Source organism: Frankia sp. AgB32 (genome assembly GCF_023243045.1).
Classification (GTDB): Bacteria; Actinomycetota; Actinomycetes; order Frankiales; family Frankiaceae; genus Frankia.
Map to the genome: position 1 here is coordinate 1 of NZ_JALKFX010000015.1, position 87,629 is coordinate 87,629.

75 protein-coding genes and 1 tRNA gene are annotated in these 87,629 nt (G+C 72.5%); 43 read left to right on the forward strand and 33 right to left on the reverse strand.

Annotation, left to right across the window (positions count from 1 at the left end):
• The first annotated feature begins 530 nt into the window (after positions 1 to 530).
• Entirely contained in the window at positions 531 to 1,247 is a 717-nt protein-coding gene (locus MXD60_RS06860; RefSeq protein WP_308222389.1) for a L,D-transpeptidase, read from the forward strand.
• 61 nt (positions 1,248 to 1,308) lie between these two features.
• On the opposite strand, the gene MXD60_RS06865 is transcribed toward MXD60_RS06860, so the two are convergent.
• The 3 genes from MXD60_RS06865 to MXD60_RS06875 all read right to left on the reverse strand — a co-directional run bounded on the left by MXD60_RS06865 (position 1,309) and on the right by MXD60_RS06875 (position 3,542).
• Positions 1,309 to 1,503 (reverse strand): hypothetical protein, encoded by a 195-nt coding sequence (locus MXD60_RS06865; protein ID WP_248818132.1) that lies wholly within the window; start codon positions 1,501 to 1,503, stop codon positions 1,309 to 1,311.
• Between the two features lie 33 nt (positions 1,504 to 1,536).
• Entirely contained in the window at positions 1,537 to 1,890 is a 354-nt protein-coding gene (locus MXD60_RS29305) for a 2OG-Fe(II) oxygenase family protein (protein ID WP_248818133.1), read from the reverse strand.
• A gap of 263 nt (positions 1,891 to 2,153) precedes the next feature.
• The gene (locus tag MXD60_RS06875) at positions 2,154 to 3,542 is read right to left on the reverse strand and encodes a cryptochrome/photolyase family protein (RefSeq protein ID WP_248818134.1); all 1,389 of its coding nucleotides are present in this window, start codon (positions 3,540 to 3,542) and stop codon (positions 2,154 to 2,156) included.
• A gap of 120 nt (positions 3,543 to 3,662) precedes the next feature.
• Here MXD60_RS06875 and MXD60_RS06880 point away from each other — a divergent pair, with 120 nt between their 5' ends.
• From MXD60_RS06880 to MXD60_RS06890, 3 genes are all read left to right on the forward strand, one after another.
• Complete coding sequence (locus MXD60_RS06880; protein ID WP_248818205.1) at positions 3,663 to 4,691, forward strand: hypothetical protein; 1,029 nt, start codon at positions 3,663 to 3,665, stop codon at positions 4,689 to 4,691.
• A 263-nt stretch (positions 4,692 to 4,954) separates the two neighbouring features.
• On the forward strand, positions 4,955 to 5,314 hold the full coding sequence (locus MXD60_RS06885; RefSeq protein ID WP_248818135.1) for a hypothetical protein: 360 nt from the start codon (positions 4,955 to 4,957) through the stop codon (positions 5,312 to 5,314).
• A gap of 27 nt (positions 5,315 to 5,341) precedes the next feature.
• Positions 5,342 to 6,427, forward strand: a complete 1,086-nt coding sequence (locus MXD60_RS06890) for a CE1 family esterase (protein ID WP_248818136.1) — start codon at positions 5,342 to 5,344, stop codon at positions 6,425 to 6,427.
• 60 nt (positions 6,428 to 6,487) lie between these two features.
• Here MXD60_RS06890 and MXD60_RS06895 read toward each other — a convergent pair whose 3' ends face one another.
• Positions 6,488 to 7,300, reverse strand: coding sequence for a hypothetical protein (locus MXD60_RS06895; protein WP_248818137.1), 813 nt, complete (start codon positions 7,298 to 7,300; stop codon positions 6,488 to 6,490).
• 1,490 nt (positions 7,301 to 8,790) lie between these two features.
• Between MXD60_RS06895 and mscL the strand changes: the two genes are divergently transcribed.
• From mscL to MXD60_RS06910, 3 genes are all read left to right on the forward strand, one after another.
• On the forward strand, positions 8,791 to 9,186 hold the full coding sequence (mscL, locus tag MXD60_RS06900) for a large conductance mechanosensitive channel protein MscL (RefSeq protein WP_248818138.1): 396 nt from the start codon (positions 8,791 to 8,793) through the stop codon (positions 9,184 to 9,186).
• A 605-nt stretch (positions 9,187 to 9,791) separates the two neighbouring features.
• Positions 9,792 to 10,934, forward strand: a complete 1,143-nt coding sequence (locus MXD60_RS06905) for a S1C family serine protease (protein WP_308222390.1) — start codon at positions 9,792 to 9,794, stop codon at positions 10,932 to 10,934.
• A gap of 408 nt (positions 10,935 to 11,342) precedes the next feature.
• On the forward strand, positions 11,343 to 12,770 hold the full coding sequence (locus MXD60_RS06910) for an RNA polymerase sigma factor (RefSeq protein WP_248818140.1): 1,428 nt from the start codon (positions 11,343 to 11,345) through the stop codon (positions 12,768 to 12,770).
• A 45-nt stretch (positions 12,771 to 12,815) separates the two neighbouring features.
• On the opposite strand, the gene MXD60_RS06915 is transcribed toward MXD60_RS06910, so the two are convergent.
• From MXD60_RS06915 to MXD60_RS06925, 3 genes are all read right to left on the reverse strand, one after another.
• Positions 12,816 to 14,468, reverse strand: a complete 1,653-nt coding sequence (locus MXD60_RS06915) for a copper resistance CopC/CopD family protein (RefSeq protein ID WP_248818141.1) — start codon at positions 14,466 to 14,468, stop codon at positions 12,816 to 12,818.
• A 40-nt stretch (positions 14,469 to 14,508) separates the two neighbouring features.
• Complete coding sequence (locus MXD60_RS06920) at positions 14,509 to 15,240, reverse strand: YcnI family copper-binding membrane protein (RefSeq protein WP_248818142.1); 732 nt, start codon at positions 15,238 to 15,240, stop codon at positions 14,509 to 14,511.
• A gap of 111 nt (positions 15,241 to 15,351) precedes the next feature.
• A complete protein-coding gene (locus tag MXD60_RS06925; RefSeq protein WP_248818143.1) occupies positions 15,352 to 15,960 on the reverse strand; it encodes a hypothetical protein in 609 nt (202 codons plus the stop codon).
• A 190-nt stretch (positions 15,961 to 16,150) separates the two neighbouring features.
• Here MXD60_RS06925 and MXD60_RS06930 point away from each other — a divergent pair, with 190 nt between their 5' ends.
• Together MXD60_RS06930 and MXD60_RS06935 are read left to right on the forward strand one after the other, a co-directional pair.
• Complete coding sequence (locus tag MXD60_RS06930) at positions 16,151 to 16,795, forward strand: response regulator (RefSeq protein ID WP_248818144.1); 645 nt, start codon at positions 16,151 to 16,153, stop codon at positions 16,793 to 16,795.
• A gap of 95 nt (positions 16,796 to 16,890) precedes the next feature.
• A complete protein-coding gene (locus MXD60_RS06935) occupies positions 16,891 to 17,247 on the forward strand; it encodes a hypothetical protein (protein WP_248818145.1) in 357 nt (118 codons plus the stop codon).
• On the opposite strand, the gene MXD60_RS06940 is transcribed toward MXD60_RS06935, so the two are convergent.
• The gene (locus MXD60_RS06940) at positions 17,226 to 17,561 is read right to left on the reverse strand and encodes a type II toxin-antitoxin system VapB family antitoxin (protein WP_248818146.1); all 336 of its coding nucleotides are present in this window, start codon (positions 17,559 to 17,561) and stop codon (positions 17,226 to 17,228) included. The two genes, MXD60_RS06935 and MXD60_RS06940, sit on opposite strands and share 22 nt — an antisense overlap.
• Positions 17,562 to 17,772: 211 nt before the next feature.
• Between MXD60_RS06940 and MXD60_RS06945 the strand changes: the two genes are divergently transcribed.
• The 7 genes from MXD60_RS06945 to MXD60_RS06975 all read left to right on the forward strand — a co-directional run bounded on the left by MXD60_RS06945 (position 17,773) and on the right by MXD60_RS06975 (position 24,781).
• Entirely contained in the window at positions 17,773 to 18,540 is a 768-nt protein-coding gene (locus tag MXD60_RS06945) for a DUF2470 domain-containing protein (RefSeq protein WP_248818147.1), read from the forward strand.
• A gap of 76 nt (positions 18,541 to 18,616) precedes the next feature.
• Positions 18,617 to 19,384 (forward strand): metal ABC transporter ATP-binding protein, encoded by a 768-nt coding sequence (locus tag MXD60_RS06950; RefSeq protein WP_248818148.1) that lies wholly within the window; start codon positions 18,617 to 18,619, stop codon positions 19,382 to 19,384.
• Positions 19,381 to 20,241, forward strand: coding sequence for a metal ABC transporter permease (locus MXD60_RS06955; RefSeq protein WP_248818149.1), 861 nt, complete (start codon positions 19,381 to 19,383; stop codon positions 20,239 to 20,241). Before MXD60_RS06950 ends, MXD60_RS06955 begins: the two co-directional genes overlap by 4 nt.
• A 34-nt stretch (positions 20,242 to 20,275) precedes the next feature.
• Entirely contained in the window at positions 20,276 to 21,160 is an 885-nt protein-coding gene (locus tag MXD60_RS06960; protein WP_248818150.1) for a metal ABC transporter permease, read from the forward strand.
• Positions 21,161 to 22,375, forward strand: a complete 1,215-nt coding sequence (locus MXD60_RS06965) for a pyridoxal phosphate-dependent aminotransferase (protein ID WP_248818151.1) — start codon at positions 21,161 to 21,163, stop codon at positions 22,373 to 22,375.
• 58 nt (positions 22,376 to 22,433) lie between these two features.
• A complete protein-coding gene (locus MXD60_RS06970) occupies positions 22,434 to 24,173 on the forward strand; it encodes a hypothetical protein (protein WP_248818152.1) in 1,740 nt (579 codons plus the stop codon).
• Positions 24,174 to 24,322: 149 nt separating this feature from the next.
• Positions 24,323 to 24,781, forward strand: a complete 459-nt coding sequence (locus tag MXD60_RS06975) for a Fur family transcriptional regulator (RefSeq protein ID WP_308222391.1) — start codon at positions 24,323 to 24,325, stop codon at positions 24,779 to 24,781.
• A gap of 33 nt (positions 24,782 to 24,814) precedes the next feature.
• On the opposite strand, the gene MXD60_RS06980 is transcribed toward MXD60_RS06975, so the two are convergent.
• Positions 24,815 to 26,071, reverse strand: a complete 1,257-nt coding sequence (locus tag MXD60_RS06980; RefSeq protein ID WP_248818153.1) for a CapA family protein — start codon at positions 26,069 to 26,071, stop codon at positions 24,815 to 24,817.
• Between the two features lie 279 nt (positions 26,072 to 26,350).
• Entirely contained in the window at positions 26,351 to 27,277 is a 927-nt protein-coding gene (locus MXD60_RS06985; protein ID WP_248818200.1) for an LLM class F420-dependent oxidoreductase, read from the reverse strand.
• A 136-nt stretch (positions 27,278 to 27,413) separates the two neighbouring features.
• Between MXD60_RS06985 and pdhA the strand changes: the two genes are divergently transcribed.
• Together pdhA and MXD60_RS06995 are read left to right on the forward strand one after the other, a co-directional pair.
• Positions 27,414 to 28,742 (forward strand): pyruvate dehydrogenase (acetyl-transferring) E1 component subunit alpha, encoded by a 1,329-nt coding sequence (gene pdhA / locus MXD60_RS06990; RefSeq protein ID WP_248818154.1) that lies wholly within the window; start codon positions 27,414 to 27,416, stop codon positions 28,740 to 28,742.
• Entirely contained in the window at positions 28,739 to 29,800 is a 1,062-nt protein-coding gene (locus MXD60_RS06995; protein ID WP_518467495.1) for an alpha-ketoacid dehydrogenase subunit beta, read from the forward strand. Before pdhA ends, MXD60_RS06995 begins: the two co-directional genes overlap by 4 nt.
• A 78-nt stretch (positions 29,801 to 29,878) precedes the next feature.
• Here the strand turns inward: MXD60_RS06995 and MXD60_RS07000 are convergent, their stop codons facing one another.
• On the reverse strand, positions 29,879 to 31,060 hold the full coding sequence (locus MXD60_RS07000; protein ID WP_248818155.1) for an RNA-guided endonuclease InsQ/TnpB family protein: 1,182 nt from the start codon (positions 31,058 to 31,060) through the stop codon (positions 29,879 to 29,881).
• A 97-nt stretch (positions 31,061 to 31,157) separates the two neighbouring features.
• Here MXD60_RS07000 and MXD60_RS07005 point away from each other — a divergent pair, with 97 nt between their 5' ends.
• Together MXD60_RS07005 and MXD60_RS07010 are read left to right on the forward strand one after the other, a co-directional pair.
• Positions 31,158 to 32,699 (forward strand): dihydrolipoamide acetyltransferase family protein, encoded by a 1,542-nt coding sequence (locus tag MXD60_RS07005; protein WP_248818156.1) that lies wholly within the window; start codon positions 31,158 to 31,160, stop codon positions 32,697 to 32,699.
• Positions 32,700 to 32,819: 120 nt separating this feature from the next.
• Entirely contained in the window at positions 32,820 to 33,056 is a 237-nt protein-coding gene (locus tag MXD60_RS07010; protein ID WP_101836413.1) for a hypothetical protein, read from the forward strand.
• 107 nt (positions 33,057 to 33,163) lie between these two features.
• Here the strand turns inward: MXD60_RS07010 and MXD60_RS07015 are convergent, their stop codons facing one another.
• Positions 33,164 to 33,559 (reverse strand): hypothetical protein, encoded by a 396-nt coding sequence (locus MXD60_RS07015; protein ID WP_248818157.1) that lies wholly within the window; start codon positions 33,557 to 33,559, stop codon positions 33,164 to 33,166.
• 131 nt (positions 33,560 to 33,690) lie between these two features.
• Positions 33,691 to 35,523: an acyl-CoA dehydrogenase gene (locus tag MXD60_RS07020; RefSeq protein WP_248818158.1), complete on the reverse strand. Its 1,833-nt coding sequence runs from the start codon at positions 35,521 to 35,523 to the stop codon at positions 33,691 to 33,693.
• A 203-nt stretch (positions 35,524 to 35,726) separates the two neighbouring features.
• Here MXD60_RS07020 and MXD60_RS07025 point away from each other — a divergent pair, with 203 nt between their 5' ends.
• Positions 35,727 to 38,978 (forward strand): patatin-like protein, encoded by a 3,252-nt coding sequence (locus tag MXD60_RS07025; RefSeq protein ID WP_283097965.1) that lies wholly within the window; start codon positions 35,727 to 35,729, stop codon positions 38,976 to 38,978.
• A 19-nt stretch (positions 38,979 to 38,997) separates the two neighbouring features.
• Here the strand turns inward: MXD60_RS07025 and MXD60_RS07030 are convergent, their stop codons facing one another.
• On the reverse strand, positions 38,998 to 39,672 hold the full coding sequence (locus MXD60_RS07030; protein ID WP_248818160.1) for a hypothetical protein: 675 nt from the start codon (positions 39,670 to 39,672) through the stop codon (positions 38,998 to 39,000).
• A 375-nt stretch (positions 39,673 to 40,047) separates the two neighbouring features.
• On the reverse strand, positions 40,048 to 40,692 hold the full coding sequence (locus MXD60_RS07035) for a nitroreductase family protein (protein ID WP_248818202.1): 645 nt from the start codon (positions 40,690 to 40,692) through the stop codon (positions 40,048 to 40,050).
• A 185-nt stretch (positions 40,693 to 40,877) separates the two neighbouring features.
• Between MXD60_RS07035 and MXD60_RS07040 the strand changes: the two genes are divergently transcribed.
• The 4 genes from MXD60_RS07040 to MXD60_RS07055 all read left to right on the forward strand — a co-directional run bounded on the left by MXD60_RS07040 (position 40,878) and on the right by MXD60_RS07055 (position 46,543).
• Positions 40,878 to 41,345: a MarR family winged helix-turn-helix transcriptional regulator gene (locus MXD60_RS07040; RefSeq protein ID WP_308222392.1), complete on the forward strand. Its 468-nt coding sequence runs from the start codon at positions 40,878 to 40,880 to the stop codon at positions 41,343 to 41,345.
• A gap of 97 nt (positions 41,346 to 41,442) precedes the next feature.
• The gene (locus MXD60_RS07045; RefSeq protein ID WP_248818161.1) at positions 41,443 to 42,432 is read left to right on the forward strand and encodes an ATP-binding cassette domain-containing protein; all 990 of its coding nucleotides are present in this window, start codon (positions 41,443 to 41,445) and stop codon (positions 42,430 to 42,432) included.
• Complete coding sequence (locus MXD60_RS07050) at positions 42,429 to 43,142, forward strand: ABC transporter permease (protein WP_248818162.1); 714 nt, start codon at positions 42,429 to 42,431, stop codon at positions 43,140 to 43,142. Before MXD60_RS07045 ends, MXD60_RS07050 begins: the two co-directional genes overlap by 4 nt.
• Positions 43,143 to 43,333: 191 nt before the next feature.
• Entirely contained in the window at positions 43,334 to 46,543 is a 3,210-nt protein-coding gene (locus MXD60_RS07055) for an ATP-binding protein (RefSeq protein WP_248818163.1), read from the forward strand.
• A 6-nt stretch (positions 46,544 to 46,549) separates the two neighbouring features.
• Here MXD60_RS07055 and MXD60_RS07060 read toward each other — a convergent pair whose 3' ends face one another.
• Complete coding sequence (locus MXD60_RS07060) at positions 46,550 to 46,873, reverse strand: hypothetical protein (RefSeq protein ID WP_248818164.1); 324 nt, start codon at positions 46,871 to 46,873, stop codon at positions 46,550 to 46,552.
• Between the two features lie 492 nt (positions 46,874 to 47,365).
• Here MXD60_RS07060 and MXD60_RS07065 point away from each other — a divergent pair, with 492 nt between their 5' ends.
• Positions 47,366 to 47,545 (forward strand): hypothetical protein, encoded by a 180-nt coding sequence (locus MXD60_RS07065; protein WP_248818165.1) that lies wholly within the window; start codon positions 47,366 to 47,368, stop codon positions 47,543 to 47,545.
• A 100-nt stretch (positions 47,546 to 47,645) separates the two neighbouring features.
• Here MXD60_RS07065 and MXD60_RS07070 read toward each other — a convergent pair whose 3' ends face one another.
• Both MXD60_RS07070 and pgi read right to left on the reverse strand, forming a co-directional pair.
• Positions 47,646 to 47,987, reverse strand: a complete 342-nt coding sequence (locus MXD60_RS07070; protein WP_248818166.1) for an STAS domain-containing protein — start codon at positions 47,985 to 47,987, stop codon at positions 47,646 to 47,648.
• Between the two features lie 102 nt (positions 47,988 to 48,089).
• On the reverse strand, positions 48,090 to 49,754 hold the full coding sequence (gene pgi, locus MXD60_RS07075; RefSeq protein ID WP_248818167.1) for a glucose-6-phosphate isomerase: 1,665 nt from the start codon (positions 49,752 to 49,754) through the stop codon (positions 48,090 to 48,092).
• A gap of 360 nt (positions 49,755 to 50,114) precedes the next feature.
• Here pgi and MXD60_RS07080 point away from each other — a divergent pair, with 360 nt between their 5' ends.
• From MXD60_RS07080 to MXD60_RS07095, 4 genes are all read left to right on the forward strand, one after another.
• The gene (locus MXD60_RS07080; protein ID WP_248818168.1) at positions 50,115 to 52,784 is read left to right on the forward strand and encodes a serine/threonine-protein kinase; all 2,670 of its coding nucleotides are present in this window, start codon (positions 50,115 to 50,117) and stop codon (positions 52,782 to 52,784) included.
• An 8-nt stretch (positions 52,785 to 52,792) separates the two neighbouring features.
• Positions 52,793 to 55,306, forward strand: coding sequence for a serine/threonine-protein kinase (locus MXD60_RS07085; RefSeq protein WP_248818169.1), 2,514 nt, complete (start codon positions 52,793 to 52,795; stop codon positions 55,304 to 55,306).
• Between the two features lie 124 nt (positions 55,307 to 55,430).
• Entirely contained in the window at positions 55,431 to 57,032 is a 1,602-nt protein-coding gene (locus tag MXD60_RS07090) for an FAD-binding oxidoreductase (RefSeq protein WP_248818170.1), read from the forward strand.
• Positions 57,033 to 57,450: 418 nt separating this feature from the next.
• Positions 57,451 to 57,609 carry a hypothetical protein gene (locus MXD60_RS07095; RefSeq protein ID WP_248818171.1) on the forward strand — a complete coding sequence of 53 codons (159 nt, stop codon included), beginning with the start codon at positions 57,451 to 57,453 and terminating at the stop codon, positions 57,607 to 57,609.
• A gap of 27 nt (positions 57,610 to 57,636) precedes the next feature.
• Here MXD60_RS07095 and MXD60_RS07100 read toward each other — a convergent pair whose 3' ends face one another.
• From MXD60_RS07100 to MXD60_RS07110, 3 genes are read right to left on the reverse strand one after another with little or no spacing between them, the layout of a single operon-like run.
• The gene (locus MXD60_RS07100; protein WP_248818172.1) at positions 57,637 to 58,632 is read right to left on the reverse strand and encodes an NlpC/P60 family protein; all 996 of its coding nucleotides are present in this window, start codon (positions 58,630 to 58,632) and stop codon (positions 57,637 to 57,639) included.
• A gap of 6 nt (positions 58,633 to 58,638) precedes the next feature.
• Complete coding sequence (locus tag MXD60_RS07105; protein ID WP_248818173.1) at positions 58,639 to 59,310, reverse strand: hypothetical protein; 672 nt, start codon at positions 59,308 to 59,310, stop codon at positions 58,639 to 58,641.
• Positions 59,311 to 59,367: 57 nt separating this feature from the next.
• Complete coding sequence (locus MXD60_RS07110) at positions 59,368 to 59,847, reverse strand: helix-turn-helix domain-containing protein (RefSeq protein ID WP_248818174.1); 480 nt, start codon at positions 59,845 to 59,847, stop codon at positions 59,368 to 59,370.
• Positions 59,848 to 60,189: 342 nt separating this feature from the next.
• On the opposite strand from MXD60_RS07110, the gene MXD60_RS07115 reads away from it, so the two are divergent.
• The 6 genes from MXD60_RS07115 (at position 60,190) to MXD60_RS07140 (ending at position 68,945) form a co-directional block, all read left to right on the forward strand.
• Complete coding sequence (locus MXD60_RS07115; RefSeq protein ID WP_248818175.1) at positions 60,190 to 62,661, forward strand: hypothetical protein; 2,472 nt, start codon at positions 60,190 to 60,192, stop codon at positions 62,659 to 62,661.
• Between the two features lie 13 nt (positions 62,662 to 62,674).
• Positions 62,675 to 63,091, forward strand: coding sequence for a DUF6112 family protein (locus MXD60_RS07120; protein ID WP_248818176.1), 417 nt, complete (start codon positions 62,675 to 62,677; stop codon positions 63,089 to 63,091).
• Positions 63,092 to 63,199: 108 nt separating this feature from the next.
• Positions 63,200 to 63,961 carry a DUF8175 domain-containg protein gene (locus tag MXD60_RS07125; protein WP_248818177.1) on the forward strand — a complete coding sequence of 254 codons (762 nt, stop codon included), beginning with the start codon at positions 63,200 to 63,202 and terminating at the stop codon, positions 63,959 to 63,961.
• Positions 63,958 to 65,337, forward strand: coding sequence for a hypothetical protein (locus MXD60_RS07130; protein ID WP_248818178.1), 1,380 nt, complete (start codon positions 63,958 to 63,960; stop codon positions 65,335 to 65,337). Before MXD60_RS07125 ends, MXD60_RS07130 begins: the two co-directional genes overlap by 4 nt.
• A 108-nt stretch (positions 65,338 to 65,445) precedes the next feature.
• Positions 65,446 to 66,948: an SCO6880 family protein gene (locus MXD60_RS07135; RefSeq protein ID WP_248818179.1), complete on the forward strand. Its 1,503-nt coding sequence runs from the start codon at positions 65,446 to 65,448 to the stop codon at positions 66,946 to 66,948.
• A complete protein-coding gene (locus MXD60_RS07140) occupies positions 66,945 to 68,945 on the forward strand; it encodes a putative type IV secretion/conjugal transfer ATPase (RefSeq protein WP_248818180.1) in 2,001 nt (666 codons plus the stop codon). Before MXD60_RS07135 ends, MXD60_RS07140 begins: the two co-directional genes overlap by 4 nt.
• Here MXD60_RS07140 and MXD60_RS07145 read toward each other — a convergent pair.
• Both MXD60_RS07145 and MXD60_RS07150 read right to left on the reverse strand, forming a co-directional pair.
• Positions 68,912 to 69,874 (reverse strand): SCO6745 family protein, encoded by a 963-nt coding sequence (locus MXD60_RS07145; protein WP_248818181.1) that lies wholly within the window; start codon positions 69,872 to 69,874, stop codon positions 68,912 to 68,914. The two genes, MXD60_RS07140 and MXD60_RS07145, sit on opposite strands and share 34 nt — an antisense overlap.
• A gap of 281 nt (positions 69,875 to 70,155) precedes the next feature.
• A complete protein-coding gene (locus MXD60_RS07150) occupies positions 70,156 to 70,698 on the reverse strand; it encodes a YbhB/YbcL family Raf kinase inhibitor-like protein (protein WP_248818182.1) in 543 nt (180 codons plus the stop codon).
• Positions 70,699 to 70,816: 118 nt separating this feature from the next.
• Between MXD60_RS07150 and MXD60_RS07155 the strand changes: the two genes are divergently transcribed.
• Positions 70,817 to 71,155: a P-II family nitrogen regulator gene (locus MXD60_RS07155; RefSeq protein ID WP_248818183.1), complete on the forward strand. Its 339-nt coding sequence runs from the start codon at positions 70,817 to 70,819 to the stop codon at positions 71,153 to 71,155.
• A gap of 517 nt (positions 71,156 to 71,672) precedes the next feature.
• Here MXD60_RS07155 and MXD60_RS07160 read toward each other — a convergent pair.
• Positions 71,673 to 72,560 carry a DedA family protein gene (locus MXD60_RS07160; RefSeq protein WP_248818184.1) on the reverse strand — a complete coding sequence of 296 codons (888 nt, stop codon included), beginning with the start codon at positions 72,558 to 72,560 and terminating at the stop codon, positions 71,673 to 71,675.
• 543 nt (positions 72,561 to 73,103) lie between these two features.
• Here MXD60_RS07160 and MXD60_RS07165 point away from each other — a divergent pair.
• On the forward strand, positions 73,104 to 74,282 hold the full coding sequence (locus tag MXD60_RS07165) for a lipase family protein (protein WP_248818185.1): 1,179 nt from the start codon (positions 73,104 to 73,106) through the stop codon (positions 74,280 to 74,282).
• A 2,307-nt stretch (positions 74,283 to 76,589) separates the two neighbouring features.
• Here MXD60_RS07165 and MXD60_RS07170 read toward each other — a convergent pair.
• Positions 76,590 to 77,255, reverse strand: a complete 666-nt coding sequence (locus MXD60_RS07170) for a TetR/AcrR family transcriptional regulator (protein ID WP_248818186.1) — start codon at positions 77,253 to 77,255, stop codon at positions 76,590 to 76,592.
• 133 nt (positions 77,256 to 77,388) lie between these two features.
• On the opposite strand from MXD60_RS07170, the gene MXD60_RS07175 reads away from it, so the two are divergent.
• From MXD60_RS07175 to MXD60_RS07190, 4 genes are all read left to right on the forward strand, one after another.
• A complete protein-coding gene (locus MXD60_RS07175) occupies positions 77,389 to 77,817 on the forward strand; it encodes an organic hydroperoxide resistance protein (RefSeq protein WP_248818187.1) in 429 nt (142 codons plus the stop codon).
• Positions 77,818 to 78,059: 242 nt separating this feature from the next.
• Positions 78,060 to 79,475, forward strand: a complete 1,416-nt coding sequence (locus tag MXD60_RS07180; RefSeq protein ID WP_248818204.1) for a glycosyltransferase family 4 protein — start codon at positions 78,060 to 78,062, stop codon at positions 79,473 to 79,475.
• Between the two features lie 11 nt (positions 79,476 to 79,486).
• The gene (locus MXD60_RS07185; RefSeq protein ID WP_248818188.1) at positions 79,487 to 80,218 is read left to right on the forward strand and encodes a class I SAM-dependent methyltransferase; all 732 of its coding nucleotides are present in this window, start codon (positions 79,487 to 79,489) and stop codon (positions 80,216 to 80,218) included.
• On the forward strand, positions 80,205 to 81,332 hold the full coding sequence (locus MXD60_RS07190; RefSeq protein ID WP_248818189.1) for a hypothetical protein: 1,128 nt from the start codon (positions 80,205 to 80,207) through the stop codon (positions 81,330 to 81,332). Before MXD60_RS07185 ends, MXD60_RS07190 begins: the two co-directional genes overlap by 14 nt.
• Here MXD60_RS07190 and MXD60_RS07195 read toward each other — a convergent pair.
• From MXD60_RS07195 to MXD60_RS07215, 5 genes are all read right to left on the reverse strand, one after another.
• Positions 81,315 to 81,932: a class I SAM-dependent methyltransferase gene (locus MXD60_RS07195; protein WP_248818190.1), complete on the reverse strand. Its 618-nt coding sequence runs from the start codon at positions 81,930 to 81,932 to the stop codon at positions 81,315 to 81,317. The two genes, MXD60_RS07190 and MXD60_RS07195, sit on opposite strands and share 18 nt — an antisense overlap.
• Before the next feature lie 97 nt (positions 81,933 to 82,029).
• Positions 82,030 to 82,704, reverse strand: a complete 675-nt coding sequence (gene def / locus MXD60_RS07200) for a peptide deformylase (RefSeq protein WP_248818191.1) — start codon at positions 82,702 to 82,704, stop codon at positions 82,030 to 82,032.
• A gap of 217 nt (positions 82,705 to 82,921) precedes the next feature.
• Complete coding sequence (locus MXD60_RS07205) at positions 82,922 to 83,143, reverse strand: hypothetical protein (RefSeq protein ID WP_248818192.1); 222 nt, start codon at positions 83,141 to 83,143, stop codon at positions 82,922 to 82,924.
• Positions 83,144 to 83,327: 184 nt separating this feature from the next.
• Positions 83,328 to 83,705, reverse strand: a complete 378-nt coding sequence (locus MXD60_RS07210) for a roadblock/LC7 domain-containing protein (protein ID WP_248818193.1) — start codon at positions 83,703 to 83,705, stop codon at positions 83,328 to 83,330.
• Between the two features lie 94 nt (positions 83,706 to 83,799).
• Positions 83,800 to 84,165, reverse strand: coding sequence for a hypothetical protein (locus MXD60_RS07215; RefSeq protein ID WP_248818194.1), 366 nt, complete (start codon positions 84,163 to 84,165; stop codon positions 83,800 to 83,802).
• Positions 84,166 to 84,417: 252 nt separating this feature from the next.
• Here MXD60_RS07215 and MXD60_RS07220 point away from each other — a divergent pair, with 252 nt between their 5' ends.
• On the forward strand, positions 84,418 to 85,365 hold the full coding sequence (locus MXD60_RS07220) for a hypothetical protein (protein ID WP_248818195.1): 948 nt from the start codon (positions 84,418 to 84,420) through the stop codon (positions 85,363 to 85,365).
• 260 nt (positions 85,366 to 85,625) lie between these two features.
• On the opposite strand, the gene MXD60_RS07225 is transcribed toward MXD60_RS07220, so the two are convergent.
• From MXD60_RS07225 to MXD60_RS07235, 3 genes are all read right to left on the reverse strand, one after another.
• A tRNA-Ile gene (locus MXD60_RS07225) sits at positions 85,626 to 85,699 on the reverse strand.
• Positions 85,700 to 85,762: 63 nt separating this feature from the next.
• Entirely contained in the window at positions 85,763 to 86,365 is a 603-nt protein-coding gene (locus tag MXD60_RS07230) for a DUF3566 domain-containing protein (RefSeq protein WP_248818196.1), read from the reverse strand.
• A 1,061-nt stretch (positions 86,366 to 87,426) separates the two neighbouring features.
• A partial coding sequence (locus MXD60_RS07235) for a hypothetical protein (protein WP_248818197.1) occupies positions 87,427 to 87,629 on the reverse strand: 203 nt, incomplete at its 5' end.

An 87,629-nucleotide genomic window follows, 5' to 3' on the forward strand; every position in this document is an offset into this window, starting at 1 on the left:
GGCGTTCCCGGAGGCGGAGCGCCCGGCGGCGGAACACCCGGCGGCGGAGTCCCGGGCGGAGGCACACCCGGCGGCGGAACACCCGGCGGCGGAACACCCGGCGGCGGCACCCCTGGTGGCGGTGTCCCCGGTGGCGGTGTCCCCGGTGGCGGCACGCCCGGCGGGGGCGTTCCCGGAGGCGGAGCGCCCGGCGGCGGAACACCCGGCGGCGGAGTCCCGGGCGGAGGCACACCCGGCGGCGGCACGCCTGGGGGCGGCTCGCCCGGTGGCGGAACACCCGGCGGCGGCTCGCCCGGAGGCGGCTCGCCCGGTGGGATTCCGACGGCGACACCTGCCGGCCCCGGGGCCGTTCCAGCTCAGCCGCATTACACGGGTTGATGTTGTCCCATCCGATGGTCGCGGCCTTCCGCCGGGTCACCCCGGCCGGCGGAAGGCACGCGCAGGTGCTTTTCGCGGTCCGTGATTGCCTGCGTCGTCCAAGTGATACAGGAGCCGGCAGGCGGACCACCGCGGGCCTCATCCTGGCTGCCGTGACCGCCGCCCTGGTCTCCGGCTGCGGCGGTCACGGCGACGGCAGCCGAAGCGCGGACACGAAGCTGACGCCCCAGGTGCGCAACCGGCTGGCGGCCGTGGCCGGCCTGGGCCAGGGCACGAGCGTCATCGTGACCGCGTCCGTCGCCACCGTGGACATCTACGACTCGCCCACGGACTCCAAGCCCTCGTCCACGATGGCCAGCCCGAACGAGAACGGCGTCAGCCGGGTGTTCCTGGTGCAGGCGAAGATGCCGGGCTGGTGGCAGGTGCTGCTGCCGGTCCAGCCCAACGGGCGTACCGGCTGGGTGCGCGCCGACCAGGTCAAGGCCAGTGAGACGCCGTACCGGATCGTGGTCTCCCGCGGCCGCCATCTGCTCCAGCTGTACAACGACGGCGCGCAGGTCGCCCAGGTGCCGGTCGCCATCGGCACGTCCGACACGCCTACGCCGGGCGGCAGGTTCTATCTGACGGAGCTGCTGCGACCGCCGGACCCGAGCGGCATCTATGGGCCGTACGCCTTCGGGCTGAGCGGCTACTCGACGTCGATGACCTCCTTCGACGGTCACCAGCCGGTGATCGGTATCCACGGCACGAACGATCCGACCCTGCTGGGGCAGGACGTCAGCCATGGCTGCATCCGGCTGAGCAACGACGCGATCACCCACCTGGCCGAGACCGTCCCGCTCGGCACCCCGGTCGACATCGTCGTCTGAGCCGCCAGGTCGTCTGAGCCGCCAGGTCGTCTGAGCCGCCAGCAAGCAGCTCGAAGGTGCGTCAGCGGCGCGCCGCGGGCGGGCGGCGGGTCCGGGCGAGAAACATCTCCTCCCAGACGAACGGCGTCACCGGCTGGTGGTGGGTGCCGGTCGCGTCGACGAACCGGTCCATCGGTGCGATGACGGCGTCGACGTTGGGCAGGTGGAAGGTCGCGATGGACGCTCTGGTCGCGGTGGGATCGGTCGCGGCGACCACCCGGTGCCGGGCCGACGGCCCATGGTCGTTCGTTCACCTGGTCATCAGGTCGCCGATGTTGATGACCGGGGCGGCCGGGTCCACCGGCACCGCGAGCCAGGCTCCATCGAGGTCCTGGACCTGCAGACCGGGGTGGTCACCGCGCTGGTGCAGCAGGGTCAGCATGCCCGGGTCGGTGTGCTCCGGGAACGTCAGGTCCGGCGCCTCGGCGCGATCACCTTCGGCCTCCTCGGCCGCCGCCGGGACGCCGGGCGGGGACCGCCGGGCCGGACAGGTGTTCACGGCGAAACAGGTGAGCGCCGCCGCCCGCAGGCCGGCGATCTCCTCGGGCCACCCGTTCGGCGCGCCGACGGGGACGTGGCGCGCCGCGCGTGCCCTGCCCTCCACAGCACACGCGGGCGCGACCACCTCCGGCGGAGCCCGTCACTTCTCCGCCGGGCTTCGAGCGGGAGATCCCTGCCCACTGGCTCCCTGCCCTGGAACAAGGGTCGCCAATCACCATGGGTCGGATCCATTGGACGCGACAACCAGTCTGTCGGATTTCCGACACGCGCCGCGCTTGCGCCGGAGCATCGAACCCGCCGCCGCAGGTAGTCCGGTCCCCGCGGCCCGCGAGTCAGCCCGGATAGGCGGGCGGCCGCAGGATCAACCTACCGGCCCTGCCTCGCGGCCTCGTAGCGGGCCAGCGCCGCCCGCCGCCGGGCCGCGTGATCGACGACCGGCGTCGGATATCCCCGCGGTGGGCCGTCCGGCAGCGTCCACGGCTCGTGCACCTTCGCCTTCGGCACGTCGCGCAGCTCCGGTATCCAGCGGCGCACGTAGGTCCCGTCCGGATCGTAGGAGCGGCCCTGCGAGGTCGGGTTGAACACCCGGAAGTAGGGTGCGGCGTCGGTACCGGTGCCCGCGGTCCACTGCCAGCCGTGGTTGTTCGACGCCAGATCGCCGTCGACCAGGAGATCGAGGAACCACCGCGCCCCGTGCGTCCAGTGCACGTGCAGGTCCTTGCACACGAACGAAGCCTCGATCATGCGGACGCGGTTGGGCATCCACCCTTCGGCGAGCAGGTGGCGCATGCCGGCGTCGACGATCGGAACGCCGGTGTTGCCCCACTTCCAGGCATCGAACTCGGGCCCTGGCTCGTCGTAGTGCATCGCGGCCAGCGCATCGGTCAGGTCCTCCCGGGCCGAGGCCGGGTTGGCGGCGAGGACGTCGGCGTAGAACTCCCGCCAGGCCAGCTCGGAGCGGAACTTCTCAACATCCTTCGCGGCTGGACGGCCGTTCGCGGCCGGGCGCGTCTCGCCGGCGACCCTGGCGAGCCCGGCCAGCACCGTCCGCGGGTGCACGCAGCCGTACTTCAGGTAGGTCGACAGCCTGGAGGTGGTGTTCTCCCCGGGGATGTCGCGCCGGTCGGCATAGCCGTGCAGCGGGCCGTCCAGGAACTCGGCGAGCCGCTCGCGACCCGCCGCCTCACCGGCGGGCGGCAGGTCGACGGCACCGATGTCCGGATCAGCGGGGATGCCGACCGAGTCCGCCCGCGCCCAGCGGACGCCACGCGGCTCGGGTAGCGGGTCGCGCCACCCGTGCGCGGTCCAGGACCGGTAGAACGGCGTGAAGACCCGGAACGGAGTCCCCGCGGCCGTGTGCAGCCGGCCGGGGGCGACGGCGTAGGGCGACCCGGTCCGGACCAGACCGCGGCCGTCGGCGCGCAGCGCGTCCTCGACCGCGTCGTCCCGGCGTCTTCCGTAGGGGCCGTAGTCCGCGCCGATGTGCACCTCGGCAGCCGCCACGTCGCGGGCCACCGCCGGGACGACCTGCGCCGGGTCGCCCTCCCGCACGCACAGCCGGCCGGCCAGCCGCTCGTCCAGCTCACGCAGGCAGCGGTAGAGGAAGGCGACCCGGACCGCGCCCGCCGGCCGACGAAGCGCGTCATCCAGGACGAACAGGACGAGCACCTCGTCCGCGTCCCGGGCCGCCGCGGACAGCGCCGGGTTGTCGCCGAGCCGTAGATCCCGCCGTAGCCAGCAGACCGACACCGTCATGCAGGCTGACGGTAGCCGGACCGCACGCCGCCGCCTGGTACACCCTGGCCGGCGGAAACACCGAACCGGCAGCGATTGCTCAAAGTAACGATCTGATAACCGAGGGTTTATAGTCGCCTCGTGCAGGTCACCGCCGCCGTCGCGTGGGACCGGGGCCTCTCGGCCGCCTGGTCACACATCGCCGAGACCAGCCCGAAGGTCGGCGTCCTCATCGCCATCTGCGTTGTCGGCGCCGGGCTGGTCCAGGCCGCGACCCGCCTGCTCGCGGCCCTCGCGGCGCGGGTCGGGGTGGATCGCGCGCTCGACCGCAGCGGCCTGCCGGCGCTGCTGCGCCGGCCCGCCGCGGACCTGCGGACGGGCGCGCTACGGGTCCTGGCCGGCCTCGGCCACCTGGCCGTGCTGCGGGTCGCGGTCGGCGTGTTCGGGCCGAGCGCCGCCGAAACCACGGTCACCGAGCTGCTGGCCCTCCTGCTCCACACCATGGTGGCGGGCGCCATCATCATGTTCGGCGTCAGCCTGGCCCGGCTCGCCCGCACCTTCGTCCGCGAGGCGCTGCGCGACCTCGGCTACGCCCGGGCCGCCGCCGACACGGTTGCCGCGGTGCTCCTGATCGCCTTCGGCAAGGCCGGACTGGACGAGGTCGGTCTCGCCACCTCGGTCACCACTCCCCTGTTGTGGGCCATCCTCGCCACCGTCGGCGGCGTCGTCGTGGTCGGGGTGGGCGGCGGTCTCATCCGGCCGATGCAGGCGCGTTGGGACGAGATCCTCACGCACGCCGAGAACTCCGCGGCCCAGGCCCGGCACGCCTGGCTTGGCCGCGGTCCCGCCGCTGGCGATCACGGGCGCCAGGCCGACGACGCGCCGGCCGGTCCGACCGACCCGGACGTGCCGGTCGAATCGATGCCAACCGGACCGTCGGGACCACCGGTCGCGGCCCCGGGACCAGTCCCGGCACCGGCCGCCGCCCCGCCCGCCCCGCCCGCGCCGCCCGCCCCGCCCGCGCCACCCCGCCAACCCGAATCCGCGCCGGCCAGGGAGTCCGCGGTCAAACCGACTGCGCTGGAGCCGGTCTCGGGATCCGTCGTCCCGCCAGGGCCAGCCGGCCCGCTGCCGCCTGCCCCTCGGCCCCCGACGCACGGACCCCCATGACCCACGCCGCCCACCCGCCTCTACCGTCTGGGGGAGGTACCAGTGGGTGCGCGTTAGGCGAACTACGGCGCGTTCGGCCCTCGGGTGGGGCACTCTGGGAGAGGTCCGGTTGTCTCAGGCCGGCTCTCAACCTGATCCACCCACACCGCCTGATCCCGGAAACCCGGCACAGCCAGGAGACCCGCCCGATCGATCTCCCCACGACCGATCTTCGCGGCAGCGGCCTCATCAACGTCACGAGTGGCGAGCGGAGGGACATCTCGGTGGACGAGCTCTCGGACATGGAGCGTTCCCGGCTGCTCCTCGGCTGGCTGGCGGCACGACGCGCGGTGGACAACTGTCTGTCCGACCTGCTCGCCGCCGGGCCCGCGGGAGAACGGCGGGTTCGCGAATCGCTCGCGCTGGTGGACGACCTGGAGAGTCGCGCCCAGGAGGCGTTCGACCGCTACCGCACGGCCGCGGAAAGCACCCCGCCGCCGGCAGCCCGCCCGGCGGGCCGCTGGGCTCCGCCGCCCGTGGCCGCGACGTCGACGGAGCGCCCGCGACTCAATGTGGTCCGCGCCCCGGAGGGCGATCTGGCCCGCAGCAGTTCCAACACGAAGAGTAATCACCGGCACCGGTAGCGCCCGCGAGCGGGTCAGCGGGCCACAATGGCCACCGTGCCAGCCGTTCGCCGCCACCGCGTCGTCGCGCTCTGGCTCCTCACCGTCCTGGTTCCCGCGCTACTGGCCATTACTGGCTGTGGTGTGGCGAACGGGTCCCGCCGGGGCCAAGTGGTCCCCGAGCCGACAACGACGGCCGGGCCGGACGCGTTCGAGCGCGCTGGGCGCGGCCTGCCGATCCGGCTCACGCTGCCGCCGCCGAGCACCCCCAAGCCCTACCCGCTGATCGTCGCGCTGCACAGCCTGTACTACGACGGCACCGATCCGAAGGCGAACTGGGACCTCGACGGACTCGCCCGCACCGAGGGCCTCGCCGTCGTCTATCCCGACGGGATCGGCAAGTCGTGGAACGCGGGCACCTGCTGCGGCGCCGCCGAGGCCGGCCACGTCGACGACGTCGGCTACCTGCGCTCGCTCATCGCGCACGTCAGCGAGAACTACCCGATCGACCGCAACCGGGTCAGCCTGGTCGGGCTGTCCAACGGCGGCATGCTCGCCTACCGGTACGCCTGCGAGCACGGCGACGAACTCGCCGGCATCGCCGTGGTCGCCGGCAGCCGCGAGGTGGCGCAGTGCCAGCCAGCCGCCCCGGTCACGCTGGTCGTCGTCCACGGCGGCGCGGACGGCCACGTGCCCTACGGCGGCACCCCGTGGTCGCCCGTGCTGAACACGGCGATCACTCCCGTCGAGGAGAGCATGGCGACGTTCCGCGCGGTGGACCGCTGCCCGGTGCCCTCCCAGCCCGCGGACTTCGTCCCGACGGACCGGTACGGCATGCCGTGGCACGCCGCGACGCCGACCCCGGTCCCCGACGGCGTGCCCGCCGCTCCCGCCGGCCCGGTCACGTACCCGCTGACCACCACCCAGCTCACCGACCCGCCGGCGGACACCGCGCCGGTCGCCGTGCGCGCGGAGACGCAGTGCGCCTCCTCCGCCCGGGTGGTGCAGTTCCTGCTGCCCTGGATGGCACACGGCTGGCCGCCCGCAACCGGCACGTACTCCTTCGCCACCAGCGGAGTGATCTGGAACCTGCTCGCGACCGCGCGCTCGGCGCGACCGGGACCGCGGCTCTGACTCGAACTCGCGGCGCCCGTCAACTGCTGGCGCTGACGACTGGCGGTGACGGAGAGGTCGTCAGGCCGCCGGCGAGAACGAGGTGCGCAGGGCGCCCATGAGGCTGTTGATGGAAGCTGCGGCGCTCGTGGCTCCGCGGACGATGAGCACGTAGACCGCACCGCTCACCGAGACCGTCCGCATCGCGTAGGACACCGGCTGGCCCTCCCGGGTGTAGGAGCCGGTGAGCTCCTGGGTCGGTTGGCCGCTGCTGTCCGTGGTCGCGCTGATCGGGTTCTTCGTCAGTCCGGACACCCCGGCGAACTCACCGGCCTGCACCTTCGCCAGGGCCGCGTTGGCATCCGATCCCGCGACGCGGGCAACGCCGATCATCGTCGGCCCGAAGTCCGACGCCGTCCCGGGTTCGCCGTAGAAGATGCCGGTGTTGTCCCGGCGCTGCTTCCACACCGGCGGGTGGGAGAAAGTGGCCTTCTGTACCGCGTCGGTGGAGGCGACCCAGTCCGCGGGGACGGCGACCTGGCCCGCGGCCGGGGTGGCGGCGCTCTGGGCCCCGCCGGCGGCGGTGCCGCCGGTGGCGGCCACCGTTGGACTGGCCGGCGCGGACGGGGTGGCCGCGCCGCCCGACGTCGCGGTGTGCCCGCTCGGCCGGATCTTCTCCCACACCACGCCCGCCCCGACCCCGACGCCGAGGGCGACGGCCAGCACGACGAGGGCGACTCCGAGACGACGCAGGAAGGACATGGAGTCGGCGTCGCCCGCCGCCGTCGCCCGGTCGGCACGCCCGCCGTAACCCCGGCTGTCCACCAGGTCGTCGTCCCGGTCGTCGGCGTCATCGACCATGTCCACCGCGGACGTCGGCCGGCCGCGCTCCATGGCCGCCGTCAGTGGTCCGCCCGCGCGACGCGGCACGGGGCCACGACCGGTACCGGCCGGCGGCGCCCCCGGACGTCGCCCGCCGGTGTTGTCGAAGGGCTCGGGGGATCGGTTCGCGCGCCGTCCCGGGCCGGTGGGCCCGTCGATCCGATCCCGCTGCGCCGGTCCGCCCGGCCGCTGTCCGAGATCCGCGCCGCCGGGCCGGCCGGCACCGCCGAATCTGCCCGACCCGTCGGAAAGGCCGGGATCGGTGCCATCACCGTCACCGCGGCCCGGCGCGCCCCGGCCGCCCCGCCGACGGAGCATGCCTGTCTCGTCAGGGGCCGGTGCCACCCCCGAACGGCCGCCTGCTCCCGTGGGTCCCCGGCCGGGAACGCCCGTCCCCGCGCGTCCCGCCCGCGCGGGGGCACCCGGCGCGCCGGTGCCCCCGGTCCGATCAGCTCGGGGGCCGGTGCGAGGGCCGGTCTCCGGCTGGTCGGGTCGGCCGCCCCGGCGGGGACCGGTGGGCGCCACCCGGCCGCCCTGCCGGGCGCCGCCGCGGTCCGCCGGGTTCGCCCGACCTGGGAGACTCGGGTCGCCGGGCCCAGCGGGCGGGCGGCGGCGGTCGGCGCCGGCCGCCGGATAGGGCTGTCCCTCGGGTGGCCCATACCTCGCGTTCGGTCCGGGCCGGGCGGCCGTCGCCCCGGCGGGACCGGCGGGACCGGCGGGACCGGTGGGACCGGTGGGCGCGGGACGGCCGGCGGGACCGGTGGGCGCGGGACGGCCGGCGGGACCGGTGGGCGCGGGACGGCCGGCGGGATCGCCCGGCAGTCCGCCCGTGCGGGCCGAGGCCGGGCCGGTGGGCCGTCGGCCGCCCGCCGGCGGCACCAGGGCTCTGCGCACCGACGTCGGCGCGCCGGCCGCCGGTGGCCCGGCAGCTCTGGCGCCGGCCGGGGCTGGCCCCGGACCCGACCGGCCCGGCAGCCCCTGGGGGCTGCTCGGCGGGGGGCTCGGCGGCTGCCACTGCGGGTCAGGACCGTATCCCCGGTCGTAGGGGTCGTAAGGGTCGCCGGCCGGGCCTCGGCCGCCCGCCGCGGCCTCGTACGAGCCGGTCACCGACGGATCGCGGCCGCCGGGATCCGGGCCGTACCGCCAGTCGGGCTCGGCGGTCCCGGGGTCGCTCGAACCGAAGGGGTACTGCTCCGGCCGGCCGTTCGGCGGGTAGGGGGCGCCGGCTCGAAACGCGTCATCGGGGTCCGCGCCGCGATAGCCGGACTGCCGGGGATCTTCGTCCCAATGGGACCGTCGCGCACCGTCCGTCACCAGACGACCTCCGATCCCGAGCCCTGAACGCGTCCATTCGTCCCACCGGTGTACCACGGATTTGCCGGGACGTTGCGCGCACCTGGTTGACAACAGCCCATCAGGGACATAAGAGCCTGGCCGGACAGCACTGACGTGCACCGATATCCTCCCATCACACACCAGCACCTCAAGGGGGGGCACACTCGGTGAAGGGCTTCAAGCAGTTCCTCATGCGGGGGAACGTGGTCGATCTGGCCGTGGCCGTGGTCGTCGGCACCGCGTTCACGGCAGTGGTCACGTCGCTCGTGAACAACATCTTCACGCCGCTGATCGCCGCGATCTTCGGAAAGCCGGACTTCTCCGCGCTGACATTCAAGATCAATGGAAGCGTCTTCCGTTACGGCGCGTTCATCAACAGCCTGATCGCGTTCGTCTCCGTGGCCACGGTGATCTACTTCGTCGTCGTGCTCCCGCTGAAGACCCTCAACGACCGGCGCGCACGGGGCCAGGTGCCGCCCGAGGAGGAACCGGTGCTGACGGACGAGGCCCGCCTGCTCATCGAGATTCGTGATCTACTGGCAGGGCAACGGTCCGGCTCCTGACCGGCCGACCCCGGAACGACCGTTCGGCTGAGTGGGCGCGGGTCCACTCAGCCGAACGTTGGTTGGCATTCAGGAATCGCTCAGGCTAGCAAGGGAAAGTGCCTACCATGACACCGCGTCCACCCTTCAGCGACAGCGCCGATGACGCCCCGCTGGGTGGCGGCCGGGAGGGGTCCGGCGCCGGGCACGACTCGCCGTCCCCCTGGGCCCCACCCACCGACAGCGCGTTCGGGTCCAGGGCCGAACAGTCCCCGCCGGGCGGCCCCGTCAGTCCTCAGTCCGATCGGCCCGCCGGGTCGCCGCTCGCCGGCCCGCCAGCGCCCTACGGCGGATCGCAGCCGGGCCATCCACCGACCCGCCCGACGCCCCAGCCCCCGTACGGCACCGGCCCGAGCGGCCCGGGCCAGCCCAGCCCATGGGGAGGCCCGTCCGGCCCGGGGGTCTCCCCTCCCGGCGCGGGTGGTCCCGGCGGTATCGGCCCCTCCTATGGACCCCCGACCGGGGCGCAGCCGTGGCCCGGTCGGTGGAACACCCCCGACGGTGGCCTCCCACCGACCGGCCACGAGGCCCTCAGCGGCGCACGGTCCCCGGCCGGCGGCGGCACGGTGGCCCTGCGGCGGCGGCGGGTGGCGGCCGCCGGGCTGGCGATCGCCCTGGTGTCGGCCGGAATCGGCGGTGGAGTGGGTGCTCTCGTCGCCGGTGGCGACAACGGCAGCACGGTGGTGACCACCGCCGGCCTGGAACGCACCACCTCCACCGCGGGCGGAACCTCGCCGGCGGCGGCCGACACCGTGTCGGCGGCGGCGAAGAAGATCCTACCGAGCGTGGTGACCATCTCCGAGGAGTCCAGCAGCGAGTCCGGCACCGGCTCCGGGATGATCATTCGGTCGGACGGACACATCCTGACCAACAACCACGTCGTCTCCGGCGCCTCGGGCGGCGGTTCGCTGACCGTCACCCTCCAGGACGGCCGCACCTTCGACGCGCAGGTCGTCGGGACAGACCCGAGCTCCGACCTGGCCGTCGTCAAGATCAACGCGTCCGGACTGACGGCGGCGACGTTCGGCAACTCCGACTCGCTGAACATCGGTGAACTGGTGGTCGCGGTCGGCAGCCCGCTCGGCCTGAACGGCACGGTGACCTCCGGCATCGTCAGCGCGCTGCACCGTCCGGTGCGCACCGGCGACGCGACCGTCCAGGACCAGCAGAACACCGTCCTCGACGCGATCCAGACCGACGCGCCGATCAACCCCGGCAACTCCGGCGGCCCGCTGGTCAACAGCCGCGGCGAGATCATCGGAGTGAACAGCGCGATCGCGACGGTCGGCGGTGGCGGTAGCAGCCCGTTCGGCGGCACCCAGCAGTCCGGCAACATCGGCGTTGGCTTCGCGATCCCCGGGGACTACGCCGAGTCGGTCGCGACCCAGCTGATCACCTCCGGCAAGGCCACCCATCCCTACCTGGGCGTCTCCGCGTCAACCGCCAACGAGAACGCCCGCTCGACGGCGTCCAGCGGCACCGGCGCGCAGATTCGCTCCATGGTCTCCGGCGGGCCCGCGGAGAGCGCCGGCCTGCGCGCCGGCGATGTGATCACGAAGTTGGGGGATCGCGCCGTCAACGACGTCGACTCCCTGATCGCCGCGGTGCGCTCGCACGCCATCGGAGACGAGGTCGAGGTGACGTACACCCGCAACGGCCAGACCAGCACCGTGAAGGCCAGGCTCGCCCTGCAACCGCCGACGTCCTGATCGGCGGCCGTCGTACCGGATTCGCCGCCGACACGCCGATCGCCAGGCAATCGTGGCGCCATCCGATGCGCAGCCACGAATAGCCGTGGTCGCGTGGAAGGCTGGTTCCGCCCGATCTGCTCCATAGTTACGCACGCGCCCGCTGACGGACTATTCATCCGCTACCCTTATGACTAGTTCGTCAGCGACACAGCACATCTGTCGATGCGCGGCGTTCCGTCACAAATCGGCCAGACAACGGCAAATGACGGATGATCCCGGCTTCATTTCCTAGTCAAGTGACACCGGCTGTCGAATCGACGACAACAAATTCCTCACAACGTTCACCCCCTAGCGTGGACGGGCTCCTAGCATTGGCTCCACGACCCCGATCCGGGCCCGCCGCTAGTCCTCGGGAGAAGCGAAACTATGGACGACGACGCGGATCTCGTGGCCCGGGTTCGCCGTGGTGATCGACAGGCGTTCGACGACCTCTACGATCTTTACGCCGACGATGTCTTCTCCATGTGTCTGCTGATCCTCGGTGATCCGACGGTCGCGCGCGCGGCCGCCGGCACGGCGTTCGCCCTGGTCGCACGCACCCGTCTCAACCCGTTGAGCAACCCGGCCGGGCTGCGTTCCTGGCTGCTCGAACTCGCCCGCGGCAGCGCCCTGGCCTGGTCGGGATCCCCCCAGGCCCGCAGCATTCCGGTGCCGCACGGCGTGCCGCCCGAAGAGCTGCTGGTCGGTTCGGTGGCCCCGGCGCCGGCAAGCCTGCGGGTTGGCCTCGCCCGCACCTTCGATCGCGCCGCCGCCGTCGCCGAGGCCGCCGCCAGCCGGCGGGCCGCCATGTCCGCCGCCGCGACCACGCCTTCCGCCGCGCCGCCCGCGACCACGCCGGAACCGACGCCGAAGATCATCCTGGTCAAGGCAACGGCGGGCCACCCGGTTGTCCCCGGCGCCCCCGCATCCCGCGATGCCCCAGGTCACGGTTCTGCGGGTGACGAACGCCCCGACGCGCCGACGCGGGTAGCCGCCGCCGCGGTGCGTGCGCTGCCCCTGCTGCGGATGGATGCCGATGGTGGCGACGGCCAGGTGGCCGCCGAGGACGGTCGGGTCGCCATGGTGTGGCGCGGCCGGCCGGCGCTGGCGGCCGCAGCGGCGATGATCGTGGCCGCGGCGGGGCTGACCGCGGCGATGAACTGGCCGTCCTCGGATCCTCAGCTCATGTCGGAGTCCGGAGTGGCGATCGTCCAACCGGCGCCCTCCGAGGCCGTGGCGCGGCCATCGACCGCGCCGGCCGCCCCGAGTGGCCGTGATCTGGCCACGCAGCCCGTCGCCCCGACGGTGGCCGGTGCGTTCACCAGCCGAGCCACTGCGCCCGGCGGGCGAACGCCCAGACAACCGCGGCTCGTCGAGCCGATCGCCCGGGACGTCCGCCCGTCCGTGATCGGGAAGGCGGCCAGCGGCCCGCGGCCAACACCGCCGGTGTCGCCGACAGGCCCGACCCAGCGCGCCGTCGTGCCCTCCGGAACGCCGGCGACGACGGCGCCGGCCTCGACACCCGTCGTTCCCTCGACGTCGATCCCGCCCGTCTCGTCCGCGCCGGCCACCCAGACGCCCGGCCCGACCGCACCGGCCCCGCCGACGGTCACCGCACCGACGACCAACGTGCCCGCCCCGACCAGCAGGGCTCCGCTGCCGACGGCGCCGACGACGCACGCGGCCCCTGCCACCCGGTCGGCCACCTCGACGCAGACGACGGCTCCTGCGACGGTCGGCGGCAGCATCACTGCTCCCACCGAATCCGGCACGTCTACGGTTCCGGGCGCCCTGCTGTCCCCGCAGTTCGTCTAGCCGGTCCCGCAGGTCGTCCAGCCGGCCGCGGACCGGGCCGGGCCGTCAGTGGACTGTGTAGAACAGCGTCGTCACGTACTGGTCGAAGTCGTTGAGCCGTAGGGTCAGCCGCAGCTGCCACTTCCCGGCCAGCGGAAGCTGGAGCCGGTCGCTGTGGGCATGGCCGGTCTCGGCCAGGTCCAGCGGCACCTGGAACGGCCCGAGGTCGGCGCTCGGCAGGGACAACTCCGCGCTCGCCGCCACGAGTTTCTGCGGCTTGCCGGTCGGCGCCCACGCACGCACGTCGAGGGACTCCGCGCCGACCCGGGTCGGGGTGACCTTCGCCTTCACCGTCATCGGCCCGGCGAAGGCCGTCCCGCTGAACGGCGGAGCGTAGCTGGTCCGGCCGGGAACCATGTTCACCAGGGTCGCGGTGAGCCCGAGGACCACGGCGCCGGCCGTGAGCTCGGCGACGACGCCGCGCCGCAGTCCGGCGAGCGCCGCCGGGCCCGGCGCCGCGGCGGCGACGTCGTTCTTCCGGTAGCGCCGCCGCACCCATCGTTGGGCCAGGCCGCCGACCGCGAGCATCCCCAGGAAGAACCAGGTCTTGTAGAGGAGCATCCGGCCGTAGCCGGTATCGACGACGGCCGGCAGGGAACCGATCTCCCGCCAGCTCTGGAGGAGTCCGCTCAGCACGATCGCGATCACCGCGCCGACGGCGAACCTCGACCATCGCGGCAGCACCACGGCCAGCTCGGCTGCCGATGCCTGCCGAAGGAGCAGCACGGCGATGACCGCCAGACCCCCGATCCACACGGACATGGCGAGCACATGCACCGTCAGGCTGAGGACGGCCAGTCCGACCAGATCACCGGTGCTCCCATGACCGATCGCGGCCAGGGTCACGGCGATCGCGAGGCCGAGGGCGGCCAGCTCCCCCCGATGCCACGGGTCGGGTGCCCCGACGCGCACGGCCCTGCGCAGCAGCGGCGCGGCGAGGCAGAGCGCCAGCAGGCGGATCAGCAGCAGATGACCGAACCGGTCCTCGATCGTCGTCGACATGATCGACCAGCGGACGATCCCGCTCAGGCCGATGCCGGCGGCGTAGGGGCCCTGCAGCAGGAGCTGGGCGATCGCGGACACCGCCGTGGTCAGCCACCCCACGGCCAGCAGGCGCCCCGCGCCCCGCACCCGAAATCCCTGCGGCCAGATCAGGGTGAGGAACACGCAGGCGCCCAGCAGCAGCCCGATTCCCGCGTAGCCCGCGAACCGCGCGGCGCCGAACAGCAGGCCCACCGTCTGCGAACCGGAGGTGTCGCCCTCGGCGTGGGCCGCCCCGGCCTGGGGCGGCCCTCCGACACCGAAGGCGAAGGCACCCGACACCGGGTGGCTGTCGGCGGAGATGACCCGCCAGCTGACGACGTAGGTCCCGGTCGGCAGGCCGGCCTTGAGCGCGACGGTTGCCTGGGACGCTTTCGCGCCCGGCCGCGCATGCCCGTCGTCCACCCGCGCGCCCGCGCCGTCGAGGACCCGAATCGAGTCGTCCGACACTCTGATCGACTCGCTGTAGCTGAGTACCACCCGGGAGGGGGCGGCCCGCAGCGCTTCGCCGTCGACCGGCTCGGTGCCGGTCAGCAGCGCGTGCGCGGACGCCGGTGCCACGCCCAGACCGAGGCCGATCGAGGTGGTGGCCATGGCGACGAACGCCACGACCACCACCAGGACTCTTCTCACGATGCCTATGCCCGTCTCACGATGCCTATGCCCGCCGTCGCGTCCGGGTCAGCCCGAACCCACCGACGAGCAGGCCCAGCGCTCCGACGACGATGCCGACGGTGCCCAGGGTGCGGGCCGTTCCGTCGTCACTGTCCGACTTCGCCGCGGCCTGCGGCGCGCCAGCGGTCGCGGGCGTGGATCCCGCGGTGGACGCCGGGACGGCGCCGGCCGTTGCCGCGCTCAGCGTGACCGTGGGCGCCGGGTGTTCGGGCTCGGCGGCACCAGCCTGCGGAACATCGACCCACCGGACCACGTCTCCGTTGGAGTAGTTCTGCAGCGTCTTGAAGGTGATGGCGTCAGCCTGCTCGGGCAGCGGCCCGGCGGAGACGGTGAACGTGTCGAACTCACCGGGTTTGATGCCCGGGCTGCCCGGGTCCGCCGTCCAGGTGATTCTGGTGACCACCTCGTCCACCGCACCGTCATCCGTGGTCAGTGGCTTCGACGGCTTCGCCTTGGTGACCTTGTACGTCCAGCCCGCCTTGGGCTGGACCGACACCGAGGCAATCGGATTGTCCACCGGAAGCTGAACGTCGAGGCCGGTGGTCGAGGCGTTGTCCTCCTCGGTCGGCACCTTGAACATCAGCGTGGCATAGCTGCCCGCGGCAGCCGTCGACGGCTGCACGGTGACATGCGCCGAAGCCGGCAGAACAGTTGCCACCACGGTGACCCCCGTGGCTGCCGCCAGAATCCCGGCGCGCAGAAACACCCGAGCCATGTAGATCCCCTCGCAATTTTCGAGATCAGAATTCCCGCGATCAGAACTTTCGATCCGCGGAACCTGAAAATGGCGCTGACCAGTGCACCGGAGGGGGTTGGCGGACGAGCGTCAGTGCGCCACGCAGGGGCTACCGCAAGCCACCGCCCGACCGATCTCCGGTGAGACCGGTGGTGGGCCACGGCGGCGGGCCGAGCGCCCGATCGGCCGCGTGTGCGCGCGCGGCGGACGGCGCCCCGACTCGACCCGGAACGCGGACGGCGCCACGGGAACGGACCACTCGGTTACCGGAAGAAACAACCGGACGAGGATCGTCATGGGCTGCAGCCGGACTACGGACCACAGGAGACGTTCGGCCCGTCGCAGCGAGAGCGCCACGGCCACGGCCGCCACGGCGTGGGCAACCAACGTCGGACGGTCCACCGCGCACCGAAAACACGCCATGTGCGCGTGCGGCTCCGCCAGCAGAAAGGTCACATGGAGCGTGAACTGCGCCGCGACGACCGCGCTCAGCACGGCCGCCAGCCCGCGCTCACGCCCGCCCAGACCGAACGCGAGCCGGGCGAGCAGAAGGAAGGAAACCGCCGTGACGCACAGCCCCGGACTGGCCGCCCCGCCCGCGACATGCGCGACCACAGCCAGGCAGACGGACGAGGCGGAGAAGGTGGCAGCTCGCCCGAGGCGAGCCGTGCCTCCGTTCACCGACCAGTCCGTGCCCACGGGCGCAAGCTTGCCACGCCAGGTCGGGAGACCGCCACAACCTCCACGCACAGTCGGCAATCCGTCAGCCGACCCCATCGACCGGTACGACAGCGAACAGGGGCCAGTATCGGACGAGCGACCGTCCTGCACGGGTAGCGTCGGCATCCACCGACCTCGGTGCCCAGAGCCGAAGAAGGGCTGACTCACTGTGCGCGTTGTCATCGCCGAGGACTCGGTACTGTTGCGGGAAGGCCTGCGCCGCCTTCTCACCGACGCCGGCTGCGAGGTCGTCGCCTCCGTCGGGGACGGAGCCACCTTCGTCGATGCCGTGCTGGAACACCGCCCGGATGTCTCCGTCGTGGACGTCCGCATGCCGCCCTCCCATCGGGACGAGGGTCTGCGGGCCGCCATCCGGGCCCGTTCCGAGGTCACCGGATCTCCCGTTCTGGTCCTCAGCCAGTATGTCGAGAAGCAGTACGCGGCCGAACTTCTCGCCGATGGCGCCGGCGCGGTCGGATATCTCCTGAAGGATCGCGTCGCCGACGTGCGGGAGTTCATCGATGCGGTTCGTCGAGTCGCCGCCGGCGGCACCGTCATGGATCCGGAGGTGGTCGCGCAGCTACTCGTCCGGAATCGACGAGACGATCCGATGGCCACCCTGACCCCGCGGGAACGCGAAGTTCTCACCCTCATGGCGGAGGGACGCTCGAACACCGCGATCGCGGCCCACCTGGTCGTGAGCAGCGGGGCGGTGGAGAAGCACATCTCCAACGTTTTCAACAAGCTCTGCCTGGAACCAAGCACGACCGATCACCGTCGAGTCCTGGCCGTGCTGGCCTATCTGCGTAGCTGACGCCGCCTGCGGCGGTGGTGCGGGACACGCTGATCAGGCGGGACACAGGGGCGGATGCACGCAGCACGGCGGGATCCCCGTAGGCTCCCGTTTCTGTGAGCCCCATTCTCGCGACCGGACGAGCTGGGAACCTGATCAGGTCACTTCTGATCATCCTTGCACTCGTCCTGGGGATGCGTACGGCTTACCTTCTGTGGTTCTTCCATACCCCGGCCTGGACCTCACGGCCGCACGAGATTCGGTACTGCAGCACCTGGTACGAGCGAGTCCGTCAGCCCGAGATCACCTCCGGCGAGGCGGTGAAGACAGCCGGTGGACAGCTCAAAACAGTCCGGCGGTCACCCGTCTTCAGGCCGATCACGGCCTACCGGCCGACGTCCACCTGCCCGCGATATCTCTTCGCGAAGGTGGGGAAGGACGCCTACGTGACCTACCTGGAGACGGAGGACTGAGCCGAATCGCTCAGCGTGGGTCCCAGCAGGACGTGCACCCGGGCGTGAATCGAGGTGCGCTGCTGCAGAGCGGCCCGGACGGCGCGGTGCAGCCCGTCCTCCAGGTAGAGAGCGCCGGCCCATTCGACCACGTGCGGGAAGAGGTCCCCGTAGAAGGTCGAGTCCTCGTCCAGCAACACGTCGAGCGCGAGTACACGTTTGGTCGTGACGAGCTGGTCGAGCCGGACCTGGCGGGGTGGTATGGCAGCCCAGTCCCGCTGACCAAGGCCATGGTCGGGGTACGGGCGACCGTCTCCAACCGTCTTGAAGATCACCGGCACCTCCTCCTCGAGGGCGACACTTCCGTCGACCAGGACAGCCTAGGATCCCTGCCCCGCCCATAAGACCCCGGTCGGCCCAGAGCGGGAACCGACGTGGACACCAGGACTACACCGGGTGCTGGACGGCCGACTCAGGCCACCTGTCGCTTGACCTCTCCTTGCCGACCGACTTAAGTAAACCTAACTTGATGTCGAGGAGGTCGCCGTGAAATCGCCCGCCCACCAGGAGCACATGATCGAGATGGCTCAGCGCGCCCGGACGGTGCTGGCCAGCGGCCGCACGGCGCTGCTGACCCTGCCCCGCGAGCAGGCCCGGGGGTGGGTGGGAGTGATCGACGACGGTGGTGAGCCGATGGTGGTGGCGAACGCCGAGGGACCCGTCGTGCGGGCCGCGCACAAGGGCCGGCGAAGCTGGGTCGACGTTCCCGGGCACTTCGGCGAGCGGCTGATCCTCGCCGGCTCGCTGCGGCTGGTACCCGGCAGCACGGACCAGATCCTGCGCCGCCTCGCCGATCCGGGCCGCACGGTCGACACGATCGACGGTTCGATCGATGGCCTTTCCGTGCTGGCGGTGTCGGTGGACGACGTCATGCTGTGCTTTCCCCCGGCGGGCGCGGACTGCCGGCCGGGGCGGTGGTCGACGGCCGCGGTGGGCCGCCGGATCGACCTGACGGCGTACGCGCTCGCCGAGCCGGACCTCATCAGCGCCTACGCGCCCGAGCTGATCGAGCATCTGAACTCCCGGCACGCCGACCAGATGCGCCTGCTCGCCAGCACCGGCCCCGCGCCGGCATGCGCGACCAGGGACCTGGCGGGTGCGCAGGTCAGCGGCCTGGATCGCGGCGGCCTGGACCTGTGGCGAGTGACGACCCAGGGCGCCGAGAAGATTCGGATCGCCTTCGAGCAGCCACTCACCGAGCCTCGTTCACTCGGCCAGGAACTGCGCCGACTGCTCACCCAGAGCGGCGGGTGACGCGTCGGGCAACCACCTGGAGTGATCAGACCGACCCCATTTGACACCGGGATCGAAAATCGTTTTCAATTAGTCCATGTCGAAGCCAACCGGGCCGCCCGCGATTGTCTTCGACCACGCCACCATTGCCTACGGTCGAACGGCCGCGCTCGAGCGGGTGCACGGCACGGTGCGCGCCGGCGAGATCGTCGCCCTGGTGGGGCCGAACGGCGCCGGTAAGTCGACCCTCATCAAGGCCGTCCTCGGCCTGGTACCTGTCGCGTCGGGTTCCGTCACCGTGCTGGATCGCCGGCCCGCCGAGGCCCGCCGACAGGTCGCGTACGTGCCGCAGGCGGACACCCTCGACCCGGACTTCCCGGTTTCCGTGGCTCAGGTCGTGCTGATGGGCCGCTACCGACGCGTCGGTTGGCTGCGGCCGCCCGGGCGGGTGGATCGGGAGGCGGCCGCCGCGGCGCTCGCGGCGGTCGGGTTGGAGCATCGGGCGGCGGATCGCTTCGGTCTGCTCTCGGGTGGGCAGCGCCAGCGCGTCCTGTTGGCGCGGGCGATCGCGGCGCAGCCGGCGGTCCTCATGCTCGACGAACCGTTCAACGGGGTCGACGCGGTCTCCCAGGAGGCGCTGCTCGGCGCGATCCGCAACCTCACCGCACGCGGCGCGGCGGTCGTCGTGTCCACGCACGACCTGGGTCTCGCGCAGGTGAGCTGCGACGGCGTGTGCCTGCTCAACCGGCGCCAGTTCGGCTTCGGACCGCCGGATGACGTGCTCACGCCCGACACGCTGCGGGCGGCCTACGGCGGCGCCGCGCTCGAACTCGGTGATCGTGGGCTGATCCTCGCGCACTCATGATCGAGACTCTGTTCGCGCCGTTCAGTCGGCCCTACCTGGCACGGGCGCTCGTCGAGGCGGTGCTCCTCGGCGCGCTCTGCGGCGCCGTCGGGGTCTACGTGCTGCTGCGCCGGCTCGCCTTCCTCACGGACGCGATCACGCACACGGTGTTTCCCGGCGTCGTGGTCGGGTTCCTGGTTTCCGGGCGCGCCGGGATCGTGCCGGGCGCGCTCGTCTGCGCGGTCATCGCCGCGGGGCTGTTCACCGCGATCGCGGCAACGCGGCGGGTCAACGAGGATGCGGCGCTGGCGGTGCTGCTCACCGCGTTCTTCGGAATCGGCGTCGTCCTGGTGTCCCGCCAGCGTTCCTACACCGCGGACCTCACCGCGTTCCTGTTCGGCCACATCCTGACCGTCGACACGACCGACATCGTGGTCACCGCCGTGGTGGCCGTGCTGGCCTGCGTCGTGCTGGTCGGGTTGGGCAAGGAGCTGCTCCTGCGCGCCTTCGATCCCGAGGGAGCTCGCGCCGCGGGTTATCGCATCACGGCACTCGACCTGGTCGGCAACATGCTCATCGCGTTGGTGGTCGTCGCGGCGGTGCAGGCCGTCGGCACCGTGCTCGTCATCGCGATGCTCGTGGTGCCGGCGGCGACCGCCCGGCTGCTGTCCGACCGGCTCGGGGTCATCCTCGCGGTGGCGACCGGGCTGGGCATGCTCGGCGCCTGGCTCGGGCTCGCCGTGAGCTTCGAGGCCTCGCGGGGCTACGGCGTCCGACTCGCCGCCGGCGCCACGATCGTCCTCGTGCTCGTCGCCTGCTACGCCCTCGTGACGCTGGGGCAGAGCATCCGGCGAGTGGCCACGCGGGCGGCCCGATGACCCGGCTGTCGTCCCCGCCGAGCCGGATGCCGCGATGACGCTCGTCAGCTCGCTCGGCGACGGGTACGTGCGGCGAGCCCTGATCGAGGTCGTGCTGGTCGGACTGCTCTGCGGCGCGGTCGGCGTCCAGGTCGTGCTGCGCCGGCTGAGCTTCCTGACCTCGGCGCTGACCCACGCGACGTTCCCCGGCGTGGTCATCGCCTCGCTGCTCGGGCTGGGGCTCGTTCTCGGCGCAGGGCTGTTCGGCCTGCTGGTGGTGGCCGTGGTCGCGGTGTTGACCGGGCCGCGGGGAGCCGAGCGCGGCCGGGAGAGCAGCAGCGTGACAGCCGTGGTGCTGTCCGGGGGCTTCGCGCTGGGGATGGCGTTGCTCTCGACGCAGGACGGGTTCAGCCGGGATCTCACCGCGTTCCTCGTCGGCTCGGTCCTCACCGTCCAGCCCGGCGACATCCTGGTGAGCGCGGTGACCACCGTGGCCGTGCTGGGAATTCTGGCCGCGCTGCGCAAGGAACTGCTGCTGGGCGCGTTCGACCCGGACGCGCTGGCCGCCGCGGGCTACCCGGCCCGGCGCCTCGACCTGGTCCTGCTGCTGGCGATCGAGGCGACGGTCGTGACGTCGTTGCCCGCGGTCGGCACGATCATGGCGGTGGCGCTGATCGCCGGACCGGCGGCGACGGCTCGGCTCTGGTGCTCGCGGACCGCGACGATGACCGCGCTGGCGATGGCGATCGGCGTCGCCTCGGGGGTCATCGGTCTCGCCGTCAGCGAGCAGTGGAACGTCGCCGCAGGTGGCGCGATCGTGCTGACCGTGGCGACGTTCTTCGTGGTCTCCCTGACGGTGCGGTCACTCCCCCGAGGTGAATCGGTCGCACCGGCGCTGGCCCGGCGAAAATCCGCTGGACGCGCCACCTACTCTGGGTAGATGGAGTTCTCCCAGTCCGACAAGCTCGCCGGCGTCTGCTACGACGTCCGTGGGCCTGTCCTCGACGAGGCGACGCGGCTGGAAGCCGCCGGGTCGCACATCCTCAAGCTGAACATCGGCAACCCCGCGCCGTTCGGCTTCTCCGCACCGCCGGAGGTACTCGAGGCCGTCGCGGCAAATCTGGTGGGCGCACAGGGATACAGCGACTCCAAGGGACTGATCGCGGCGCGCGAGGCGGTCGCGCGCTACCACACCCGCAAGGGCATCGGCGGGATCACGCCGGACAGCGTCTATCTCGGCAACGGCGTCTCCGAGATGATCTCGATGGCGTTGCAGGCGCTGTTGAACAACGGCGACGAGGTGCTGCTGCCCGCGCCGGACTATCCCCTGTGGACGGCCGTGGTGAGCCTGTGCGGCGGCCGACCGGTCCACTACCTGTGCGACGAGTCCGCCGGCTGGGCGCCGGACATGGCCGACATCGCCCGCAAGATCACCCCGCGGACGCGGGCGATCGTCGTGATCAACCCGAACAACCCGACCGGCGCCGTCTACGACCGGCAGACCCTCGAGGACATCGTCGAGGTCGCCCGGCGCCATCACCTGATGGTCCTCTCGGACGAGATCTACGACCGGATCCTCTTCGACGACGCCGAGCACGTCTCGACCGCGTCGCTGGCCCCGGACCTGGTCTGCGTGACGTTCAACGGGCTGTCGAAGGCGTACCGGCTGGCCGGGTTCCGCGCCGGCTGGATGGTGCTGTCCGGTCCGCGCGAGCACGCCTCGTCGTACATCGAGGGACTGACCATCCTGGCGAACATGCGGCTGTGCGCGAACGTCCCCGGTCAGTTCGCCACCCTGGCCGCGCTGGCCGAGGACGGCGGCGCCGGCGACCTCGTGCTGCCCGGCGGCCGGCTGCGGGAACAGCGGGACACGGTGGTGCGGCTGCTCAACGGCATTCCCGGCGTGAGCTGCGTGGCGCCGCGCGGCGCGCTGTACGCGTTCCCGCGGCTCGATCCGGACATGTACCCCATCACGGACGACGAGCGGTTCGTCTTCGACCTGCTCGCGGCCGAGAAGATCCTGCTGGTCCAGGGCACGGGCTTCAACTGGCCGCGCCCCGACCACGTGCGGATCGTGACCCTGCCGTCGGTCGAGGACCTTACCGACGCCATCGGCCGGATCGACCGGTTCCTGACGCACTACAAGCAGAACTAGTCCGATCAGCACCATCGACGAGGTTGTCCACAGGGAATCGACCCTCTGTGGACAACCTGTGGACAAGTCGCGGCGCGACCTGACCGTCGCCCTCCTGCTCGCCGCCGCGGTCGGCGCCGTGGAGATCGCCCTGCACGCCCGGATCGGCCGGCCGCTCTGGTACGACGAGCTGTGGCGGCCCCACTTCGCCGGGGAGCCGTGGGCGACGTTCTGGCCGGAGCTGCGCGCGGCGAACACCCCCTCGTCGCTCGGGTCGATCGCCCTGACCCGGGCAACCGGTGACCTGCTCGGCTGGCACGCCTGGTCGCTGCGGCTGACCGCCGCCGTGCTGTGGCTGCCGGTACTCGCCGCGGCGAGCTTCCTGACCGCCCGGCGCTTCACCGGCGCGGTGACGGCCGCGGGCGCCGCCATCGCCGTCGCGCTCAGCGCCACGGTGGTCGACTCGGGCACGCAGCTCAAGCCGTACGTTCTCGAAGCCGTCGTCACGCTGGCCGTGGTCGCCCTGTGGACGGCGACCGGCGCACCCCTGCGCAACCGGACGGCCGCCGGCGCGTTGGCGCTGTTCTCGACGCCCGCGGTGTTCCTGCTGGTCCCGCTGGCCGTCGGCGATCTGGTGCGGCGCCGGCGGGCCGCCTGGCAGGCGGCGCCCGCGCTGCTGCTCGCCGGCACGCACGCGACGCTGTTCATCGCGCACCAGTCCAGCCAGCGGGCGAGCCGGTTCTGGGACCGGCAGTTCCTCGCCGGCCGGGGCGTCCTCGGCGGTCTGCGCTTCACGGCCGACCAGACGCGCGCGATCCTCGGGGGCGCGCCCCCCGGCATCGACCGCTACGACCCGAACCTGGCGCACTCCCTCACCGAAGGCCACCGGTCGCTGACGGTGCTCCTCGGCCTCGCGACCACGATCGCCGTGATCGTCGGCGCCCGGACGCTGGCCCGCCGGCCGGACGGCGCGCCCCTGCTGATCGCGCTCGGTGGGGCGGAACTGGTCATCCTGGCGGCGAGCGGCGCTCGGTACTGGCCGTTCGGTGCCTGCCGGACGAACCTCTTCCTGGTCCCGCTGCTGGCGATCGTCGCGGCGACCGGCGCCGGCGAACTCGTTGCCGCGGTCGGGCGCGGCCGCGGCGCCTGGTCGGCGCGGGGGGGCCGGGGGGGGGGGGCGGGGGGGGGGGGGGGGGGGGGCGGGGGGGCGGCCCGCGGCGCCCTGGTCGGCGCCGCGAGTGCGCTCTGCCTCGTCGGCCTGGTCGCGACGCCACTCAGCGCGGCGGGCGGACTCGGCCCACTGTGGGGCCAGCGTCACGAGGTGCGCCCCATCGAGAACCTGGTCGCCGCCACGGCCACCGCACGCGGCTGGTACCGGCCGGGCGACGCCGTGGTCGTCGGCGGTCGGCTCGCCCGGGCCGGCTGGCTTTACGGCACCGAGCTCAGCGACGACACCGAGCTCAGCGACGACACCGGGCCCCGCGCCGACACCGGGCCCCGCGCCGACACCAGCGCGACGAACGGCGCACGAATACCCAGCTCGGCGACGACCTTCCTGACCGTGGTCGGCCGCGGCGACGCGGCCCGGGCCGTGGCGGCACGCCGGCAGCAGCCGCGGGCCGCCCTGCTGTTCGTTCTCGCCTACGACCGGCGCGGCACCTCGACAGAGCTGTCCGCCCTGCGCCGGATCGGCTGGTGCCCGCACGCGACCCGGGCGTTCCCACTCACCGGCACCCTGTACGACCTGGGCCGCTGCGCGGACCCGCCGCAGCCGGCCGCCGCCGAGCTCGTCCCAGCGAGCACGCGGGCTCGGCGATAGAAGCGCGACCACAGCCCAATCCGCACGCCAAGATGCGAAAATGGAACGACTGACGCCGGGTCCGCGCTGACTCGAAGGCGATGACTCGACGGCGACGGCACCGAGGCCACGTCTCGGATCACAGTACGGACGGGGTGAAGGGAGTGCCGGTGAGCATCGCGGGAAACGGCACCAGGCCCACCGACCGCCGCGGGGCGCCGGGCCGGGGCACAACCGTGCGGGCCACCCGCCAGGGCGACGCCGTGTGCGCGGCCCTCGCCGAGACCGATGCGTTCACCAGCGCCCAGGATCTGCACGCGCGGCTGCGCGCGCAGGGCACCGCGGTCGGGCTCACCACCGTCTACCGGCACCTGCAGGTGCTGGTGGATCGCGGCGAGGTCGACATGATCCGCCGCGACGACGGCGAGACCGTCTACCGGCGCTGCGCCACCGAGGCCCACCATCACCATCTGGTCTGCCGGGCCTGCGGGCGGACGGTGGAGATCGCCGGCCCGGAGATCGAGGCCTGGACGACCTCGGTCGCCGAGGCCGAGGGCTTCGTCGACGTCGCCCACACCGTGGAGATCTACGGCACCTGCGCGGACTGCGCGGCCCCGGTCGCGTCCTAGGCCGCCGCGCCCGACCGGCGGCGGTCCCGGCTCTCAGCCAACCGGCGTCGCGGCGAGGCCGGTGCAGCCGCGCAGGGCGTTCCACCCGGCCAGCGCCTGCCCGGCGGCGGCGCCGGTCAACGGTCGCGGCGCCCCGCCGACGATCCGCGCGGGCACCCAGGTCGCGTCGGTCGTCGCCCGGCCGGCCACGGTCAGCCGCAGCACCCCGGACTCGGTGTTGGGCCCGCTTCCCGAGGCGTAGAAGACGAAGTTCCCCAAGCCGTAGTCGACGTAGACGCCGCTGTCCGCCCAGCCCGCCCCGAGCAGGGCGTGCGCGTGGCTGCCGACGACGACGTCCGCGCCGGCCGCGGCCAGCAGCGGGACGATGGAGCGTTGCGCCTCACTGGGGCACTGCTGCTGTTCGACGCCCCAGTGCAGGAAGACGATGACCGTGTCCGCTCCCGACCGGGCCGCCCGCACGGCCGCGACGAGCTTGTCGACCTGTTTCGCCGACGCCAGCCCCGGCTTGCCCGGACCCGCCGTCCAGGCGGCGGCCAGCTCGTCGTCAAGGACCTGGGTCGCCCCGATGACGGCGATCCGCTGGCCCTTCACAATCGTCCGGTAGGGAGTGAAGGCACTGGTGTCGTCCAGGCCGATTCCGATCACCGGGTAGTGGGCGGCGGCGGCGCTTCGCAGCGAGTCCCGCAGACCCACCTCGCCGTAGTCCATGCCGTGGTTGTTCGCCATGGTCACGACATCGATGCCGGCCGCGCGCAGCGCCGTGAACGCGGTGGCCGGCGCGCGGAAGGTGTACTCCTTCGTGGCTGGCGTCCCGCCGTCGGTGACGGCGGTCTCCAGGTTCGCGATCGCCAGGTCGGCGGCGGACAGCGTCGTCGAGATCGGGCCGATCGCCGTGGTCGGATCTGCGGCCAGTCGCTGCCCGGGCGCCCCGGCGAAGTGGATGTCCCCACCGAACGCGATCGTCACCGGCTGTCCCGTCGCGCGGCGCGGGCCGGCACCGACCGGCGCGGCCGTCGCGCGGATCTCGCTCGCCGCGGCGCCGTCAGCGGGCCGGGTGGTGCTGGCCGCGGACGGGGCGGCCGCCTTGGTGTCGCCGTAGGGAACCGCGCAGGCGACCAGCATCGCGAGCAGGACGACAGTGACCCCGAGCGCGCCGCCCGCCGCGGTCGACCGCGGGCGCACCCGCCAGCGCGACCACGCCCGCCACACCAGCCAGCCCCGCCACGACAGGCAGGCCCGTCGCCACGTCGATGCCCGCCAGCGCGGCGTGCTCCCCCGGTCCCACCCCATGCTGCGTTTCTCCGTCCGGCGGCCCGGAGCGTCAAGCCGCGCCGGGCCGCGTCCATCGTCGGACCCGGCTGCCGCCCGGCCGGCCGCCACCGCCCCACGGCCAGCCGCCACTGTCGCACGACCTGGCCGGCCATGACCGCTCGATCCGCGACCTCACCAGGCGCACGGCGGCACCGTCACTGGGCGGCACCGTCACCCGGCGGCACCGTCACTGGGCGGCACCGTCACCCGGCGGCACCGTCACTGGGCGGCACCGTCACCCGGCGGGCGGTGGCTTCGTCAGACGGCGAGCAGAGCCGGTGCGAGTTCGCGCCACTGACGGCGCGGGAGCCCGCGGCGGTCGAAGTCCAGCACCTGCACGGCCACCTGGTCTGCGCCGGCGTCGAGATGTTCCTTGACCCGGCCGAGCAGCACGTCCGCGTCGCCCCACGGGACGATGGTGTCGACCAGCCGATCGGAGCCGCCGTCGGCGAAGTCGTCGTCGGCGAACCCGAACCGGCGCAGGTTGCTCGTGTAGTTCGGCAGCCGCAGGTACGAGCCGGTGTGCCGCCGCGCCAGCTCCCGTGCCTCGGTCGGGTCGGCGTGCAGCACGAACGCCTGCTCGGGGACGAGCAGCTTGTCCGGACCGAGGATCTCCCGGGCGACGGCGGTGTGCTCCGCCGGGACGAAGTAGGTGTGGGCGCCGTCCGCGCGGTCCCGGGCGAGCCCGAGCATCTTCGGCCCGAGCGCGGCGAGGACCCGCGGCGGCGTCCCCACCGGCGGGACCGCGCGGTACTGCTCGGCCGCCATCCGGTCCATCTCGTCGAGATACGCGGCCATCTGGGCCAGCGGGCGGGAGTAGGCGGCGCCGCGGATGTGCATCAGCTCGGCGTGCGAGACGCCGAGCCCGAGCAGGAAGCGGTCGGGGAACGCCTCGGCGAGGGCGAGCTGCGCGGCGGTCATCGTCAGCGGGTTGCGCGCGAGGATCTGCGCGATACCGGTCGCGATCGTGATGCGCGAGGTCGCCGCGAGCGCGAGGCTCACGGTGACCAGCACCTCCCGGCCCTTGACCTCACCGGTCCACAGCGTCGGGTAGCCGAGGTCGTCCAGCTCGGCGATCGCCTCGCGGACGACGCCGGCGGGCGAGAAGTCGAACTGCCCGCTCCAGACACCGACCTTCCCGATGTCGCGGCGGACCGGCGGTCGGGTCACGTCCTGCTCACTCATCACGGCGACACCGTACCGAGGCGCCCTTCGCCGGGTGTCGTCGTACTCCCGGCGGTCACCTGTGTGGCGTTCCTCGCCGGACACGATGCCCCGCAGATTCCAGATCGGGTTGCGAGCAGCCACCCAGGGTCTATCGTTGCCGAGTGTGACGGAGGTCATGCAGCTACTCACCCCGGGCGGTCAACGGATCACCGTCGCTTCCCAGGCCATGTCGCCCGGACCGAGCCCGGGTGGCGAGTCATGGCCGGCGTCGCCGCACGGGCCCGGCGGCGGGGGCACGGGCGCGACCGGCGGCGACGTGGCCGGCGCCACCGGCGAGCTGACCGTCGCGGACATCGACCTGCCGGCGCAGATAGCCGACCTCACCGACGACGACCTGGTCGGCCTCTACCGGGACATGATGCTGGTCCGCCGGCTGGACGAGGAGGCCACCAGCCTGCAGCGGCAGGGCGAGCTCGGCCTGTGGGCGAGCCTGCGCGGCCAGGAGGCGGCGCAGGTCGGCTCCGGGCGGGCGCTGGGCCCGCAGGACATGGCCTTCCCCTCGTATCGCGAGCACGGGGTGGCCTGGTGCCGGGGCGTCGACCCGGCGGCGATCCTGGCCATCTTCCGGGGGAACAGCCTCGGCGGCTGGGATCCCGCCGAGCACGGCTTCGCGCTCTACTCGATCGTCGTCGGTGCGCAGACGCTGCACGCCACCGGGTACGCGATGGGCATGGCCCGGGACGGCTCGCCCGGCGCGGCCATCGTCTACTTCGGCGACGGCGCGTCCAGCGAGGGCGACGTGAACGAGGCCTTCGGCTGGGCCAGCGTGTTCCGAACGCCGCTGGTGTTCTTCTGCCAGAACAACCAGTGGGCCATCTCGGAGCCGGCCAGCAGGCAGAGCCGCACCGAGATCTTCCACCGGGCCACCGGGTTCGGCTTTCCCAGCCTGCGGGTGGACGGCAACGACGTGCTGGCCTGCCTGGCCGTGACAAGGTGGGCGCTGGCGACCGCCCGCGCCGGGCGCGGCCCGGTGCTGGTCGAGGCGGTGACCTATCGGATGGGCGCGCACACGACCGCCGACGACCCGACCCGCTACCGCTCGACCAGCGAGCTCGACTCCTGGCGCCGCCGCGATCCGATCGACCGGCTACGGGCCCACCTCGTCGCGGGCGGCCTGCTCGACGAGGACCGGGAACGGCGCCTCGCGATCGAGGCCGACGCGCTCGCCCACGACCTGCGGACCCGATGTCGGTCGATGCCCGACCCGGAACCTGCGAGTCTGTTCGACCATGTGCAGGTCACCGACACCGGGCTGGTGTCGGTGCAGCGTTCGGCGTTCACGACGGCGCCCGGCGATGGCGGCGCGCCGGAGGACGCCGCCGCCCGGCGCAAGCGCGACGGGCCGTACGTGCCGGGTGATCTCGACAGGGAGAGTGGACTGGTGACGGGCGAGACGCGACGGGTTTCCGGGGAGGCGTGGTGACCAGCGGGGCAGTCATCACCGGCGGGCAGCGGGCGAACGCGGACGACGGGCCCACGGCGCCGACGCCGATCACGATGGCCAAGGCGCTCAACCTCGGCCTGCGCGCGGCGATGGCGGCCGATCCGAAGGTGCTCGTGATGGGCGAGGACGTCGGCATCCTCGGCGGGGTGTTCCGGGTGACCGACGGGTTGCAGCAGGAGTTCGGCGAGCCCCGGGTCATCGACACGCCGCTCGCCGAGTCCGCGATCGTCGGGACGGCGATCGGCCTGGCCATGCGCGGCTACCGGCCGGTGTGCGAGATCCAGTTCGACGGCTTCGTCTACCCCGCGTTCGACCAGATCGTCAGCCAGCTCGCGAAGCTGCACTACCGGTCGGCGGGCCGGATCCGGCTGCCGGTGACGATCCGGATCCCGTTCGGCGGCGGCATCGGCGCGGTCGAGCACCACAGTGAGTCCCCGGAGGCGTACTTCTGCCACACGGCGGGCCTGAAGGTCGTCGCCTGCTCGAACCCGGCCGACGCCCATCTCATGATCCAGCAGGCGATCCGCTCCGACGATCCGGTGATCTTCCTGGAGCCCAAGCGCCGGTACTGGGAGAAGGCCGTCGTCGACCCCCGGTCGCTGACCGAGCTGCCCGCGGCGGACACGACCGAGCTGCACCGCAGCGTGGTGGCCCGCGCGGGCACCGACGCGACCCTGGTCGGCTACGGCCCCACCGTGCGGACCTGCCTGGACGCCGCCGAGGTCAGCGCCGCGGACGACAGCCGCTCGCTGGAGGTCATCGACCTGCGCTCGCTGTCCCCGCTCGACCTGACGCCGGTGCTGGACTCGGTGCGGCGCACCGGCCGGCTCGTCGTGGTGCACGAGGCGCCGTCGAACGTGTCGCTGTCCGCGGAGGTCGCGGCCCGGGTCACCGAGGAGGCGTTCTACTCGCTGGAGGCGCCGGTGCTGCGCGTGACCGGCTACGACACGCCGTACCCGCCGGCCCGGCTGGAGGACCACTACCTGCCGGACGTCGACCGGATCCTCGACGCCGTCGACCGGTCCTTCGGCTTCTGATCAGACCGCCACCGATTTTCCGAACGGGGGTACCTCCCTTGACGTCCTCCCCCGTCTGAAGGCGGGGGATTCCAACTCCTACACACCCACCAGAAGGGGAGGTGTGGAATGTTGAGGTTCGCGGTTCACCGGCACCGGCAGCCCGGCGCCTCCCCGCGCGGTCACGGCCCGTCCGGCCGCGATATTCATAGCCGCGTTCACGTCAGCGTTGGCCGTGTGCCCGCAGGCGACGCACCGGAACCGCGCTTGACTCTCACGCGATCCGGCGGCCCCATGCCCGCAGGCCGAGCAACGCCGACTCGTCAAGGCGGCCGGGATTTCCTCGACCTGGCCGGGGGATTTCTGCTCCAACCGTTGGACGAGCTGTCCCCAACCGGCGGCGAGGATCGCCCGGTTCAGCCCGGCTTTCTGCCGCACATTCCGGCCTGGCGCCTCGACCGTGCCACGGGCCGAGCGGGTCATGTTCTTCACCCGCAGATCCTCGACGCGGATCACGTCGAACCGCCGGGCGAGGTCGGTGCTGGTTCTCTCCACCCAGTCCTTCCGCCGGCCCACTCCCCGGGCTTTCACCCGGGCGATCCGCGCCCGCCGGACGCTGCCCCGTTGCGCGCGGGCGAGACGGCGTTGCCACCGCAGCAGCCGGGCCTGCTCAGGCGATCGCGGACCCGGACAGGACAGCAGGTCCCCGGTCGACAAGGCCGCGGACACGGCCACACCCCGGTCGACCCCGACGACCTCACCGGTACCCGGCGCGAGAATCGGCTCGGGCACGGCGGCGAACCCCACCTGCCAGCGGCCGGCGCGATCCACGGTGATCCGGTAGGACTTCGCGTCGGGCACCGTGCGGGAACGACGGAACCGAACCCAGCCGACTTCCGGGATGCGGACTTCGGACCAGCGGCGGTTGATCTGCCGCACATCCGAGGGTTTCACCGCGACGATCCGGAACCCTTCGCCCCGGCCGCGTTTCCGGAACCTGGGCTTCCGATGAGTACCCCGAAAGAAGTTGGCCATGGCGGTGGAAAAATCCCGCAGCGCCTGCTGTTGAACAATGACGCTGCCCGTGGCGAGCCAATCGAACGCGCGCCGGGCCTCGGTCAACTGCCGGTTCTGCTCAATATAGCTCGGCGCGGGTCCGCGACGAGGGTTCCACCAGGACTGCTGTTCGGCGGCAAGGTTCCACACGTACCGTGCATGTCCGCAGTGCTCGGCCATCACCATCGCCTGATCGGCGGTCGGATAAAGCCGGTAGCGGGACATGGTCCGATTCTATCGGAAGGGATTTCCCGATGAGTTCCAGCGTGGGACGCCGATTCCTCCCCGGCCTGAAGGCCGGGGCATCCACGGCGCAAACCCGATGACGCAGCGACAGTTCCGGCTTCCCGACCTCGGTGAGGGACTCACCGACGCCGACGTGGTCCGCTGGCTCGTCGAGGTCGGCGACGCCGTGACGGTGAACCAGCCGCTCGTGGAGGTGGAGACGGCCAAGGCGGTCGTCGAGATCCCGAGCCCCTTCGCCGGCGTGCTGGTCGCCCGGCACGCCGAGGAGAGCACCACGCTGGGCGTCGGCGAGCCGCTGTTGACGATCCGCACCGCCGAGCCCGAGCCCGCGGACAGCGCGCCGAGCGCGGCGGGCGCCGGCCACCCCGATCTGCGCCCGTCCGACTCCGGGCCGGGCGGCGTCGACGCCCGCTCCGACGAGGGCGAACGGACCCCGGTTCTGGTCGGCTACGGGCCGCGGTCGAATCGGCCGCTGCGCCGCGGCGCCCGCCGCCGTCCCGTCCCGCCCGCCCAGCCGACCCCCGCGGTCGAGCGATCCATCCCCGCCGACCAGGACGGCGTCACCAGGCTGTCCGGCACCACCAGCCCGGCGCGGGCGCGGCTGGGCGCCGCGGTGCTCGCCAAGCCGCCTGTCCGCAAGCTGGCCCGCGATCTGGGGGTTGATCTCGCCGGCCTCGTCGGCAGCGGGCCCAACGGCACGATCAGCCGGGCGGACGTCGAGGCGGCCACCCGCACGGCGGCCCGGGCCGTGCCGGTCGCGAGCCCGCCCGCCTGGTCGCCGGCCGGCCCGGCGCTCCCGGGCGCGGCACCCACCGGCGCCCCGGCCCCGGCGTCGGGCACCGCCCCCGGGGCAGGCACCCCGCTGGTCGGCGCGATCCCGGCGGACGCGACGTTCGCGGCGGACACCGGCAGCTGGCGGATACCGGTCGTCGGCGTCCGGCGGATGATGGCGCAGGCCATGGTCGCCAGCGTCTCGGCGGCGCCGCATGTCACCGAGTTCCTCAGCGCCGACATGACCGCCACGATGGACGGCCGCAAACGGATCATGGAGCTGCCGGACTTCGCCGGGGTGCGGGTGACGCCGCTACTGTTCGTGGCCCGGGCCCTGCTGGTGGCCGTGCGCCGGCACCCGATGATCAATTCACGCTGGGTCGAGGACGGTGCTGGCGGGCGTCCGGAGATCGAGGTGCCCGGCCGGGTGAACCTGGGCATCGCGGTGGCGGGCCCACGGGGGCTCGTGGTGCCGCACATCCCGGACGCCGACCGGCTGGACCTCGTCGGCCTGGCGCGGGCGCTGGCGGCGCTGACGGCGGACGCCCGCGCGGACCGGCTCGACCCGGCGCGGCTGCGCGGCGCGACCATCACGATCACCAACGTGGGCGCGCTCGGCGTCGACATCGGCGCGCCGATTCTCAATCCGCCCGAGGCGGCGATTCTCGCCCTGGGTTCGGTCCGGCCGATGCCCTGGATACACGAGGGTCAGGTGACGGCACGTACGGTGGCACAGCTCGCGCTGTCCTTCGACCACCGGATCGTGGACGGGCAGCTCGGCGCCGCGGTGCTGGCCGACATCGGCGCCATGCTGACCGATCCCACCGTCGCGCTCGCCTGGTCGTGATCGACTCATCGGATACACCAGGTCGCCACAAAGCACGCGAGTGGGGCACACAACGGCGCACCGGGGGTTGCCTGGTACGGTTGCGCCTCTGACCGGATTCCGGCACAAAGAGGTGGAACCATGACGCGAGTGGAGGCACTTCAGGCCGCGGACGAGTTCGTCGCCAAGGTGCTGACCTCCGCCAACTCCAGCGGCCGGTTCACCGGCACGCTGAACCTGGCTGAGCGGGTGGATCTCACCCTCCGGGTGGCCCGGTTCCTCCTTGAGGGGCAGTCGTCCTCGGAGTCCGACGATCTTCTGAAGCGGGACATGCGCAACGAGCTCGACCAGGCGTTCCCGCCCCTGCGGACCTCATGACGTCGCCCGGCTGATCTCCCGCGCAACGGGCGGGGGATCCAGCCGGGCGGCGACCCGCGCGGTCCTGACACGCGGAGATGGTCAGTGTGGTTGCGGGGGCTCATGCCTCACGAACGCGGCGCGCCGCGCTGCTCCGCGTCCCCGACGTGCACGACCCGACGCGGCTCGGGGTCGACCTCCGGGTGGCGCCGCGAGTTGATCCGCTCGTCCTCCTCGTGGGTGAGGTCGGGCTGGCGGCGGCGCGGTGCCTCGTAGGGCATCGACGGGTCGACGAGGACGGTGTCGTCGATCGCCACCGGCGTGGGCGAGCCGGTCTCGACCGACTCCTCGACCATCTTCCGGCGCCACTGGTCCCGGTAGAGGGTGATGCCCAGGCCGGCAAGGCTGACGAGCATCAGGATCACGCCGACGGTGTCCAGGCTGATGCCGGAGGGACTGGAATTCACGGCAAAGGTGAGTACGGCGCCAAGGGTGAAGAACGCGAGACTCAACGGGATACCCATGGCGCCCCTCTACCCGCGAGTCCGGCCAATACAACCACTCCATGCAGCGAAAACCACGGACCGCGCGAATCGTCGCGCGGTCCGTGGCTGTCCAGCCGCGGGCGCCCCTCGGGACGCCTCGCCCGGACGGTTCAGAAGGCTTCTTCCGGCACTTCCATGAGCCCGAGCCCGGTGGACTCGACGATGCCGCGACGCGCCTTCAGGTCCGGCAGCACGTTCGCCGCGAACCACCGGGCGGCGGCGACCTTGCCCTGGTAGAAGGCGGTGTCCCGGTCGCTGGGGGACCCGTCGGTGAGGGCCCGGTTGGCCACCTCGGCGCCGCGCAGCAGCAGCCAGCCGACGATCAGGTCGCCGAGGCTGATCAGCAGGGTGGTGGTGTTCAGCCCGACCCGGTAGACCTGCTCGGGGCTCTCCGCGGCGCTGGTGAGGTAGCCGACCATCGCGGCGACGATGCCCTGGGTGTCGTCGAGGGCGGCGCCGAGCGCCTCCCGCTCGTGCTGGAGCGCGCCGTTGCCGGCCTCCGCCTTGACGAAGTTCTGGATCTCGCCGAGCACGGCGGTCAGCGCCTGACCCTTGTCCCGGACGATCTTCCGGAAGAACAGGTCCTGCCCCTGGATCGACGTGGTCCCCTCGTACAGGGTGTCGATCTTGGCGTCGCGGATGTACTGCTCGATCGGATAGTCCTGCAGGTACCCGGAGCCACCGAAGATCTGGAGCGAGGACGCGAGCAGCTCGTAGGAGCGTTCGGAGCCGACCCCCTTGACGATCGGCAGCAGCAGGTCGTTGATCCGCACGGCGAGGTCGTCGGTCTCGCCGCGGGCCTCCGCCTGCGCCACCCGGTCCTGGAAGGTCGCGGTGTAGAGGATGAGCGAGCGCATGCCCTCCACGTAGGACTTCTGCGCCATGAGCATCCGGCGAACGTCCGGGTGGTGGATGATCGTCACTCGCGGCGCGGTCTTGTCGGTCGAGCGGGGCAGCTCGGCCCCCTGCACGCGGGTGCGGGCGAAGTCCAGCGCGTTGAGGTAGCCGGTGGACAGGGTGGCGATCGCCTTGGTGCCGACCATCATCCGGGCGTGCTCGATGACCTGGAACATCTGGGCGATGCCCTCGTGCACGTCGCCGACGAGCCAGCCGACCGCCGGGGCCCGCTCGCCGAAGCGCAGCTCGCAGGTGGTGGAGGCCTTCAGGCCCATCTTCTTCTCGACGTTCGTGACGTACACGCCGTTGCGCTCGCCGGGCGCGCCGGTCTGCGGGTCGGGCATGAACTTCGGCACGACGAACATCGACAGACCCTTGGTGCCCGGGCCGTGGCCCTGCGGGCGGGCCAGCACGAGATGCATGATGTTCTCCGGCACGTCCCAGTCGGCGCTGGTGATGAACCGCTTCACGCCCTCGATGTGCCAGGTCCCGTCGGGCTGCTCCACCGCGTGGGCCCGGCCGGCGCCGACGTCGGAGCCCGCGTCCGGTTCGGTGAGGACCATCGTCGCGCCCCACTGCCGCTCGATCGCGAACCGGGCGATCGTGCGCTGCCACTCCGTGCCCATCCGGTGCAGGATCCCGGCGAAGGTCGGCCCGGCCATGTAGAGGAAGACCGCCGGGTTGGCGCCGAGCAGCAGCTCGGAGCCGGCCCAGGCGACCGTCGGCGAGGCACCGAGCCCGCCCACCTCGGTGGGGACGAACAGGCGCCACCACTCTCCGTCCAGAATTGCCTGGTAGGAGCGCTTGAACGAGTCGGGCAGCGTCACCGAGCCGGTCTTCGGATCGAAGGTCGGCGGGTTGCGGTCGGCGTCGGCGAACGACTCCGCCACCGGCCCGGAGGCCAGGTGTTCCAGCTCGGTCAGCGCCTGGCGCGCGGTGTCCACATCCATGTCCTCGAACGGTGCGGTGCCTAGCGTGGCACCGACGTCGAAGAGCTCGAAGAGGTTGAACTCCAGATCGCGAAGGTTGCTCCGGTAGTGCCCCATGGGACGGCTCCTTTCGGGAGCACCGGCGGCACACAAGGGCCGAGGCCGGCTTGCTACTCGTGAGTACGTAGTTCCCATGCTACCCACGAGTAACCCGCTGACAAGTGGGACGATGCGTTGATTGCCGCCGCGAATCGACCGAACTGCCGGACCCCGGCCGGATGGCCGGCCGCGACATGTCCGGCGCGTCTACTCTTGCCACCATGCGTGACGAGGCAACCCAGGAAGTCCGACTTGCGGTCGTGATGACCGGCGGAGCCAGCCTCGCCGTGTGGATGGGCGGGGTGGCCACCGAGATCAACCTCGCCGCCGGGGCCCGGGACGACCCCAGCGCCGGCGGCCCCGCGGACCCCACCGACGCGGCCGTCGCCGCCCGGTACGCCCGCCTGCTCGCGATCCTCGACGTGGAGATCGCGGTGGACGTCCTCGCCGGGACGTCCGCGGGCGGGATCAACGCCGCCATGCTCGGCTTCGCGAGCGCCCGGCGCGCCGACCTCTCGCCCCTGCGCGACCTGTGGCTCTCCCTCGGCTCACTGGACGCGATGATGCGCACCCCCGACGACCGGACCTTCCCCTCCCTGCTGCGGGGCGACGCCGTCGTGCTGCCCGCGCTGCACACCGCGCTCGCGGCGGTGGCCGCGACCGCCCCACCGCAGCACCGCCACGCCACCCGCCCGACGTCGATGTTCGTGACGACGACGATCCAGCGCGGCGAGGTCGTCGAACACACCGACTCCCTCGGCGGCACGATGTACGACGTTGACTACCGCGGACTGTTCGTCTTCGGCACGCCCGACCTCGTCGACCCCGGGGCCATCCCCCGCCTGGCGCTCGCGGCCCGGGCCAGCTCCGCCTTCCCCGGGGCGTTCGAACCCGCCTACGTACCCGTCGGCCACCCGGTGGACGACGCCCATCCGGACATGGCCGCCTACGTCAACAGCGGCCGTTCCTTCCACGCCTCGGACGGCGGGATCCTGGTGAACCGGCCGATCGGACCGGCGCTCGCCGCCATCTTCGACCGGCCGGCCGAACGCCAGGTCCGCCGGGTGCTCACCTACGTCGTCCCGTCCGCGCGCCCGGCACAGCTACTTCCTCAGCAGCCGACACCCAGCCCGCCGAAGGCCGGGTCGCCGGACCCGCTACCAGCCCCGCCGTCGGTGACCGCCACCCTGCTCGGGGCGCTGGACGCGGCGCTCAACCAGTCCATCGGCACGGACCTGGCCGCGTTGCGCGCACACAACGACGCCGTCCGCGGCACCCGTACCGCCCGGCGCCGCCTGCTCCGGCTCGCGCCGGCCGGCACCGCCCGCCTCGCCGACGACGCCGTCTACCGCGCCTACCGGCGGATCATGGCCGAGCAGGTCGCGACGCCGGTCGTCGAGGCACTGCTGCGCGTCCTCACCGACCGCGCCGACCTGCCCCGCCCGCCCGACGCCGACGTGATCCGCGGCGACGCGGCCGGCCGCGTCGGCATCACCAACGCGGCAACGGCCGCCGCCCTGGCGACCCTGCCCGACCACCTGCCCGGTGCCGCGGACCTCGGCGAGCTGTGGAAGCTGGGCCAGCCAGCCCTGGACGCCGTCAAGGGCGTCCTCATATCCATGATCAACGAGGGTTACGTGCTGTGCGCGGTGCCGGCGGCACGGGCCCGGCTGGCCCGGCTGCTCGCCGCCGTGCACAGCGCGGCCGGACCGGCGGGAGCCCCCGACTCCGCCTCCCTCTACACCTCCTCGCCCCGGCCAGGTGTGTTCACGACCGTCACCGCGACCCTCGCCTCGATGCCCGGCGCGCCGACGCTCGACGTCGCCGCCGAGGCGACCCGCCGATGGTTGCGCGTCGATCCGGCCGGTGGGCACGGCTCCCAACGACTGGCCGACGCCTGGAGCGCGCTGCGCGACGCCGCGGTGGACGTCCGCGCCGAACTCGCCGCCCTCCTGCGGGACGGGAACCCGCCCGCCGGCTCGCCGATCGGACCCGGGCTGGTCCAGCCGGTGGGTCTCAGCGTGCGCCAGCGCCGGGAGCTCGCCGCGCGCGTTCTCACCGACTTCGTCGCCTACCTGCCCACGTCCGGCGACCAGGCCGTGATCGCGCTGCTCGACCTGCATCTCGTCGAACGGGAGAGCGGCGGTGCGGCGCCGGACCAGCCGGTCGAACTCGTCCAGCTCAGCGCGGACCTCCCGACCGCCCTCGACCCGCGGCGCCGACTGGCCGAGGACAAGCTCACCGGGCTCGCGCTCGGAAACTTCGCGGCGTTCGCCAAATCGTCCTGGCGCGCCAACGACTGGATGTGGGGACGCCTCGACGGTGCCGGTTGGCTCGTGCGGATCCTGCTCGACCCGCGCCGGCTCGTTCTGCGGCGTGACCTCGCCGTATCCCCCGACGCGCTGGCCGAGCCGACCACCTCCGGGCCGGTCGACCAGGCCGACGCGGACCGGTCCGACGAGCGGGCGTTCGCCCGCCGAGGTTGGCTGTCCGGGCTGGTGAGCGACCTGGCCGAGGTGGCGGGGACGCCGGCGCCGCAGGAGGTCCTCGCCGAGCTGGACTTCCTCACCGATCCGGATGCGCCGGTGCCACCGAGCCTGCCGCAGTCCGCCACCTGGGTCGCCGCCGGCCTGCAGCGCGACATCGCCGGCAAGGAACTCGTCGAGCTCGCCCGGGCGGTCCGCGCGGACAACGCCAGCGGCCTCGACCCGCGGCCCACCGCCGGTTTCCTCACCGCCGTCGAGCGCGCCCTCGCCGCACCGCCCACCGCTACCACCATCTCCATCTCCGGCACCGGCACCGGCACCGGCACCGCGCCGCCGGCCGAGCCGCTCTCGACCGGGAAAAAGCCTGCCGGAACGCTGCCGCGAGCGGCGGTGGACGAGGTGATGCGGGCCTGCGAGGTGCCGGGAGAACGCATCACCGATCCGGCGCAGGGGCCGATCCTGGTGACCTCGCTCGCCCAGATCGTCGCCGTGGCAACGGCGTGGGCCGCGTCGTCACGGTTCCTGCCAAGGCCGGCGTGGCCGGCGGCGTTCCTGGCCCGGGTGGCGGCCCGAGTGGGATTCGAGCTGGTGCGGGACGTGGCGCACCGACGTCGCCGGGTGATGATTGCGTTCGGCGCGGCGCTGGTGGGGCTGGGTATCGCGGGTGGCCTGATCTTCTCCGGCGCGCTGGGCGCCCTGGGCATCGCGCTGGGGTTGCTCGGACTTCTGGTGCTGGGGGTGCCGAGCTGGCGCCGGCTGCCGGGCGGTCTGGCCGTCGCGGCGGCGGGCCTTCTTGTCGTGATCGCGGCCGCGGGCGTCATCCCGGTCCTGCACGACCGGCTGTTCGACTGGCTGCGGGACGACGTCGTGCCCTACCTCGACCGCCATCCGTGGGCGTGGGCGACCGTGTTCGCCCTGCTCGTCGCGCCCGGCGTGTGGTCGCTGGCCGAGGCCGTCACGACCCGTCGCGCCCGCCGCCGCGGCTGATCTCTCCTCGGCCCCGGCGTCAGGACACGTCCGACCAGCTCAGCGCGCCGTTCGGGTCACGCAGGCAGGACAGCGGCCGACCGCTCGGATCACGCACGAGCCGCCCCATGTCGGCCTGCTGGCACGTGCCGCCTACCTGCGGCGATGCCTGCGTCGCCACCGGCGGCTGGGTGGCCCACCGGCCGAGCCCCCCGGCGGAGACTCCGCTGGTGTCGGGGATGCAGAACAGCGTCAGGCCGTTGACGGCCGGTGCGGGGCCCGTGTTCTGATCCGGCGCGCACGCCTCGCCGACGAAGACCGCGGAGGGCAGCGCGGTGGGCACGCCCGCCGCGCCACCGGCTTCGGGCGCCGCGGCGGCAGGGGTGGGGGTGGCCGCGCGAGGTGGCGCGGTGCCACCGGTCCCTGACCCCGAGGCCGACGACCCCGAGGCCGACAACGCAGGAGCCGACGACCCGGAACCAGATGATCCGGAGCCGGACGCGGCGACGCCGGGACCGCTGGCGACGGAGCCGTCCGGCGCCGTGGGCGGCGCACCGGTGGGTGTCGCGGTGGGCTGCGCGGTCCCGGCGGTCGGAGCGGCCGGGCCGGACGCGGCGCTACCGGGCGCGATGGCCTCGTCCGCCGGACCGCCGGACCGCGAGCAGCCGGCCGACAGGACCCCCAGCAGACCGACCGCGACCGCGGCCAGCGCCACCCGGCTGATCGCGCCTACGGGTGTCTGCCGAAGGCACTGCGGGCGGACACGGGCGGACCCGTGGCGTCCGGGTGCGTGCGCACCGCACACGGCGTACCTCCCGTCGCAGGTCGGGAGCCGAGTCATACCCCGATTCGGGCCGCTCGACCTGGACCCCCACCTCAGCTTAGGGAGCGTCTCCCGCGCACCGGGGCGACTTTCCGGGAACCGTGCCCATCAGAGCCATGAACCCACGCCAGGCCACGGGCATGCCACACAGAGCGAGCGAAGGGAGCGCCGCCCACCTGGCAGTCCGCGGCGCGCGGCTGGCTGCCCAGCCGCGCATGTCCGCCGGCACCGGTGACCGTTGGTGACTCCCGTCCGGGCGCGGCCAGGTCACCCGACCAGATCCGCGGCGCCGACGGCGGCGCGATCCGCCGGCCCGGTGGAGTAGCGGGAGTCGACGGGGCGCAGCGAACCGTCGACCGCCATCTCCAGGGCGACCTCGTCCAACGGCACCGCGGCCCGCGCGGACAGCGGCGGGGCCGGCGGCTGGGTGCCGAGCTCGACCCAGCCGACCAGCTCCTCGCCGTCGGCCAGCCCGAATGCCGCCCGCACCGGCGCGCTGTCCAGCAGGGGCACCGACTTCCAGGCCGACGCGACGCCGAGCGCGTGCGCGGCCAGGCAGATGTTCTGCGCCGCCGCGGCGGCCGAGGCATCCTGCTCGGCGACGGGCACCCTCGCCGCGACCCGCGCGGCGATGACGGCGATGAGCGCCGGCGAGCGGGTCGCCTTCCCCGCGGCCTTGCGCACGACCGCTTCCGGAAGAGTGCCGACGGCTTCGGCCGCCTCGGTGATCGCCGCGGCGAGGGCGGCGCGCGCCTCGCCGCGCACGACGACGAACCGCCAGGGCCGCAGCATCTTGTGGTCGGGCGCGGTGGTGGCGGCGCCGAGGATCACGGCGAGCTGTTCCGTCGTCGGACCGGGTTCGACCAGCCGGGTCGCGGTACGGCGCGTCAGGAGGCAGGTGAGGGCGTCCATCCGGACTCCGTTCTCGGCAAATTCGATCTTCGAAGCGAGTCTGATGTTCACGGCAGTTCGATGTTCACGGCGAGTTTGATGTTCACGGCGAGTTTGATGTCCACGGCGAGTTTGATGTCCACGGCGGGTTTGATGAGGAACCCTCATCATGAGGTGGGTATACCTAAGATGATGCCACCATCACCATGGACGAGACGGACGAGGAGGCGTCCCGGATGCCCCGACCGGACACCGGCGACGAGGTCGTGAACCTGTTGCTCGCGGCCGGCCACCGCGTGCGGTCGGCTGTGGACGAGACGCTGCGCACCAGCGTCGGGCTGACCCTGCGGCGGTTCAAGGTGCTGCAACTGATCGCGGACACGGGGCCGTGCCGCCTGCGGGATCTCGCCGACGCCGTCGCGGTCGCCCCGCGGACGATGACCGAGACCGTGGACGGCCTGGAGGCCGACGGCCTGGTCGCCCGCCGCTCCCACCCCACCGACCGGCGTGCCGTCCTGCTCGCGCTCACCAGAGCCGGCCAGCAGACCGTGCTCGAAGGGCAGCGGCGGCGGACCGAGACGGTAGCCACGTTCACCCGGCATCTGAGCCCGCAGCAGCGCGCCCGGCTCGTCGAACTGCTGACCTCGATCAGCGACGCGCACACGGTCCGCTAGGGCGTGGTAGCCCGCGGGTGGGCAGTGGCCGCAGGCAGGTTACCGTGGAAGGTGTCCCGTTCGGACCATCCGCCGGGAGGTTCCCGTCACCGCCGTCGTGCACGTCGACCGCCTGGCCAAACGATACGGGTCCCACCACGCCGTCCGGGACGCCTCGTTCCGCGTGCACGCGGGGACGATCACCGGGTTCCTGGGGCCGAACGGATCCGGCAAGACGACGACGTTGCGCGCCCTGCTGGGCCTCGTGCGGCCGACCTCCGGGCAGGCTCACGTGTTCGGCCGGCGCTACCGCGATCTCGATCATCCCGCGCGGCGCGTCGGCGCGGCGCTGGGCAACGCGTCCCACCCCGGTCGCACGGCTCGTGACCATCTGCTGGCGCTGGCGCGCCCGCTGGGCGTCGGTCGCAACCGGGTCGAGGATGTGCTCGCGACCGTCGGTCTCGACGCCGCCGGGGACCGCGTGACCGGCGGTTTCTCCCTGGGCATGCGCGGGCGACTGGCGCTTGCGACCGCGTTGCTCGGCGACCCGGAGTTACTCGTCCTGGACGAGCCCAACAGCGGCCTGGACCCCGAGGGCATCCACTGGCTGCGCTCGTTCCTGCGGGGGTGGGCGGCGCAGGGCCGCACCGCGCTGCTGTCCAGTCACGTGCTCGCCGAGGTGGCCCAGACGGTCGACCACGTCGTCATCATCAACCAGGGCCGGGTCGTCCTCGACGCGCCCGCGGCGGAGCTCGGCGCGGCGCACGGCTGGGTCGAGGTCCGCTCCCACGACGCGGCGCGGCTCGCGCCCCTGCTCGCCGCCGAGGGCCTGGCGCCGCGCCGCCGCGGCGCGGACGGGTTGGCCCTGCCCGGCGGCGCTGCCGAACTGGTGGGCCAGGTCGCCGCCCGCCACGGCATCGCCCTGCTCGAACTGCACACCCACAGCCCGGACCTGGAAGAGGTCTTCTTCGCCCGTACCCGCCCGCCGACGGACGACGAGCCGATGCACGACGAGCCGATGCACGACGAGCCGGAGAGCGTGGCGTCGGCCCGGCCGCTGCCCGCGGGAACGAGCGGGCGGGGCACCGGCGGGCGCCGCCAGCGATGAGCGGGCAGCAGGCCGGGGTCGCCACCCTCGCGCGCACCGAGCTGTTCAAGATCGCGAGCAGTCGCCGGCAGGCGGTCGCCCTGCTGGCGGTGCTCGTCCTGCATGTGCCGCCGATGCTGTGGGGCGGGCAGGACGCCGACGCGAGCTGGAACGGGCTGCGGTCGCGCTCAGGGCTGTTCGTCGCCTACGCCGTGATGGCGCTCGGGATCCTGATCGTCGCCCAGGAGTACCGGTACAGCACGGCCGCGCTGGCATTCCTGGCCGTGCCGGGCCGCCGTCCCGTCACCGTGGCCCAGAGTCTTGTCGTCGCCGCCGTCGGCCTCACGATCAGTTCGGTGCTGTTCGCCGCGTGGCTCACCGTCGGGGTGCTGCGCTACGGCGCCGCCGGCATGCATCTGGACCGGCCGGGCCAGGTCGTCGCCGCCTGGGCCGTCGTCGTGGTCACGGTGTGCTCGGCGGGCGTGCTCGGTGTCGGCGTCGGCACGATCCTGCGCGGGTCGACGGCCGCGCTGCTCGCCCTCGGCTGCTGCGGCGCGCTGGAACCGCTGCTGGACGTGACCCGTTTCCGCGGTCCGGTCACCGCTCCGCTCGGCGTGCTGGCCTGGCCGACCTCCGAGCTGGAGATGCCCTCCCTGGTCAGCGCGGTGTGTTGGGGGGCACTGGCCCTGCTCGGGGCCCTGCTCGGCGTGGGACGGGATGTCCCGTCATGATCGAGGCATCGCTCCCGGAGGGCGGCGGCATCCGCGGCAGACGGTTCGCGGGCGCCCTACGACACACCGAGGACTGGATCGTGGCTTCCCAGGACCGGAACGTGGCATCAATGTGGGACGGATCACCTACGACGCGTCGGGTCGACGCATCACCCACCGCGCCAGGCCGAGATCGGCCTACCATCCGGCACATGGTGCCGTGCCCGACATGCGCGGAGGAGAATCCGGAGCGGGCGCGCTTCTGCTCTGGCTGTGGCAACCCCCTGCCCACGTCCGGCAGCGGTGCGCGCAAGACCGTGACAATCATGTTCGTCGACATCGCGCGGTCGACGGACATCGGCGAGAAGATCGACTCGGAACCGCTGCAGCAGGTCATGTGGCAGTTCTTCACCACCGTGCGCGAGGTGATCTACAACCACGGCGGCTCGGTGGAGAAGTTCATCGGCGACGCCGTCTTCGCCGTGTTCGGCATCCCGATCCTGCACGAGGACGACGCGCTGCGGGCGGTGCGCTCGGCGCTGGACATCCGCGCCGCGATGGAGGCCCTCAACGCCGACCTGCAGCAGCGGTGGGACCTGCGGCTACGGGTCCGGATCGGGATCAACACCGGCGAGGTCACCGTCGCCGGCGGCGGCGTCACCGGCGACGCGGTGAACGTCGCCTCCCGGCTGGAGAGCGCCGCCCCACCCGACGAGATCCTCATCGGCGACAGCACCTACCGCTTCATCCGCCCCAGCGTGACGGTCAGCCCGGTCGGCCCGCTCGTCGTGCAGGGCAAGCGGGACCCGCTGCGGGTGCACCAGCTCACCGGCCTGGTCGACCCGACGGCGGGGCCGGGCAGCCGCGCGCCGGTCCTCGGCTACACCGCCCCGGTCATCGGCCGCAACCGCGAGCGCCGCCGGCTCCAGGACGCCTTCGAGGCCGTGGTCGAGGAGCGCACCTGCCACCTTTTCACTGTGTTCGGCTCGGCGGGCATCGGCAAGTCCCGGATGGTCGGTGAGTTCTGCGCGTCCCTGACCAGCCGGGCCACCGTGCTCTCCGGCCGCTGCCTGTCCTACGGGGAGGGCATCGCCTACTGGCCGCTGATGGAGATGGTGCGCCAGGCGACCGGGCTGTCGGCGGACGAGAGTGCGCCGGACGGCCGGCGCCGGCTGCGTGAACTGCTCGACGGCGTCGAGCAGGCCGCCGAGATCGTGGAGGCGCTCGCTCCGCTGGTCGGCCTCGGCGGCGCCGCGGCCGGCCCGCAGGAGAGCTTCTGGGCGGTGCGCTCGTTCTTCCAGGCCCTCGCCGTGCGCCGGCCGCTGATCCTCTGGTTCGACGACGTGCACTGGGCCGAGCAGACGTTGCTCGACATGATCGAGAACATCGCCGACTGGTCCCGCGACGCGCCGATCATGCTGCTCTGCCTGGCCCGCCAGGAGCTGCTGGAAGATCAGCACCACTGGGGCGGCGGCAAGTTCAACGCCACCTCGATGCTGCTCGCGCCGCTGACCGAGGCCCGCTGCCAGCGGCTGATCCGCAGCCTGATGGGCTCCGACGACCTCGACCCGGCGCTGGTCGACCGCATCACCACCTCGGCGGCCGGCAACCCGTTGTTCGTCGAGCAGATGGTGGCCGCCCTCGTGGACGACGGCCTGCTGCGCCGCGAGGGCAACCGCTGGCTGGCCACCGGCAGCCTGCGCAACGTCACCGTGCCGCCGACGATCTCCTCCCTGCTGGCGGCCCGTCTCGACCGGCTCGAACCGGCCGAGCGCCGGGTGCTGGAACGGGCTGCGGTCGTCGGCGAACGGTTCTACCTGGACGCCGTCATCGACCTGTCCGACCCGGCGGAACGGCCGCTGGTCGTCGCGCACTGCCTGAGCCTGGTGCGCAAGGAACTGGTCCACCCCGACCGCTCCGACCTGCCCGGGGTGGAGGCCTTCCGGTTCCTGCACATCCTGCTGCGGGACTGTGCCTACGAGTCGACGTCCAAGCGGCGCCGGGCCGACCTGCACCAGCAGTTCGCCCACTGGTTGCAGGCCCGGCTCATCGGCGGCCCGGGTGAACATGACGAGCTGGTCGGCTACCACCTCGAGCAGGCGTTCCGGTACCGCGTGGAGATCGGCCTGCGCGGGCCGGAGACGATCGAGCTGGGCCGGGCGGCGGCGACGTGTCTCATCGAGGCGGCCGACCGGATCCGCCAGGGTGACGAGAGCGGCGCCGCGCACCTGCTCAAGCGAGCGATCACGCTGCTGCCCGAGACCGACCCGCTGCGCCTGCGGGCCGAGATCGACATCGGCTGGGCGCTGTTCACCTTCTTCGGGCAGTTCTCCAACGCCGAGCTGGTCCTACGGCGCGTCACCGAGCGGGCGCGCCGCGCCGGCGAGGACGGGCTACGAGCGCATGCCAGGCTCGCCCACCTGCGCGTCCTGTCCTCCACCGATCCGGAGGGCCTGGTCGCCACCACCCTGTCGGAGGCGGCGGCGTCGCTGGCCATGTTCGTCCGCTCCGGGGATGACGTCGGCGCCGCGCTGGCCTGCCGCAGCCAGGCGAGCGCCTATTGGGTCGCGGGCCAGATCACGGCGGCCGAGCGGGCCATGGAGAGCGCCGTGCACCACGCCGAGGAGTCGGGCGTGCCGCGTTCCGCGCAGTCGTTGCGGCGCGAACTCACGCTGCTGGTGAGCCTCGGCCCGCGGCCGGTCACCGCCAGCCTCACCCGGGCCAGCGAGGCCCTGGAAGCCGCCGGAGACGACCGGGCGCTGCGCCGCGCACTGCTTGCCCAGCTCGCCGTGCTCACCGCGATGTCGGGCGATCTGGAGGCCGCCCGCATCCACCTCAAGACCGCGGAGGAGATCGTCCACGACCTGCGGGGCCTGCGGGTCGACCCGCATCACGGCGGGTTCGTGGTCGCCCGGGTCGCGCTGCTCGCCGACGAGCTGCCCGTGGCCGAGCGCGAGCTGCGCCGTAGCTGCCGGTCGCTGTCCCGGATGGGCGAGCGGGCGCTGTTCGCCAACCGGGCGGCCGCCCTCGCCGACGTGCTCGTCCGACTCGGCAAGCTGGACGACGCCGGCAAGTGGGTCACCCGCTGCCGGGACGCCGCGGCCGCCGACCAGTTGCCGGCCCAGGCCGGCTGGTGCGGGGTGCATGCCCGGATGCTGTCCCTGCGCGGCCGGGACGCCGAGGCACTGCGGTTCGCCGACACCGCCGTCGACCTCACCGGGCGCACCGACGACGTGGACGGCCAGGGGCTGGCCCTGCTCGCCCGGGCCGAGGTGCTGTACCGCTCGGGGCGCAAGGACGACGCCGCCGAGAGCCTGGAGGCCGGCGTCGACCGCTACCTGCGCCGCGGCAACGTCGCCGCGGCGAACCTCGGCCGGCGGCTGTTCGAGACCCTCGACGCGGGTCCGCCGGCCGCCGGCTGACCCAGCTCACCCCAGCAGGCCGCGCAGCCTGGCCTGCTCCTGCAACCAGAGCAGCTCCTGGGCCCACAGGCGGAGCCGTTCCACCGCGACGAGCTGCAGGGAGAGCGCCTCGGCGACCGGCGGCCGGCTGAGCGCCTCGATCCCGCCCGGCGACCACTGCCAGCCGGCCTCCTCCTCGCAGACCCGCCGGTAGGCGGCGCGCCGCAGGGCGATCTCGGCGAGGGCGTAGTCGACCTGCTCGGCGAGCAGGCGGATCCGCGCCAGCAGATCCGCGTCCGCCACCGACGGACGGCCGCCGTAGGCGGGAAAAGATACGGGCCGCACAGACATGTTGGTGGAAGCGTACGAGCGTGGCGTCCCCGGGAACAGTGGCGGGGATAGCCATAACGGTGACGCGGCCCCGGTTCGGACGGCTACCCGCCGCGGGTGAGATGGCTGCGCGGAGGTGATCCCACGCGGCGGAGGGGAAGGTCTACCGTGCGGCGCGAGCGGCGGCGCCGCCGACGATGTTGGACGCCGGCCTGGGGGTTCATCGGTGAGTCTCACGCCACCCGTTCTGTTGATCGTGCTCGGCTTTCCGCTCCTCGTCATGGCAGGAATGTTGATGATGAGTGGAGTCGAGCGGAAGCTGACCGATTCCCGTGCGGCGGTGGCCAGATCCGACGGGGAACCGGCCGTCGACGGCCCGGGCAGCGGCGAGCGGGAGGCGACGGCCCGGCCGGCCGAGCAACCCGCGGACGGGCGGACCACTCGGCCGACACTTTTGGGCCCTTTTGCGACACATGACGCGGCGACGATACCGCTGCGGTTTCGCTACCGAGCGTGACCATCGCCGCCGAGGCGATGCCGGCCGCGGCCGCCCCGCCGTCCTTCACCGCGACGATGCCGCTGGCCGCCGCGGCGCCGAGGGCCGAGCCCGGGACGGGCCGGCCTGGGCTGGCCGGGCCGGGGACGGCGGCACCCACACGTCCGCTCGCCGGCCAGCCGTCGCTGACGACCTGACCCGGCGCGCGGCCCACACCCCGACCCGCCCAAGCCCGACCCGCCCAAGCCCGACCCGCCCAGCCGGACCAGTATCCGCCGGGGCGGGCCAGCGCCAGGGTCAGCCGTTGCGGGTGGTGTCGCTGACCCGCAGGCGACCGTCGAGGCCGGTGTCCCGCAGCAGGGCCGTGAAGGCCGGGGTCGCCGAGGAGATCCGCAGCTCGGAGTGGACGCGGCGCAGCAGCAGGTCGGCGCGCAGCAGGGCGGCGAGCCCCGGAATGTCGATCGACCGCAGGCCCGCCACGTCCACCGTCACCGTTCCGCCGCCCCGGCCGAGCAGCTCGCCGACCTGCTCGCGGAACCTCAGCCTGCCGGCGGTGTCGAGCTCACCGGCCAGCTCGATGAGCACGTCCTCACCCGAGCGCCGGACGGACATGGTGAGGGCTCCGGCGTCGACCCGCATCGTGCCCGCCCCCCGAGGTCCTCGTCGCCGCACGGGGCCGACCCCCCTTACTTACGGAGAGTAACATGACGAGGTCGGCCCGCCGCCTTTCTCGGCCGTCGCTCAGCCGTTACGCAGCCGCCTGATCAGCGTGTTCGTCGAGCTGTCGTGCCCCAGCGCCGAGCCGGCCGGCGCGGTCAGCTCCGGCACGATCCGGCCGGCGAGCACCTTGCCGAGCTCCACTCCCCACTGGTCGAAGCTGTTGATGCCCCAGACCGTCCCCTGGGTGAAGACCTTGTGCTCGTAAAGGGCGATGAGCTGCCCGAGAGTGAACGGGCTCAGTCGGGACGCGAGCAGGGTGTTGGTCGGCCGGTTACCCGGGAAGGTGCGGTGCGGGACGAGCCAGGGCTCGACGCCCTCCGCGGCGACCTGTTCGGCGGACTTGCCGAAAGCGAGCGCCTCGGTCTGGGCGAGGAAGTTGGCCATCAGCAGGGCGTGCTGGTCCGGCCCGTCGGCCGCGCCGACACCCGGGTGGTTCGGCTCGACGAATCCGATGAAATCGGCGGGCACGACCGAGGTGCCCTGATGCAGCAGCTGGTAGTAGGCGTGCTGTCCGTTCGTGCCGGGAGTACCCCACACGACCGGGCCGGAATCCGTCCGCAGCGGCCGGCCGGCGAGATCGACCCGTTTGCCGTTGCTCTCCATGTCGAGCTGCTGCAGGTAGGCCGGAAAACGGCCGAGGTACTGGCTGTATGGCAGCACGGCATGGGTGTCGTACCCGAGGAAGTCGCGATACCACACCCCGATCAGCCCGAGCAGGACGGGCAGGTTCCGCTCGAACGGCGCGGTGCGGAAGTGGGTGTCCACCGCGCGGAACCCGTCGAGGAACTCCCGGAAGTGCGCCGGCCCGATCGAGATCAGCACCGACAGGCCGATCGCCGAGTCCACCGAGTACCGACCGCCGACCCAGTCCCAGAACCCGAACATGTTCTCGGTGTCGATACCGAACTCGGCGACCTTCTCGGCATTCGTCGACACCGCCACGAAATGGCGGGCGACCGCGTCCTCACCGAGCGTGGCCGTCAGCCAGGCGCGCGCGGCCCGGGCGTTCGCGAGCGTCTCCAGCGTGGTGAACGTCTTGGACGCGACGATGAACAGCGTCCGCGCCGGGTCGAGATCCGCGGTCGCCTCCCAGATGTCGGTGGGGTCGACGTTGCTGACGAACCGACCCTCGATGCCCCGGTCGGCGTAGTCGCGCAGCGCGTCGTACACCATCGCCGGCCCCAGATCGGAACCACCGATGCCGATGTTGACCACCGTGGTGATCCGTTCCCCGGTGGCACCGCGCCACTGGCCGGAACGCACCCGCTCGGCGAAGGCCGACATCCGGTCGAGCACCTGGTGCACCTCGGGCACCACGTTCTCGCCGTCGACCTCGATCCGGGCGTCGGCCGCCGCCCGCAGCGCCACGTGCAGGACCGGCCGGTCCTCCGTCACGTTGATGCGCTCGCCGGTGAACATGGCCTCGATCCGCCCGGCCAGCCCGGCGCGGCGCGCCAGCGCGACGAGAAGGTCGACCGTCTGTCCGGTCAGCAGATTCTTGGAGTAGTCGAGATAGAGCCCGTCGGCTTCAGCGGTGAACGTCTCACCGCGGGTGGGATCGGCGTCGAACAGTCCTTGCAACGACACCGCCGACATCTCGCCGAGATGAGCGGTCAGCGCCGCCCATTCCGGCGTCGTGGTGATGTCCGGCGCGGCGGCCGGGGCAGTGGGCTCGCTTGTCGACATGACGTGGGACACCCTTCCTCACAAGGTTCAGCACGTTCCGCCACGACAACTATCGCCGGCCGGGGTTCATCGCCATCCGTGCCGAAGCAGCGTCTTCCGTGGCCTGCGGCACGTCAGTTCGAGCTCCCGGTGCGTCATCTACGGCTGTGGCGGTGCCGACGCTCGTCGACCATCGCAAGCATGCCCATGTCGCCGATCCGACGTCGGGAGGCGCCCCCGGACGGGCGCCGGAATGGGAAGGTCGAGGTCGTAGGATCGCCAGGAACCCGGCGAACGTGTCAATGCTGGCCAGGACGCTCCGGTCGGGACGGGACAGCGGTGCGCCCAGTGGCCGACGGCGTTAGCGGACGGATCTGAACCTTGCTGATTGACAGATCACTGGTGGAGGCGGCGCTCCCGGGTTACTCCGTCGAGGGCGACCTGGGCCGGGGTGGGTACGGCCTCGTCCTGGCCGGTCAGCACCGGCTCATCGGCCGCAAGGTGGCCATCAAGATCCTTCTCGACACCTCCGACGACCCCGAGCTGCGCGCCCGCTTCCTGTCCGAGGCGCGGGTCCTGGCCGAGCTCGACCATCCGCACATCGTCCGCATCCACGACTACGTCGAGCACGAGGGCACCTGCCTGCTCGTGATGGAGCTGCTCTCCGGCGGGACCCTCAAGCAGCGCATCAGCAGCGGCCCGCTGTCGCCGGAGACGACGGTCTCCGTCGGGCTGGCGGCCGCGGCGGCGCTGTCCACCGCGCATGCCCAGGGCGTGCTGCACCGCGACGTCAAGCCGGACAACATCATGTTCGACGGCGGCGGCCTGCTGAAGGTGACCGACTTCGGCATTGCCAAGATCTTCGACGGGGCGGAGACGACGGCGAGCGCGATCCTCGGCACGCCGCGCTACATGGCCCCCGAGCAGATCATGGGCGTCCGGCTGTTCCCGTCGACGGACCTCTACGCCCTCGCCGGCGTGCTCTACGAGATGATCGCCGGCCGGCCGCTGTTCGGCCGCCAGATGGCCGTCCAGCCGCTCACCCACCACCATCTGACGATCATGCCGGAGCCGCTGACCACGGTCCCGCCGCCGGTCTCGATGGTGATCATGCGGGCCCTGGCGAAGGACCCGAACGCCCGCTTCGCCGACGCGAACGACTTCGCGCTGGAGCTCGGCCGCGCCGCCAGCCGGGCCTTCGGCCCGAACTGGCTGTCCCGTTCCGAGGTCAAGCTCCGGGTGGACGACGAGATCCGCGACGCCGCGCTGGGCGTGTCGACGACCCCCCGGCCCGCCCCCGGCGGACCGGGGGGATATCCGGGCTCGGGCCCGCGCCCCGCGGGGTACCCGGGCACGCCAGGGGCCTTCGGCGGACCTGGCGGCGGACGCCCGGGCGGCGTCGGACCGGGCGGGATGGGCCCGGGGGGGATGGGGCCGGGGGGGATGGGCCCGGGGGGGATGGGCCCGGGGGGGATGGGCCCGGGGGGAGCTGGCCCGAGTGGGCCTGGGCGCCCGGGCGGACCTGGCGTCGGCTACCCGCCCGCCGGCTACCCGGGGCGTCCCGGCCAGGCCATCCCCGGCACGGCGGCGCCCGGCGGGCAGTCCACGCCAGGGCAGGCCGGGCCGGGACCAACCGGGCCAGGACCGACCGCGCCGGGTGACGCCGGATTCACCAACGCGCCGACGGCGCGTGGCGGTCCGGGCCAGCAGCCGGGCGGTTGGAACGCGCATCAACCCGGCTCGACCCCACCGTCCCGCACCCCGCCACCCCGGCCGCTCGGCGGCGGCTACGGACCCGGCGGGCCTGCCGGCGCCGGAACGCCCGCCGGTGGGCCGTACGGTCCGCCGCCGCGCGGGTCGGCGCACTCCGCGCACCGGGGCGGGCCTGGTCAGGGCGGCGGTACGGGCCTCAGTCGGAAACAGACGACATGGCTCATCGCTGGGACGGCGTTCGTCTTCATCGCGGCGATCACTGTCGGCATCGTGCTGGCGGTGGCGAACTCCGGCGGCGGGGGCGACGGCGGATCAGGCGGCCGCCCGGCGGTGACGGCCAAGGCGTACGTGGGCCCGGCGCTGACGGTGCAGGGGCTCAGCCCGTACAGCCTGTCGATCCAGCCGGACGGCGCGCTGCTGGTGTCCAGCCTGGCGACCGACCGCGTCCAGAAGATCACCCCGGCCGGGGTTGCGAGCGACTTCGCCGGGACCGGCGCGGGCGGGATCAGTGGGGACGGCGGCCCGGCCACCTCCGCCCAGCTTGACGGCCCCGGCTCGACCGTGCGCGACAAGGCCGGCGACGTCTTCATCGGGGACGCGAAGAACAACCGCATCCGCAAGGTCACGCCGGCCGGCGTGATCACGACGGTCGTCGGCACCGGCACCGCCGGCTACGGCGGCGACGGCGGCCCGGCCACCGCCGCACAGATCAACAGCGCCGAGAAGGTCGTCGTCGGGCCCGACGGCAGCCTCTTCCTCTCCGACTACGAGAACCACCGCATCCGCAAGGTCGACCCGAACGGCATCATCAGCACGTACGTCGGGACCGGTGTCGCCGGCTACACCGGCGCGAACGGGCCGGCCACCCAGGCGAAGATCAACGGTCCGAACGACCTCGCCATGGGCTCCGACGGCACGCTCTACTTCGCCGACCTCGGCAGCGACACCATCCAGAAGGTCACCCCGGACGGCATCATCAGCACGATCGCCGGCACCGGCGACGGCGGCTACTCCGGCGACGGCGGACCGGCCACGGCCGCCAAGCTCAACGTGCCCTCGGTGTCGCTCGGACCCGACGGCAAGACCTTCTACATCGCCGACTACCGCAACAACCGGATCCGCAAGATCGACCCGAACGGCATCATCACCACGATCGCCGGCACGGGTGTCGAGGGCTCCTCCGGTGACGGCGGCCCAGCGACCGCCGCCCAGTTCAAGAACCCGAGCTCGGTGGTCGCCGACGGCAGCGGCTCGATCTACATCTCGGACAACGGCAACGACCGGGTCCGCCGCATCGACCCGAACGGCACTGTTTCGACCATCGCCCAGCCGGGCTGAGCCCCGCGATGAGGGAACAGATCGACGTCGGCCGGGTGTCCGCCGCCCTGCCCGGCTACGAACTGGGCGCCGAACTCGGCCGCGGCGGCTTCGGCGTGGTGCTCGCCGGTCGACACCGGCTCATCGACCGCCCGGTCGCCGTCAAGGTGCTGCTGGACCCGACCGAGGGCGGCGACGTCGGTGACTCCGACGGCGGCCTGCGGACCCGTTTCCTCGGCGAGGCCAGGGTCCTGGCCGGCCTGGACCATCCCCATGTCGTGCGCATCTACGACTACGTGGAGTCCGACGGTCTGTGCCTGCTGGTGATGGAGCAGCTCACCGGCGGCAGCCTGCGCGGGCGCGGGCGGACGCTGAGCGCCCCGGCCTCGGCGGGCGCGATCGGGGTGGCCGCCGCGGTGGCGCTGGCCGCGGCCCACAGCCACGGCGTGCTGCACCGCGACATCAAGCCCGACAACCTGCTGTTCACCGAGGACGGCACCCCCAAGGTCGCCGACTTCGGCATCGCCAAGATCGTGGAGGCGACCGCGGCGACGACGACCGGCCTGGTCGGCACTCCTCGATACATGGCCCCGGAGCAGATCACCGGCGGCCGCCTCGGCCCGGGCACCGATCTGTACGCGCTGGGTGTCGTCCTCTACGAACTGCTCGCGGGTCGCTCACCGTTCCCTCCGGACCTTCCCGTCGCGGCGCTGCTGCACCACCACCTGTCCGTGGCGCCCCTCCCGCTGTCCGAGGCGCCTCACCCCGTGGCCAAGGTGATCATCTCGGCGATGGCGAAGGAACCGGGCTGGCGGCCGCCGACCGCTCTCGATTTCGCGGTCCGGCTCGCCGCCGCGACCACCGCGTCGATCGGTCCGGGCTGGCTGAACGCGAGCCGCGTGCCCGTCCGACTGCCCGACGAGGTACTCGCCGCAGCCGGCCACCAGCCAGGCACCGGGCCCAGCTCCTACGACCCGGGCCAGGGGACGCCCTCCGGGCCAGGTCAGCGATTCCCGTCCGGCCCCGGTCAGTGGACCCCGTCCGGACCGGGCCAGCAATTCCCGTCCGGCCCCGGTCAGCAGACCCCGTCCGGACCGGGCCAGCAGATCATGCCCGACGCCACGGTGCCGAACGGATCCCGCTGGTCAGGCCCCGATGCCGGGCCGAATGCGCCGGCACCGAATGCCCCGGCCTGGAACGCCGCCGCCCCGCCGGCCCCGGGCGGGCCGACCCGCGTCGATCATCGGGCGCCGGACCATCGGCCCCCGGACCAGTGGCATCCGGGCGGGCCGGCGCCCATCCCGCGGACGGCGCTCGGACCGCCCTCGCCGACCGCCCGCGCGGGGCGTCGTCACCGGCCCGACAACCGCCGCCGGCTTGTGATCGCCGCGGTGGCGGCGGTCGCGGTGCTGGCCCTCACCGTCGGGCTGCTCATCGGCCTCGGCGGGATCGGCGGCGGAGGCGATGACAAGCGCCTCGCCGCCTACGGCGGTGCGGCGGTCACGTACTCCGGGCTGGAGGACGCCCACGCGCTGGCCCTCGCCGCCAACGGCACGCTCTACGTCACCGATCCGGGCACCGAGGTCGGACAGGGCCAGGTCATCCAGTTCACCGCCGAAGGGAAGGCCACCCGCCTCGGCGGCAGCGGCCCCCACCCGACGCCGTCGGTCGAGCCCTCGCCGTCACCGACTCCGGTCCTCGGCGACCACGGCCCGTCGCTGGCCGCCGAACTCCAGCAGCCGGTCGGGGTCGCGGTCGGTCCCGATGGCGCGATCTACCTGGCCGAGACCGACGCGGGCCGCATCCGCCGGATCGGCACCGACGGGATCATCACCACCATCGCCGGCACGGGGCGCGACTCCTCCACCGGTTCGGTCGCCGACAAGGGCGACGCCACCAGGGCGTACCTCGACGACCCCTACGCCGTCGCGGTGGACGGCAAGGGCGTCGTCTACGTCACCGAGGGCTACCGGGTCCGGCGGATCGAGAACGGACAGATCAGCACGGTCGCCGGCCGGCAGGACGAGTCGGGGTCAGCCGGCGACGGCGGCCCGGCCGTCAACGCCACCCTGTCCGACCCCAGCGGCCTGGCCCTGGCCCACGACGGCACCCTCTACGTCGCCGATGCCGGCAGTGACACTGTGCGGCGGATCGACCGTTCGGGCGTCATCAGCCTGGTCGCCGGCAAGCAGGGCACGGAGGGACGTCGCGGTGACGGCGGCCCCGCCACCGCGGCCCAGCTGTACAACCCCCGGGGCCTGGCGCTCGGCCCGGACGGCTCGCTGTACATCGCGGACGCCGGCAACAACGTCATCCGCCGGGCCGACGCGAAGGGTGTGATCAACACCGTCGCCGGCTCGGGCACCTACTCGTCCGAGCAGGATGCCAGGACGCTGGCGACCCAGGTTCCGCTCAGCACTCCGTCCGGGGTGGTCGTCGATCCGTCCGGGGCGCTCTACATCGCGTCCGCCGGGGACGGAACGATCCGGCGGGTGGAGACGGACGGTTTCCTGACGACCGTGCTGACCCCGCCCGAATCCTGAGGTCCGCCGAGTCCTGACACACCCGGCGGGGACCCGGATGGCATACGTTCGCGGGAGGATTCCGCGCCGCGCGACACCGGGTGCGGCGCCGGATTCCGCCCGGAAGGCTCGGCTGGGAGGACTCATGCGCGGTCCGGACAGGCGGTCCCTGCTGCGGGCCGCCGGTGCCGGCGGGCTGTCCCTGGCGGGGCTCGCGGCCGGCGGCGGCCTGCTCGGCGGCTGCGACGACTCCGGCGGCGGACCGGGCCCGCGCGACGCCACCGCGAGCGACGCCGACTGGGCCGCGCTGGAGGGCAGGCTGGCGGGCCCGCTGCTGCGGCCGGGCAACCCCGACTACGCCGACGCCAGTCAGCTGTTCGATCCGGCGTTCGACTCGATCCGGCCGCAGGCGGTCGCGCGCGCGACGTCACCGGCGGATGTGGCGGCGTGCGTCGACTTCGCCCGGCGCAGCGGGCTGCCACTGGCCGCCCGGGCGGGTGGCCACAGCTACGGCGGCTACTCCACGACGACCGGCCTCGTCGTCGACGTGACGCCGATGGCCGCGGTGACCGTCGTCGGTGGCGGCCTCGCGCGGATCGGCGCGGGAGCGCTGCTGGTCGACGTCTACGACCGCCTCGGTCAGGCCGACCTGGCCCTGCCGGCGGGTTCCTGCCCGACCGTGGGCATCGCCGGGCTGGCCCTCGGGGGCGGTATCGGCGTGCTCGGCCGCCGCTACGGCCTGACCTGTGATCGGATGGTCTCCGCCGACGTCGTGCTCGCCTCGGGCGAGACCGTGCACACCGACGCCGAGCACGAACCGGACCTGTTCTGGGCGCTGCGCGGCGCCGGCGGCGGCAACGTCGGCATCGTCACGTCGTTCACCTTCGCCACCCACCGGGCGACGCCGCTGGCGCTGTTCACCCTCCACTGGCCGTGGGCGGCGGCCGCCGACGTGGTCGCCGGCTGGCAGAAATGGATCTCCGAGCCGGGCGGCGCGCCGGACACCGTCTGGTCCACGTGCGTCGTCTCCTCCGCGCCGGCGAGCGGGGTCGGCGGCACGCCGGTGCTGCGGGTCAGTGGCGTGCTCTCCGGCAGCGCCGACGACGCCGCCGTCGCCGGGCTGCGCGCGCAGCTCGCCGCGCTCGTGGACGCCGCCGGGCATCCGCCGTCCAGCACCTCCGTCGTCACCCGCGGGCATCGTGCCGCGATGCTCATCGAAGCGGGTTGCGCCGGCCGGAGCGTGGCGTCCTGCCATCTCAGCGGTCGCACGCCGGGGGGCACGCTGAACCGGGTCGCCCAGCGGGCCGCGTCGGCCTTCCTGCTGGAGCCGATGCCGGCCCGCGGCATCGAGGCGATGCTCGCCGCGATCGAGCGGCGTCAGCGCACCGCCGACGCGGGCTCCGGCGTGGTCATCCTGGATTCCTGGGGCGGGGAGATCAACCGGGTCGCGCCGGGTGACACGGCGTTCGTCCATCGGGGGGCGATCGCGAGCGCCCAGTACGTCGCCGGGTACTCCATCGGCGCGAGCGCGGCGGTGAAAGCGGCCAACCAGGGCTGGTTGCGGTCCACCATCGCCGCGACAGCCCCCTACGTCTCCCGGTCGGCCTACCAGAACTACATCGATCCGGAACTGGCCGGCTGGGCGCAGGCCTACTACGGGACGAATCTCGATCGGCTACGACAGGTCAAGCGAGCCTACGACCCGACCAGTGTCTTCCGGTTCGCGCAGGGCCTGACGCCCGCCTGACGCCCGCCTGACATCCGTCAGGACCCGGCGGGACGGGCCAGGGTCCGCGGCGGGGGCCGACCCCGGGCCGGGAGTCGACGTCACCGGCCCGGGGCGGTCCGCTCCATTAGACGCTCGTTACTCATCCGTTGCCCATTGGCTACCCATGGTCATACCCCTGTCCAATAGGTGTCCCGATCCGCGGCGGGCCTTGTCCGCGGCGGTATTCGGCGGAGCGCCCGACTTCGCCGGCCGTCGACCTTCGGGTTTTCTCCCCCACCGCGGGTGAACGCGAGCTCACACGGCGAGGGTGAGCACGGCCGCATCGGCGGTTCATCTTGCAGGCACTACTTAAGGTGAGTAGACAAATGCTGTCGGTGACGAGCCGGCATTGGGTGTCCGTCCGGCCGTGCCGGTTGGCTGTGCTGCGAGGTTTTACATGAGTCGACTCATCTGGCCGTGGGGTATCGGGCTGTTCATCATCTTCTACGCGGTGACCTCCCCAGGCAGCGCCGCGGACGTCGTTCACAGCGCGGTCGGGGCGCTCGGCGGTGTTGCCAACGGCCTGTCCGACTTCGTCTCCCAGGCAGCGGCCTGACCGGAGACCGGCCTCGTGACCCGTCCGCTAGCGAATCTCCCTGGCCAGCGGGCGGGTCACGGCGACCGTCCCGGTCCAGTCCGAGATATCGGACTCCACGACCCCCCACCGCGCGCCCTTGGCCGCGATGACCTTGCCCTCGCCGATGTACATCCCGACGTGGCCGGGAGCGTCGGCCGTGCCGTCCGAACCAGGCGTGAACAGCAGATCACCCGGCTGCGGGTCGACGCCCGCGACCGCCGGTCCGAACGCGAGCTGGTCCGTGGTGACCCGGGGCAGTTCGATGCCGACGAGCCGGTACGCGGCCTGCACGAGCGACGAGCAGTCCCAGGTGTCCGGCCCTGTCGCGCCCCACACGTACGGCTTGCCGATCTGCGCCTGCACGAACTCGATCACCGGCGCGATCGTGCCCGGCGGGATGTCGACCCCCACCTGCAGGGAGTCGCCGTACACCTGCGACTGAGCGAGGATCGTGCGCACGTAGTTGCGCGTCTCGGTGTAGGGCGGGACGCCCGCGAAGGCGAGCACCGCGCCGGCGCCGGCGTTGTACGCGGCGAGCATCTTCTCCTGCCCGTCGCCCGGCACCGACGCGACGGACGCCGCCACCTCGCAGTCGTACCGGGCCGCGGCGGGGATCGCGTCCGCCGGATTCCACACGTCGCCCCGGCCGTGACCGGCCCAGGTGGCGGGCATGAACTGGGCGATGCCCATGGCGCCGACGGGGGAGGTGGCCCGCGGGTTGAAGCCGGACTCCTGCTGCAACTGGGCGGCCAGCAACGCCGGCGTCACCTCCGCGCAGCCGGCGTCGTTCGCCGCATCAGTGATCATTTTGACGTACTCGGCGGGGATGCCGTCGGAGTTCTGGATCGCCCGGTCGCCCTTGCCGTGATCACCGATGAACGGCCCGGCCACCATGACGATCAGTAGCGAGACCAGCAGGATGATCCCGCCGACGACCACCACCGAACCGACGCCCAGCCACATCAGCCAGCCTGACCGACCAGGCGGAAACCGACGGGCCATCCCCGCCTACCGCCCCGGAGCGTCGCCGGCGGCGTTGGCGAGATCCGCCCCGGCCACCCGCCACGTCCCGTCCAGCTGGCGAAGCATCGTCAGGGCCGGTGTGGACACGGCCACGACCGGCGCCTGGCTTCCCGAGACCGTCTCGCGACGCACGTTCAGTTGGAGCACGACCCGGCCGGTCGCGCTCGTGTCGATCCCGCCGAGCGGGGTGGTCGCGAGGACGGACACCGTCGAGCGGGTGCCCGCGGCCCGCAGGTCCTGCCACGCCTGGCCGTCGGCACCCGCGGCCGGGCCGGCCGTCGCGCCCACGCCCAGGGACGCGGCGAAGTCATCGGTGAGACAGTCCCGAGCCCGGTCCAGGCCGGCCGTCGGCCCGGAATCCGTCCGCGCGTCGAACGACTGCCAGCGGGTGAAGCAGTCGGCCGCGACCGCGGCGGGATCGGTGTGGTCGACCTGGCCGCTCGCCGGCGCGGTCGCGGTGGCGAGCGGCGGTCCGGGAGCCTGGCTCGCCCCGGGCGGCGGCCCCGTCGTCACCGACGGGCTCGGCGAGGACACCTCGGTGACGTGGCCGAACGAGCCGCAGCCGGCCAGCGCGGCCACCAGGGTCAGCCACACCAACGGGCCGAGCACGGCGCCGCGCCGGCCGGCGACGCCGGCTCCAGGTCGGATCGCGATCACGTAGCGCTGCCGCCTACCGCCGGCCGCGTGCCAGGCCGGCCACCGCCGCCGACGTGGTCATTCGCGGCCGTCCAGCCAGTCCCGGACCCGCCCCCGCCGCACCCGCCACTGGTGGCCGACCTTGCGGGCCGGGATCGCTCGCTCCGAGAGCAGTTTCAGGACCGTGCTCTCGGACAGCCGCAACCAGGCGACCAGTTCATCGACGGTGAGCACCTCGTCGTCGTCCGACGGGCGCGCCGCTGGCTGCGCCGCGCCCGGCCCGGTCGCCCCGCCCCCACCGGATGCCGCGCCGGCGGTTGCCGCGCCGGCGGTTGCCGCGCCGGCGGTTGCCGCGCCGGCGGAGGTGCCCGGTGACGCGGCGGGTGGCAGACCGACCGACCTGGCCGCGTTGGCCGAGCTGCCGCGGGGCCGGACGGCCCCGCCGGACGCGGCGCGAGGCGACACCGGGCCGACTGGCGCGGGCCAGCCGGACGCGGGCGGCGCACCCTGCGGGCCGGCCGGACGCCCGACCCGACCGGACGGACGGGGGGAGGACATCGAGAAGCCATCCTGCGCCACCCGACGCTCCCTTCACTGTTTGCTCCGCCGCACGATCAACGTTGCGCCGCTACTCGGCCCCCGGCCACCCCCGCCGACCCCGGTCCCACTCGACTACGCACACCCAGCCAGGCCACCGGTTCGCAGGGGTGACCCGTCCCGCACTCTCACGTTCCGGCTCCGAAAACTACACCGACCCACTTGTCATGGGTAGCCTCAACCAAAGCTTGTCATACTCGAATGGCTCGTGTTACATCGATCCGACCGCAGCCAAAGATAAGTAACCGTAAGTAACCTTAACTGGCACTAGCTAGCCTGAGAGAGCCGGGAGGGCGACGGCGCGTGAGCGATGTGCCACAGGCACCGCACGGTGAGGAAGGTGACGCGCGGCCGGTCTCCCTCATCGGGGCCCGCCTGCCCACCGCGGCCTCCCGTTCCCAGCGGCTGTCCGACCACGAGAACCAGTACGGCCCAGGCGGTGCGCCGGCCAGCGACGACACCGAGTCGTCCCTCTACCCCCGTTCCGGCCGCCGTCGACACCGGCGGCGAGCTGAGTCGGAAGCGCCCGAACCACCCGACGAGGCGTGGCAGAGCGAGGCGTTCCACCTCGATGATGCGACATCCACGAACGAATCGGATGCGGAACGTGCGAGCGCAGCCGAGGTCACGTCCGGGTCACGCGCCGGCGCCGCGGGCGGCGCGAAATCCGACGACGCCGCGGCCCAGAACCCCGCGGGGGGTGGTCGGACCCGGCGGACCGGCCGACCGGCGGCGATCGCGCCGCGCGGCCAGGGAGAATCCGCCCGGCACCGAGCCTCCACGGGCACCGCCGATCAGACGGGCTCCCCGCGTTCGACCCCGGCGGACACCCCACCCACCACCGCGGCGCAGCCCGCTCCGAACACGCAGCGCACTCGGCCGCCGCGCGCGTCCGCCCCGCCCCGCCCCAGCGCAGCCCAACCCACACCAGCCGTCCAGCCCACACCAGCCACACCCGCCACACCGGCGTCCGGCGTGGGCGGCGACGGCGCTTCGCTCCGCGCCACAGAGCCGCCGTCTGACCCTGGCATCACCGTCGGTGACCCATCCAAGGCGATCCAGAAAAGCTCCGCCGACCCCTCGACCGCCGCTGCTCCCCTCGCCGCCACCGAGATCGTCGCGATCGGCGACTCCATCACCGTCACCGGTTCCATCGCGGCGGCCAGCCCGGTCGAACCAACCCAGTCGTCGCGCCCGACGCCGACGGACCCGCTGACCGGACCCGTCTCCTTCCCGCACCTCGAGAAGGACGAGCGCGAGCCGACCCGCGCGCTGCTCCCGAACCAGCCGGAAACGTCGACTCGCGACCAGGACTCGGCGGCGGCCGCCCCGCCCGTCCCCGTCTCGCCGACGCACAGCAGGCTCCCAGCGGTCGCGCCACCGTCGGCCGACCCGCACCCGGCTCCGCCGCTGGCCCCCGACGTCCCGCTGGACCCGCTCGCCCGCCAGACGCCGGCGCCAGGCTCGCCGCTGCCCGCCTCCCGCCCGAGCCCCCCGGTCAGGACGCCCGCGCCCACCGGCAAGCCAGCCGCGATCCGGCCGGACCAGCCGGCTGCCGAGCCGCGGTCATGGCGTGGCGGGCGGGATCTCGAACCGCGCGAGGAAATCCCGGTTCGCCTCTCCGCCCGCGACCGTGCCCGCATCCCGCTCCCGGGGTCCTGGCGGATCGCCGTCACCTCCCTGTTCCCCTACTCGGGGACGACGACGCTGGCCGGGGTGATCGGCCTGACCCTGACCGGGATGCGGGCCCATCCGGTCCTCGCGGTCGACCTCTGGCCGGGCGAGCCCGCCGAACCGGTGGCCACCTCGCCGTCGTCCGCCGACGAGGACGAGCCCAGAGGGGACCCGCTGACGAGCCGCGTCGGTTCGGCGGGAACGACCAACATCGCCGACGTCCTCGCCCATCAGGCGGGTGACGGGGCGGCCACCGAGCTACGTCTGATGATCGCTGGCCAGCGTGGGGGCGGCGCGCGGGACCTCGACGTCCTCCCACTCAGAACGGACGCCGGCCGGTTCGCGCAACCACCACGGCGGGACGGGGCGCCGGCGGAGCCGGATGTGCCGGTCCTCGCCGGCGCGGACCAGCACGTCGCCCCTGGCGGCCTGCGGTCGGTGCTCGGCCTGCTCGCCCACTCGTATCCCCTCGTCCTCGTGGACGCGCCGACCGAGGCGCCGCTGACCGATGTGGCGGTCGCGGCGGCGGACCTCGTCGTCCTCGTCACCCTCGCCACCGCGGCCGACCTCGAAGCCACGATCATGCGGCTGCGGGCGTTCCGCGAGGCGGCCGGCGACGGCCCCGCCGGTGACGGCGCCCCGCCCATCGTCGCGGCGATCGTCGCCCCCCGCCGCGGCCGTCCGTCGCCACGTACCCGGGCCGCCGCGGCCCGGCTCGGCCGGCAGGTGGAGGCGCTGGTACGGATCCCCTACGACCCGCGGCTGGACCCCAGCCGGCACACTCCGGTCCGCATCCCCCGACTACGCCGACGAACTCGCCGCGCCTACCTGCGCCTCACCGCAGCAGCGGTCGAAAACCTGTTCATCCTCGCAAAAGCCGAGGTAGGAGCTTCAGGGAAGACCAGGGAAGGGCCAGCCGGAGCCTCATCCGGCGCCATCCGGCCGATCACGACACGTACCCAGAGCGGCGCGACGAGCGGCCCACCGGCCACTACCAGGGATCACGACGCATCGATCGGCGTATCATTCGGCGACCTACGGTCACCAACGGCACCCTCACGGATCGCCGGACCGGATCGTCCGGGCGAGCCCCGCCCGTGAGAAAGGAACCGCGATGATCCACGACGCCGCCTCCGCCCAGGCGACCGTCTTCCTTGCCGCCGTGCAGGTGAAGCCGGACGACTCGAAGGCGCCTGGCATCAACGCACTGAAAGACCTGGTCAACGGCTTGGCTGCCTATGCCGTGATCGCCGCCGTGGCCGCCGTGCTCCTCGGCGGTATTGCCTGGGCACTCGGCGAACGGATGGGCCTTGAGCGAGCATCCACGGTCGGAAAGAGCGGGGTCATCGCGGGCTTCGGCCTGGCATTCCTCGTCGGCGCCGCCGCCGCCTTCATCAACTTCTTCCTGGTGACCGGCGCAACGGCCACCGCCCCTGCGCCCAACCCGGGTGGCCAGCGCCCGCCGGCCGTCGAACTCACCGTCGCCGTTGACCCCGGCGTGGTCCATGACCCAGCATCCCCCCTGTTCTAACCGGTTCCCCGGGTGCACGCGGGCGGACATTGCGATGATGACCGCACCGTCTTGTGAGGGGAGTGGGCGTTGCCGGGTTATACGGATACCGTAGCCAGACGCCTGATCATGATCATCGCTACCGCCAGCGCGGTTAGCGTGGTCTGCGGAGTGCTGATCGGCCGCTACGCCATCCCAGACAACAGCGCCGCCCCGGGCCCCACCTCCGCCGCGCCAAGTTCCAGCCCTAGCGAGCCCGCGAGCAAGCCGGCACCGTCCGCCACGGCGCTTGTGCCAACCTCTCCTACTCCATCGACATCAACGTCGGGTGACTCTGGAACCACAGAAAGTACAGTCCCGGGAACGCCGACGCGCATCAACCAGTACGGAATACCCATTGGATATCCCCGTACGCAGGCGGGCGCGGTCAGCGCATGCGCAAATTATGACGCGATCAACGGGAAGCTTCAAAACCGCGAGCCAACAACAATTAGAAATATGTACGCATCAATCGCAACACCAGAGGCATCCAAAAAGCTCTCTGATCTAATAATCGAGAACGACAAGAAAAGCGCTAAGACATACGGAGTACCTTCGATTCAAGCCCCGAACTTTGGCTTCATCGGTCGCGCGACCGGATATTCGGTACAGTCTTACACTCAAGACGATGCCAATGTCACCATCTGGGGCGTTCTAGGCTTTGGCATTTACAACAGTACAGATGCAAATCTATCCCCTAAGGAAGGCTGGGCGACAGATACTTGTCGCGTCATCTGGAGCGACGGCGACTGGAAACTTGACGATGCGGGCGATGGTCCCGCGAATCCCGCAATTACCGATCGCGCTGCCGAAGGTTTCAAGGAATTTCTATTGGTCGGAGCTGGGACGTGACCGAGGGCACCGTAGTTCTTGCCGGAAGCTTCAAGGATCTCAATCCACTCAACGCACTTAAGGGTGCGATTGGGTCGAGTGTTGATGCTTACTTCAATTCGATGGGGACGGCGTTCTGCGGGATGGCCGCGGACCTTTCCAGCTCCGTGTTCAGTTTCGCTTCACAGAAGACGGCCATCGATCTCAACGCCGACTACGTCGTTCAGAACTACAACATCGCGTTCGGGATCGCGGTCCTGATCGTCACGGGTCTCTTCCTGTGCGCAGCCATCATGGGCGCGGTACGCGGTGATCCACACGTCTTCACCCGTGCCGCGGCGGCAACCGGTACGGCGATCCTTGGCTCCTTCGTGGCGCTCGCCCTCCTGCAGATGATCCTCACCGCGTCGGACGGGATGGCAGACGCGTTCGGTGACGGGAAACCGCTGGGGTCGACGCTGGTGGCCCAGTTGCGCGCGCTCCCGGAACAGGGCAACTTCGCGCTCGACCTCGTCCTGTCACTTCTCGTGGCAATGTTCTCTTTCGCGCTGTTCGTGGTGCTCTATATCCGCAAGGTCGCCATCATTGTGATGGCCGTCTTCATCCCGTTGTACCTCGCCGGTCAGCCGACGATGTCCACCAGCGCCTGGATCAAGCGCGCTACCGAGATTCTCCTGGCGCTGATCTTCGCCAAGCCCGTCATCTATGCGATCTTCACGCTGGGCGCGGGGATGGCTAGTGATTCCACTGGATCCACGGTGGACCAGACGCTGACGATCCTCAGCGGAACCGTCGTGATGATCGCCGCCGTGTTCGCGCCGTTCGTCCTCATGCATCTGATGGGATTTGCGGACGTTCACCTGATGAGGGCCGTCGGCTCGGCGGGTCGGCGGAGCGCGGCCTCCTTTGGTCAGGGTGCCGGCGCGTTGCTGGGATCGACATCGCGAGACACGTTCCGGGGAATCGGCGCCCGGATGCAGACGCGCAACCGCGGCGTTCTCGGCGACGCCGGCGGTGGCGGCGGCATTGGCGCACAGCCCGGCCTTGCCCGACCTGCCGCCGCCGTGCGTGGCGGACGCGGCGGCGGCTCGCCCATCGGCGCGCCCGCTCGGCCGGGCTCCGCGACCACAGCCGTGCGCGGTGGCACGGCCAGCCGGCCCCGCCCGGCCCGGGTCGGCGCCACTGCCGCCAGCGCCCCCGCGCGGCAACCCAGCCGGACAGCCATCGGGGTCGGCGCGTCCTCCCGAGCCGCGTCGACCACTCGGGTCGCCCCGGCCAGGAACGGCACGTCGGCGCGGTCGGCTCCGGCCATCGCGGCCCGGCCAGCGGCCGCCCCGCCAGCCGCCCCGGCGCGGGTGGCGGCCCCCAAGACACCGCCCTCCCGAACCAACCGGTAGGCAGTGAGCGAAAACCAGGCACGTAGTTGTGCTGACCAGCGGCGGCGGGCGGTTCACGCGCGCCGCCGCCGGGCCAGACGAGCCGACAAGCGGCGAGTGAGGTAGTCAATGGTCGCTGAACGCAGTTACCGGTTCGGACCCCTCGAGCGTGGTGGCGTCATGCTCGGCATGCGCTGGCCGCAGCTCAGTCTGATGATCGGTGTGATGCTCTGCGTCCTTGGCGCATTGCGATCACCCTTGGTAACAGTTCCGATCTGGGTGCTGCTTGCGGTGGCCCTGCTGTTCGTCGCCTTCGTCCGGGTGGAGGATCGTAATCTCGACCAGTGGGTGCCGATCCTGTTCGGCTTCACGATGCAGAAGGTGACGGGCGAAACGGTGTTCCGTGGCGCGTTCTTCCGGCTCGGGTCCGGGGATGACCGGATCAGCCGCACGGTCCTGCCTGGGCCGCTGTCGTCACTGGTGATGCTCTCCGTGCCAGTGGGCGGAAGCCGGTACGTGGCGGTCGTCAAGGACGCGAAGAAGCAGACCTACACGGCTGTCCTCCAGGTGCGGGGCAGCCAGTTCGCGCTGCTGGAGTCCGGCGACCAGCAGGCGCGGGTCGACGCCTGGGGCGAACTGCTCGCCGGGCTCACCTCCGGCGGCGGGCGCCTGTCGCGGATCCAGTGGCTGGAACGCACCCTGCCGGACTCCGGCGACCAGTTGCAACGGCACTGGCGGGTCCGCGGCCACCACGACGACTCGTGGGCCGCCACCGCCTACCAGCAGGTGATCGACGCGGCCGGTCCGGTCGCGCAGCGGCACGAGACGTACCTGTCGTTCCAGTTGCGGGCGAAGGACGCCCGCCGGGCGATCCAGCGGGCCGGCGGCGGCGACCAGGCTGCCTGCGGGGTGCTGCTCGGCGAACTGCGCACGATGGAGGCCGCGCTCGCACGGGCGTCGATCAGCACGGTCGGCTGGCTGCCACCCCGGGCACTGGCCGCGGTCATCCGCACGACCTACGATCCGTACTCGATCGAGATGATCGACGCCCGCGGCGGCGCCAGCACGGACCTCGCCGGCGGTCTGAAGGGGCTCGCTTCCGGTGTCGACCCGGCGATCGCCGGCCCGGTGCGAACCGTCACCGCCTGGGATCACTACCGGACCGACTCCGGCTTCCACACCACCTACTGGATCAACGGCTGGCCCCGGGTTCCCTCTCCCGCCGCGTTCCTCGCTCCCCTGCTGATGGAGACGACCTGCCGGCGGACAGTCTCGCTGATCGTCGAACCGCTGCCCGGCCGCAAGGCCGAGAAGGCGGTGAACCGACGGCGGATGGCGCACCTCGGCGAACAGCAGATGCGCGACAAGGTCGGCAAGGTCACGACGCAGCGGGACGTGGCCGAGGCCGACGAGGTGGAGCGCCGCGAGCAGGAGCTCATCGCCGGTTTCGGCGCGTTCCGCTTCCACGGCTTCGTCACGGTCTCCGCGGACGATCTCGACGGCCTCGCCGACGCGTGCGGCGAGGCGGAGACCCTGGCCTCCCGCAGCCGCCTGGAGATGGTGCGCCTCGTCGGCGAGCAGGACCAGGGCTTCAGCATCGGGGCACTACCGCTCGCGGTCGGCGTCGCATGAGCCCCGGGTACGGCGACGGCCACGACAACGACCGCGTTCTCACCGAGGGATACCCGCTCGCGGAAACCGGCACCGGCTACACCGCCGACAACGCCTACACCGGCGGCGTCGGCTACCAGAACGGCAACGGTCACCACGACGACGTCGACGGCGACGAGGGCGGCAGCGACGGCCCGGTCGGTTACGACGACCAGGAACTCGCGGACGGCTACGACCCGGCCGATGCCGAGTTCGACCCGCCCAGCTATGACGAGGCCGGCTACGACCCGGATGGCTACGAGGCAGCGGCCTACGAGGCCGCCTCGCACGACCCCGGCCGGGACGCCGAGGGATTCGTCGACCTGGGCGGCGGACCGCGGCGCCGGCGCCCGGCCGGCCAGCAGCAACAGCCGCCGCCGGCCGGCCGCCGCGGCCGCCGGGCCGAGCGCACCGCCGCCACCTCGGAGAAAGCCGCGATGCGCCGGGCCCAGGCGGCGCTGCGACGCGGGGCACAACCCCCGAAGCTGCTCGGCTCGTTCGCCGGCCGGGCGTACCACAAGCTGCGGCTGCCGGCGCACATGGAGACGACCGCGCAGATCGCCGGCATCTACCCGTTCGTCGTCGACTCGGGGCTCGACGCCCCGGGGATGTACATCGGCCGGCACGTCTGGTCCGGTAACTCGTTCGACTTCGACGTCTTCGAGCTGTACCGCCAGCAGGTCATCGAGAACCCGAACTTCGCGGTCTTCGGCGCCGTCGGTTCTCGCAAGTCCGCGCTGCTGAAGACCCTGATCTCCCGCGGCTCTGCGTTCGGCTACCAGGCCGCGGTGCCCTGTGACCCGAAGGGCGAGTACACCCGGCTGGCCCGCCGGCTCGGCTGCGAACCGACCTACATCGGCCCGGGCATGGCGACCCGCCTCAACCCGCTGGACGCGCCGCCGCGCCCGCGCGGCATCGCCGACGCCGACTGGGCCCGGGAGGTCAAGCGGGCCCGATCGTCGCTGCTCTCGTCGCTGATCGAGACGGCGAAGGGAGTGCCGCTCACGCCCGCCGAACACACCGCCGTGGACCTCGCCCTCGACGTCGTGACCCGGCAGATCTCCGGCACCTCCCCGGAGCGCTGGGCCACCCCGCTGCTGCCCCATGTCCTGGAGGCGATGACCGACCCCGCGGACGAGGACTGCGTCAACCTGCCGATGACCGCCACCGAGCTGCGCGACGCGTCCCGGGACGCGACCCTGACCCTGCGCCGGCTCACCCACGGCGCGCTCGGCGGTCTCTTCGACGGCCCGACGACGTCCCCGCTGGACTTCGACCGGCCCATCGCGGTGCTCAACCTGGAGCGGGTCCAGGGCAGCGACGAGATGATCGCGCTGATCATGACGTGCGCACAGGCCTGGATGGAAGCCGCGCTGATGCGCCAGGACGGCGTCCAGCGCTACGTCGTCTACGACGAGTGCTGGCGGCTCATGCGCTTCGCCGGGCTGGTGCGGCGGCTGTCCGCGCAGCAGAAGCTCGCCCGCCAGTGGGGCTGCGCGAACGCCATCGTCGCCCACCGCATCTCCGACCTGCTGTCCGCGTCGCCGGACTCGGTGGAGATCGCGAAGGGCCTGCTGGCCGAAACGGCGATCCGCATCCTGTACAAGCAGGCGTCCGACCAGATCTCGGACACCCAGCAGGCACTGGGCCTCACCGATGTCGCCGCCGACCTGCTGCCCCGCCTCGACCCGGGTTTCGCCCTGTGGCTCATCGGCGCCCGGGCGTTCTACGTCGAGCACGTCGTCGGCGACCTGGAGATCCCGGTGGTGCTCAACGGATCGAAGATGCACGGCGAGGTCGACGACACCAACCTGACGCCCGACGACCTCGATCCGGCGGAGCTGGACCCGCCGGATCTCGGTCCCGGACTACTGGCGAGCGGCGGCCTCGGCGGCCTGCCGCCGGACGGGGACCTCGACGGCGAGCCGTTCCCCGGTGACTACGGCTACCCGTCGATCGAGCCCAGCTCCGCCGGCTGACGCAGCCTGGCCGCCGCGCGTTCCGACGCCGGCGGCCAGTCCAGCCCGACCGGGTTGGGCCAGGCGTAGCCGCCGCCGAGAGCGACCCGTTCGGCGAGGCCGTACAGCGTGTCGTACAGCTCGTCGCGCTCGCCCAGGGACAGCTGCCGGTACGGGGCGGCGGCCAGCAGGTCGGTGACGTTCTCGATCTCGGCACGGGCCTGCGCGCCGAGGGCGGTCAGCTCGCCGCCCACGGTCAACCAGCCTCGGTTGGCCAGGCGGCGGGTGGCAGCCGCCCACTCCCGGTCACTCCAGCCACGCGACAGCCGCAGCTGCTCGGCGGGACTGCGCCCCGTCGCCGCCGCGAGGACCAGCGCCTCGCAGGGATCCACCTCGGAGCGGACCAGTGCGACGATGTGCCCGTCGCCGCGATGCTCGCGCAGGGTGGTCAGCGCCTGCCACAGCGCCAGATGCGGCTCGGCGGGGACGGGCAGGGCCGCGTTGGCGGCGGCCAGCGGCCGGCCGGCGGTAACCGCGGCGGCGACCACCCGGCCGGCCAGCTCCGCCGCGCGGCGCACCGCGGAGCCGGTCGTGTCCATCCCCCACAGCTCCCGCAGGATGGCGTCCATCGCGGCGAGCCGGGTGTCGAGCAGCCGCGCCGGAGTGGAGTACGCCCAGACGTCCGGTACGGAACGGGCGATCCGGCGCGGCGCGAAGTTGTAGAAAGCCGAGGTGATCGTCGCCGCGGACGCTGAGCCGAGCGGCGCCGACCTCATTCCGATGTAACCCATCCAGTAGCCGTGGCAGCCCGCCTCCGCCGCGAAGCGGCTCACCCCTGGATGGAAGGCGATGACCGCGTGGATCGGCTCCGCCACCTCCCAGATTCGACGGGCATCGTTCGCGAACGTCGCGCCGAGAGCGCTCCCATCCGCCTGTCTACCGTCGCCCATGTAGTTCCTCCCGACCGTGAGTCAGTTCCAGCCTCCCCGCCGCGAGGGCGGTAAGCCAGGAACTGACGTCACGTTCGGCGGGCGGCCGGGAGCGTCGAGCCCGCCATCGGACCGCTTCCAGCGGGAACGCGTCCGAAACGCGACGGAAACAACGCTCGGACAGTGCCCACTGTGGTGCCGTCGCACCACCCGCGATCGGCGCGTCGTGACAAGCGGCGCGATCCCCCGGGCATGCCCCCGGGGTGTCATCCCGCGCGCCGCCTCCGCGCCGCCGCAATGATTCAGTGCTGGTAGGTAACTCGCAGCACCGCTCGGGCCAGGGTGTGGAAAACCAGGTTGAAGCCGACGACCGCCGGCGACACCTCGTCGTTGATCTCCAGCTTCGGCACGTCGACCGCGTGCACGGTGAACACGTACCGATGCGGCACGTCGCCCTGGGGCGGCGCGGCGCCGCCGTACTCCTTGCCGCCCCAGTCGCTTCGGACGTGGTACGCCCCCGCCGGCAGACCGGCGAACGCACCGCTGCCAGCCCCGGTCGGCAGCTCGGTGACGGAACCGGGAAGGTCGACCAGCGCCCAGTGCCAGAAGCCGCTGCCGGTCGGCGCGTCCGGGTCGTAGCAGGTGACGACGAAGCTCTCGGTCTCGGCCGGCTGACCTGACCAGGCGAGGTGCGGGGAGGTGTTCGCGCCACCGACGCTGTCGTGGACCTGCCCGATCGGCACGACGCCGCCGTCGACGAGGTCCTTGCTCGTCACACTGAACGTGGGGCGGACGGGCAGTACATCATAGGGATCAGGGGGCGTGCCGCGATCAAGCAGAGACATGGGTTGGTCAGTCCTTCCGTTACGCCGCTCGATGACATTCCCGAGACAGTGCCGTCACCTGTCGGCTCTACGCTTCCCGCGATGAACATCACTCCGGATGCGAGGACGAGAAACCGTCGTGAAGCTGGTCACCGCAATCCTGCGCCCCCACCGGGTCGATGACGTGCGCGCCGCGCTGGGCACCTTCGGCATTCATGGTATGACGCTCAGCCAGGTCACCGGGTACGGCACCGAGCTCTGGCGTACCCAGACATACCGCGGACAGCGGTTTCACGACGAGTCGGTCAGTGCTGTCCGCATCGAGTGCGTCGTCGGTGATGCCGACGTCGAGGATGTCATGAACGTGATCCGGAGTTCGGTCGCGTCGTCGTCCAGCGGCGCGGGGAAGATCTGGGTTCTTCCTGTCGAGACCCTCACCCGGGTGCGGACGGGCGAGCGCGGAGCTGACGCCCTGTGAGCCACCACGCCCGGCCGCGCGGACGCGGCTCGCGCCTCATACCGCCCGACGGTGCCGCCGGTCTAGCCACCTAAATTGGGTGAGGCAAAAATCACAATCGGCGAATCCGGCCACGCTACCAGCGATTCTGCGTACTGACCCTGCTTCAGCCAGGCGACACAGGCGCGCTGAACCGATACGTTGGTCGGGTCCCGGCGGGTGTCCCGTCGACTCCCCCCGTATCGGCGTGGAGCCCGCCGGGACCCATTCTGAGCTGGCATTTCCGCCGCCCAATCGGCAATCCCACGGCGCGCCGGCCTCCCGGCCGAGTGGACGCCAGGCTGGCGGGCGCCGCAGGCCCTGAGAGACGACGCCCGGTCGCGCCGAGCAGCCCCAGGCCGAACAGCGCCGAGCTGAGCTGTGCGACGCGCGTGCTCCGGCCGGACGGACTCCCGCGCTGGCACCTTCACCTGAGGCTTCGCGCGACAGCCCGGCGGGGGCGTTCTGCCCCCGCCTCGCGCGCTCGGACGCGCCGCGCTCAGTCGCGGGCGGGGTGGCGCCGCGGGCCCGCGGCGTGGCGACCGCCGCCTCCCCCGCGACGCAGCCGCATCGTGCTGGAGGAGTCGAGCTGCGGCCCGTGCGAGTGGGCGCCCGGCTGGTGTGCCGCCGGGCCGCCGAACTCGTCGACGGCGCCGGCCTCGGCCGCCGACCAGTCGTCCTGCCCGTGCGGCCCGTCCTGGACGTGGGCCGGCGCGCTGGCCGCGACCCCGTGCGGGTTGCCGTCGGCGGCCCGACGGCGCCGGCGGCCGCGGAGGAACTCGATGACCATCGGCAGCACGGACACCAGCACCACCAGGATGAGCATTGCCTCGATGTTGTTGTGAACGAAGTCCACCGAGCCCAGGAAGTAACCCAGGAGGGTGACGCCACAACCCCAGAGCAGGCCCCCGATGACGTTGAACAGGACGAAGGTCCGATAGTCCATTTTGCTTGCCCCGGCAATGACCGGGGTGAAGGTCCGCACGATGGGAACGAACCTGGCGAGCACGATCGACCGCGCGCCGTTCTTCGCGAAGAAAGCGCTTGCCTGCTCGACGTATTCCTGTTTGAACAACCGGGAGTCGGGCCGCCGGAACAGCGCCGGGCCCGCCTTTCGGCCGATGAGATATCCGACCTGATCCCCGGCGACGGCGGCCAGCCCGACAAGGATCATCGCCAACGGCAGCGGCGTCGAGACCTCGTCCCGGGAAATCAGCATGCCCATGGTGAACAGCATCGAGTCACCGGGCAGGAAGAAGCCGACCAGCAGCCCCGACTCCGCGAACACGATCAGCAGGACGATGGCGAGCCCAGCCTTGACCAGGCTGTCGCCACTCAGCAGGTCGCTGGGCCCGAGCGCGAGCGTGCTCGTCGCAAGCGTGGTCACAGTGGTGGGCCTCCGCCGATCTCGGGTTGGCGGGTGGGACACGCATGAGACAACCGCGGCGCCCTCGCGCCACCACACAGCACCCGCCTGAGGACACCGTAAGGGTATCCAGCGCCCGGGCGACGTCGTCCAGCGCCCACGGGTCCATGCGCCAGATCCACAGTTGGTCCACAGATTGAACCCACATCGAGGCCACTTCTCGCGCCCCGATCCGCCCTCGTGACTCCGACTGCACGGCCGTCCGGGTAACCCCCGCCACCAGACACCGCGCGGACACCGGGAGCAGCCCGACGAGGCAGACCGTGCAACAAGCCGCCTACCGCCGGCACCTTCGTGAGGGCCAAAACATAGGCTCATTTAGTGCGTTTACCGTGGACGGCTCAACAGGACGATTTGCCGCCCACCGTGACCCCGCGCCTGCCCTGGCCGTGGCGTCGGGCCAGATCATCCTGCCGACCCGTCGGGACCGGCCACAGCCCGGGGCCGGGGTCCCGGTCGGCCTCGCGGTCCCAGTCGTCGCGGTCCCAGTCGTCGCGGTCGCGGGTGTGCCCGGTAGCGCTGGTACTGCTGATCGGACTGGCCACGCTGACCTCCTGTGGCGGGGGGCATGCGGCGAACGGTGACCAGGCCGGCGACCGGCGATCGCCCGGCGCGCCGGGAGAACTGCTCACCGCCAGTGCGGTCCGCGACGCGCCCACGGGCATCCGCGCCTGGCTGGTCACCTACCGCTCCCGATCAACCGGGAACGGGACCGTCGAGGTGTCCGGGGTCATCCTCGCGCCGCTGCCCGGCGTTCAGGTGCCTGCCGGCGGCCGGAAGGTCGTCTCGTTCGCGCACGGCACGACCGGGATCGCGGACATCTGCGCGCCGTCCCGGTCGACACTGCCGCTCGCCGCCGCGGAGTGGACCTTCCCCCTCGTCCGGGCGGGCTACGTCGTCGCGCTGACCGACTACGCCGGGCTTGGCACTCCGGGCGATCACGCGATCTACGTCTCCGAGCCGGAGGGCCGCGCCGTGCTCGACGCCGCTCGAGCGGCCCGCGCGCTGACCGCCACCGGCGCCGGCCGGGACATCGTCGCATGGGGTTATTCACAGGGCGGCCAGGCGGTGCTCTCGGCCGGCGCGCAGGCCGCCGCGTACGCGCCGGACCTGCGAGTACGCGGGATTGTCGCGACCGCACCGCTGGCAGACCTGCCCGCCTCCCTCACCACGCTGCAGGGCAACCCGGACGGGGTCGGCTATCTCCTGCTGGCAATGATTGGGCTGGCGGACACCGATCCCAGCATCGACCTGACGCGTTATCTGACCCAGACCGGCCGGCGGTTGCTGGCCATCGCGCTCGACAAGTGCGCGATCGACCTGATGACCGCCAGCATCGGCACGTCGATCAGCACCGCCTACACCGCGGATCCACTGGCCGATCCACGATTCGTGTCCGGGTTCGCCCGGCAACGGGACGAGATCCTTCAACGGATGGCCCCGACGCTGCTCCTGCAGGGCGGGCGCGACCTGGTGATCCGCCCGTCGATCACCGATCGTGTGGACAGCCGACTGTGCAGCCGCGGTACGCCGGTGGACTACCGCCGTTATCCCGACGCTGACCACGGCACGATCCTCGCCGCGTCGATGAACGACCTGATGGCCTGGGTGGCCAACCGATTCGCCGCCAAGCCTCCGCCGATCACGACCAACTGTGCGAGCACCCTCGACGTCGGACACTAGCCGGCCGGGCCGGACCCCGCCGACGCCGTAGGTACCGGCAGGCCCGCCGGACACCGGCTGTGGACAACTGCCTTCCTGGTCCGTCTTCGCAGGTCAGATAGGCCCGTGATCGAGCGCCGACGTCGACGGTGCCCACGATCACGGGGGTCGGGGCACGGAACACTCCCCCTGTCTGGGCATCGGGAGGATCCCTCTGCCTGCATCGTCCGTGGATACCGTCATCGTGCTCCGCCGGGTCGGAGCACGATGACCACCGATCCGCCACGGACGGCAGATCCCGACCCGGGGCTGTCCGGCCGACGGTGGACTCAACTGACGGAGCCCACCCGTGGGCTGTGGGCAGCACCACTCGCCCATCCCCCATGGGTCACGTCCCATCGATGCCCATCCAGAGCCTTCGGGCGTGGTCGTAACGGCCCCTGCACGGAGACCGTCAGCTGAGTCGTCGTTATCCACAGGAACGTCTCGTGATCCACAGGAACGTCTCGTGGTCCGCCGCGGGCCGGGACCATGCCCATCGAAGGGCAGTCACCGGCACGCCAGGTCCGGCAGGCGGGCGACGCGCACCGACCTCGCCGGATCGACGAAGCGACCCCTCCGCCGAGCGCAACACACTGCCCACTCAGGGGCACCTGTGGACAACCGCCCGCCCCGGGTGGTCACGGGCATCTGATGGACCATGCCCACCTGGCGGTCAGCCATCCCATCCAGCCGCGGAACGCTCGTCCACCGCCGCCGAGGCAGCGACGCTGCCCAGCGTGCGGTCAGAGTTGCCTCCGTTCACCATCACCTCCGCTGGCCAGTGGATGACCAGCCGAGCCCGCGCCGAGGAGCACCGCGTCCCCGGGACGCGTCCACGGTGCCCATGAGGGTCGCGCGATGGCCGACGGCGGTCGCGAGGTTCGGCCGCGCACCGTTGCCGCATAACGGTGACCGCTGACCAGGTGACCGCTGACCAACGGAGGACGGGGCGGACTGACCGCGTCCACCGCAGGTGGCTCGTCCCTGCCTGCGGTCGTCCGCCTCGGCGGGCGCCCTCCTGCTCCGACGGCACGCTGCCCACCCAGGGGCTGTGGACAGCCGGACCAGTGCAACGAGGGCAGTCCCGCCCGGGCCCGGCGCCCCTGGGCCGGTCCGTGCCAGCCGACATCCGACAGCCGATCCACCGGACGCTGCCCACAGCGACGCTGCGCATCGGCACGCTGCCCACAGGCGCTGGCCGACGGCACGGCCGGCTGCCCACAGCGGCGCTGTCCACAGGCGGGCCGAGATCCTCGACAGGCAGCACGATCGGGGTCATCGCACGCTGCCCACACGATGGGCGCGGGCAGGGCAGCCACCTGTCGCTGCCGTCGCCGTCGGTGGACTCCACTGGTGGATATCGCTCGGGCGACGCTGACCATGCCGCCAGCCCGTCGGAGAGTTGTGACGCGCGTCCGGCGCCGGTGCCCGCGGTTGGTGAACGAGGCGGGCTGCCAGGCCGGTCAGCGCGCCTGTGGACAGCGCTTTCCCGGACTCCCGGGTGTGGGGGTCCGGATGCCTCTGGCGTCGCCACTGTGGACACCGCTCTCCATCGGCCACCCATCGCTGTGGATAACTCCGCCGCGGCCTGTCTTTGCAGGTCAGGACAGGTCTAGGCCGGGCAGCAAGGTCGATGGCGGCTACGCTGCCCGTCGTTCGAGGCACGGGACGCTCTCCATCCAGGTGCACTGTCCATCCAGGTGCACTGTGTGGTTCACCGCGGTCGCGCCACGGATGAGCACCCTGACCGCCCTGCCGGCTGGTCGGACGCGATCGGCGCCGCGATCCACGACGGTGGCTCCCGCACGGTGCCCGTTCAGGCTGGGGACAAGCCACGCCGTCCCGGCAGGGCGACGGTCGTATCCGTCGTCGTTATCCACACCGGCGTCGCGTGCTCCCCCGGACGACGCAGACCATGCCCAAGGAAGGCTGGCGAGCTCGGCGCCCGGCGTTCGGGCCGCGGGCGAGGCGATCTGACCTGGTCGGTATCAGGGATGGACGACCCGACGCCGGCCACGGTGCCCACCCAGGGGCAGCTGTGGACAGCCCCGGTGCTCTGGGTGGTCAGGGATGGCGGATTCAGCGGTGCCCGTCCAAGCGTCAGCGCCCCGCCCGCCAGACGAGCGGCCGCGCGCGACCAGCCGCTGGCCGACGGTGCCCAGCAGGCGGTCAGGGCGGTATCCGCTCACCATCACCAGCACGGGTGAGCGCACCGACACCGAGGAGGAACGGGCAGGAACGGGCAGCGCACCTGTGGATATCGACCCGGACCGGTCAGCGGCAGGGTCAGCCGGGCGAGTCGGTGACCAACTTCAGGGCACCGCCGGACGCTTGTGGTGACCCTGGACGCACCGCGGCGAGGCAGAAGTCGACCAGTCGGCGATGGAACGCGGGGTTGTCCAGGTCCGCGCTGGCGGCGAAGGCGTGCCTGGCCAGCAGCGCGCCCAGGAAGGCGCTCGTCGCCAGGTCGGTGTCGAGATCGGCCCGGGCCTCACCACGGGTCACCGCGTCGTGGAAGGCGTCCTCGATCGCGGCCGCGCAGCGGTCGACCGACTCGCGACGGAAGGCCGCGTACATCGCGGGGAAGCGTGGGAGTTCGGCCATGCACCGGGCGAGGATCGACAGCCGCGGCTCGGTGAACACGGCGTCCACATACGGCGCGAGCTCCAGCAGGTCGGCGTTCAGGCTGCCGGTTCGGGGCGGGACGAGCCCGGCGGCCAGCGTCCCCAGCGCGTTGACGACGAGGTCGTCCCGGGCTGGCCAGCGCATGTAGATCCCGCGCTTCGCGACGCCGGCACGGGCCGCGACGCGGTTCACGCTGAAGCCGTCGACGCCGTGCTCGGCGAGTTCGTCCACCGCCGCGGCAAGCACGCGGGTGTCGATGGTGGCGTCGCGGGGCCGTCCCCGCCGCGGCCTGTCGACCTCGACCTGCTCCGCGTCCTGCTGCGCCATGCGCCAAGGCTAAGCGGGATCGAGGGGACTTGACCGCGAATATTTAAGACACCAATGTGGTTACCTAAATCGCGGCGAGCGCCCGGCCAACCGGCGACGCGGACCACATACATCCAGATCCGTGGAGGGTGACATGGCGAACACGCTGTACTCGGCGACCTCGACCGCCTGGGGCGGCCGCGAGGGTCGGGTTGCCGCCAGCGACAACCGGCTGGACCTGCAGCTCTCCGTGCCGAAGGGGCTCGGCGGCGACGACGGCCCGGGCACGAATCCCGAGCAGCTCTTCGCGACCGGTTACGCAGCGTGTTTCCACAGCGCGCTGAAGCTCGTCGCGAGCGGCAAGAAGATCGACGTCAGCGACTCCGCGGTGTCGGTGACCGTGAACCTCGTCATCAACGATGACGGTTCCCTCGATCTGGCCACCAGGATCGAGGGGCAGATCCCCGGCCTCGAGCCCGCCGCCGGCCAGGAGCTGCTCGACGCGGCCCACGCGGTGTGCCCCTACTCCCGCGCCACCAGGGGGAACATCTCCTCCCAGGTCGTCCTGATCGACAACGACTGACCGCCCACCCGTCGGGCGCATCACCCGTTGGTGGCCCCGGCCGCCGACGGGTGATGACCGGTGCCGGACGGGCGGGTCAAACCGGTCCGAAGCCCGCTTCGCGGCGGCGCGGGTCGGCCGCGGTCGATCGCCTACGCAGGCGATCCAGGTGAAGATCAGGACGCAATGTCCTAATGTTCCCAGTGGCGCCACCCTGGACGTCAAGGGATCAGGACATGGCCCGAACGGACGGAGGGGCGCACTTGCGGATCGCGTTGTTGTCGTACCGGAGCCTGCCCACCTGTGGTGGACAAGGGGTGTACGTTAGACATCTTTCCCGCGAACTGGTCGCCCAGGGGCACCAGGTGCAGGTGCTGAGCGGGCCGCCGTACCCGGATCTCGACGACGGCGTCGGCCTCACCGAGCTACCGAGCCTCGATCTCTACGGCGAGGCCCGCCCGTTCCGCTGGGCCGCCCCGTCCGAGCTGCGCTCGCTGCCCGATCTCGTCGAGTTCGGGATGATGCGCTCCGGGCAGTTCTCCGAACCGCTGTCGTTCAGCCTGCGGGCCTACCAGGCGCTGCGCCCCCGGGCGTCGGGCGGGCGGCCGCCGTTCGACATCGTCCATGACAACCAGGGCCTCGGCTACGGCATGCTCGCGCTGCGCATGGCGATGCGGCCCTACCGGATCCCGGTGGTGTGCACCGTGCACCACCCGATCACCGTCGACCTGCGGCTGAGCCTGGCCGCGGCGACGTCCCTGCGCGCGAAGCTGGGCCTGCGCCGCTGGTACTCGTTCCTGCCGATGCAGGCCAGGGTGGCGCGCGGCCTGGACGGCGTCATCATCCCGTCGGAGAGCTCACGTCGGGGCATCATCGAGGACATGGGCCTGCCGTCGGAGAGCATGCAGACGGTGCCCCTGGGGGTCGATGCCGACATCTTCACCCCCGCGCCCGCCGGCGCGATGCCGGTCCCGGGCCGCATCGTCGTGGTGACCAGCGCCGATGTGCCGCTCAAGGGCCTGGGAGTGCTGCTGGAGGCGCTGGCGTCGCTGCGCGCCGACCGCCCCGCCCACCTCGTCTGCGTCGGCAAGGTCCGCGAGGGCGGCGAGGCGCAGCGCCGGGTCGGCGAGCTGGGCCTGGCCGACGCCGTGACGTTCCGCTCCAACGTGCCGGAGCAGGAGCTGGTCGAGCTGCTGCGATCGGCCGAGGTGGCGGTCGTCCCCTCGCTGTACGAGGGGTTCAGCCTGCCCGCCGTCGAGGAGATGGCCTGCGGGCTCCCGCTGGTCGCGACGACCGCCGGCGCGCTGCCGGAAGTGGCCGGCGAGGACGGCGAGGCGGCGCTGCTCGTGCCGCCGGGTGACCCGGTCGCGCTGGCCCGGGCGATCCGCACGCTGCTCGACGACCCGGCGCTGCGCGCGCGGATGGGCGCCGCGGGCCGCCGTCGGGTGGAGGAACGCTTCTCCTGGCGGGCGGCCAGTGCCGCGACCGCGGCCTGGTACGCCGAACGGATCGCCGCCGTCGGCGGCACGCCGAGCACTCCCCATCCGGACGCCGCCTCGTCGTGGGCGACGAAACTGCCCACCGTCTGGTCCAGCGGCCCGGCGCCGGTGATCTCCCAGGCGGGCTCGGCCCCGGCGACCCGCACGGTGCCGCCCGGCTCGCCGACGCTGGCCGGCTGACCACCGCCGCCATGCTCACCGTCGACTTCGATCTGTTCCCCGTGCCTGCCGGCTGCCGTCTGCTCGATCTCGGCTGCGGCGCCGGTCGGCACTCCTTCGAGGCGTTCCGGCGCGGCGCCGACGTCGTCGCGCTCGACTACTCCCTGGACGAGGTCCGGGGGGTGAACGCGATGCTGTGTGCCATGGCCGAGGAGGGCCAGGCACCGGCGACGGCCAAGGCCGGTGGGGTGCGCGGGGACGCGCTCGCCCTGCCGTTCGCCGACGCGACCTTCGACCGGGTCATCGCCGCGGAGATCCTCGAACACCTGCCGGCCGACACGGCGGCGATGGCGGAGATCGCGCGGGTGGTGCGCCCGGGCGGCTGGGTCGCGGTCACCGTGCCCAACCGCCTGCCGGAACAGCTCTGCTGGAGCCTGTCCACGGCCTACCACACGGTCGAGGGCGGCCATGTGCGCATCTACCGAAAGCCGGAGCTGCGCGAGCGGCTGGCAGCGGTGGGCCTCGAACCGGTGGGTGCCCACTTCGCCCACGCGCTGCATGCCCCGTACTGGTGGCTGCGTTGTCTCGTCGGTGTCCACGACGACGACCATCCGGCGACGCGGCTTTACCACCGCCTGCTGGTCTGGGACATGATGCGCCGGCCGGCTGTCACCCGGCTCGCCGAACGGGCCCTGAACCCGGTGCTCGGCAAGAGCTACGTGCTGTACCTACGGAAACAGGAGGCAACGCGTGCGGTCCGTTGAGTCTGCTCCGGTGCTCACCCCCGAGGCTCTCACCGCGACCGCGACCGCGATCGCCGCTGCGCAGGAACCCGACGGGGCGATCCCGTGGTTCCCCGGCGGGCACACCGACGCCTGGGATCACCTCGAGTGCGCGATGGCCCTCGACCTCGGTGCCCAGACCGACGCCGCCGACGCGGCCTGGGCGTGGCTGCGCCACCACCAGCGGGCGGACGGATCCTGGCCGGCCAAGACCGTGGCCGGCGTGGTCACGGAAGCGCACGCCGAGAGCAACCAGTGCGCCTACGTCGCGGCCGCGGCCTGGCACCGGTGGCTGCTCACCGGCGACCGGGCCTTCGTCGCCGAGATCTGGCCGGCGGTCCGACGGGCCCTCGACTTCGTCGTCGGCCTACAGGCGCCGACCGGACAGATCTGGTGGGCCCGCTCCGCCGAGGGAGACGCCCACCACGAGGCGCTGGTCACCGGCTGCTCCAGCACCCTGCACAGCCTGCGCTGCGGGATGGCGCTCGCCGCCCTCGTCGGTGAGATACCGCCGGTGTGGGAGACGGCGACCGGTGCGCTGGAGCACGCGCTGGTCAGCCACCCCGAGTACTTCGCCGTGCGGGACCGCTGGTCGATGGACTGGTACTACCCGGTGATCGGCGGGGCGCTGCGGGGCGCCGCCGGCCGGGCCCGGCTGTCCGACCACCGCTGGGACCTGTTCGTCCTTGACGGCCTCGGGATCCGCTGCGTGTCGGACGAGCCGTGGGTCACCGGGGCGGAGACCTGCGAACTCGCGATCGCCCTGCACCTGGTCGGCGAGTCGGCTGCGGCGGCCAAGCTGGTCACCGACGTGCAGCATCTGCGGGTGCCGGGCGGCGGCTACTGGACCGGCTGGCAGTTCCGGGACCAGGTGTTCTGGCCGGTCGAGCAGTCGACGTGGACCTCGGCGGCGGTGATCCTCGCCGTGGACACCCTGGCCGGCGGGGTCACCGAACGGCTCTTTCGCGGCGATGACCTGCCGGCTGGCCGCTACCTGCCGGCCGGCGACGGCGGGACGTTCCTGCCCGCGCCGCGGTCGGCGCTGGTGGCCGAGCTGGCGCCGGCGTGCGGCTGCGCGTCAATCGACGCGGCGTAGCAGCCGCAGCGAGCCCACCTGGGACTCCTCCCGAAATCCCTCGTCGAGTGCGCGCAGCACCACGTGGTAGGGCGCCTGGCCGCCATCGGCCGGGTCGGGGAACACGTCGTGGACGGCGAGCTGCCCGCCGGGCCGGACGTGGCGCGCCCAGGCCTCGTAGTCGGCCTGAGCCTGTGCCTCGGTGTGCCCGCCGTCGAGGAACAACATCGCGGCCGGGGTGGACCACCAGCGCCCGACCTGCTCGGAGCGGCCCACCACGGCCGTCACGACGTCCTCGACGCCGGCTGTCTCCAGCGTCCGCCGCAGGTGCGGGAGGGTGTCGAGCCGGCCGGTGCGCGGATCGACGAGCGACGTGTCGTGCCATTCCCAGCCCGGCTGGTTCTCCTCGGACCCACGGTGATGGTCGACGGTGACCACCGCGGCGCCCGCGACGCGCGCCCCGGCGGCGAGATAGACGGTGGACTTTCCGCAGTAGGTGCCGACCTCGCAGATCAACCCGCCGGTCGGCACCCGGCAGGCCGCCTCGTACAGCGCCAGCCCCTCCGGCTCGGGCATGAAACCCGTCGCCTCCTCGGCGATCCGCAGCAGCGCGGTGTCCACCGCAGCCTCCCTCCGCGCCGTATCCGGCGTCGCCCACCAGCCCCGAACAGAAAGCCCCGAACAGCCAGCCGTACCGGGCGATAACAAACCTAGCCGGCTAGCGGCCCAGGGTCGCGGCGAGTTCGGCGCGGCGGGCGAACACCTCGTCGGACCGTTCGTCCATCTCCTTGAGCGCCTTGCGGCGGCCGCGGCTGGACAGCCGGTCGATGTAGAGGCTGCCGCCGAGATGGTCGGTCTCGTGCTGCAGGCAGCGGGCGAAGTAGCCGGTGCCCTCGAGGCGCACCGGCGCGCCGGTCTGGTCCTGGCCGCGGACGACGGCGCGTTCGAGCCGGGCGACCTCCATGTAGGCGCCGGGGACGGACAGGCAGCCCTCGTCGCCCTTCTCCAGCCGGCGGTCGGCGGGGTCCGGGTCCTCCAGCACCGGGTTGGCGAGGTGCCCCACGTGCCGGACGCCGTCCTCGTCGGTGCAGTCGTAGACGAACAGGGCGGCGTCGACGTCGATCTGGTTCGCAGCGAGCCCGACGCCTTCGGCGACGTACATCGTCGTGAACATGTCGTCGATGAGGGCGGCGAGTTCGGGGGTGCCGAACTCCGTCACTGCCCGACAGCGGCGAGCCAGGATCGCCTCGCCGACCACGGTGATGCGCCGGACGGCGCCGCGCCCCACCTCCGGGGAAAGCGTCGGATAGTCGTCGACGGGCTCTCCGAGCAGCCGGACCCGTAGGTCCCGCTTCTCCCCTGCCGCGTCGGACCCTCCGGTACGCGAGGCCATGGCGAGCTTCTCCCTCCATCCGACCGGCGGCACCCCGCTGCGGGACGGCGGCCTGACGCCGGCCGGCCCGCCCACCGCCCGACTCGGCGGACCGAGCCGCCGCCGATGCTGCGACTTGCAGTGGTACGAGCTTGGCAGAAGCCCGAGGTGATCCGCGACGGACCGGCCGCAGCCAGGCGGAATTCGCCCGGTCGGGCGCGGCGGGGACCCGCAACCGTCAGGGTGGGCGGTGCCGCGCCGCGCCGCAGCGCAGCCGCGCCCACCACGCCGCGAACTCCTCCGCCGCACGCCGCTGCCGTTCCTCCCGGCAGGTCCGGCACTGCGTGTCCTCGGCCGGGCGCTGCCCACAGGTGACACAGGTCGGCTCGGCGCCGGCGGCCATCTCGGCGTGCGCCTCCTCGACGGTGCGTCGGCAGTAACACCCGACCGAGTCGGACACGCATGTCACCCAGGGTGACATCGACCCGGATCCGTGGTGATATGACCACTTGTGGCCACACAGCGAACACGGAGGCATGCCGGCATTCGAACACACGACCAGACCGGGGTGCATCGCCTGGCCGGGCCATTCGGAGTTATCCACAGGGGGACGCGCTCGGTTGACGTGCGCCCAGGCGGAGCGTTCAGGCGGCGAGCACGGTGCCCAGGCGAGCCACGGCCGGTGCCGCGTGACGGCGCAGCCGGTCGAGGTCGAGGCCCTCGTCGCCCAGGACGACGAGCAGCCTCGTCTCCCCGACAGCGTGGACGATGACGTGGCCGCCCTGGCACCGGGTGACAACCTCGCGCAGCGCTCCCAGCCCGGCCTCCTGCCCGGTGGAACGGCCCAGGCCCAGCGCCGCCGCGGCCATCGCGGCGAGGACCTCGGGCCGCGCGCTCTCGGAGTCCGACGCGATCAGCAGACCGTCGGCCGAGGCGACGGCGCCGCCGGTGACGCCGGGCACCTCGTCACGCAGGGCGCGCAGCTCGACCAGCACGGCGTCGGTGACTGTGGTTGTGGACATCGAAGCCTCTTCTCAGGTGCCGCGAAGCGGACGGTGGGGACGGTGGGACAGGACGGGTCGCGTGATGTGCGTCAGCCGACGGACCGGCGCGTCCTCACAGATCGAGGGCTCGCGCGATGCCTCGCAGGCTGTGCCGGGCAAGCGCGAGGTTTGCCCGGGACCGGTCCATCGCCAGGTAGAAGAACAGCTGGCTGCCGCCGTGGTGCAGCAGCCGGATCAGGTGGTACTGCCCGTCGAGGGTGATGAGGATGTCCTCGATCTCCTCGGCGATCCCCAGCGCGCCGATCGTGCGCGCCTTGGCCCGCACCACCTCGGTGTTGCCGGCCGAGGCGACCTCGAGATCAAGTTCACGGCCGCCGCCGGCGGAACCCAGCATCATTCCGCTCTCACCATCGACGAGCGAGGCACCAAGAGCACCGTCGATCGTCATTGCTTCCTTGAGTGCGGTCTCGATGTCCATGATGCTCCCCTCGAGCCTTTGACCGGAATACCCAAATGGGGTCGCCGCGCCTTTTTGTATTGGGGCGTGCGGGCGCGGACATATCCTGTAGGTCAGGATGACCGTACCTTTGCACCAACTGATTGTCACTTCGAGGACGCCACCATGACGGATGAGACAGAAATCACGGGGAGTCCCCTTTCTTGCACGACCGGTCCACCCCGGAGGGAGAAGACGGAAACGTCATCCAGGCCCATCGCCGCGGCCGGTCGGGTGGTTCCGGCGGGGGTTGAACTCCTCCTGACCACGATTCGTCGGCAGGCCACCGCGAAATTCACCGGAAGCATTCACGTCCGGGGCACGGCAAGCGGGCGGATCGTCCTTCGCGACGGTCTGATCATCGACGTCGCGACCGCCGCGGCACCGGGCCCGGAGTCGCTGCTGCTGCGTTCTGGTCGCCTCTCCGAGGCGGCGTGGTCCGCGGTCTTCGCCGCGGCCGCGCCCACCGGGCGGTTGCCGGACGCGCTGGTTGAACGCCGCCTGCTGGGCAGCGCAGGCATCCAGGTCCTCACCCGGACAGCGACGATGGACGGCCTGTTCGCGCTGGCCATCGCCCAGGGAACCGCCGTGCGGGCAGGCAACCCGCAGGCTGGGCAGCCGCCGGAGGACGAGGTGGGCGTCGAACCGGCGGACGCCGGCTTCCTGGCACCAGCGCTGCCCGTACGGCCGGGGATCGAGGCCGAGTGGGCCATCCGGGAAACGCTCCGGCGGCTGGCGAACGCCGACCAGTGGCGCGCTGACCTCGGACTGACACCCCACTCCCGGGCTCGGCTCGCCATCCGTCCGCCAGCCTCCTGCGCGGCCCCGGGCCCCACCGCCCTGCTGGCCCACACGAACGGTCGGCGTACCTGCCGGGATCTGGCCTTCGCGGTGGGTCGGGGCCTCTATCCGGTCATGGCGGAACTAGCCCAGCTGATAGGGGCGGGCTGGATAGTTGTGCCACCCCCGCAGGAACGACCCCGGGCCGCCGAGACGGCGCCGGAAGTCTTCGAGAAATCGGATCTGCGCCCTTACGGAGACCGTGCCCGTTCCGGCCGGGCCGCCCCGGAACATGAAATCCTTGGAAAACGGCGATACCAGGTGACGGTCGACAGCCCGTTGCCTCGCCGCAGCACCCAGGGTGACGTACCAAATATCTCCGCGGGCACGGGAGAAAAGTGACGTGCCGGTGTCCGGAGTTGTCCCGCGCGCGGCGCGGACCGCATTGGGATCCAATCCTCGTCGACCAGGGGGATGCCGACGGCGGAACAGAATGGTGACCGGTTTCGACGGCGCCAGCGCGGTGGCCACGGTCGCCGGGACGAGTCCGTGCACCGCCCAGCGACTGATCCTGACGACCGCGGGAGAGGCCGCACATGCCGGGACTACCGGCCCACGGCCACGTCATCACGGAGATAGGGCGAAAACCCTGGTAAACGGGGTGGACCTAGGTGGACTTGAACCACCGGCCTCTTCCTTATCAGGGAAGCGCTCTAACCGACTGAGCTATAGGTCCGGGCAACGAGTGCAACCATACAGCACGGTGGCGCCGGGGTGGGAACCAGCGCCTCCGTTCGCGCTACTGGTCGCTCAGAGTGAGCTCGATGCCCCCGATCATCTCCGCGCAGAGGTTGTAGAGCAGAGTGCCGAGCGTCGCCAGCGCGGTCATCAGGATGACGTTGATCGCGCCGACGAGCAGGCTGATCTCCATTGCCCGGCCAAAGGACAGCCAGGTCCGGACGTTGCTGGCGCTGCTGTCGGTGAGCGTGTCGGCGGCGTCGCTGACGCTGTCGAACACGCCGATCGAGTTCAGCACGAACCAGAGGACGGCGACCGCGACAAGCAGAACGACGAACACGCACAGCGAGAAGGCGAAGCTCAGCCGGGTCACTGTCAGCGGATTGATCTTGGACAGGCGGAGCTTCGCCCGCCGGCCCTGGCCCGGCGGCCGGCTGGAGCCGGACCCCGGCCGGCCGCCGGGCGCGCGGGCCGGAGCCGGTCGCTCCGCCGGGCCGGCGTCGAGCTGGTCGGCGAGGGCGTCCGGAGACGTGCTGGTCACCGGCGGCGGCGCGGCGGTGGCCGCGGGAGCCGGCCCGGTAGGCGGTCGGCTGTAGGCAGCCGTCGCGGTCGGCCCGCGCTGCGGCGCGGACGAGGCCGGCCGCGCCCCGTCAGGGGTGGGCACGCGCTCCGGCGCGGCGCGGTTGCTGTCGGGCTTCGTGGTACGGCTCCTCGTCATGCTGGGCGGACGGACCAGGGAGATCGTGTCGGTCTCCCGTGGCCGTTCGACCGGGGGCTCCGAGCGGGCGTTGGGCAGGCCCGGGGCGAACCGGGCGGTGCCCCCGGCCGGCGTCGCGCTGGGGGATGTCGTCGGCGACGATACGGCGGCCGGACCAAGTTTGCGGGTAGCAGAGCCCACATCGGAGCCACGGGTCCCACCGTCGTCGGTACGAGCCGTCCCGGATGGGGACACCCCCGGCCCCGCGCCGTCCCGGGCGGCGGCACCTGAGCCGGCCCGCTCCCGATCGGCACGGCCGGCGACCCCACCGTTGCGGTCGGCGCGGCCGCGGTCCGGGGAGTTGCGGTCCGGGAGGTTGCGGTCCGGGAGGTTACGCGGGGTCCCCGGCGCTGGAGCTGCGGCGCGGGCTCCACCCGACGCGGGCAGTGCTCCGGCCGACTCCGGGGCACCGCCGCCAGCTCGCCCGATGCGGGTCGGTCCGGACACGGGCCTGGACCCCGAACCGGACGACTTCGACCCGGACGGTCCCGAACCCGAAGAAGCAGAACCGGACGACCGTGCACTGGCGGGAGCTGCCCTGGACGACGCCGAATCCGCAGGTCTCGACGGGGAGGCCGTTGATCCGGCGGCCGTCGAACCGCTGCGCGAAGCGTCCGCCCTGCCCTGTTCCGTCCGTAGGGAGCGGGGCGGGGGATCCGCCTGCTGCCGATCGGAAGGCTCGAAGAAGGGGTTCCTGGCGGACGCCTCGGACCGCTTCGCCCGGTCGGTGCCGCCCGCGCCCGCCGGCTCACCGGCTCCGGGAGAGCCCGCGGCGCCGGGAGCCGACAGCAGCGCCGTGTCCTCGCCGCCGTCCCCGACCTCGCCGGACCGGCGAGGAAGATCGGATGCGGACCCGGATCCAGCCGGCCTGCCCGGCCCGGAGTCGCCGCCCGCCCCGGCGCCACTGCCCGATCCGGCGGGCCCAGTGGGACCGCGCCGGACCGCCGGCCGGTCATCCTGACTGTCGCTCACGGACTACTCCCGGTTCGCTCCTGGGCGGCGTACGCGGGTCGTGCGCACACCCGATGCAGGCTCCACTGCGTCGCCTCGACACCTGTGGCCGGGGGGGGGGGGGGGGGGGCCCCCCCCGCCGCCACGCCGTTGCTGATCGCCTCGACGCCGGTCAGCGCGGTGCAGCCGTTGGCGAACGCGCGCAGCACCAGGACCACGG

Bases quoted from the DNA above. Each gene is read 5' to 3' on its own strand.
- MXD60_RS06875 (WP_248818134.1), bottom strand. From the start codon at position 3,542: ATGACGGTGTCGGTCTGCTGGCTACGGCGGGATCTACGGCTCGGCGAC.
- MXD60_RS06890 (WP_248818136.1), top strand. From the start codon at position 5,342: ATGGCCACCGTGCCAGCCGTTCGCCGCCACCGCGTCGTCGCGCTCTGG.
- MXD60_RS06895 (WP_248818137.1), bottom strand. From the start codon at position 7,300: ATGGAGCGCGGCCGGCCGACGTCCGCGGTGGACATGGTCGATGACGCC.
- MXD60_RS06910 (WP_248818140.1), top strand. From the start codon at position 11,343: ATGGACGACGACGCGGATCTCGTGGCCCGGGTTCGCCGTGGTGATCGA.
- MXD60_RS06920 (WP_248818142.1), bottom strand. From the start codon at position 15,240: ATGGCTCGGGTGTTTCTGCGCGCCGGGATTCTGGCGGCAGCCACGGGG.
- MXD60_RS06950 (WP_248818148.1), top strand. From the start codon at position 18,617: ATGTCGAAGCCAACCGGGCCGCCCGCGATTGTCTTCGACCACGCCACC.
- MXD60_RS06955 (WP_248818149.1), top strand. From the start codon at position 19,381: ATGATCGAGACTCTGTTCGCGCCGTTCAGTCGGCCCTACCTGGCACGG.
- MXD60_RS06960 (WP_248818150.1), top strand. From the start codon at position 20,276: ATGACGCTCGTCAGCTCGCTCGGCGACGGGTACGTGCGGCGAGCCCTG.
- MXD60_RS06965 (WP_248818151.1), top strand. From the start codon at position 21,161: ATGGAGTTCTCCCAGTCCGACAAGCTCGCCGGCGTCTGCTACGACGTC.
- MXD60_RS06980 (WP_248818153.1), bottom strand. From the start codon at position 26,071: ATGGGGTGGGACCGGGGGAGCACGCCGCGCTGGCGGGCATCGACGTGG.
- MXD60_RS06985 (WP_248818200.1), bottom strand. From the start codon at position 27,277: ATGAGTGAGCAGGACGTGACCCGACCGCCGGTCCGCCGCGACATCGGG.
- MXD60_RS07000 (WP_248818155.1), bottom strand. From the start codon at position 31,060: ATGTCCCGCTACCGGCTTTATCCGACCGCCGATCAGGCGATGGTGATG.
- MXD60_RS07005 (WP_248818156.1), top strand. From the start codon at position 31,158: ATGACGCAGCGACAGTTCCGGCTTCCCGACCTCGGTGAGGGACTCACC.
- MXD60_RS07010 (WP_101836413.1), top strand. From the start codon at position 32,820: ATGACGCGAGTGGAGGCACTTCAGGCCGCGGACGAGTTCGTCGCCAAG.
- MXD60_RS07015 (WP_248818157.1), bottom strand. From the start codon at position 33,559: ATGGGTATCCCGTTGAGTCTCGCGTTCTTCACCCTTGGCGCCGTACTC.
- MXD60_RS07020 (WP_248818158.1), bottom strand. From the start codon at position 35,523: ATGGGGCACTACCGGAGCAACCTTCGCGATCTGGAGTTCAACCTCTTC.
- MXD60_RS07025 (WP_283097965.1), top strand. From the start codon at position 35,727: ATGCGTGACGAGGCAACCCAGGAAGTCCGACTTGCGGTCGTGATGACC.
- MXD60_RS07035 (WP_248818202.1), bottom strand. From the start codon at position 40,692: ATGGACGCCCTCACCTGCCTCCTGACGCGCCGTACCGCGACCCGGCTG.
- MXD60_RS07040 (WP_308222392.1), top strand. From the start codon at position 40,878: ATGGACGAGACGGACGAGGAGGCGTCCCGGATGCCCCGACCGGACACC.
- MXD60_RS07050 (WP_248818162.1), top strand. From the start codon at position 42,429: ATGAGCGGGCAGCAGGCCGGGGTCGCCACCCTCGCGCGCACCGAGCTG.
- MXD60_RS07055 (WP_248818163.1), top strand. From the start codon at position 43,334: ATGGTGCCGTGCCCGACATGCGCGGAGGAGAATCCGGAGCGGGCGCGC.
- MXD60_RS07060 (WP_248818164.1), bottom strand. From the start codon at position 46,873: ATGTCTGTGCGGCCCGTATCTTTTCCCGCCTACGGCGGCCGTCCGTCG.
- MXD60_RS07070 (WP_248818166.1), bottom strand. From the start codon at position 47,987: ATGCGGGTCGACGCCGGAGCCCTCACCATGTCCGTCCGGCGCTCGGGT.
- pgi (WP_248818167.1), bottom strand. From the start codon at position 49,754: ATGTCGACAAGCGAGCCCACTGCCCCGGCCGCCGCGCCGGACATCACC.
- MXD60_RS07085 (WP_248818169.1), top strand. From the start codon at position 52,793: ATGAGGGAACAGATCGACGTCGGCCGGGTGTCCGCCGCCCTGCCCGGC.
- MXD60_RS07090 (WP_248818170.1), top strand. From the start codon at position 55,431: ATGCGCGGTCCGGACAGGCGGTCCCTGCTGCGGGCCGCCGGTGCCGGC.
- MXD60_RS07095 (WP_248818171.1), top strand. From the start codon at position 57,451: ATGAGTCGACTCATCTGGCCGTGGGGTATCGGGCTGTTCATCATCTTC.
- MXD60_RS07100 (WP_248818172.1), bottom strand. From the start codon at position 58,632: ATGGCCCGTCGGTTTCCGCCTGGTCGGTCAGGCTGGCTGATGTGGCTG.
- MXD60_RS07110 (WP_248818174.1), bottom strand. From the start codon at position 59,847: ATGTCCTCCCCCCGTCCGTCCGGTCGGGTCGGGCGTCCGGCCGGCCCG.
- MXD60_RS07120 (WP_248818176.1), top strand. From the start codon at position 62,675: ATGATCCACGACGCCGCCTCCGCCCAGGCGACCGTCTTCCTTGCCGCC.
- MXD60_RS07125 (WP_248818177.1), top strand. From the start codon at position 63,200: ATGATCATCGCTACCGCCAGCGCGGTTAGCGTGGTCTGCGGAGTGCTG.
- MXD60_RS07135 (WP_248818179.1), top strand. From the start codon at position 65,446: ATGGTCGCTGAACGCAGTTACCGGTTCGGACCCCTCGAGCGTGGTGGC.
- MXD60_RS07140 (WP_248818180.1), top strand. From the start codon at position 66,945: ATGAGCCCCGGGTACGGCGACGGCCACGACAACGACCGCGTTCTCACC.
- MXD60_RS07145 (WP_248818181.1), bottom strand. From the start codon at position 69,874: ATGGGCGACGGTAGACAGGCGGATGGGAGCGCTCTCGGCGCGACGTTC.
- MXD60_RS07150 (WP_248818182.1), bottom strand. From the start codon at position 70,698: ATGTCTCTGCTTGATCGCGGCACGCCCCCTGATCCCTATGATGTACTG.
- MXD60_RS07170 (WP_248818186.1), bottom strand. From the start codon at position 77,255: ATGGCGCAGCAGGACGCGGAGCAGGTCGAGGTCGACAGGCCGCGGCGG.
- MXD60_RS07175 (WP_248818187.1), top strand. From the start codon at position 77,389: ATGGCGAACACGCTGTACTCGGCGACCTCGACCGCCTGGGGCGGCCGC.
- MXD60_RS07185 (WP_248818188.1), top strand. From the start codon at position 79,487: ATGCTCACCGTCGACTTCGATCTGTTCCCCGTGCCTGCCGGCTGCCGT.
- def (WP_248818191.1), bottom strand. From the start codon at position 82,704: ATGGCCTCGCGTACCGGAGGGTCCGACGCGGCAGGGGAGAAGCGGGAC.
- MXD60_RS07210 (WP_248818193.1), bottom strand. From the start codon at position 83,705: ATGTCCACAACCACAGTCACCGACGCCGTGCTGGTCGAGCTGCGCGCC.
- MXD60_RS07215 (WP_248818194.1), bottom strand. From the start codon at position 84,165: ATGGACATCGAGACCGCACTCAAGGAAGCAATGACGATCGACGGTGCT.